Below are 115,343 nucleotides of genomic sequence, written 5' to 3' on the forward strand. Positions count from 1 at the left end.
TTAGGCCTGACAGCTTTTTTCTTCTCCATTTTGTATCACTTTCATAATGTTTAAAAAGCTGCGTAGGAAGAAGTTCATTTCCAGTCCAAGCGCCTCTGGAGCCCGACCAAGCGTAGGAATAAATGGCGGGGAATTTAAGCTTCGCTTATGAAATCCTTCTTCGAAACTTCGACGTTCGAAGCGCTCCCGCCATTTATTCCGAAGCGGACAGTCAATCCCCCTAGCGGGGCGTAGGCCGAAGCGTAGACTGGAAATGAACTTCTTCCCCCCACAACAGCAACTCCCCAAACCACTATGTTCAAGTGAAATATGATTTTGTTATTGACGAGGCAATCCATCCCAATTATAATTCCGAGTAAACATATATGAATTACAAAAATAAGGTTGGATAAAGGGGTTATCCGATGGCGAAAACAGCGGTTTTGGTAATTGCTCACGGTTCACCCGATCCTGACTGGTTGGCGTTGGTGGAATCAGCCGTATGGCAGTGCCTCACTGATTTGCCAATTCGGGTAGCTTACTTGGGAGGAGTGGAAGGACGAAGCATCAGCGATGAAGTGAATCGTCTGGAAGCATCAGGAGCCACAACAATTGTCGTCGTTCCCCTATTCGCCACGGCAGGAAGCAATCACGTAGGGGAAATCCGCGCGATGCTTGGACTAGACCCATGGCCTACAGGAGAGACAGACCTGATTCGAGTTCCGGTTCAGGCAAGAATTCTCTGGTGTCCGCCATTGGAGGATCACGGAAACGTCGAGCAGATCGTGGCAGAGCGAATCGCAGGTCTATCGCGTATGCCTAGTCGGGAGGCTTTGTTGCTCGTCGGGCACGGCAGTGACTTGCCTGGATGTCATGAGCGCTGGGAAAAGCTGCTCTTGCGTCTGACATTCCGCTTGCAAAACCGCTATGCATTTGCTGCTGCCGGATATGCGACACTGAGGCCCGATACACTGTACGAACAAGCCTATTCACTGGCACAAAAAGGGGATGTCCTCGTGCTGCCTTTGTTCGTCAGCCAGGGCTACTTCACGCGACAAGCAATCCCGAAACGGCTGGCGGGCTTGGCTTATCGCTATGAGGGCAGTGCGTACTTGCCCCATCCACTGATTGCGGACTGGATGAGCCAATCGATTCGAATGGCATTGGTAACGGACACCTTTACACAAAGGAGCATGTACGAGCATGGCAGAGAGAAAGCAGTGGAAGTGGGCTGCTGATCCATCCCTCAACAAAATGGAGTTTACGAAGCTGGAAAAAGACGGACTGGATGTCATCGAAACGATCGTAAACACCTATTCAAAAGAAGGGTTTGCATCGATTGAATCTTCTGACATGGATCGGTTTAAATGGGCGGGCGTCTATCAGCAGCGGCCAAAGGACGGATACTTCATGATGCGTGTGCGCATACCTGGAGGCATTTTGATCAGTGAACAAGCGCGGGTGCTCGCCAACATCGCAGAAGATTATGGACGTAATCTGGTGGATGTCACCACGCGTCAGGCCGTGCAATTTCACTGGCTCACGGTAGAATCACTCGCTGACATTTTTGAACGGCTCTCATCAGTCGGACTCTCCTCTTTTGAAGCATGTGGAGACTGCCCGCGGCAAATCATGGGGAACCCACTGGCAGGAATTGATCCGTATGAAGTGCTGGATACGCGTCCTATCGTAGCCGAGTTAGAAAAATTTTTCTTGCTCAATCGCGACTTCTCCAATCTGCCACGCAAGTACAAAATATCGGTTTCTGCCAACATCCATAACGCCGCGCATGCGCAAATCAACGACCTAGCTTTCACTCCAGCCCAAAAAGTCATAGCTGGCGAGGAAGTGATCGGCTTTCATGTATGGGTAGGTGGCGGCTTGTCAGCGAAGCCATACTTGGCGAAGCAACTCAATGTTTTCGTGCGACCAGAAGAGGTCGTCAAAGTAGCGGCAGGAGTTACGACGCTGTTCCGCGATTTCGGCTACCGTCAAAAACGTACGCATGCACGTCTTAAGTTCTTGGTCGCTGACTGGGGACCGGAAAAGTTCAAGGAGCAATTACTAGAGCTGGTAGGCGAGCTTGAGCCCCATGGTATCGATTTAACCTCGGGCTGGAATGGCGGATATTTTTACGGCATTCACGAGCAGCGCCAAGCAGGACGATACTACGCAGGCTTGTCTGTTCCTGTTGGGCGGATGAATGCAGGGGAGCTAAATGAGCTTGCCCGTCTGGCGGACGAATATGGCGATGGGACGATTGGTACCTGTAACACGCAAAATGTCCTGATACGCAACATTCCCGAAGCGAAGGTAGCAGCTTTCCGCCATGAGCCAATGATTGTGAACCGTTTCAAATTGCAGCCCACTACGTTTGTCGGGTATGCCGTATCGTGCACAGGTACGGAATTTTGCAATCTGGCAATCGTGGAGACCAAGGAGCGGATGCGTTCGCTGGCTCAATATTTGGATGCTACGGTTGTTCTCGAAACGCCGCTGCGCATTCATATGATTGGTTGCCCGAATTCTTGCGGTCAGCGCCAAATTGCGGATATCGGCCTGCAAGGTGCATTGGTCAAGACACCAAACGGGATGGTTGAGGCGTTTGACATCTACGTAGGCGGGACACTGGAGGAACCACAATTCAACCGCAAGCTCAACGCGCGGATTACTGTGGACAGACTCGGTCCCTTCCTTGCCCAATTGATCACACTGTACAAGGCGGATCGTCAGGAAGGAGAACCATACTGGTGCTACGTGGAGCGGGTAGGACTTTCCCATATCCAAGCACAGGTAGACTCCATCCTGCAACCAGCCTAATACTCGTGCGGTAGGGCTAGATTACGGGAGGAATGTTATGGCAGAGGAACATGCAGAGAGCTACCTTTACAAGCTGGAAGCCGTGCTAGAGGAAGGGCGGTTACTGACAGTTGTGGTGATCGCCCAAACGGATGCGCGAGCCTTCTCTTCCGCCGAGAACAATCTTTTGCGACATACGATAGCGCCACCTCGTATCCGAGAGCTGAGCTTGGTGGAAAAGAAGCCGCTCGGACGCCAAGGAGTCGGGTTCGTAGTGGAAACCTCAACGTTTGCTTAAAACGGCCAAGACTCTTCCTGTGAAGGAACAATGCAGCAAGGAGGACGGATTCACAATGAACACAGGCAGAGTCGTTTTTGTCGGAGCAGGGCCTGGTGACCCAAAGCTGCTGACGATTCGCGGCATGGAGTCGCTTCGTCTTGCGGATGTGATTGTGTATGATCGTCTAGCAAACCCGCAGTTTCTCTCGTACGCAAAAAAGGGAGCCACCCTCATCTATTGCGGGAAAGAGGCCGATCATCATACATTGCCGCAAGAAGAGATCAACCTTCTGCTCATCCGGGAAGCCCAAAAAGGGAAATACGTCGTTCGTCTGAAAGGCGGCGATCCGAGCATGTTCGGGCGGGTAGGAGAGGAAGCGCAGATGTGCCGCGACTATTCTATTCCGTTTGAGATCGTCCCAGGGATTACTTCCGGGATGGCGGCTCCGCTCTACGCAGGTATTCCGCTGACGCATCGTGACTACAACTCTTCCGTCGCTTTTGTCACCGGTCACCTGTGTGAAAAAAATGCAGGAAAGGAGCCGGACTGGGCAGCCCTCGCTTCGATGGAAACGTTGGTCATCTACATGGGTGTGAAAAATCTGCCTCGCATCAGGGAGCGCCTTCTTGCGCATGGAAAAGACGCCCATACACCCGTTGCTCTCGTGCGCTGGGGGACGGTGCGTGAGCAGGAGACGTTGATCGGCAAGCTTGGGACGATAGATAAGGAAGTCGAGCAGGCCTGTTTTGCCGCACCTGCCATCATTATCATAGGTGAGGTCGTCCGTCTGCGGGAATCGCTGAACTGGTACGAATCACGCCCCTTGTTCGGTCAACGGGTAGCCGTTGCAAGAAGAGTGAGCGATGAAGGAAATAGCGAGCTCGTGATTGCCTTGGAGCAGTTGGGCGCCGAAGTCATGCCGATTCCTTTGGTCGAGCACTGCACGTTTGACACACCATTGACGGAGCTTGCCACTTATCGTTGGCTCGTGTTCGAGGATGAGCAGCAAGTATCCTTTTTTACTTCTGCCTTGCGACAACAGCGCTATGATGTACGGCGCTTGACGAGCAAGCTGGCTGTTTGTGGACAACGGGCTTCTGAGGCTTTCGAGAAACAGGGGATTTATCCGGACTTGATGCTGGATGAAAATACATCTCTGCTGGCACTCCCTGACCTGCTTGCCTTGGAAAAAGAAGAGCAAGTGCTTTACGCAGGGGAGCGGAAGCCGCAAAAAATCACGCTGGACCACGGCAAGGCGATTCACGTGATCCAAGCCGGCACGCTCGTATGGGATGGGAAGGATCTTCGTGCGAAAAAGGATGGATGCTCATTTGACTCGCTAGCGACGGATGATGTCTATACGCTGTCAGCGCTGGCGCAATTCGCTGGCGATGCCTGGTCAAAGACACCGATTGTATGTGTCGGAAAGGAAACAGCAGTTGCAGCGAGAGAAATGGGCTGGCAATCCGTAAGCAGTCATGAAGATCACGCGATCAATATAAACGAGCTGAAGGATGATCGTACGCTGAATGATCAAGGAGGGGGCACATGAGCCAACTGAATTTTGCGTCAGCGACAGAGGAACAACTCGCTTCTATCAATAATCATCTCGCAAAGGGCGACACCATAGACGTCATCAAATGGGCATACAAGACGTTTTCGGATGATTTGATTTATTCGTGTAGCTTTGGGGCCGAAGCCATGGTGCTGCTCGATATGATCAGCGATGTGAAAAAGGATGCCAAGGTCACCTTTTTGGATACCAATCTCCATTTTTTCGAGACGTACAGCTTGATTGAGCGGGTGAGAGCGAGGTATCCCGCGCTGAGGATAACGGTCAAGCAGCCGGACATCACGCTGGCCCAGCAGGCAGACCTCCATGGCGAAGAATTGTGGAGTAGGCAGCCGGATATGTGCTGCCATATCCGCAAGGTACAGCCGATGGAAGATGTGCTGACCGGAGCGGTTGCATGGATGTCAGGACTACGCAGAGAGCAGTCTGCCACGAGAGCGAATGTCGGGTTTATCAACCGCGATGAAAAATTCCAGTCACTAAAAATTTGCCCGCTCATCCATTGGAAGTCGGAAGAAGTGTGGCAATACATCCGAGCATTTGAATTGCCGTACAATCCGCTTCACGACCAGAGCTATCCGAGCATCGGCTGCGCTCCTTGTACACGTCCTGTAAAAGAGGGCGAGGATTCGAGGGCAGGACGCTGGGCGCAAGCAGGGAAAACGGAATGCGGCCTGCATCTCGCAAGGTAGCGAAAGAGAAGAACAAACCAAGGATAGGAGGGGCTTTTGTATGAGTGGGAAACCTCACGGGGGAGAGCTGGTAAACCGTTTTGATCCACAGGCAGACCTGTCGGTGACTACGCATGAGGTGGAGATAGATGCATTTGCACTCGCAGATCTGGAGTTAATCGGGATTGGGGGCTATAGTCCGCTTACCGGATTTTTGAATCGGGAGGATTATATATCCGTCGTTGAGCAGATGCGGCTGGCAGATGGTACCGTTTGGAGCATTCCAATTACACTTCCGGTCTCGACCACTGTCGCAGGAGCCTTGCAGATCAAAGACAAGGTGCGGTTGAGCCATCAAGGCTCGGTCTACGGCATTCTTGAAATCACTGATATTTATTCACCTGACAAGGAGAGAGAAGCCCGGCTCGTCTATGGCACCGACGATACGAATCATCCTGGGGTGAAAAAGCTGCTGGAGCGTCCCGCTGTTTATTTGGCTGGCCCGATTACGTTGGTAGAGCGCACCGAAAAAGGGCGTTTTTCCAGCTATCACTTCGATCCGGCACAAACGAGAGAAAGATTTGCCGAGAAGGGCTGGAAAACGATTGTCGGCTTTCAGACACGCAACCCAGTCCACCGTGCGCATGAATACATCCAGAAGTCAGCTCTCGAAATCGTCGATGGTCTGTTTTTGAATCCTCTTGTGGGCGAAACGAAGGCAGATGACATCCCTGCTGATGTGCGGATGAACAGTTATCAGGTATTGCTGGAAAAATACTATCCGGCTACCCGGGTAGAGTTGGCTGTTTTCCCGGCTGCCATGCGTTATGCGGGACCACGGGAAGCGATTTTTCATGCTTTGGTGAGGAAAAATTACGGCTGCACACATTTTATTGTAGGTCGGGACCACGCTGGTGTTGGCAACTACTACGGGACGTACGATGCCCAGCATATTTTCCGCCAATTCCAGCCGGAGGAGCTAGGGATTACGCCATTATTTTTCGAGAACAGCTTTTATTGCAAGAGCTGCGGAAACATGGCCTCTACCAAAACGTGTCCGCATGATAGCGAGCATCATGTCGCGCTGTCCGGGACGAAGGTGAGGGAAATGCTGTCGCGCGGAGAGGCTCCACCACCTGAATTTAGCCGTCCTGAGGTTGCGCGGGTATTGATCGAAGGGCTGCGACCTGTGTCCGTTTAATCGGCGAGAAGAAAGCGGTTGATAGAGAGGAGAGAGACGATGAGTAGAGAGGGCACCGCGAATATCGTATGGCATCCGACGACGATAACCAAACAAGACCGTCAGAAGCGTGCAGGCCACAAAAGCTGTGTCTTATGGTTTACGGGGCTGTCTGGTGCTGGCAAATCGTCGTTGGCCAATGCAGTCGAACACGAACTGCATCAAAGAGGGCTAGCCAGTTACGTGCTGGATGGTGACAATATACGCCACGGCTTAAACCGCGGATTGGGGTTTGGGGCAGAGGACAGACAAGAAAATATTCGCCGAATTGGCGAGGTCGCGAAGCTATTCGTGGACGCAGGCGTGATTACCTTGACCGCGTTTATCTCTCCGTATCGGGAAGACCGGGAGCTTGCGCGTAATCTGGTAGAGGCGGGAGAATTCATCGAGGTATATGTAAAGTGTTCATTGGATGAGTGTGAGCGCCGGGATGTGAAGGGACTGTACCGAAAAGCGAGAAGTGGAGAGATTGGTCAGTTTACGGGGATTTCAGCACCGTATGAAGAGCCTCTTCGAGCGGAGTTGGTCATTGAGAGCGACAAGCAGACGATTGAAGAATCTGTCCAGATAGTCCTTACATACCTGGAAGAGCTCAAGATTCTCTAGTTCTATGGATAGGTAAAAAAAAGCACGACGCGAGAGGCGCCGTGCTTTTCTTCGTGAGGAAAAATATTACTTCGTAGTGGTCGCTGGTTCTTCAGCTTCCAGATCCTCAGCCCATTCTTCCATCCATTTTTGTTGATCAACCATGTTTTCAGCGATTGGACGAACAAAGCCTTTGTCGCTAAAGCTGTTGATTGCTTTTTCATCTTTCACCAGCTGTTCTACAGTCAGACTAGCATCTTTTGCTGGCGCACTGAACTTGGTTGCTTTTCCGAAGTTGTATGCATATTGATCAGCAGACAGACCAATTGTTACAGGTTGCTTCATTTCTGGCGCTTGGAAAGTTACGCTCAGATCGCTTGTTTGTTTTACAGGCATTTTGTTGCTGTCGATGTAGAAGTCGAGGTTCCAAGCGAGCTTGTGGAAGCCTTCTTTTTTCATTTCTTCTACGATTTTTTCAGGTGTGTATGCTTTACCTGTTTCTTCCAGCCATTTTTTCGCTTCAGCCATGCCTTCGTTTACCATTGCTTCTGCATTTGCACGCTTCTCAGCTTCTGTGGTTTTCTTGCCCATTTCCGGATACAGATCTTCTGTCATGGAAGTGGTCAGTACCATCATATCGATCGCAAAATCTTTAACTTCTTTGCTAGCTACTGCATCGTTAGCTGTGAAGAAGAACATTTTTACCAGTTCTTTTGCGTCGATTTTTACAGTTACATGAGTTGCTTCTACTTTATTACCGTTTGGCAATGTAACGGATTGTTTGCCATGGTTTTTCGCGTCTGCCAATGTATAGCCATATTTACTTACATACTTTTTCACAAAGTTGAAAGTAAGGTCGTTCATTTTGTCTTGGTATTCTTTCAGCTTCGCAGCGTTAGCAGCATCGGAGCCGCCAAACTCAGCCATGAAAGGATTGGAAGCGTTCGAATCGATTACCAAGTACTTGCTGTCCAGTGGAGACTTCACGTAGACTTTATCCTCGTCAACGATGGTTTCAACAGATGCTTTTTTGTCACCTGTCCAGAGCTTGTTGTCGCGCAGGAGCTTGTCGTCTTTTACTTCCACTTCAAACTTCACAGTGTCCAGATCCAGCTGGGAGCCTTTTACTGTTACGCCTGCTTTCAAAGCGGACAACAATGCTTGCCCTTCTTTGTCAACCGGTTCTCCGAATGCTTCAGGCAATTTCTCAACGTCGCCTGTCAGCTTCAAAGTGCCTTCAAAATCATAGTTAGGCTTGTCAATTGTCGCTACGATAGAATCACGCACCAGGGATGCCTCTCCTGCACAACCGGTCAGCAGTACTGTACCTGCTACCAGAAGGGCGCTACCTTTTTTCCACATGATGTGTTCCTCCCCTATGTATATTATTTTTTTATTCCCCCTTTGTTCTACGCACAAATAGAGAAAAGGTTTCGCAAAAACGGAAAAAAATCACAATCCGGCTAATTCTGCCTCATTTTCGTGGTAAAATGAAGGGGAGAAGATGGTTAGTGAAGAAAGGGCGTTGCAACATGTGGTCGTGGCTTCAAAAGCTGATGAACTTTTTTCAGGGAGAAAGAGAAGAAGAAATAGAGGAAGAAGGCCGTCCAGCAGGTACCGGTAACCAAGCAGGTAATCCCGTTCCCCGTCAGCCTCAGCCTCAGGCGAGAACAAAAAGCATATACCCAAAAGAACGGGTAGACACTCGAGATATAGAAGACAATGTGCGTCAAAGAAGAGAGCGTCAATTTCGTTTTCCAGTTGTCCCGGATGACTATTTGGAGAAGAAGCGCAATCGTAGCGAGAATCCTGCCGAATCGAATGATCGCAGTCGCCAGCAGGCACCTCGTGAGCGATTCGAGCCCAAGCGTGAAACGATGCGACCAGTAAATGATCGCGGGTTGGAAGCAAAGACAGAGCCCGTTTTCGAGAAAAAGAAGCCTGAGCTTGTTAAAAACAACATCGAGATACCACAGCGTCCAAATCGTGCGCCGCAAAAAGAAGCGGAAAAAGTAACGAGACCCGTTTTTTCTACAGAAGAAAAGCGTGCCTACCAGCCGTCTGAAATCGTTTCTCCTGTTTATGGGAAAATAACCCCGGCGACGCGTGAGGCAGAGCATCGGATTCATACGACTGCGGGAATCATTTATCCGCGTCAGGAGCAAGAAGAGCATTTGCAGCAGATGAAGCAGTGGGAACAAGAGATCAGCGAGCGATATTTTCCAGAGGAGCAAGAGTCTGCTTCTTTTGAGCAAAATGAACCGCAGCATGTTGTTGTTGCGAATGATTCTGTACATAACGAAGAAGAAAATACTGTTGCAATGACTGTCGTGGCAGAAGCTCTTGATTCAGAACGAGAGGTTGCTGCTTCCGTACAAGTGGAAGAGACAGTAGTAGAAGAAATAGAAGAAAAAACGCTGGTGGATACGGAGTTGTTGCTAGCTACGGATCTGCAAGATTCTGATGCTGATTCTGATGCATTCGAGCCAAAAGCCGACGAGACGGTGGCTGAAGTGCATGAGAATGAAGAGCCACAAATAGAAGTGAGCGAACTCGCAGAACCAATGGCGAGCGTGGATGCGGAAGAAGAGGTATCGGAGTCTCAAGCGATGGAAGAGCGAGAGCGACTAGCCGATGAGGAAGCCGAGCATAGACTGATTCCTACACTTAGTGCGGTTGTGCAGGTGGAGAGCGAGAATGATGGCGATACCGTGCAGTCTCCTTCCGTGGGGGGGGAGAATCAAGCAGTCGATACGGAGCTAGAGAGCGATGATGTCGAAGAGCCTGCCTATGCATCTGCTATCAGCCGTTTGCTAGAGAGAGCAGAAATAGATTCACCACAGGAGCTCAGTTCAGCAGGAGCGGGTTCCGAAGGTACGCCGGAGCAAACAGAACCAGCAGAACCAAGTGAGCCTGAATCTATTGCTCAACCAATTGTGGAATCCGTTGTGGAACCGATTGAAGAACCAGTTGCAGAAACCGTACCTGAAACCGTACCAGTCCCTGCTTCATCCGTTACACAGTCCGTGAACCTGTCTCAGGCAGCCAAGTCGATGCAGCCTGCGTCAGCTCCGGTAAAAGACTCGTCCAATGAAGCGGACCAAGGAGCAGAGCCCGCACAGCCGCCATACGCCTTGCCGGATTTGGGACTGCTGAATCCGAGCCCACCGGTCAGTGATGACGACGATGAGCATACGCAAATTCAAAAGCTATTATTGGAAGAGACGCTCGTGAATTTCAATGTCAGCGCTCAAGTAGTAGGGATTGTCAAAGGCCCATCCGTGACACGCTTTGAGTTGCAACCGGCTCCGGGCGTAAAAGTGAACAAGATTACAGGATTGGTTGACGATATCAAGCTGAATTTGGCTGCCAAAGATATTCGTATCGAGGCACCGATTCCAGGACGCAATGCCATCGGAATCGAAGTCCCGAATATGTCCAGCCAACCTGTACTAATCGAGAAGATTATCAGTTCAGACAAGTTTCAGGAGCATTCCTCTCCGTTGGCAGTCGCACTTGGTATGGACATCGGCGGTGAGCCGATTATTGCGGATATTAAAAAGATGCCGCACGGTTTGATTGCCGGCTCGACAGGCTCGGGTAAAAGTGTCTGCATCAACTCGATCATCGTCAGTCTGCTGTACAAAGCGACTCCTGAGCAGGTGCGATTGCTCTTGATCGACCCGAAAATGGTAGAGCTCGCCCCTTATAATCATTTGCCGCATCTGGTTACGCCTGTCGTGACAGAGGCCAAGCAGGCAACGGCATCTCTTAAGTGGGCTGTGGAAGAAATGGAGAAGCGCTATGCGTTATTCGTAGATGCGGGTGTTCGCGATATTGACCGCTACAATCAGACGACAGATGATCAGCTTCCTTATATCGTGATCGTCATCGATGAGTTGGCTGACCTGATGATGGTTTCGCCGCAGGATGTGGAGGATTGCATTATCCGGATCGCTCAGAAGGCACGTGCTTGCGGTATTCATTTGCTTTTGGCGACACAGCGCCCATCCGTGGATGTCATTACCGGAAACATCAAGGCAAACGTACCGACTCGTCTGGCTTTCGCCGTGTTCTCCCAAGTTGATTCGCGTACGATTCTCGATCAATCTGGGGCAGAACGACTGTTGGGTAGAGGGGACATGCTGTTTCTTGAGAGCGGTACGACTCCGGTTCGTCTGCAAGGGAACTTCGTCTCGGATGACGAGATCGAGCGAATCACGCACATGATCAAAAAGCAAAGAAAGCCTGCGTACATTTTCAGCAAAGAAGATTTGGAGCAGCAGGTTGCATCATTTGACAGCGGAGATGATCCGTTGTATCTGGAAGCCCTTGTGTTCGTAGCCGACCAGGGTCAAGCTTCTGCATCTGGATTGCAACGCCGTTTCCGCGTCGGATATAACCGTGCTGCCCGTCTCATCGAAATGATGGAGGCAGATGGGTACGTCGCAGGACAAAGCGGCGGTAAGGCTCGCGCCGTCCTTATTTCCAAGGAGGACGCCCAAGCCGTAGTGGAGGGATCGACTCTCCTGTAAAATACGAGGGTCTTGCATGGAGCAAGGCCCTTTCTACACGGACGAGTTGCCTAAATATTCAGTAAGGTAGTATGCTATAAAATAGATGTGAAATGGAAAGGAACGATGACGATGAATCCGCTGGCGAAAAAGTATCAGGAAATTGACGACAAAGTTGTCTTGTTCAATGAAGAGTATTATTTGAGCGTGGAGAAAATCGACATTACCGCATTGACGCTGGAAAAAAGGGAGTCGCTCTTTAACCAGCTGTACGATTTCGACAGTCCGGACATGGAACTGGAGATCGATGTCTCCGAGGAAGACAAGGGCGTTTGGTACCTGCAATTGCTCGTGCCGCATGTACTGACACTGCCTGAGGCTGCCAAAAGACGCATCGAAAATGGAACCAATCAACTCACCCAGCATTTGAGTGAGCAGGCAGATGGGCTAGTAAGGACGCAATTGCTTGGGGAAGAAATTTATACTTATGTGAAACGGTACAATCCGGATTTGGAAAGTATTGCCTAATAAAAAACATCCATCTATCCCACGTCGAGGGGCCAGATGGATGTTTTTCATTCCCCTTAGCTTTTGGCCGTTTTGGTCACTAACCAGGTGCAGGCAGTCTTATTTGTCGTAGTCGCAATCCATTCACAGGGTTGATTGTTTACAGGAGTGATCAAGCGCAGAGTATCGCCTTTGATACCGCCGTATTTGACGGAGGCGCTGGGGGCTGTTGCGACATACACAACACGTTCGTTGATGGAAACAATTGGGGTAAAGGAAGAGTTTTCGGATTTGTAGCCGCTTGTGAGGGAAACAGGAACAGGGAGGTTTTTCATGGAGAGGGTTATTTTATCCGAAGACTTGTGATAAAACATTTTTCCAGTAACCTGGCTGAAATCGCCACCATCCACGGTGACTACCAATGGGTACGTTCCGGTGCCGTAGAGCATGATGGCGTGATCGGACCCGGAGTAACGGTTGTTTATGAGGGAGACATTTCCGCAGCGGTTCAACGAAATGTTTTGGGTCAGTCGAGGGTCAAACGAACAGTTTCTGACAGTAACTTGTCTCTCGGCGAGCACTTCCCATGGCTCCAAGCTCAAGGCGTAGCCGCCGATGGAAGTTGCTGTATCATTGGCCTCGAAGCTACAGCCATCAAATACAAGTCCTACATCTGAATAATCCACGGTGAGACCAGTACCAACCGTCTTGGTGCTTCCTTGTGTGGTCGTATGCAATACCCAGCGACAATTGCTGAACGTCATGTTTTTCATAAAGTTCACCCGATTTTTCTGTTCAGGTGCCGTATAAAATACCGAGGAGCTAATACAGCCTGTCATGCCAGTAAGACTGAAGCTAGCGAGCGAAACAAGATGACTACCTTGCACGACCATTGGGGAGGACAAATCTCCTTCCAAGTCGAGCTGTTGACGGCAAGAGATATTGGTCAGGTTTACGAACATGGGTGTAGCTCCGTCGTACCCTTGATTGAGCTCGACCTCAAAACGATCACACGCTACATTCGCTGCATTCAGCCGCTCTAGGCCACCCGTCACGGTAATGTCTGAGCGTGTACGCTTGCGGTTGTCGCTGTAAAAATCGGTAATTTGCACAGTGCGGACATAGCAGTTTTTTTCTCCAGCAAAGTAAAAATGGTCGGCGACTCCATCCGTGCACCATACTTGTTGTAGTGCTACGTAATTGATATAGCTGCTAGGACCGCCACCACGAATGTAGAAATCGGTGCTATGCTCGTAATCGTAAGGGTCGGGTGGCAGCGGGTTTGCTCTCGCATTGGAATCGATCTTCAGGTTGGCGACCACAAAAGAATCAGCATCCCCACCCGCGGACGTAATCGAGAACAGCCAGCGCCAATCTGCGGCAGTTGAATTCGCTTTCCTTTTTATTACGGAAAAAGGACCGATTCCCTGCATCACTAGGCTTTTTCCTGCTCCTAGGATGACCTCCAATCTGTTTGGCTCAATGATATAGGTGCCAGCAGGGAAAAATAATGGAATTTGCAGGTTCAGAGCAGCAGTTAATGCAGTCTGGATTGCTTGGGTATCGTCGGTCACTCCATCCCCCTTTGCTCCGTACGTTTTTACATCAATCCACATAAAAGCATTCCCCTCCAAAAAATGGGTAGACAAGATTGTCTTCTTTTCATTTCATTCAACCATTTCTCAAAAGTTGACAACCATTTAGTAAAAAGGGCATAAAAATGTGTTCCATAAACTTTGGGCAACGACTGGCATATTTGTCCTAGAACCTCCGTATGAATAAGCAAAGAGGTGGATAGTATGTCGATTTTGGTGACAGGTGCAGCTGGATTTATCGGTTTTCATGTAGCACGACGGCTTTTGGAACAAGGACAGACGGTGTGGGGGGTAGATAATTGCAATGAGTATTACGACCCGGTCTTGAAGAGTAACCGACTGGAAATCCTCCAAGCGTATCCATTATTTCGTTTTGTCAAAGGGGATATTGCAGATCAGAGCAAGATGGACGAGTTGTTCCGAGAAATGGAGCCGGAGACTGTCATTCACTTGGCCGCTCAGGCGGGCGTCAGGTACAGTCTGGAAAATCCTCATGCCTATACGACTTCCAATATCACCGGGTTTCTAAACATTTTGGAAGGATGCCGACGGTCGAGGGTCAAGCATTTGCTCTACGCATCCTCAAGCTCCGTCTACGGAGGGAACACAAAGCTACCATTTGCGGAGTACGATCCCGTAGATGAGCCGGTCAGCATGTACGCAGCAACGAAAAAAGCCAATGAGCTGATGGCCTATACCTATAGTCATTTATACGGATTGCCTGCGACGGGACTGCGCTTCTTTACGGTATATGGGCCGTGGGGCCGACCCGATATGGCGCTCTATACGTTTACCAAGGCGATTTTGTCGGGAGAGCCTGTCCGTATCTTCAACTACGGCAACATGACAAGGGACTTTACGTATGTGGACGATATCGTCGAAGGGATGCTGCGACTGATGAATCGAATCCCTCAAAGGGAAGGGGATAAGGCGCCGCATGAGGTTTTCAACATCGGGAATCACCAGCCGATCGATTTACTTACGTTTCTCTCGATCTTGGAAGAGAAGCTGGGGAAAAAGGCTGTTCGCGACTATTTGCCCATCCAGCCGGGGGATGTTCCTGCTACCTATGCATCAGTAGAAGCTCTGTATGAGGCGACAGGCTTTCGCCCAAAAACACCAGTCGATGTGGGGATATCCCGCTTTGTAGACTGGTACGTCAGCTATTATGGTGTCGCTCATGCGTAAAAAAGTGGGAGTAGTAGGTCTTGGATATGTAGGACTGCCTGTCGCGATTGCTTTTGGCCAAGTGCTTCCAGTAGTGGGTTTTGACATTGACGAAAGACGCATACGCAGTCTGGATAGCGGAATGGATGAAACCGGAGAGATGTCTACAGATGAGCTGATGCGAGCCAACATCACGTATACAGATGACCCCGCAAGTCTCGCAACGTGTGATTTTATCATCATAACGGTACCCACACCTGTCGATTCTGCGAAACGGCCCGATATGCGCGCACTCACTCTCGCGTCTGAAAGCGTTGGGCAATATCTGACTTCAGGGACCATCGTTGTCTATGAATCGACCGTGTATCCAGGGGCAACAGAAGAAATTTGTATTCCTGTATTGGAAAAAGCGTCTGGAAAGCTGGCGGGAATTGATTTTTTCGTCGGCTACTCACCTGAACGAATTAATCCAGGGGATCGGGAACGGAGATTGTCTCAGATCGTCAAGGTCGTTTCAGGGCAAGATCGCCAGACGTGTGAAACGATTGCCGAGATGTACGGGTTGATTGTAGAGGCGGGTATTCACAAAGCGCCCTCGATTCAGGTGGCTGAGGCAGCCAAAGTGATTGAGAACACGCAACGCGACATCAACATCGCCTTGATCAATGAGCTCTCGATTATTTTTGACCGCTTGAGCATTTCTACGGCAGATGTGCTCCAAGCCGCTCGGACCAAATGGAATTTCCTTCCGTTCTCTCCAGGACTCGTCGGTGGTCATTGTATTGGCGTCGATCCGTACTATTTGACATACAAGGCGGAGAGTGTTGGTTATCATCCACAGGTCATACTGGCTGGACGACGGATCAATGACGGAATGGGCAAGTTTGTCGCGACCTCACTCGTGAAACAAATGATCTGGCAAAATATTGCGATTCAAGGCTCGCGTATTACGATTATGGGCATCACCTTTAAAGAAAACGTGTCGGACATTCGCAATAGTCGGGTCATCGACATTATTCAGGAACTAAAGGAGTTCGGAGTAGAGGTACAAGTGACAGATGAATTGGCTTGTCCAGAGCGGACGAGAGAGGAATACGGCATTCAATTGCGAGAGTGGGAAGACCTGCAGCCTGCCCACGGAATCGTATTGGCTGTACCTCATGAGCGATATCTGCACCTGGGATGGGAGGAGCTTGCAGGGCTCTTGTATCAGGGGCAAGGTGTTATCGCAGATGTGAAAAGCGTGCTCAATCGCGAAACATGCCCGGCAGAAATTAGCCTGTGGCGTTTATGATGACCATTTTTTGAATAACGATCACCTGGAGCGGATGAATATGAGCTACCGGAAGAGAAGATTCTGGTTAAGCTTATCGGACGCAGGAATTATCAGCTTGGCTGTCTGGTTGGCCTGCCTAGTTCGATTTGATTTTTCTTTCACGGAGATAAGCGACTATCAACCTATGTATTTGATGATTGGCCACGTACTGTTCGTCGTGACAGGCATGCACTTTGCTCAGCTCTACCGACCTGTTTTCCGCTATGTCAGTGTTCGCGAACTGGTCTCGATCATTTTTGCCACGAGCTTTTCTGTTTTGGCACTCTATCTGGTACTAAAAATGACGTATCTGCTTGGTTGGTCCGTCCGATTTCCCACCTCACTCTTTCTCATGACACTAGCCTTTGTTTTGCTCGGGATCACAGGCTCTCGGTTTGTATGGAAGTGGTGGTATGAAGAGCGGGAGAAAAGAACGCAGGATCGCAGGCGCACATTAATTATCGGGGCAGGTAGCGCAGGAGTGCTCGTAGCTAGAGAGATGAAAACCTCGCCTTTGTCGGAGCTGCGTCCAGTGGCTTTTATCGATGATGAGCCCAGTAAACAAAATCTGCGTGTGTACGGCTTGCCCGTTGTAGGGAATCGGGCTGACGTTGCCCGTGTCGTTCAACGACTTTCCATCTCGGACATCGTGATTGCCATGCCATCTGCTTCCAGACAGACGATTAAGGAGATTTTCGATATTTGCAAAACGACGAGAGCAAGCGTCAAAATTTTGCCGCATGTAGCAGATATCATCAGCGGAAAAATCACGATGAACATGATTCGGGATGTAGCGTTGGAGGATTTATTGGGAAGAGAGCCTGTTCAAGTCAATCTGGAAGAGATTACGGGGTACTTGCGGCAGCAAGTCGTACTTGTGACAGGAGCGGGCGGCTCGATTGGGTCTGAGCTTTGCAGACAAATAGCTAGATTTGGCCCAAGGAAACTTCTTCTCTTGGGGAACGAAGAGAACGGTATTTTTGAAATGGGCCTGGAGCTCTCGCGTTTGTTTCCTGAGCAGGAGACAGTCAGCTTGATTGCAGATATTCGTGACAGACAAAGAATTTCTTCGATTATGCATGAATATCGTCCCGCCGTTGTTTTTCATGCGGCAGCCCACAAGCATGTGCCGTTAATGGAGAACAACCCGTGTGAGGCATTAAAAAATAACATTCTGGGTACGAAAAACGTGGCGGAATGCGCGCTGGAAACCAGCGTCTCTCATTTCATCCTGATCTCGACGGACAAGGCAGTGAATCCAACCAGTGTGATGGGAGCCACGAAAAGGATCGCTGAGCTATTGATCCAGGGTTATAACCATTTCGGACTTACCCGGTTTGCGGCTGTTCGCTTTGGAAATGTCCTGGGGAGCAGGGGGAGCGTCGTTCCCGTTTTTCTCAATCAAATACGGGCAGGTGGACCGATTACCATTACGCATCCAGATATGGAGAGATTCTTTATGACCATTCCTGAGGCTGCCCAGCTTGTTATCCAGGCGGGAGCACTCGCTCAGGGAGGGGAAATATTCATTCTCGATATGGGGAAACCGGTCAAGATTGTCGATATGGCCCTCGACCTGATTCGCTTGGCAGGCTTGGAGCCCGGGAAGGATATTCCGATCGTATTCACGGGAATTCGTTCGGGTGAGAAGCTGTACGAAGAAATTTTGACGGCAGAAGAAGGCTTGTCGTCTACTTGCCATAATCGCATCTTCATAGGGAAGCCGCTCGATTTTTCCTGGAATGAGCTCTTGGCAGGGATCGCCCGGTTGGAGCAAATTGCAGACAAGGGAGCGACGATGGAGGATAAACAATCCATCATCGAGATTTTGCAAGGGATCGTGCCAGGCTATCAATCCACTTCTTACGTGAACGAAGAGTCTACGCCAGTCCCTTATCCAGTGGCGATCGGATGAGCGTCAGCAAATGGAAGGAAAAGATCGCCACGATCAAGTGGAAGCGGCTGCTAGCATGGGGAGGATTGATTTGTCTCATCAGCTTGAGTGGTTATGGTGTGTACGTCTATCTGTCGTTAAAAGAAACAGCCAGCAAAATGTACCTCCCTGTCCGCACGCAGAAAACTGTCGAGATACCTGTAGCGACTGAACCAGCATCTGTGAGACAAACGTCGACCATGAATTCCCCAGTAGGAGCTACACCGCTTGCGGCTGAAGTGGAGAACTCCGCTATCTTGCCCAAAGAACCGATCACTCTACTGCTTCTTGGCGTTGATGAACGAGAGAATGACAAGGGGCGCTCAGATGTCATCCTCGTACTTTCCGTCAACCCGAAAACGAAATCTGCGTTGCTCATCAGTATACCGCGTGATACACGAACCGTTATCGCTCACAAAGGTACCCAGGATAAGATCAATCACGCCTATGCATTTGGCGGCGTGCAGCAAGCAGTAGACACCGTCGAGCAGTTTCTCCAATTACCCGTTGATTACGTGGTGACCGCGAATATGGAAGGGTTCGCAGGTGTGATCGATGCGCTGGGCGGAGTGGAGGTCAACAACAAGCTTGCCTTTACTTATGCCGATTACACCTTTCCGGTCGGTCCCATCCAGCTAGACGGGAAGCAAGCCTTGGTCTACGCTCGCATGCGCTATGAAGATCCGAGAGGCGACCTCGGGCGCAACGAAAGACAGCAGGAAATCATCAAGGCATTGCTGGACAAAGGGGTAACCCTTGCATCGCCTACTCGATTGAATGATGTCCTTACGACGATGGGGAAATACGTGAAAACGAACATGACCTTTGATGTGATGAAACAGCTTGCCCTAAGCTACAGTACGGCAGTTACCTCCGTCGAGACGATTCGTTTGGAAGGAAAGGGTCAAATGATCAATGGAATCTACTACTATATCGTCAGCCCGCAAGAGCGCGAGAGGTTGACCGAGAGTCTTTCAACTTTTCAAAAACAAATCGAACCTCCCGTACAACTGCCAAAAGAAGGAAGTGACAGCATAGCGGGGCAAAGGGGGAAGCAGGATGAATGAGGAGCTTAATCTTCGTGAAATACTCCTGATGTTGTTGAAGCGATGGAAGTTGATCCTTTTGATTACCTCTTTATGCACCATCGGAACAGCGCTCGTGAGCTTCTATTTGCTGACACCGATTTATCAGGCGAAGACGGAAATATTAGTGAATCGCTCGCTGGATTCAACCGTAGAGAGCATGCTATCCGTCGCAGAAATTGATTCCAATCTGAAATTGATTGAGACCTATCGCGTCATTATTGAAAGTCCGCGGGTGATGGAGCGCGTGCTCGAAGTGATCGGGGCGGGTTCTACGATGGAGGAGCTGCTGCTTCAAACAAAGGTAGAGCCAGTCAAGGACTCGCAGGTCATTTCCATTACGGTAGAAGACCCGGATCAGGGCAGAGCTGTGCTCATCGCCAATACAATCGCGAAAACCTTTCAGGAAGAAGTCGTCAAAATGCTCAGCATGAACAACGTGCATATTTTGGCGGAAGCCCGAAACAATCCGGCGGCCATTCCAGTGAGTCCAAAGCCGATCCTCAATTCGGTGATCGCTTTTGTCCTCGGGTTGGCAACATCTATGGTCGTCGTCTTCTTACTCGTGCAGATGGATACCCGACTTCAATCGGAAAAAGAAGTGGAGGAGTATTTAGGCTTACCTGTACTGGCAACCATTGCGGTGATTGATAAAAAAACGCGGAAGGCATTTCGCCAGCCCAAGGTGGAGGAAGTGAGGAATGAGTATGAGAAGGCAGAAGCCTGATGATCGTTACCAAAAGCTGATCGCCCATTGGGAGCCGCTGTCTCCGTTGGTAGAGGGCTACCGTACCCTTCGCTTAAACATTCAGTTTTCCATGGGCGACAAGCTGATGCAAACGATTTTAGTCACCAGTCCAGGGGCTTCTGAGGGAAAAACGATCACTGCTGCCAACCTGTCCTTGATGATGGCAAAGGATCACAAGAAAACGGTGCTGCTTGATTTTGACTTGCGCAATCCGCGGGTACATTTCACTTTTGATATGCCCAATCTGTACGGGATCAGTTCTTACTTTTCGGATATGTGCCAGATTCCCGATATCATCCAACCGTCTGGGGTGTCAGAGCTGTCGATCATTACGGCAGGGCCAATTCCGCATAATCCAGCGGAAATGCTCGGGACGCCACGGCTCTTGGAATTGATGGAATATCTGCGCCACAACTATGATTTTGTCATTGTCGACAGCCCGCCATTAATCGTAAGCGACGCAATGGTGCTGGCGAGGGAAATGGACGGCTGTGTCATGGTGGTGGATGCTAGCAAGACGAAGCGGGATTCTGCTGTCAAGGCGGTAGAGCAGTTAAAAGCAGCAGGAGCCAATCTGATCGGTGTTGTTCTGAACAACAAAAAGGTAGGGAAGAGAGAAGGCTACTACGGATATGGGTACAACGCATAGCAGAAAGCGGGGCGTTTGTAGGCATGCATGCCCTCAAATTAGCTTGGCAACGACAATGGGGCCGTCTCAATAAAGATCGCGATGTTCACGAAGTGATTCGCGGCTCGGCCTTCACGTTTTTGTTTCGGCTCCTTGGCTTCGTACTGCTCTATCTCTTGCAGTTCTACATTGCCAGAGAGTATGGAGCCGAGAGCTTGGGCATCTATTCGCTGACGCTCACCCTGATGAACATCGGAATGGTGCTGGCCGTTTTGGGGACGGATACAGCCATCATCCGCTTTCTCTCGGAGTTTCGTGCGAAAGGCTCGCTTTATCAGATTTCTGAAGTATTCAACAAAGTAGTGCTGTGGGCGACGTTGATTTCGATTGTGCTTGGGGTACTTTTGTATGTGTTCTCAGAGCAGATGTCTGCCTACGTGTTTGCAGGGGAGCTGCCAGCAGAGGCACTGCGAGTCGTCGCGTGGATGCTTCCGTTTGTGTCGCTCGCAAGGCTGTATGCATCTGCATTTCGGGCGCTACATCGGGTTGTCATCTCGATCACTGTCGATATTGTCGGTATGCGTTTTCTGCACTTGGCGTTTCTCTTTATCGCCATTCCTTTTTTCCAACCCAGTACGATGCTCTTGATTCAACTGCTCGCAGCTGCTGTTTTCTTGAATGCTGTCTATGGGATGGGGCAGTGGTATGCGACAAGCCGAGGATTCCGTAACAGTGTACAGCCGACTGCGGGAGAGCCTGGTGTTGGGTTGAGGGAAATTATTGCAGTCGCACTCCCGATGTATCTGAGTGCGTCGATGGAATTGATCATGACGTGGACAGATATGATCATGCTGGGTATTTTTACGGATGCCAAAACTGTTGGAGTATACAGTGTGGTCATTCGTCTGGCAATGGTGACGGGCTTTGCGCTGATTTCCATCAATACGATCCTCTCTCCCAAGTTTTCTGAGCTGTACGCACGTAATGATATGGACGGTTTGAAAAAGATGATTGCGTTTGCCAATCGACTCATTTTCTTCACCTCTGCTCCTCTCAATCTGCTGGTGGCGATATTCGCCGTTCCGTTGCTCACTTTCTTTGGCGAAGAGTTTGCGAGCGAGAGTCTCGTCCTTGTGATTTTGTGCATGGGGCAGTTTGTCAATTTTTGCACAGGCAGTGTTATCCCTTTATTGACAATGACCGGGCATCAAAAAACGGCCCGCAATATTCTTGTTTGTTCAGCTGCACTAAACATAATCGGAAACGCTTGTCTCATTCCGCTGTATGGAATTATCGGGGCGGCCATTGCAACTTCAATCAGCCTGATCTGTCGAGATCTTTGTGCTTCGTATTGGGCATCCAAATATTTTGGCTTTCGCACATGGTACATCCCGTTTTTGTCCGAAAAATATTCCGTCTCGCTCCAGGAGACGAGGTCATGAAGAAGGTGGCTTACCGTGAAGGATGAGCTGTATCCGTCTATGTTTTGGGATAGTGAAGAGACACGTCAGTGCCGTGTGAAGGTGCAGAAGCCGTGGAGCAGGGAAGAATTTTGGTCGTACTACTTCATTCGTCGCATCTCCATCTATGTGAGCTTATTGCTGACCCGAAAAACACAAATATCACCCAACGCGATTACAATGGGAGGGATTGTCGCCGGACTCCTTAGCGCTGCGGCATTTATGTACGGAACGGCGGCATCCTTTCTGCTCGGCTGCTTCTTCTGTCAGTTGTGCTACTTGGCGGATTGCGTCGACGGGGAAGTAGCCCGCATGCGTAATCAGAAGAGCAAGGGAGGAGAATGGCTGGACATCGGGCTCAACTATGCACTCTACCTAGTGTCATTCGGTGTGATTTACGGAATCACGGATCATCACGCGATGTTGGATCCGTGGCTACTCTATTTGATTTTGCTCTCGATTTTTGCCGAGATTTTGGCGACCAATGGTTCCGATCTCGTCTTTAGCCAAGGGAAAATCTCTCACGAAACAGTCTCTATGAGAAAGCGCAGCAAATGGATCGATGCTTTTGTCTTCCTTTTTCTTACCCAAACGGGCTATCAGTTGGGCGTGTTCGTTACCGCGTTTCTGTGGGCAATCAGCGGGCAGATGCTATTTTTGCTCCTATGGACCTTCTACCACCTGTTCGTCGGACTGGCCAGATCGATGTACAAGCTGAAGCTGAACATCAAATACGTCATGCCATCTCTGAAAGAAGGAGGGGAGTCGGATGAAGGCACTGCTCATGGCGGCAGGTCTCGGGTCACGAATCAACGAGCAAATTGACGGTATTCCCAAGTGTACAGTGGATATCGGGAACCAAACGCTCATTGAAAATACGATAACGGAGCTAAGGCGCAACGGAATTGAAGAGATCGCGATGGTGGTGGGCTATCAAGCCAACGTGATTATCAAACTTCTCAGAGATGAACCTATTCGTTTTTACCACAATCCTTTTTATGATCGGACGAATAGTATCGTGTCCCTCTGGTTCGCCCGCGATTTTTTGCAAGGGAGCGATTGCTTGCTGTTGAACGCCGACGTTTACTTTGAATCAAAGGTGCTGGAAGTCGTGTTGCAAGAGACCACATGTCCCGTCATGTTTGCTGATCCAGTCCGTCGCTATGAGGGAGATTATAAATTTGGTTATGAAAACGGACTGCTGCTTCGCCACGGAAAGGGACTCTCTCTGGAAGAGACAACTGGCGAATACGTTGGAATTGCCAAGCTTCAAGAGAGCTTTCTGCCGATATTTTTGCGTCGATTACAAAGGTTGATTCAGGAGAAGCAGTATGATTTATGGTGGGAAAATGTCCTCTATTCTTTTTTGGGCGAAAAGAATGTGTATGTCGCACAAATACCACCGGGATTGTTTTGGGCAGAGGTTGATACGTGGGAGGATTATCGGCGAATCCTGGAATTCACTAACCATCTGGCACACAGGTAAATGATGATCAAGGAAAAGCTCTCCCCGGACAAGATCCTTCTTTTGCTATATGTGGTGCTTAAGCCCTTCTACTTCTTCCCAAGTGGCAATCCGCAAATCGCCGATTTTCTTATGCTGATTTTGATCGCCTACAGCTTCTTGTTTCGCCTGGGGCGGGTCAATCGCAGACTCGGATTGTTTCTCTTCCTTACCCTTCTGTTTTTGTACGACATCATGATGGTGAATGGCATATGGGCGATTGCACTGGGCGGGGAAATGGATGTATTCAGCTCGACCAAGTGGTACATGTACAACGGAGCCGTGATGTTTGCCCTGATTATTTTGTTCAGGCGCAACCCGCAAGAGTACGTCAAATGGATCTTCCTGGCTACATCCACTTCCTTGCTCGTTCAGGCATTCTTTCTCGTGTCAGGTTTGTCACCGGATAGCGGAGAGTTCAGGCAATCGTTGTTCTTTAACAATCCGAACCAGCTCGGCTATTTTGGGCTCTTGTGCATGGGAATATGCCTGCTGTGTGCTCGCTTCGTGTCTGTAAAGACTATTCCTCTCTTTATTTCGATAGGCACGGCGTTTAGCATCATTGCAGCGTCCCTGTCGAAAGCAGCGATCATTAGTGCCGTAGGGATGTACCTCGTTTTTTTGCTCCTCTCCATCAAAGAACGAACGGGCTTGTTTTGGATAAATCTGCTTTGCGTGCTCGTCTCGTCCTTCACTGTCTTCTTCATCTATTTGTACACCAACGAAAACGTGCTGAGCGACGCATCTATTTACACCCAAATCGAAGAACGAATGGTAACACTCGGCGAAGATTCGGATGATAATTTGGCAGCGCGGGGCTATGACCGGATTGCCAACCATCCGCAGTACATTTTGTTCGGAGCAGGGGAAGGGATGTACGAGCGATTTAACAGCAGCATTTCGTTGGAGCTGCATTCTACCTTAGCCAATCTGTTCTTTTCCTACGGCGTAATAGGCACGGTGTTGTTTATTCTCATGATTTATGGGGCGGTCCGTGGGCATCGATTGGTTGCTTGGTATCCGCTTGTCTTCCAAGTTTTGTACGGACTCACGCATAACGGAATCCGCGAAACGTTTTTCTGGATCATGCTCGCGCTGTATTTCGTGACAGCCGAAATCAATACGCGTCAGATCAAAAATGGCGGTGATCTGCTTGAAAAAAATCTTGCAAGTATGCGCAATTGACCGCTCTGTAGAAAGCTTGCTGTTTCCTCTGATTGAAAAGCTGATGGATGAAGGATACGAGGTGCATACCGCGTGTTCGGATACAGGACGCTTTGATGTGCTAACAGCAAAGGGATTGACGCTTCGAAGTATCCCGATTAAGCGAAAGATCGACCCGATTTCCAATTTGGGCACAATTGGAGCCTTGTATCGGCTGATGAAACGGGAGAAATATGATGTCGTGCATGTCCATACGCCAATTGCCGCTGTTCTCGGGCGCGTGGCAGCAAGGCTGGCAGGAGTGCCGCATGTCATTTACACAGCGCATGGCTACTTCTTTCATGAGGGAATGAGCAAAAGTACGTATCAGATGTACTACACGCTGGAAAAATGGTTTGCACGGCATATGACCGACTATCTTTTGCTTCAGAGTCGAGAGGATTACGAATTGAGCGTGCAGGAAGGCTTCTCCTCCCAGACGGAGCGGATTCTGCACATTGGCAATGGTGTTGATCTCACAGAACGCTTTCACCCACGACACGTTACGAGAGAAAAGGTCCAGTCTATCAAGTCCTCACTGGGGCTGCAGGATGATCATGTGGTGATTACCTATGTGGGACGTATGGTCTCGGAAAAAGGGATTTTTGAGCTGTTGGAAGCCTTTCGCAAGCTGGCGGGCGAATTTCCGCGTCTGCGCCTCTTGTTGGTGGGGGACGTATCTTCCAGTGAACGCGATCAGCGGGGGCAAAACTTCGTGGAGCTTTGCCGACAGCATCCGCAAATCATTTTGGCTGGGTTCCGCACAGACATCCCGGAGCTGATGGCCACCAGTGATATTTTTGTTCTTCCCTCTCATCGCGAAGGGCTGCCTCGATCCATCATTGAGGCGATGGCGATGGCGAAACCGATCGTCGCCACGAATATCCGTGGATGTCGGGAAGAAGTCAGGGACGGTGTGAACGGATTTTTAGTAGAACCAAAACAAGTAAGTCCCTTGTATGCAGCCTTAAAAAAGCTCGTAGTGGATTCGAGACTCAGAGAAGCATTCGGACAGAATAGCCGCAGCATCGCGCTTGAGCACTTCGATGAGCGGACAGTCCTTGCGAAGCAGGCGGCGTTATTTGCCCAACTGACTGGTCAGCTGCGAGAAGAAAGAGAGCAGGAGAAAGGAGGCAGCGGAGAAGATTGGACAAGACGGGAGCATTCGTCATTTCCCTAGACTTTGAACTTTACTGGGGCGTCCGAGACAAGAGAACCATTCCATCCTATGAGCAAAATTTGTTAGGCGTTCGTCGAGTGATCCCCGCACTTTTGGAGCTGTTTGCCAAGTATGAAATGCACGTCACCTGGGCTACTGTCGGTTTTTTGTTTTGCGAGTCGCGCAAGGAGTTGGCAAGTGTCGTCCCACGGCATCTCCCGGCGTATTCCGATGAAAAGCTGTCACCCTACCCCTATATGGAGACAGATGCGATAGGAGGGCATGAGCAAGTCGACCCGTATCATTTTGCTCCTTCCTTAATCAAGCTGATATCCTCTTACCCGCATCAATTCATCGGAAGCCACACCCTTTCCCACTACTATTGTCTAGAGCCGGGACAGACTCCCGAAGCTTTTGCTGCTGACCTTGATTCTTTTCATAGATTAACTCGCAAAAAAGGATACGCCCCATCCAGCATTGTTTTTCCGCGAAATCAGGTGCAGTCCGCTTATTTATCTTTGTGCAAGAAAAAGGGATTCTGTTCCTATCGTGGCAACGAGCAGTCTTGGATGTACCACACAAGAGGGGCTGCCGAAGAGACATTGTTCAAAAGAGCCATGCGGCTGATGGATGCGTATGTGAATCTCTCCGGCCATAACAACTATGTTTCATTGCAGCGTAGTCCAGATGGAATGATCGATGTTCCATCCAGCCGGTTTTTGCGCCCTTATCATCCTCGACTACAGAGGTTGGAAAAATGGCGCATGAAAAGAATCAAATGCGACCTGACTCACACGGCAGAGCACAATCGTTTGTACCATCTATGGTGGCATCCGGAGAACTTCGGGAACCACATGGAAGAGAATCTCTCCTTTTTGGAGGAAATACTCCAGCATTATTCCATGCTACGCGAGAGGTACGGCATGCAGAGCCTCAGTATGGAGGAAGCGGCAGCGAAATGGATTCATCAGGAGGTGCGACATGAAGTCCTTGTTTGATCGTTGCGTATCCTTCCTGATGCTCGTCATACTGTCCCCGCTGATCTTGCTGGTGAGTCTGCTCATCCGCTGGAAGCTGGGGTCTCCGGTTTTGTTTGTACAAGAGCGACCAGGTTTGCACGGAAAATCGTTTTTCATTTACAAATTTCGCACGATGACCAATGAGCGTGATGAGAGTGGAGTGCTTCTCTCTGATGAGCAGAGATTAGGTTCATTCGGAACGCTTTTGCGCAAGTATAGCTTGGATGAACTGCCGCAATTATGGAATGTGCTCCGTGGTGAAATGAGTCTCGTAGGGCCGAGACCGCTGCTGATGGAGTACCTGCCGCTGTACACGCCGCGGCAGTTGAAGCGACACGATGTAAAGCCGGGGATTACAGGCTGGGCGCAGGTCAATGGGAGAAATGCAATTGACTGGGAGCAAAAGTTCGAGCTGGACGTCTGGTATGTAGAAAATAGCAGCTTTTTTCTGGATATGCGGATTATCGGTCTGACGATCAAGCGTGTTTTTCAATCGACAGGCATAAATCAGCAGGGCAGCGTCACGGTAGAAGACTTCAGAGGGAGTGAAAACACAGAGCGCGCTGGGAGGGGAGCATGTGAGCCTGATCGTACTGTCGGAACAGGATGATTGGACCGAATATTTGCAACGATTTTTAAAGTTAGACGTGTCCTACACGAAAGAATTTGTGCAGCTATACGCCAAAATGGAGCAGGGCACGCCAGAAGCTGTTTTTTTCAAGAGTGGGGAGAACGAGGTTTTCTATCCATATTTGGTCAGACGTCTGGATGGGTGGATTCCCGGCTATGCTGATTTGGTTTCGATTGGATACGGAGGGCCATTTGTCGTGGGAGGACAGACGGCTGCCCGATTGTTCCAGGAGCAATTCCACGTCTACTGTCGGTACAAAAACTATCTGACAGAAACGGTTCGCTTTCATCCATTGCTGGGGAATGCGGAGCTGTTCGCGGATCAAATGCAACTGGATCTGGTGAGGATGGTAACGGCGGTCGATTTACGCCCCACCCTTGCCTTCATCCGCGCCCACTATACACAAAACGTAGGAAGAAATATGAGGAAGGCCGCGGCAAATGACGTCCGGGTTACATTGGGCGGAACCGATCGGTTGCATTCTTTTATCCAACTGCATCGGGAGACGATGGACCGTAACCATGCCGCGGCGCACTACTACTATGCTCCTGAGTTTTTTGGGGGACTCATGAAAAAAACAGCGCTGTGCAAGCCGCGGCTTCTGCTCGCCATGCATGAGGATCGCCCGGTGGCGGGAGTGCTTTTGCTCAGTGGAAAACAATTCGCCCATTATCAGCTAGGGGCATCCCATACGGAAGACATGGCGCTTGGGGTCAACCACCTCCTCTTCGACGCCATGATCCAGCAGGCAAAGCAGGATGGAGCACAGCTACTTCTCCTTGGAGGAGGAAATCTGGATGGAGATGGCTTGTTCCGTTTCAAGTCCTCGTTTGCAAACGGAAATCATTTTCCTTACTGGATGGGCAAAAAAGTTCACGATGAGGAAGTGTATCTGGCTTTGTGCCAAAAACTACAGGTCGATCAGGCTGGCGAGCAAGATTTTTTTCCTGCCTATCGCAATGGGGGGACGTCGTAATGATTGCGAAGCAGCGGATTTTTTTATCACCGCCACACATGGGGGAGGATGAGCGGGAGTTGGTGGCAGACGCCTTTGCCTCCAATTGGATTGCACCATTGGGGGAACACGTCGATGCCTTTGAGCGAGAGATTGCCCAGTATGTGGGCGTAAAAGCTGCGCTAGCTGTGTCCTCAGGTACGTCTGCTATCCATCTCGGGCTTCGGCTAGCAGACGTCGCTCCGGGTGACACGGTGTTTTGCTCCAGTCTCACCTTCGTCGCCAGTGCCAATCCGATTTTGTACCAGGGAGCGACTCCTGTATTCATTGATTCCGAGGCAGGGTCTTGGAATATGTCTCCGCTGGCATTAGAGCGTGCCCTGCGGGAAGCGGCAGCAGCGGACAAGTTGCCCAAGGCGGTCGTCATCGTCAATTTATACGGACAGAGTGCCGATATGGGACCGTTGATGGCGCTTTGTGAGCAGTATGGGGTTCGCGTGGTGGAAGATGCAGCCGAATCGTTAGGGGCTGTATACAAAGGGAGAATGAGCGGCGCCTTTGGTCATGTTGGGACCTTTTCATTTAATGGCAATAAAATCATGACGACTTCAGGTGGGGGAATGCTCGTCTCCGATGATGTTGAGGCAATCGAAAAGGCGCGCTTCTGGTCGACGCAGGCGAAGGAGCCAGCCAAGCATTACCAGCATGAAGAGATGGGCTACAATTATCGGTTGAGCAACGTACTAGCTGCGATTGGCCGGGGGCAACTGCGTGTTTTGGAGGAGCGAATCGAGGAAAGGCGAGGGATTTTCAAGCGCTATGAACAAGCTCTCGGACAATTGCCTGGTATTTCGTTCATGCCCGAGCCGGCGACAGGGCGAGCCACACGATGGCTGACGGTGATGACACTGAATCCAGCGGATACAACCCTCTCAGCTGCACAACTGATCGATGAACTGGGCAAAGAAAATATCGAAGCCCGTCCCGTGTGGAAGCCGATGCATCTTCAACCGTTGTTCGCACAGTGCCAATACTATCCACACCAACCTGATGAGAGTATATCAGATCGGCTATTTGCCCAAGGTGTTTGCTTGCCGTCTGGTTCCAGCTTAACCGCCGAACAGCAGGAGCGAGTCATCGGTGTGATCACGAGCAGCCTCCTAAATCAGGAACAGGGGGTGCGCCATGTATAGTTATGAGCAGCTAGAAAAATGGCGTAGTCTTTGCTCGTCTTCGTTTTACGTATTGGACACAGAGAAGCTCTCTGACAACTATCGTCGTTTCCAACGAGCGTTTACTCGGCGCTATGAGCATGTAGTCGTCGCGTATTCGTATAAGACGAATTACTTGCCGTTTTTATGCCAAAAGCTGCATCAGTTAGGGGCGCATGCGGAAGTCGTCTCTCGATTGGAGTACGAATTGGCACGGAAGCTCGGCGTCGATCCTTCCTCCATCATATTTAACGGCCCGCTCAAAACGGAAGACGACATTCACTTTGCCTTAGAGCAGGGGAGTCTGATCAATCTGGATTCTTTTTCGGAAATCCCGTGGGTGGTGGCCTACGCCATGCAGTATCCTGAGCAGACATTTCGGATTGGGCTGCGGATCAATGTGGATTTGGCCAGGGGTGGAGTGAGTCCTCTGCAAAATGGGTACGAGGTCAGCCGATTTGGTTTTTGCGTCGAAAACGGTAATTTGGAAAAAGCCCTGAGTCAGTTGGCTGTCGCCCCGAATGTGCATGTAGTCGGATTGCATGGACATTTTTCCACCAATCGCAGTGTCGGTGTTTATCGCCAAATTACGCGCCATCTATGCCGTTTGGGGAAACAGCATTTGGGAGAGCGGCTTGCTTTTATTGATATTGGAGGCGGATTTTTTGGCGAGCTCCCGACCTCATTCGGGATGACGGCTGCTCCAACCTTTGAGGAGTACGCCGAAGCGATTACATCAGTTGTGAAGGAGGAGCTGGCAGAGCTGGATCATGCGCCATTACTGATTCTCGAGCCGGGGATTTCCCTTGTGGCAGATGCCGTTGATTTTGTTTGCCGAGTCATCGATGTAAAAGAAAACAGAGGCGAGCGATTTGTTCTCGTGGATGGAAGCATTCACAATGTCAAGCCGACGATGCATTCTCACCTCTTGCCAGCCCGACTTGTGTGCAACCGCAAGCCAGTTCCTGAAGCGCCCTATCATGTTGTCGGGTATACGTGCATGGAAAAAGATTATTTGCTTCAAGGCTACACGGGGCCTCTGCCTGATATCGGGGATTATTTTGTCTTCGGGCACGTGGGAGCTTATACGCTCGTCTTTAATCCACCATTTATTCGGGAGAGACCGCCTGTTCTTGCCATCGATGGAAATGAAACGTTCATGGTTAGGGGAAAAGAGACTCTTCAACAATTCATTCCCGAATCGGTTTATCGTTTTCACGTTGACAAGCAGGAGGTAGTGAACTGAATGAACGTACTTGTGACCAGTGTAGGCAGACGAGTTAAGCTGCTCCACTATTTTGTACGCGAATGGGGGGACACTGGCAAAATCATAGCAGTGGACTGCGATCCGACGGCCCCGGCCTTGTACGCTGCCCATCATCACGAGCAGGTGCCGCGTATCGATGATCCTGGTTATCTCGATGCCCTGCTGCACATTTGCCAACGATACGAGATCAAGGCAATCCTCTCTGTAATAGACCCTGAGCTGACGTTGTTGGCAGCGCATGCTGATCGTTTCTACATGCAGGGCATCGAGGTGATCGTGTCCAGCCGGGATGTAATCCAGATGTGCTTGGATAAGAGGGCAACGTATGATTTTTTGTCCGCGCATCAGATTCCCGCCATTCCCACCTTTACCAAAATGGACGAGGTACAAGCAGCGCTTTTTGCAGGGCAGATTACGTATCCATTGATCGTCAAGCCGCGGTATGGAAGTGCCAGTTTGGGCATCACACGTGTGGAGAATGACCAAGAATGGTCCGTGCTCATGGAAACAATGGAGGATGTCGTCATTCAACCGTTCCTACAGGCAGAGGAGTACGGAGTGGATGGCTATGTGGATCTGATCTCGGGAGAGCTGGTGACACTTTTCACCCGCAAAAAGCTGCGAATGCGGGCAGGGGAGACGGATCGCTCACTCGCGGTAAAAGATCCGTGTCTGCTATCACTTGCGAAGGAACTCATCCGTGTCCTAGAGCCGCGTGGGCCCATTGACATCGATTGTTTTTTGGTCGGAAATCAGTACGTTGTGTCGGAGATCAATCCCCGTTTTGGCGGCGGGTATCCGCATGCTCACGAAAGCGGAGTGAACATCGTTCGTGCGCTTCTCCAAAACATGAAGGGTCTGGTGAATGTGCCAAAAGTGGGGGAGTACAAGGAAGGAAGCATCCTGATGAAATACGATGAGGTCATGCTGTTGGAGTGAACGCAAAAATATATTTCAGGAGCAGGGCATGGGCAGGAAGCAAAACAAGACATAGACTGCGTACCTGCCCCTGAGACTCCCGTTCCCGTAATGGAAGTGCCTGTATATTCCTGAAATGTGCTACAATCGTACTTGGGCGTCTATCGCGATGCCTACTTTATCAAAAAGCAGGAGTGTTACACACCATGATCATCCAGTTCATTCGTCTACGGTAATGTGAGGTACAGATCAACGTAATCCCGCATTTTTTTGAAAATGCTTGGGGTTTATTTGACTGTGCCTTTTTTCATTCACCGAAATACGAATGAATGGGGTGCTTTTTGATGTCTACAGCTATCTCCCAGCATGTGGGGATTTTTCGTTGTCCAATTTGCCAGGCAGCTATGCGTAACGTACCTGCGACCAGCTTGGTATGCAACAATCATCATTGCTTTGATTTATCCAAGCACGGCTACGTTCACTTGGCTACGCGAACCTACAAAACAAAGTATGACAAGCAATTGTTTTGCGCAAGAAGGGCGATCATGGAGCAAGGTTTTTTTGATCCATTGTATGACGTGTTGAGCGAAGTCATCCTGCAAACGACAGAACCTGAGGAAAACCGGATGTACGTGCTGGATGCAGGATGCGGCGAAGGCTATCATTTGACGCAGGTTCGGCAGAGAGTGATGCAAGCAAGCCAAGTCCCCATTATCGGAGTGGGTGTTGATCTCGCTAAAGAGGGAGTTATGCTTGCGGCGAAGAATGATTCAGAAGTAGTTTGGTGCGTCGGTGATTTGACGAATGCACCGTTTGTGGATAGACAGTTTCCTTACATTCTCAATCTGTTATCTCCATCCAATTCGGATGAGTTTCATAGACTTCTGGCTGATGAAGGACGAATGATCAAAGTCATACCAGAGGCGAAATACTTGCGAGAGCTACGGGAAGTCTTGTATCAAGAGACACCCAAAACACAATATGAAAATCATCGTACGATCGACCACTTCAAAACCAGCTTCCAGCTAATCGGTAAGGAACGGGTTCAGTATCAGTTCCGACTGGATCAAGAGGGTCTAGCTTCCCTGCTTCAGATGACGCCGTTGGCATGGGGGGCGACACCTGAGCAGTTGGAACGGGTGTCAAACTTGGCAGGAATGGATATGACGATAGACTTGGTTGTGTTGATTGGCAGGAAATAAAGCAGCGACTGTCCTGAGCGGGAAAATACGTTCTGGACGGTCGCTTTCCTATTTTTACATGGTCTTTGTTGACAGCGTTCTTTCTTTTTTTGAAAATAAGTATGAATACTCGGAAAAGTCGCGGAGGGATAGTATGGGGGCTGATCAGGATAAGGCTTCCTTTTTGCGTGTAAAACCTTTTCTAGCCGATATCCAAAAGCATTGCTTGTCCCTCACGAAAAACGACTGGGATGCGGAGGATCTCCTGCAAGAAACATTGACGAAGGTATATCGTTCCTTGCAGAAGGCCCCAGACAGAGAACTAACCAAGGCATTTTTGAGGCAAATTGCTACGAATGCTTGGATCGATCATTGCAGGAAGGGAAAGGCGAATGAGCATCCCGCCCTGTTTGATGAAGCGATCTATCTGCACCAGTCCAGTGTATCCGATGCGTTTGTGCAAAGAGAGGTGTTCGAGCAGCTGGCTGATCGTCTAAATGCCAGACAGATGGTGCTGATTCTCATGATGGACATTTTTTCGTTTACGGCGCAGGAAACAGCCACATTACTGCATACGACCGTAGGGGCAGTGAAGGAAGGGGTGAAGAGGGCACGCCAGCGCTTGTTCGTGTTAGCAGAGCAATCCAGACAGGATGAAAGCCCGTCCAACAAAAAGAAAATCGACAAAGCTGGACATCGTGATTCGTCCGGATTTGTATCAAAAGAAGGGTTTGAGCAATTTTTGGCTGCCTTTCGTGCGGGAGATGCCTATGCGATTTGTCAAACGTACCTGCGTCTCGCCGATCAGGGCATGAGCGTGGAAAAGGTTTCGGTAGCAGGCGATCGCCTTTTCTTTGCTGTTCGTGACCCGGATGGACATTTGCTGCATTTTTTTCAGAAGTGGTAGAAGCACCCGTTTCTTTTTGTTCTTTTCTTTCGTTTAAGAGGATGAAAGTACATATTTGAAATAAAGGAGCGAACACAAATGAGTATCCATGTGCGTAATTTTGCGGTTGTACAGCTGCCCGTCAAAAACTTGGAGGTATCGATAAAGTGGTATCGCGATGTGCTCGGCATTCCGTTTACCTTCGAATTTTCACCTGGAGACAATGAAGCGTGGTTGAACGTAGGCGGAGTAGGTCTCGGGCTCATTCGTTGTCCGGAAGTTCCTCGTTTGGACTTTACCGATATGGCAGGACAAGCCCAGCCGATCATCTCCTTGCAGGTAGACAAAATCCATGAGGTTTATGAGGAGCTGAAAAGTAAAGGAATCGAAGTAAGTGAAATGACGTACAAGCGAGGCGGAGGCTACAGCTTTCGATTTCGTGATCCAGATGGGCACTTGAACCACCTATGGGGTGGCTGGCCTTCAGCTGAGGATGAAGAGAGAAACGCATAGAGATATCCGATTCGATAAATGCCACCTGTGAAAGTTATGCAGGTGGTTATTCTTATCAACGGGGCAGCGGTGGAGAGAAGAATATTTCCAGTCTACGCTCCGGGCTACGTCCTGCTAGGGTGTGGGAACTGTCCGCTCCGCAGCGATTTGCGGGGAAATGCAAAAGTGGAAGCCGCTCCGCCGTTTGGGCATGTTGCATTTCTTTTGCCCGCAAATCACTGCGAAGCTGGGTTGGACTTCGAAAGTCGCTAGGACTGGAAATATTCTTCTCTGACGCGGCTATGACCAACCACCGAGGCTCCATGGTAAAAGCGAAACACGGTATTAAGCGTGCAAAAAAACGCGGAAGGGGCTGCTCATCGCTAGCTCCTTTCGCGTTTTTGATTGACCGGTTTACTACTTCAAGTTCTGAAAGTCTACCGCTTTTTGGCTCATCAGGTAGGAAACAATCTCTTCCTCATTGGACACTCCGTCCGTAAACGTGACTTTGAAACAAACGTCATTTTCTCTCCAGAAATAGGAGATGAGAGTTGGATCCGCTGCGGTGCTCGCCTCTCCGTAACGCTTGTATTTCTCCGTTTTGAACACTTCATTTCCAGCGATTTTCAGCATGTTTACCTTAACTTTGTACGCTTCGTCCATAGATTGGTAAAAGGCTACATTCCCATTCTTTTTCATATCTTCGTATATTTTCGTGTCTTTAATTTGATCAAATGAGATTCTATTTTCCCCGCTCAATCTTTTGTTTTTCTCAGCAACATCGTAGTAAATCCCAAGGTACATGGTCTTATAATCTTTCTCATTTGCCGGCATGCTGAAATTTACCTTTGAGCTTATATCTGCTGCTGTACCTTTGAACTGTCCCGGCAGTTCCAAAGGAAATTTGGGAGTAAACCCTATTGCTTTTGAGCCATGCTGTACATCTTCCGTATCATATAAGCCCATGACGTAAACGGAATAGCCTACATAGCGTTCTTTCATCGCTTGATCCGGGTATTTCACATTCGAGATCATTTTCACAATGTCTTCTTGAAGATCGCTTGCGAAACTATTAAGGCTATACTGTATGCCGTTATCTTGCCATAGATAGTAAACGGAGTTAATGTTGTTATCTGCGCCAATAAAAGTCACTTTCATTACATCTAGCGCTTGGACCTTCAAATTTTGCTTCTCTATTTTTTGTTCCCCATATCCCTTTTTTTGTTCATCCACGATTTTTTTGTAAGCCGCCTCCAATCCATGTAGTCCGCTACTTGCAGAAAAACGCACAATTTTTGATGAGGGATCTTTTTTGCTAAATTCAATATAAACGTGAGTTTCTTTATTGGTACGCAACTTTTTCTGATCGATATACATCCCTTTAAACTCATAGTCCATAGCAAGCACATCAGGAACTTTAAAGGCAAAACCAGTTGTCTGTATTCCTTTTGACAAACGGTCGTATGTTCGCTCATCCGAATCAAACAAAAATCTAGCCTCTTGCTCTGTATTAGCCTGATCGGAAGCGACTGGCTTGACGGTACTCTCTACCTTCACTGCGGCATTCGTAAGGGTCACCGAACTCATCAAAGCTACGCACAAAACGGCAGCAACCGAGAGTTTGTAAGATCCTGCTTTAAAGCTTTTTATCATTTGAATTCTCCTTATCATTTGATTCTTGTTATTTGCTTCGGTAAAGGGAAGCAAGTGAAGCTGCTGGCGGTTGGTAGAAAAACGCTGCAAAAATTGAATAATCGTCATCCCGTAGGGCACAGACTCAGCTTCACCCAGAACGTTCAACACATAAGCGTCACACGCAAGCTCCCGGTCGGCCTTCATCTGTTTGACACACATCCAAATAAAAGGGTTCATCCAGTGAATGGCCAGAGCAAGTAGACCCAGTAGGTTCCACGCGATGTCTTTTCTTTTGTAGTGGGCAAGCTCGTGGGAGAAGACGTGGGTAAGCGCAGAGGCGTTCGATTCCTTGCATATCTCTTCGGGACAGTAAATCCATGGATGGATCAACCCGGCGATATGTGGGCTTTTTCTATAGCTTCCTGAATAGATAGGGATTGGTTTGGTGATGCCAAATCTTTTTCGGCAATCATCCATGATGGAAATGACTTGCGGGTCTGTCACGATTTTGAGGCTGCTCATTCTGCTTCTGGTCCGTAACAGGTAGACACACATAAATCCAAGCAGGGAAATACATCCGATTAGCCAGACGATGGCTGCTATTTTTACGCCAAGGGTGTGAGTGTCCTCGACAGGGTCTGGATCGATCTTGATTGGGTTGGATATGGAGGGATCCAGAAGTTTTTGATTTTCTGGCTGTTTTGTCTTATCATTTTGAGGTGAGTTTATTTGTTTGCTGTTTTGCTCTCTCTCTTTTTGTGACGCGTCATTCGCAACAGGGGAGTGGGGGGAAACAGCATTTTTTATGCTGTCTACACCTAGTTGCCAGATATTGAAGATGCTTACCGAACTGTTAGGGAGAAAAGGGAACAGAAGCCGTATTAACACAATCAGCCAAAGCGCGTGGTGGAGCCGAGCGCTTATTCGGTGATGAAAGATTTTCTTGATGGCTATCACCATAAAAGCGACGAGGCTAGCTCCAATAGTGGCATCAAAAATCCATAAAAAAATATCACATAGCATATCCATGCCTTCTACCTCTTTACAGTAAGATCTGCTGCTTTGTCATTTTTCTCATCTGTCATCGCCTCTGCTGCCCATGTCTCTCTGTTTTTCATTCAGAATCTTTTGAAGATGCTCGATGTCCTTCTGGGACAATTTGACGTCTTCTAAAAAATTGGTCATCATCATGTCTGCCGCCCCGCTAAAGACTCTTTTCAAAAACGACTGGCTCTCTGCCCGGATGCATTCTTTTTCGGAAATCAATGGAAAATACTTATAGCCCCTTCCCGATTTTTCAAAACCGATCACCTTTTTCTTTAAAAGTCTGTTGATGAAGGTACGAACGGTTTGATCGGTCCACTCGATTTCATCAGGCAAGAGGAGTGCGATATTTTCAGCGTTTATAGGGTTGTTTTTCCAAATGATCTTCATGATTTCCCACTCTGCTTCCGAAATTTTTGGGATATTGGGCATGTACTCACCTCCTCATTCATCTTTTGATTTACAGATGTAAATATAATCTGTTGGGTTAATATTACAAATGTAAATGGAGTGTGTCAAGGGGAAATTCCATTTTTAACCATGGGCACTGCCGGATGCAGAACAGATAGAATAACTACAGTTATTTGGTGATCACATGAGAGTAGCGAACGCAAAAAAGGCCATCTCGCAAAGGATGGCCGTTAGTAATCGCGTGCTGCGTCGAACCAGCTTTGAGCCATTTCCTCCGTAATAGGTTGGCCAATTTGGTGGTCAGACTGGCTTAGTTGCCATACAGCTTCACCCAAGTCTTCTCGTTCAGTGGTTTCGATACCTTTAAGGGTGTTGAAACGCACGGTGAAGGCGGTAATGGCTGCCTCGGCATCAGCAAGGCTGCGGGCTTGGGCCAGTGCCGCTTGTGCAACGTCATAGGCTTCATTAGCCAGCTTGGCCAGACGTTTCGGCCAGGACGAAAATGGGCGGCCAAACTCGGTTGTCCACCATTCGGGCTTCCGTAATTGGCTCACGGAAGCGTAGCCAGTCCACGGACGGGTCTTAGCTCGCGCTTTCATTTGCTGCTTCAGTCGCTTACCCGTAATCTCCTCCACGTTATAGGCGATAAATCTGTCAAGCAACGGCCATACATTTAATGGCGGCAAATCACCCAGATCAGGCATAAAGCGCAGCTCTAAATTCGTTAACTGGGACTGACGAGCTAGCAGCTCCAAATCGCAGAAATTCCCCCACAAACTCAGCGATGTAAGATTTTGAAATCTCTCTAGACACGCAAGCGAGATAGGCTGCGCAAGCGGTTCGTTTCGAAGAGTCAGGTTCGTGACCTGGTGGAGTGCGCCCAGATCGGGAAGCAAGAAGGGCTCATGATTCTTGCGGCGGCTGGTGCGCGGCTTCAATGTCAGAGAGTAGGGCATGTCGCCAGCGACAGAAAAACGCGATAGATCACCAGCTACACTCAGACGGAAATATTCAGAGACCTGGCGTTTCGGGAGCTTCAGGTGCAAACGGCTTTCAAACTGGTCCAGTTCAATATGCAAGCCGTGCAATTTGGACTGGCTGGCGTCCACGACTTTGTCTTTAGGCAGGATCGGAACCCATGTCATTTCTTCAATGGGGCGTTCTATGGCCCAGTCAAAGAAGCTCGTGTCGCTACCTGCGTAGTACAGAACTCGCGGCCAAGGCGAGCCAGCTGGTGTGGCGAAGGAATCGAATACATTCCAATTAATGGGTGTATAAGGATCGACGTGTAGGTCTGTTTTATTGCCCGCTTGTGACGGTCCAATGGAGAGGCTGCCTACGCCGGGCTTGAGAACAAGTGTGTGGCTGTGAGGGCCAGTCAGGTCGATAGGATAACGACCATCCTCTCTAATAGAACTAGCAGGAGAACCAACTTGCTTATGAATTGGCATTTCCTTCATCCTTCCTTCTTAACTCCTGACTTATCCGCTATGTATCAACCATATCAATACCTTGGGGCATACTAGAAATATAGCATAGAAAGTTGCAGTTGCTGCGGTGGTGAGAAGAATATTTCCAGTCTACGCTCCGGGCTACGTCCTGCTAGGAAGTGTAGACTGTCCGCTCCGCAGCGATTTGCGGGGAAATGCAAAAGTGGTAGCCGCTACGTCGTTTGGGCACGTTGCATTTCTTTTGCCCGCAAATCACTGCGAAGCTCGGTTGGACTTCGAAGTCGCTAGGACTGGAAATATTCTTCTCTGACGTTGCTGTTCAATGATTATCAATCTTTAAAACCCACTTGAAAACCCAACAGCTCGCAAGGAAACAGGAGAAAAAAGCGAAGATCTTTGGGGCACCCACCGAGGCGCAATGGAAAAGGCGAAACACGCCTTTAAGCGTCCACCTCTGAGAAGCATCCCTGACCCTCTACTTTGGACGCGGTTTCGCTTTTTCCATGGAGCCGTGCAGTGAATCCCCCTAGCTGGTGACCCAAGAAGCTGGAGCGTTTTCTCCTGTTTCCTCCCACCACAGCAGCTAGAGTTCGGATTTTCCAGGTGGCCGCGGTGGAGAGAAGAATATTTCCAGTCTACGCTCCGGGCTACGTCCTGCTGGGAAGTGTAGACTGTCCGCTCCGCAGCGATTTGCGAGGAAATGCAAAAGTGGTAGCCGCTTCGTCGTTTGGGCACGTTGCATTTCTTTTGCCCGCAAATCACTGCGAAGCTCGGTTGGACTTCGAAAGTCGCTAGGACTGGAAATATTCTTCTCTGACGTTGCTGTTCAATGATTATCAATCTTTAAAACCCACTTGAAAACCCAACAGCTCGCAAGGAAACAGGAGAAAAAAGCGAAGATCTTTGGGGCACCCACCGAGGCGCAATGGAAAAGGCGAAACACGCCTTTAAGCGTCCACCTCTGAGAAGCATCCCTGACCCTCTACTTTGGACGCGGTTTCGCTTTTTCCATGGAGCCGTGCAGTGAATCCCCCTAGCTGGTGACCCAAGAAGCTGGAGCGTTTTCTCCTGTTTCCTCCCACCACAGCAGCCGGAATAACAAGTATCAAATCAATACTCTAAGTATCAAATTGATACAACAAAATCTCATTTTGATACGATCATCACCAAAACAATAAGCCATCCACGGCCTCATACGGTTGGCACGATCCTTGCTCTATCAATTAGGATGAACCCAACCGAGGAGGTACACATCAAATGGATAAACGTAATCAACCACCAATCTACGTCGTGAAAAACAAGAGAAAAAATAGCGAGAGTGCTCGCATTCCTGCTTATTTGACCCCAATAGAATCCCGTTTTGCCAAAGCCTTTCATCAATCTCTCGCAAACTACGAGCCGACTCCTCTCGTTACATTGCCTGCGTTAGCACGTGAGCTGGGAGTAGGACAAGTACTTGTAAAAGATGAGTCCAAACGCTTCGGCCTCAATGCCTTCAAAGTTCTGGGAGCTTCTTACGCGATGGCGCGTTTCTTGTGCGAGAAGCTGGGCATATCGACAGAAGAGATGACCTTCGAGGCACTGTGCTCCCAAGAAGTGAAAGAGCGAATCGGAGAAGTCACTTTCGTCACGGCGACAGATGGCAATCACGGTAGGGCCGTTGCATGGGCTGCCAAGGAGCTTGGACAGCATGCCGTTGTATACTTGCCCAAAGGCTCCGCCCAACAACGGGTAGATGCAATCCGCGAGGCCGGCGCACAAACTCACGTCATCAATGGAAACTACGATGAAGCAGTGCGTCTCTCAGAACAAATGGCCAAGGAACGTGGTTGGCAAGTGATTCAAGATACGGCATGGGAAGGCTACACGACCATTCCCACGTGGATTATGCAGGGCTATACGACGATGGCAGTAGAGGCGATGGAACAACTCTCAGCCACCACGGACGCCAAACAGCCGACGCATCTATTCTTGCAGGCAGGTGTCGGTTCCATGGCTGCCGCAGTCTTGGGATATTTCGTAGCAGCGCAAGCAAACAAAAACCTAACAACCGTGATCGTCGAGCCGCATAGCGCCAATTGCATGGTCCTCTCAGCGGAAGAGAACGACGGACAACCACATGCTGCTACAGGAGAGCTAGGAACCATCATGGCAGGTCTGGCATGTGGCGAGCCGAATCCGCTAGCATGGGAAATCTTGCAGGAGCATGCAGACTTCTTCGTCAGTTGTGCCGATTACGTGGCGGCAAACGGCATGCGTATACTTGCGGCACCGACTGGAGGCGACCCTTCTATTGTGAGCGGGGAAAGTGGTGCAGTCGGCGTAGGGCTACTCGCTGCCTTGATGAGCAAGCCAATGTATCATCAACAGCGTGAGCAGCTTGGCTTACATGAAAATTCCGTTGTTCTGTGCTTTAGTACGGAAGGGGACACGGATCAGGATATATATAAACGCATCATCTGGGAAGGCGCATGCCGGGAAGAGGGGGAGATGACAAAATGAACGTGACGATCAATCGAGACGAACTGATTTCATTGGTGCAGAACTTAATCCGTATCGACTCCGTAAATCCATACCTCGATGAGGATGGGCCGGGCGAAAAAGAGATTGCTGCTTTTATTCGAGATCGTTTACAGACGGCAGGACTGGAGGTTCACGTCACGCCGATTAACGACACAGCGGTCAATGTCGTCGGGATTTTGCGCGGAACAGGCGGTGGCAAATCCTTGATGCTCAACGGACATATGGACACCGTAAGTGCCAAGCGCATGGAGATTCCGCCGTTTGAGCCTACCCTTGCAGACAACAAAATTTTCGGCAGAGGCAGTCAGGACATGAAGGGAAGTCTGGGGGCCATGATCACCGCAGTAGAGGCGGTCGCACAAGCAAAGGTTCCGTTGGCAGGAGATGTCATTTTGACTTTTGTCGCTGACGAGGAATATAAAAGCATTGGCACGGAGGAGCTGGTAAAAGCGTACAAAGCAGATGCGGCGATATGCTGTGAGCCTTCCGATCTGGCGATTGGCGTCGTACACAGAGGTTTTGCTTGGGTCAAATGCGAGGTGCTTGGCAAGGCAGCTCACGGAAGTCGTCCAGCAGAAGGGATTGATGCAATCGTTCGGGCGGGCAGGGTCCTGCAAGAGCTGGAGCGTCTTTCAGACAGGTTGGCTCAAGGGCCAGTTCATCCGATACTCGGTGCGGCATCTGTTCATGCTTCACTCATTCAGGGTGGAACGGAGCTGTCGACCTACCCAGACTATTGCCGCATCGATTGGGAGAGAAGGACGCTGCCAGGCGAGACAGAGGCAGACGTGGCCAATGAAATCGAAGCATTACTACAGAAGCTGCGCGCTGAAGATGAGACGTTTCAAGCAAGCGCTGAGCTGTCATTTTTGCGAGAGCCATTTGAGGTCGGGCTGGATGAACCCGTTTATTTAGCCCTTCAGGCAGCGTGTAAGAGCGTGATGGGTAAAACTCCCGAAGTATGCGGATTCTCGGGATGGACGGATGCAGCATTGTTGCAGGAAGCGGGAATCCCCACTGTCTTGTTTGGACCAGTGGGAGCCGGTTTGCATGCGGCAGTCGAATATGTAGAGGTGGATAGCTTGGTAGACATGAGTGCCATCTTGGTGGAGACGATTTGCGATTTTTGCCAGTAAAAACGCCATAGAGGGCTGGCTTTCCCTGTGATACGTTATAATGGAGGCAAGAGATTGACGGGAGGGGAAGCTAGATGCCCTTGCGAGATATTCAAGAGAGTGTGCAACAGATTGCTTCGGCTGTTGCATCCGTTCTGCGCGTAGAGGTAGAGATTGCGGACAGTCAGTTTTTGCGGATCGCAGGGACGGGGAAGAATGAGGCTGGCGTTTTGCGGACGATGGCAGGAGAGGATCATATATATCGGGAGTCATTGCTCGCCGGACATCCTGTTGTGATCATGAATCCGGGGCAGGATGAGCGGTGTCGACCCTGTATGCATTATGGAAATTGTACGGAGACGGGAGAGATTTGCTGCCCGATACAATTAGACAATGAAAATATTGGGGTGATCGGCCTACTCGCTTTCGATGAGGAGCAGCGCGAGCGGTTGTTTGCAGATGTGGATGCGATATTGACCTATTTGCAAAAAATGGCCGAGCTGATCGCCATTAAGCTAAAAGAGCACTACTTGTACGTCGAGCAGTTGCATACGGTAGAAAAGCTGCGTGTCGTCATGGATGAAATGGACAAAGCCGTCTTTCTCGTCGATCAAGATAATCGGATTATTCAGGTGAACCAGCGTGCCCGTCAATATTTGCAGCTCGATCATGACGACAGTCAAACGGCAGAATGGATAGATGCCATCCGACTTGCAGATGCCGCGCAGTCAGCGCCAAAGCAGGTCGTTTTGTCTGTCGGGCAGGAAGACAAGACATTTTTGTTTGCCATCAAGCCCATTCTACTGGCCGGAACGGTCAAAGAATGGGTGATCACGCTTGATGATGTGCAGGAGGTCGTGCAAATCGCAAGGCAGGTAAGTGGATATTCGGAGCCCGACCCTTTTCAGATGATTGGTGGTAACAGTCCTGCGATTGTACAGGCAAAGGAAGTGGCAAGACGTGTGGCAGCCAGTGATTCGACTGTCCTACTCCAAGGTGAAAGTGGAACAGGAAAGGAGCTCTTTGCCAAAGCCATTCATCAGGCAAGCCCTCGCCGTGACGAGCCGTTCCTTTCGATTAATTGCGCCGCAATCCCTGAGCATTTAATGGAAAGCGAGTTGTTCGGTTACGAGGAAGGCTCATTTACAGGAGCACGAAAAGGTGGAAAACCGGGTTTGTTTGAGGTCGCAGGTAAAGGCACACTGTTCCTCGATGAAATCGGGGATATGTCTATGCATTTACAGAGCAAGCTGCTGCGCGTCTTGCAAGAAAAGGAACTGTACCGAATAGGAGGGAACGGCAAGCCTATACGCTTAGCGGCAAGGATCATTGCAGCGACCCATCTGGATTTGCAGGAGCGGGTAGACGCGGGGCTGTTTCGGCTGGACCTGTACTATCGGTTGCATGTGATTCCCATCCACTTGCCCTCGCTACGAGAACGAAGAGAGGATATCCTGCCTTTGGCAAACGATATCCTTTTGGCGCATGCGAATCGGGTGGGGAAGGGGTTGCACGGTTTTTCCAAGGAGACGCAAAACATCCTGTTCCATCACGACTGGAGAGGAAACGTCCGAGAGTTGGAAAATGTCATCGAATATGCGGTCAATATGGAGGCAACTTCTTGGGTTCAGCCTGCGAGCTTGCCCATTCGAATGGGAAGGCTACGTAAATCTTCTCCGCATTCCGTAGAAGAAAGTCAGGGGCCATTTGATTGGCAAAAGCAAGGACTCCTGCTGAAAGAATTGGAACGAGCGGCAATTGATACCGCGATGCAACAAATCCGTGATAGAAACGGAAGAAAAGAAGAAGCAGCTGCGCTATTAGGTATAAGCCGGGCAACGCTGTTTCGGAAACTGCGCGAGTACGGTATCACCTGATCCGACTTCTGGCCGATTTTTTGGGATTGAGCGGATAATGTGGTATGATGGTTTCGATACCGGAAGTAGAGTGGTAAAAGGAAGGAGTGCCAAAAGAAATGAGAGAAGTATTAGGATGGATTCGATCGATAACCTTTGCTGTCGTTTTCGCTCTTGTCCTCGGAATTTTTGTATTTCAACCATTCAAGGTTGATGGGCATTCCATGGACCCTACCTTACAAGACGAACAGCGCATATATGTGTCTAAACTATCACACACGTTTTCTTATTTGCCAGATTACGGCGATATTGTCGTGATCGACAGTCGGGTAGAACGAAACCGTACATTGATGGACGATATCATGGGGCATCCCTTGGTGTCGCTGGTCACAGGTCAAGCTGATGATCACACGATGTATGTCAAGCGCGTTATTGGAAAACCAGGCGACGTACTGGAGTTCAAAGACAACAAGGTGTATCGAAACGGTGAGGCATTGAACGAACCATACATTAAAGAAACGATGGAATATGTAGCGGACGGAAAGATCACGGTTCCAGCCGATCATATTTTTGTCATGGGAGATAACCGAAATCACAGCACAGATTCCCGCGATATTGGCTTTATTCCGCTGGATCATGTGATGGGAACCATGATCGAAAATCCTCTTAAGAAGTAAGACCGTGAAGGAGAAAAGGTTGTCCATTTATGGGCAACCTTTGTTTCATAGGGAAAGATGTCTCACTTTTCTGATCGCTCTAAAAAGGAGGCCAGCTTATGCCCAGCATTTTGATAGCGGATCGAGACTCGAACGAAAGAATCGGGATCGGATGGCTCGTCAACAGCTATGCCATTCCGTATGACAAGGTGCATAGTGCCGGGACCATGGAAGACGTTTTTGAAATGATGGAAGCGCATACACCGGAAGTGCTCTGTATTGAACTGGACATGATCGGGCGCGGGCAGTGGGACCGACTGAAGCTTTTGGTGGATCAATATCGTCCGACTGTTGTGGTGACCACATCAGAGGCGACGTTTGAGCGCGCGATGCAGGGAATTGGACTTTTTGCACGCGATCTATGGTTAAAGCCACAGACACCGGAATACATCAGGAGAATCCTGACGAGATACTGTCAGGAGCGCTTGGATCGGAAGCGAGTGAACGAAGAGAAGGGAACAGGAGCGGACAAACACAGGGATGTCTCGTATCTAGACCTGTTTTTCCCCTGGCATGTACAAGCCAAGTCTTATTCGCTCATGCTGGCTCAATTGGAGGACCCGAAGCGGCATCCTGAGTTGCTGCGCTTTTTTGAAGAATATCCGTTTCGCGACAAACCCGATCTTTTGCCGTTAGGGGAGACCATTGTGGGGGTTTTTCCAATGGATGCTGCGGTCTCGCCTTCTACGCTCCACCAAATGGGCAAGCGTTTGCTGATGGACTGGGAAGCAAACAATGATGCGCCACTCTTTTTGGTCATGTATGACGCAAGTAACCATGAGCAGAGCTTGAACGAAAATTATGCGGAGGCGAGCCAAGCCCTGCAAGTGCGCTTTTTCAAAGGATATCGGCAAGTGACGGTTATGGACAATCCCGTGAATTGGACGATGATAGACCCATTTTTGACGCCCGCCGAACAGCGCACCTGGGTAGAAATGCTGGATGAAGGTAATCGGGAAGAGTTGAAGCAGTGGCTGTATACACACTTCTTTTACAAGGAAGAGCCTTATCCAGAGCCGGGATTGTTGCGTATTCGGCTGACGAGTATTTTGGCCCAAGTCAGACGGTACATGAAATCACGTGGTCTTGACTCCGCACCTTTGGAAGAAGAGTATCACCGGGTTTTCGAAACGATTCTATACTCGCCGATCTTGTATCGGATCGTAGTGGAACTGCTGCTGTTCATCAATCAGCTTCTTGATGCTGCTCACCATCCCATCGACGAATCCCGTGTGGATGTCGTGGAACAGGCGATTCGCTATATAGAAGGACGTTATACCGATCCGGCACTGCGCCTGGAGGAAGTCGCACGCTATATCGACCGGAGCCCATCCTATTTCAGTACGCTGCTCGCGCAAAAGCAAGGAAGCTCTTTTCGCCAGATTCTCACTTCGTTGCGGGTAAAAGAAGCACGTCGATTGCTTCTCGAAACATCCTTGTCTGTCCAAGAGGTGGCAGAGCGATGTGGATTCATTAACGCGAATTATTTCAGTAAAATTTTTAAGGAAAAGACAGGGACAACCCCACGTTTGTTACGAAATCAGAAGAAAAGATAGAAATCGAAAGAAAAGACAGATTTTTTCGTCAAACCATGAATGCGGTTGCAAGTGAATCGAAATTAGAGGCACCAAATCGAAAGCGCGGTGCCTTTTTTGTCTTTCCGTGCTTTTTTACAATGGAGCTAAGAAGTACATCCTTTTAGAAAAGCAGGTGGAAATGATGACGACGACACAATCCGTTGAGCAATTGATCCAAGCCTTTTCAGGTACCCAATTACATACAAAGGGATGGGTGCAGGAAGCTGCGCTGCGCATGCTTTTGAACAACCTCAATCCTGATGTAGCGGAGCGTACAGAGGATCTGGTCGTATACGGCGGAATTGGCAAGGCGGCACGGAACTGGGAATGCTTCGATGCGATTGTCAAAACATTGCAAACGTTAGAGAGCGATGAAACACTCCTCATCCAGTCTGGGAAGCCAGTTGCTGTATTCAAATCGCATACCGATGCACCGCGTGTGCTGCTGGCAAACTCGAACCTGGTGCCTGCCTGGGCGAATTGGGAGCATTTCCACGAGCTGGACAAAAAGGGTTTGATGATGTACGGACAAATGACAGCAGGAAGCTGGATTTACATTGGCAGCCAGGGCATCGTACAAGGAACGTATGAGACGTTTGCAGAGCTGGCACGCCAGCATTTTGAAGGCACGCTGACTGGAACGATTACCGTCACAGCAGGCTTGGGCGGCATGGGTGGTGCGCAACCGTTGGCCGTATCGCTCAATGGCGGTGTGAGTATCAATATCGAGGTGGATCCGACCCGTATCCAACGCAGACTGGACACGAAATATCTGGATGTAATGACAGATAGTCTGGATGAAGCGATCCGTTTGGCGGAAGAAGCGAAACGTGACAAAAAAGGCATTTCCATCGGTTTGTTGGGCAATGCTCCCGAAGTGCTGGATGCCATGCTGGCTCGCGACTTTATCCCGGATGTGCTGACGGACCAGACCTCCTCGCATGATCCACTCAATGGCTACATTCCCATCGGTATGTCACTGGAGGAAGCAGCCGAACTGCGGACACGCGATCCGAAAGCCTACGAATCTCGGGCAAAAGCAAGCATCGCTGAGCACGTCCGCGCGATGCTCGCCATGCAGGAAAAAGGAGCCGTCACTTTCGACTATGGTAACAACATCAGGCAGGTGGCAAAAAACGAGGGTGTGGAGGATGCGTTCCGTTTCCCTGGGTTTGTGCCAGCCTATATCCGTCCACAGTTTTGCGAGGGCAAGGGGCCGTTCCGTTGGGTAGCGCTGTCTGGCGATCCTGAGGATATTTACAAGACAGACGAAGTCATCCTGCGCGAGTTTTCCTACAACACGCATCTGTGCAACTGGATTCGCATGGCACAGGAGCGCATTCAGTTCCAGGGACTGCCTTCCCGCATTTGCTGGTTAGGATATGGCGAGCGTGCGCGTTTTGGTCAAATCATCAATGAGATGGTGGCACGCGGTGAGCTATCGGCCCCTATCGTCATTGGACGTGACCATCTGGACTCCGGTTCTGTCGCTTCGCCAAACCGTGAGACAGAAGCGATGAAGGACGGCAGCGATGCGGTTGCAGACTGGCCGATTCTCAATGCCATGATCAATGCGGTAGGCGGAGCGAGCTGGGTATCTGTGCACCATGGAGGCGGTGTTGGCATGGGATACTCTCTCCACGCAGGAATGGTCATCGTGGCAGATGGTACTCCAGAAGCAGCACGTCGTCTGGAGCGTGTCCTCACGACCGATCCAGGCATGGGCATCGTCCGCCATGTGGATGCAGGTTACGACCTCGCGATTCAAACAGCCAAGGAAAAAGGCGTCAACATTCCGATGATGAAGGAGTAAAAGCCATGACAAAACCTGTATGGATTCGCCACGCCAGTCAGCTTGCCACGCTGGCTGGTGGCTCCTCTTCCCCGGTAGTAGGGGCGCAAATGAATGAATTGTCGATCATCGAGGACGGAAGCATCTGGCTGGAAGACGGCGTTATCCAGCGAGTGGGAACAGATGAAGATCTGGCGCTTCACTATCGAGACCGTACGCATGAGGCGCAAATCATCGATGCTTCGGGCAAGCTGGTCACGCCAGGGCTGATCGATCCGCATACACATCTAGTGCACGCGGGCAGTCGGCAAAACGAGTTTAACATGCGGCTAAATGGTGCGACCTATATGGAGATTATGAATAATGGCGGCGGGATTCACTCGACTACCGCAGCTACGCGCGCAGCTACCCATGAAGAGCTGTTTGCCCAGAGCAAGCATCGTCTTGACCAGTTTTTGTTGCATGGAGTCACAACCGTCGAGGCGAAAAGCGGCTACGGCCTGACACTGGAAGATGAGCTGAAGCAGCTCGAGGTCGCCAAGCAGTTGAATGAAGCACATCCCATCGACATCGTCAGTACTTTTATGGGTGCACATGCTGTGCCACGTGAATACAAGGAGAATCCGGATGCGTTTGTAGACGTGGTCATCGAGGAAATGATCCCGGAGGTCGCTCGACGCAAGCTGGCTGTTTTTAACGATGTATTTTGCGAAAGAGGTGTGTTCACTCCGGAGCAATCCCGACGCATTCTCGAAGCAGGGGTCCGTCATGGGCTATTGCCGAAGATTCATGCAGACGAAATCGAACCGTATGAAGGGGCAGAGCTGGCAGCTTCGGTTGGAGCGGTATCTGCGGATCATTTGTTGCGCGCCTCAGACAAGGGGATTGAACAGATGGCAGAAGCGGGCGTCATCGCTGTGTTACTGCCTGGTACGGCATTTTTCCTGATGGCAGAGTCAGCAAATGGCAGGAAAATGATCGATCGTGGCGTGGCTGTCGCGATTTCAACGGATTGCAATCCGGGCTCGTCTCCAACGGTTTCGCTCCCACTCATCATGAATCTGGGTTGCCTGAAAATGGGGATGACGCCAGCCGAGGTGCTGACAGCAGCAACCATCAATGCTGCTCACGCAATCCGCTGCGCGCATGAAGTCGGCAGCCTTGAGGTGGGGAAAAAAGCGGATGTCACGATTTTTGACGTTCCTGATTTCATGACCTTGCAATATCGGTATGGGATCAACCACGTAAACACGGTCATCAAAAACGGAACGATTGTCGTTGCTGAGGGCAGACTGGCGTAATACGAAAGAGAGCAAAAGAAAAACGGATAGAAGTGGAGGAGACCGGCTTGTCTTTGATATGGGGGGACATGTATGGGCAATATTTCGAACAGTAATCTTGCGCCGCATCCTAGTCAGCAAGCCGTATCCACCACACATGCTTGGAAGTTTTTTGTTTTTAGCCTCATTGGCATTTTCGTCTTTTTTATTCCTGTTACCGTTAATGACACAAGCTCAATTGTTCTCGATCACATCGTGACATGGGTTCGGCAAATCATGCCGGGTGCAATACCGGTGTACGCTTTGCTTGTGATTGTGCTTGGGGCCATTTATCCGTTTGTGACGGGGAGTTGGAAGCAGAGCAAAGTAAACCTCGTCTTTTCGGCGCTAAAAGTACTGGGTGTGCCTATCGCTCTGTTGATTTATTTTCAGTCGGGTCCTACATGGCTGCTGGACAAGAATAAGGGGCCATTTCTCTTCGAAAAGCTGGTGATTCCCGTAGGCATGGTGGTTCCGATCGGCTCCGTGTTCTTGGCTCTGCTGGTTGGCTACGGCCTTTTGGAGTTTATTGGGGTATTGGTACAACCGATTATGCGCCCGATTTGGAAAACACCTGGCCGCTCTGCAGTAGATGCGGTGGCATCCTTTGTGGGAAGCTATTCGATCGGTCTTTTGATCACGAACCGGGTATTCAAAGAAGGCAAATATACAATAAAAGAAGCAGCCATTATTGCAACCGGCTTTTCCACCGTTTCTGCGACATTTATGATCGTGATTGCAAAAACATTGGATTTGATGAATTACTGGAATCTTTACTTCTGGGTCTCGCTCGTGGTGACGTTTCTCGTAACCGCAGTGACTGTGCGTATTTGGCCGCTGTCCACCATGAGCGATGCGTATTACCAGGACAACGGCGATCCTGAAAAAGTAATCAAGGAAAAACGGCTGCGCCAGGCGTGGACGGAAGCAATGGATGCAGCGGGAAAAGCACTGCCGCTTAAACGGAACATTTGGGAGAACTTGCGGGATGGCTTTATCATGACCATGAGTATTCTTCCGTCCATCATGTCGGTCGGTTTGCTCGGGTTGGTGCTGGCCGAATTCACTCCTTTGTTTGACTGGTTAGGCTACTTGTTTTATCCAATAACATGGCTCTTGCAAATTCCAGAGCCAATGCTGGCGGCAAAGGCGTCAGCGATCGAAATTGCCGAAATGTTTTTACCCGCACTCTTAGTGGTAAAAGCGCCTCTGGTCACTAAGTTTGTCATTGCCGTTGTTTCGGTTTCTTCTATCCTGTTCTTTTCCGCGACGATTCCTTGCATTTTGTCTACCGAGATTCCGATTAGTATTCCAAAGCTTCTGGTGATTTGGGTAGAGCGTACGATCCTAACGCTGCTGTTTGTTACTCCGCTAGCTTTCCTGCTTCTGCCATAATCATAAAAAGCGAACGGACAATTATGGTATGATGGTGGCAGGTTCGAACAAGCAGAGGAAAGAGGGGCTAGTCATGTCAGGATTCGGAATTTTCCGTGATGTTATTACGTCAGAGCAGCAGCTGCGCGAAATGGTCGGAGAACCAAGTCGTCTCGTACAGAACAAGGCGATACCCAAGCTGGATGACCATAGCCGCAATTACATTGCCCAAGCGCCATTTCTCATCATTGCCACAGCAGACAAAGATGGCCATTGCGATGCTTCGCCACGTGGAGATGCGCCTGGCTTTGTGCATGTCATCGATGATCACCATCTGGTCATCCCCGAGCGCCCAGGAAACAAGCGTATGGACTCTATCACGAATATTTTGGTCAACCCGCATATTGGGCTTATCTTTTTGATTCCTACGCTGGAAGAGACGTTCCGCGTGAATGGCAAGGCTTGCATTATTCGCGATGAAGAAATACTGGCGAAGATGGCGGTAAACGGGAAGGCGCCAACGCTCGGAATCGGAGTAAAGGTAGAGGAGTGCTTCGTCCACTGTGCGAAGGCATTTATGCGCTCTGGTCTATGGAAGCCGGAGTCCTGGCCGGCAGAGGGGACGACTCCTAATGTCGCACAAATGCTGGCGGATCATGTGAAGCTTCCGGGTGTGACGGCAAAAGAAGTGGCAGAGGGCTTGCAAGACAGCTATACGAATCGATTGTATTAAGCATAGGAAAAACGGCAGTTCTCCCATTTCGTTGTGGAGCCTGCCGTTTTCGGTTTATTCAGGGATAGGGTCGCCTACCAACCACCCAGTATTGGAGCTGCCACAGTAATAGCATTCGACTGTATAAGAGGGCATGTTCGAATAACGTATATGTTCCGGGATTATGAAGACCGGGTCGACGTTTCCGGTTCCCCCCGTTGGGGTTCCTTTTGTAATGCCCCGGAAAATTACCTTGATATCATACCCTGGCAGATTGGTCATATTGCCCAATCTAGCGGTCAGTCTAGCCTTGAGATCACCCAGTGGGGCGTTGGCCTTATTTTCGGCAGCGGTGTACGGCCAAGGGTTTTCAGGATGATACTTTTGAATGACAATGACATACTCTTTATATCGATTCGTATCCCGCCGCTTATCTAATTGACCGATCGCTTCATGAATCCGGGAGCCAATTTGGGAATCGTCATGAGAGCTGATTGTCTTGATCTCCATAGCCACACGTTTTTCCTCGTATGAAACGGTTGAATCATCCTCATCCTCCTCCAGCATGCGGTCTTCCTTAGGCGTGTCGTTTTGCTGCTCCTCCAAATAGGTGTAATCAATGTCAGGATCGTCGTCCTTATCCTTTCCGAAAAAGGGCGTGATATTTTCTCCGAATAGACGCTGTGCCTCTTCCAGTTCTGTATAATTCCCACCCGTAACCGAGAAAATATCGGAAATTTTGGCGTGCAGACTGATACCGTAACGTACTTTGTCAAAGTAGTTATCTACGTCGCCCACTTGCTCAAAAAGCTCACTTACCGTTCCTTCATCCAGGTTATTTGTTTTTTCCACATGTTTGTCCCACATTCTGCGTGCATCTTTTACATCTTCGTCCCAAGTGCCTTGGATAATCGGAGATGATACGGAACTACCAGCATCCGTACCTGTACCATCCGTCACCGTACCAACAGCTGCCAGTGACCCATAGCGATCCGCTTCCGCTTCCAGAGCCGGATCATCATTGATGGGCAAGCTGGAATCAGGAACGTTCGCTTTTACCCTTCCTTGACGTTGCTGAACCACATGTGTCAGCTCATGACCGAGTAGCTGCTGACCGCTTTGCGTCTCTGGTTGATACGTCCCCGGGGCAAAGTGAATGTCATTCCCTTGGGCAAAGGCAACCGCCCCGATATGGGAGGCAACAGACGATTCTGGATGAATCTGTACATCTGAAAAATCAGTGTGAAAAGCATTCTCCATTTTTGCTTGGACGGAATCAGGGAGGGAGCGACCGCTGCTGGAAGAGAGATTCTCCGATTTTTGCAAGGGAGTCTTCGCTAACATGCGCTGCACAGCCTGATTGCCAAGAGTCTTTTGTAGAGAAAGGATGTGGGAAGAGTGACTCGCCTTTCTTTGGACCTGGTTCATTTGGAGCATGGGTCTGGAAACAGGTGCACCCGGTTTTTCATGGGTCGCATCCATAGACGGCTTGCTAGTTTCATAGCGTCGCATGATTACACCCCCTCTACTTTTGTCACGTCCAATTGTACGGGTTCCTTTTGCTGTGCTTGATAGAAATAGAGATACAGATACGGATCGACCAAATAGCTCGTGATAGCGCCAGTGCGGTTAGCGTACGTGGAGGATGTCTTGGGCAAAATGGCCGCTTTGCTGTCGAGCTCGTTCCGATCTTCTTTGACGATCGAGATGACCTGTGGGTGATAGACGTGGACGGCAGTGACAATTTGCTTGCTAGGGTGTCCGGGTGTTGGTTCAAGTGTAAAAGCCATGTTCATTTCACGATACGCAAGTTTTTGCGGTGATAAGGTGGTATCCTTCGCTGGTGGAACTTCGGGTGCTTTTTGATCGGCAGGAGGAGGGGCAGTACCTTCGCCTTCCTTCGGTGTGTCATCGTCGGGCTTGCCCATGATTTCCTCCAGCTTGCTCCGGGAGATGCCAATGAATCCTGGCAAATCAATGCGCCCTTCGCGGAAGTACCCCTTGTACAACGGCAAGCCTTCCTTGTCGTAGAGTACCCCGATGCCGTCGTAGGCACCTGCCCGAAATTGCCCTTGATACAACAGTGCGTCTTCAGCAGAACGAAGCTCTCCCGTTCCGTGATAATGCCCTTCGGCAAAACCGCCTTTATACAGCGTTATGCCACTTGCATCTTTCAGCTCGCCCTGCCCGTGATACACACCCAGCAAAAAATCACCTTGATAGACGATGCTGCCACTGGTGGAGAATTTGGTTCCGGCTCCATTGAAGTGCCCGTTTCGAAAATGACCTTCATACACGAGTTTGCCATCCCGATCAAAAAGACTCCCGGCCCCGTTGTATCTGCCGTCCACAAATTGCCCTTTATACTGCACGAGCCCGTTTTCGTAGTAATCAGTTCCTTCGCCGCCGTAGAATCCATTGTCAAACAGTCCGTCGTAGAGCAGCTTTCCATCCTTCGTAAAAAGTCTGCCAGCTCCGTTGTACACCCCGTTTTTAAAAGCGCCTTCGTATTTGATTGCGCCATTTGTGTACAATTCCTGACCGGCTCCATCCAGCTTCCCATTTTTGAAATCTCCCTGAAAAACAACTTGCTGGTTGTCGTTGAACAACGCTCCTTGACCAGCGTATACCCCATTTTCAAACCCGCCTTGATAGACGAGAACGCCTTTCCGGTATCCTTTGCCTAAGCCTTGCGGAGTGCCGCTTTTAAATTCGCCGCTGTATAGAAGCTTCCCATTGTCGTCATAGAGCTCGCCTTTTCCGTCATACAGACCGTCCACGAGCTGGCCAGAATAGATCATCGTGCCTTCCGGGTTGTAAATGATCGCCAGACCGGTGTCGGAAATCTGTTGATTGGGAGTTTTTAAATGAATGACGATGGGACGTTGCAAAAAGCGGTTAAGGGCATCGGGAGGGTTGATGAAAAGAAAGTAGGCCAGGACAAGGAGGAATAGTCCTGTCAAAATGAGAAAGCGTTTAGCGATGTAAAAACGGCCGATATGCACGTAATCGTTGAGTGAAGTTTCTTTTTTGGTGAATAGTCCGGCAATGCCGTTCTTGATCCAATCGAGGGCTTGCTTGGGGAGGGCGGCTCCTTTTTTTATCCAATCCTGCCCCCATTTTTTGAGCGGCTGGGTGAGCGGGTCGACAATTGTTTGTTCCGTTAGCTTTTGGAGTTGTTTGTCCATATCGTAACCTCCCTACTTGTCAGGGAACCTGAATCGTCGCTTGTCCGGGGTTCGTGATCGAAATGACGCCACCCCAGCTGCACATGAGCTTGGAGGTTTGATTGAGGGCAGGCATGTTGGACACGAGAACAGTAGGGGAGCCAGGAACCCAAGGAGCGGCTGTGACAGGAACGCAGGGGACCGGAGTGAAAACGCCCAGCTTCGCCGCTGTGGCTGCTGCGACCTGAGGGTTGGATATCGTATTGCACATCCCGAATGGAAGGACGTTTACCATCGGTTTATTGTCCATAATGTTTGCGATCGGCATACTGGTTGTGACGCGATTCACCGGGAGCACCATGAGTGAACTGGGAGCAGCACCAAAGCTGCACTGTAGCATGGCTCCTCCGCAGACGAGTTGTCCCATGAAGCCAACTCCTTTTCATAAGTCATCTGGTAAGATATTGAAAATCAATCTGTATAGTAGTATAAATGTCAAATAGAGAAGATGTATAGCGAAATTTGTAATTTTTAGTATAATGTTGCTTGGTATCATTTTCGAAAATACGTTTTCGAGAGATGGGAGAACCGCAAACGATGGGAAATAACAAGAAGTATTCCTGGTTGACCGGACTGCTGATTGTATTTGTTGGGATCGGCTTGCTGCTCGCTTGGAACATGGATAGAAGCGGGAGGCAGGACGAACCGTTTCAAGGGATCAACAGCATCGCGGCCAATAGTCAAAAGGATGTCGTCCTCATAACGGATGGACACCAAAAGCTGACTAGCCTTTACCCCGATCGGACGCTACGGTACCAGCAAGTCCTGGAGCAAAATCCAGAAGAAGGCTTGGAAAATTTCACAGAGGTAGCCATCGACGAAGAAGGTTATGCGTACGTGCTGATCACAAAGCTTGATAGCTTTGGTTTGCGGACTGTATCCGAGAGAATCGTGCGAATGTCGCCAGATGGAGAAATCGAACAAGTCGTGTATGAAGATTCCTATGGAGCGAACAGCTCGTACAAGCGAATTGGCAAGGTACGCTCCCTGCAAGTCGCGAAAGATCGTCTTTATTTTTATGTTTATCAACATCCTGAAGTGATCGCCTATCAATTTGTACCCTCTGATTCACCCCCCACACAACTCTATCAAATCCAATTGCCTAATGAAGTATACGTTAATGAAATCACAGGAGTAGACCCGCGTCATACCTATGTCACTACCAAGCGTGGAGAGTTTTTTCAGGTCGATGTCCCCAAAGGAAGCGGGAAAGCTCAAGTGAAAGGTCCGCTATACATTCACTCCGAACGCTCGGAAATGAATCGTACCGTCCCCGATCATGTCAAAGTGGGGCCAGCAGGTCGTCTTCTTTTCTACAATTCTGATCAAAATGTCATTGAACGCTTCGATCCTGCACATCCAGATGAAATCGCCTTAATGGTGCCTTCCAAAACATTCGAGCAGATCAAGTCGAGCGATAGCAGTGCCCTAACGGCGTTTGCTGTAACTCCTCAGTATGAGATCGTAGTCGCCACAGATAGTCAACTCGCCTTCCTGGATCAACAAGGAAATGTGATGACCAAGCTCACGTCCCCGTCTGTATCCGAAAAAGACCGCTTGAAGGAATGGACCTGGTGGACAGGATTGGGCGTGGCAATTCTCCTGTTTTGTGTCATTCAGTTTCTGTTGTTTCGCCTCTTCCGGATTCCGTTGATTATCAAGCAAACGATTGTGATAGCTCCGCTCATTGTTGTCCCTGTATTTCTTCAACTGGAGGGAACGAAGCTGACCTTCTCGTTTATGGAGCAGGAAAATCAAACCGATCTTCGTCTCCAAGCCTATGTTATTTCTACGCTGATCGAAGGGGACAAGCTGGATGGAATCAATGGAGCGATTGATTACATGAATGGGGACTATCAAGCTGTACAGGCCAATCTGAAAAAACTGGAGGTCCCCGATGATGTGAATGTGAACAGGGGGCTGTATAAAACGATTTACAAATACACAGATGGCGAATTGTTTCTCATGATGGATGACAATGACAGCGCAGAAGTGTTTGAGAATGTGGCCATTGATGACGAGTTCCGCAGTGTGGTCATGAAACGGGAGATCGTCTCGGGTAAAGCCCAGGATCGGACAGGCTACTGGATGTACGCGATGGCCCCGATATACAACTCCTCAGGCAAGCTATCCGGTGTGTTGGAGCTAGGCAGGGAAATGAACGGGGTCCGCATACAGCACAACGAAATGTCCCGTGAGCTAGGCCGTGGCGCTGCGCTAGTCTGGTCGATTTGTGCAAGTCTATTCTTCCTTTTCTCGTGGCTGACATACCGAAACATCCGCAATCTCCAAACGAACGTTTCCCATATGGGAAAAGGCGACTACAGTGTGGTGGCCAGGGTTCGCTCCATGGATGAAATTCAAAAGCTGGCAGAAAGCTTCAACCAAATGGCCAAGCGCATTCGTCAGTACATTTCGAATATCACGAGGATGAGCGAGGCGAACAATCGCTTTGTTCCGCAGCAGTTTATCCATTTTCTCGGGAAGGAAAGCATACTCGACGTGGAGCTGGGTGATCAGGTGGAGCGGGAAATGGCCATTATGCGGATGAGTCTGCAATCGTTTCATGCCATCTCGCATCGTCTGCGACCAGAGACGACCTTCCGTGTCATCAATGCGTTTCTCAAGCGTTTTGCTCCGATTGTAAACGAGAATCAAGGGATGATTACCGAATATCTCGATCCCGGGGTGCTTGCTGTTTATCCAAAAGAGGCAAAAGACGCGTTGGATGCGGCGGTACAGATGCGTCGTACGTTAGCAGACTATAACGAGCAACGGGCGGAAAAAGGATACGATCCGATTGAATTGCGGGTTGCGCTGCATCACGGTCCGCTGATGCTAGGGATTATTGGCGAGGCGACGCGTCTGGAGGCTGCGATTATATCGGATCATGTCCGCGTGGTGGAGAAAATGGAAAAGATGGCGGAAACACTCGGGGCCTGCATCCTGATGTCCGATTCGCTATTTGCCGAGATGGGAGAGAGTACGTCGTATCGATATCGTGATTTAGGCTGGGTTCATATCGAGGGAGAGGCTCAGCCGATGCATTTGTACGACGTATACGAGGGGGACGCTGACCAGATTCGTGCGCACAAGGATGAGACGAAAGAATTGTTTGAACAAGCGATTGTGATGTATCAGAATGGGAGATTTTACGATGCACGATCCGCTTTTCTGTCCGTCATCAAGCAAAATCGCTGGGATCAGGCGGCGCGACAGTATTTCTACTTATGTGACGAATACGCGCAAAAAGGGGCCGAACAAGATTGGTCTGGCGAGTTGAAAATATCGTAGGAGCGGTGAAAAAGCGAAATGACGAATCTCGAACCGAATCACAACCAGTGGAACTATTACGAAGAGATGCTTCGATGGCTGGATATTCATCTGATGCGCTTGCTGGCCGTACGAGCACAGCAGGGGGAAGATTATCCGCTGGATCAAATGAGGGGGGTGATTGTCACAGAGGAGGAAGTCGTGCAATTGCTCGAGGCAGCTCCGCCAGCGACGCAGCTATGGGAAGCCTTCGCAGAGCGGTTGGCAGCATGCGAGGAACGACTTCATGCCCTGCACATGCAAGAAGCGGGTAGCATACCGATTTTGGCAGTGGCAGACGCTTTTTCACTCAACCGCTTCGAGCTGGGGTGTTTATTTCTTTGTTTGTCAGTCGAGCTGGATCGGAAGTACGAAAAGCTGTTTGGCTACCTCCTCGATGATATTACGTGCAAGTCACCTACTCCCGAATTGGCGATGCAGCTATTTTGCCGGACAGCGACCGAGAGAATGGAAGTCTGGACAGCGTTTGCGCAAAAAAGCAAGCTGGGCCGACTACTGCTTTTTACCGAGGGGGATATGGGTGGCAGCGGCTCTTGGCTCTCTCGACCGTTAAAGCTGGATGAACGACTGCTGCACTTTTTGACGACAAGGGATGGAGGTGATGCCAGTCTGCCGCCTTGGCTATCCTGGAGCTTGCCAGATCAAGGGCTGGAACCGTTGGTAGGAGAGAGCGCGATTCATTTGCAGGAACGCTTTGACACATTGTGGGAAACGGCAGGAGCAGATTCAAATCGGCTTCTCCTGCATATGCATGGTCCGACTGGCGTTGGAAAAAGGCATCGGGTGAAGCATCTGTTTCACCGCGTCAGGCGACCGGTGCTGTTCGTCGATGCAGAGCGCTTGATCCGGGAGGAAGCTTTTTCGCGCAGATTACAGCAGGTATTGCGAGAGGTGCAGCTGCGTCGGGGTGTGCTGTGCTTGCATCAGTTCGAGGTTTTTCTGACAGAAGAAGTCCAAACAGTTGGACGCAAGCAGCTGGTGATGGATGAACTCGAAAGCTTTTCTGGTCCCATTGCCATTGTGGCGAAAAGTCAATGGAAGCCGGAAAACGCACTGGGGAAGCGGATTTGGCTGGAAATGGAGGTGCCAAGTCCAGATGAAACGGAAAGGAGGCGATTATGGGAGACAGGCCGTGCAGGCATGAGCTTTTCTCAAGAGATTGACGTAGGCGTTTTAGCAGGGAAATTCAAGCTGAATGCCGGGCAAATCAATCAGGCGCTTCACAGAGCAAACGAGATGGCGATGCAGACGAAAGACGGGATCATTACGAAAACACATCTCCACGAAGCTTGCTTCCTGCAAATGAGGCATGCGCTAGAAAAGCACGCCACACGCTTGAGACCCAAATACAGCTGGGAAGATCTGATTTTGCCTGAGGAGCAACTGACTTTGTTGCGGAACGCCTGTAATCAGGTCACCTATCGAAATGTTGTTTTGGGAGAGTGGGGTTTTGGGAGAAAGCTTTCTTATGGGAAAGGCGTCAGCATGTTGTTTGCAGGTCCTCCGGGTACGGGCAAGACGATGTCGGCGGAAGTCGTAGCAAAGGAACTGGGTCTGGAGCTTTTTAAAATTGACTTGTCGCAGGTGATCAGCAAGTACATTGGGGAGACGGAAAAAAACCTCCACCACATCTTCTCGGAAGCGAAGATCGGCAATGCCATCCTCTTCTTTGACGAAGCCGATGCCCTTTTTGGCAAGCGCTCAGAAGTGAAAGATTCGCACGACAAATACGCAAATGTGGAAACGGCCTACTTGCTGCAAAAGATGGAGGAGTACGAGGGGGTCTCCATTTTGGCGACGAATCTCCTGCAAAATTTTGACGATGCCTTTATGCGAAGAATCAACTACGTGGTGAAGTTTCCTTTTCCCGAACCGTACTATCGCGAAGAAATATGGCGCAGCATGTTCCCCGCAGATACACCACGAGCTGCTGACATCGATTTTGAGTTTCTCGCTTCCAAGCTGCATATTGCGGGAGGCGGGATCAAAAATGTGGTGCTCGCGGCCTCTTTCTTGGCTGCATCGGAAGGCACGCCCGTTTCCATGCGTCATTTGGTTGGGGCTGCGAAGCAGGAATTAAAAAAGACGGGTAAGCTGCTGTTGAAAGAGGATTTGGGGGAGTATGCCAACAGGTAGCATGTCGAAGAAAGTGTGTAATTTTACAAAATTAGATAAAAATGCATGTAAAACCATTAATTTGAATGTTATGATAAGTGTATTCTGTCAAATAATGTCGAGGTGAACGGGTATTAGCCAGTACACCGCCATTGCTGAAGTAGGAGAGACACTGCTCGCTCTTTTTCGAAAAGAGATGACGCCGGAGCCGATTAGCCAACCGGAGTTGATTGGTCTAAGCTCGCCTGCTCAGCCAGGAGATTTGGCGTTAGCCTTGTTTTTATACGAAATCCGGGAAAGTCAGGAGAGGCAGCACATGATGATCAGTGAAGGTACTGATCAGTTGCGATATCCCCCAATGACGGTCAATCTATCCTACATATTGACCGCCCATTCCCCAGCAGAACAGCATACCCGCATGCTGGACGAGCACCGCATCCTCGGGCGTGCCATGCAGGTTCTCTACGACAACGCCATTTTGCGTGGCGATCAGCTTCAAGGCTCCCTTGCAAACATGGATACAGAGCTTCGCGTCGTCGTGGAGCAGCCTCCCGTTGATAAACTCATCCAACTCTTTCCACATGTTCCGTACAAGCTATCCATCGGCTACTCGGTAGGGCCGGTTCATATCGATTCCACCCGAGTTCGTTCAACGAAGCGCGTACTGGAACGGGATATTCGCATACGAGGGGAAGGTCAACGTTAATGGATCAGCATTTCCAGGTGCGCATTCGTTCCGTTTTCTCGTATGCCGTTCGTCTGGTGGATATGTATACAAGGGGAGCCCCTTTTCGCTCGAGCTTGTCTGTTAGCTTGGCGAATCATCCACAAGTGCCTGTATGCAAAGGGGATGGATGGTATATCTTTTCAGACTTGCCTGATGGGATATACACGCTCAATATAAGCAGCCGGGAGTATATGGATCGTTCCGTGACTTTCCCTGTGACGACCGGGAGCACATCTTACTCCGAACGAATCATTTACTTGCATCCGAGTCCAGCCTATCCATTTCGGGCAGGAGACTCCCTTGTTCGAGGGAGAGCTTGCGTGGAGGATGGTTCTCCAGCTGGTGGTGCCAGTGTGCAGGCTGTCATCTCATATGAGCGAGATGCCCCGGTGAAATTGGCTGAGGACGCTGCCAAAGAGGTCACGGAGCTAATCGTAGCCAGTAAAAAGGGTCAAGTCGATTTGGCTGACGCTTTTCTTCTCGAAACACCCACATGCAAAGGGACGATCATTCGTTTTGCAAGTCCCCCAAAAGGTCGAGTTTATCCCTTGACCGAACCTCTTTCTTTTGCCTACCCAAGAGGCACTGTCTTACTCCCACTGCTCGAAACGAACTGCGACGACAGAGGAGAATTCGTAGTTGCCCTTCCGTTGTTTCTGGAAAAAACTCATGCGCGTATGAAAATTGAAGTGTGGCGGGAAGAAGCCGCTGGTTTTGCCGAGCTTTCCATTCAAGCCAGTACGACCCAATCCATAGGTATCATCCAAATGAACAGACCCAAATAGGGTGATCCGGCAGTTGTTTGGCGTCGGTCCATGACATCCTGCTGCCTGATTATAGAGCAAGACTCACGTATCAAAACGGCTTTTTTGTAAGTGGTAAAGCAAGTGATGAAATTAATCGGAGGGAGGGACTGATTGCAGGTTTCTGCTGCTGATACACGCGGAACTCTCCAATCAGGTTACGATGCCAGAGTACTTATCACCAGGGGTGTATGTCGAAGAATTTGATAGTGGCCCCGTTCCCATGGAGGGAGCGAGCACGAGCACAGCCGGCTTTATCGGGCTTGCCCAAAAAGGACCCGTTGCAGGATTGCCTGAGCTGATTACAGGTGTCAATGATTTTCGCAAATTGTTCGGTTCCTATTTGTCTGAAAATGCGTTTGGCGAATACCGCTATCTCGCTTATGCGGTGGATCACTTCTTTCTGAATGGAGGCTCCCGTTGTTATGTGATGCGGGTAGCGCCAGCAGATGCGAAGCCGGCTTCCAATGAAGGCAACAGCGAAGGGGCTGTCCTTCGGATTATTGCCAAAAACCCGGGGGCATGGGGAAATCAGATCCGCGTAAATTTGATTCCGTCGAGTAAGGCGAAAACGCAGATTTACGAGCAGCTAGGCGAGGCTCCTAAATACCGCGTGAAAAACAGTGCAGGCTTTCAAGCGGGTGATGTCGTTTCTTTCTATGACGGTGAAACCAAGCAGTACAGCGAAGTGGTTTCTTCCCAAGACAATGTGATCGAGTTGTCTGCCGTGCTCACAGGAGACGTCATCGATAACAATCTGCTGCCGGTCAAAATTTTGTCCACATGCGAATTCACGGTGCAAGTCTTCTACAACGATGAGGCCGAAGAGTTCGACAAATGCTCGCTCAATGTCTCTGCTGCCAATCATGTCAGCAAGCTGCTGTCCAAAAGCAATATCGTAGAGGTCGAAGCGGGTGCTGCCCCTGCGAGCTCAGAAGTCATACCGCCTTTTACCGTCATTTCAGGGATAGCGGAAGAAACTCAATCTGAGGGTGGAAAGACGGAATTCGGTCTGTATCAAATCTCATTGGCAGGGGGTAGCGACGGTTCTGTCGCCAATCTGTCGGCGGGCGAATACATGGGGGAGGACCATGGACCGGGAAAACGTACCGGAATCCAAGCCTTCATCGATAATGACGAAGTGAGCATTATGGCGATTCCTGGCGTAACAGACCCGAATGTGCAGCTCGCGCTTGTGGCTCATTGTGAAAACCTGAAAAGCCGCTTCGCCATCCTCGATATCCCACGCGACAAGAAAAAAGTAAGCGATGTGTTGACCCATCGCAATATTTTCGATACGCAATACGCTGCCATCTACAATCCTTGGCTGCAAGTGTTTGATCCGCTGGACAAGCGCAACATCTACATTCCGCCATCTGGCTCCATGGCAGGCATTTACGCGCGCTCGGACAACACCCGCGGCGTCCACAAAGCCCCGGCAAACGAGGTCGTACGCGGCTGCACAGGACTGGATTGCCAGTACAATACGGGCGAGCAGGATATTTTGAATCCGAAGGGAGTCAACCTGATTCGCGCGTTTACAGGTCAAGGAATTCGCGTCTGGGGTGCGCGGACGATGTCATCCAACGGGCTATGGAAGTACATAAACGTGCGCCGCCTGTTCATTTTCCTCGAAGAATCGATCAAAAACGGGACAAACTGGGTGGTATTTGAGCCAAATGACGAGAGGTTGTGGGCCCGCGTCCAACGCACGATCGATTCTTTCCTGACGCGAGTTTGGCGAGATGGCGCGTTGATGGGCTCAAGCCCGCAGGAAGCCTTTTACATCCAAATCGGAAGAAGCACGATGACGCAAGATGATATCGACAATGGCAGATTGATCTGCGTGATTGGTGTAGCTCCTGTCAAACCAGCAGAGTTCGTCATCTTCCGTATTACGCAAAAAACATCTGATCAGTAATAATTCACGGGGAAAAACGATGTGAAGAAAGGGGTACAGTATGGCAGATCGCAAGGATCCATACCGCAAGTTTCGGTATCGGGTAGAGATGGACGGCATTCAGCAGGCAGGCTTCAGTGAGGTGTCGGGCTTTGACGCGTCTGTGGACGTAGTCGAGTATCGTGAAGGCAATGAGGTGATTACACCGCGTAAGCTCCCGGGCTTGGCGAAGTACGGGAACATCACGCTGAAATGGGGCGTGACAGATTCGATGGATTTGTACAACTGGATGCAGGACACCATCCAGGGCAAGGTCGCACGCAAAACGGTAACGATCATTGCCATTAACGAAGCCGGAGATGATGTCGCTACATGGAAGGTCATCGAAGCATGGCCGACCAAATACACGGCGCCTGATTTTAACGGTACGTCCTCAGAGGTAGCAATTGAGCAGTTGGAAATTGCTCATGAAGGAATGACACGCACGAAATAAGAGAAGATCCGAACGCCTAAGAGTGGCAAGGAAAAGAGGTTTTTCTTTGTCACTCTTGCTGGCCTAGGGTGATGAGGAGGATGACACCATGGCATTTAAAACGGAATACGAATTTGAGCTCCCGCGCGGCTATGTGGATGAAGAAGGAAACCTGCACAAGCGGGGCGTCATGCGCTTGGCGACGGCTGCCGATGAGATTTTGCCGATGCGTGACCCGCGTGTCCAGCAAAATCCCGGCTACTTGACGATTATTTTGCTGACGAGAGTGATTACCAAGCTGGGAGATGTACGGGGAATTGACACAAGAGTGGTGGAGCGGCTGTTTACGGCGGATCTCGCGTACCTGCAAAACCTGTACAGACAGATTAATGAATTGGACAGCTCGATGTTCAAGACATCTTGTCCGAAATGCGAGCATGAATTTCAGGTAGACATGGCTTTTTCAGGGGCGCTGGAGGGAGTATGAGTGGGTATCCCGTCGACAAGATCTATGAAGAAGCCGCCTTCATCGCCTACTATTTTCACTGGCCTCACGACGAGATCATGTCGATGGAACACAAGGAACGGCGGCGCTGGTGTGAAGAGATATCCGCGATCAATCGCAGGCAAAATGACGAACCCGAAAATGTTTTTGATGTGTTCAAGCGGAGGTGATTCTGGTGTTCGCCAATGAGAATCCGTTTTACACCAACCTCCGATTTCGTGTGGACTTTCTTCCGTTTGGATTGGAGATGGATGGTATCTGGGTCGCTGGTTTTAGTGAAGTGTCCGGATTGGCCGTCGAAACAGAGCTGGAGGAGTACCAAGAGGGTGGCGTGAACCATTTCGTTCACAAGCTGCCGAAACGCAGCAAATTTCCCAATCTCGTCTTCAAACGAGGGTTTGTGAGATCAAACGAGCTGTGGCGATGGTATGAGGAATTCCACTTTGGCCCGCCAGAAAAGCGCAAGCGCAAGCAAGGGGCAATCATTCTTATGGACGCAAACGGAAATGACGTGGGGGCTTGGGCATTTGAAGGGGCTTATCCGGTCAAGTGGGTTGGACCGGAGTTTCGGGCCACGCATGGAGAAGTAGCCGTTGAGACATTGGAAATCGTGCACCACGGCTTAAAATCGTATTTTTAAGCCTTATCCCGTCTGCAAGGAGCAAAAGAAACGATGATAACGATCAAGGCGCTCCCACTTTCGCGTCGTCCATCACTGCAGCCAAGGGCGTCCAGTCAAGGCTTTGCACAGAGCATCATGCAGAAGTATCGGCACGCGGAAGGTCGCGATCCCGGCTACCTCGCTTTGATCCATCGTGATTTTTCGCCGAGTATCGGAGGGCAGGAAAACCACTTTCATCAGACCTTCATTCATGTGCGCATGCAAGTACAAGTGGACTCCTACCTCGGATTGAATCGAGAAAGGTTGCCGAACGGACAGGCTGGCTTACCAGGATCAAAAGAGCGCGTAGTCATGACGCAAGCATCGGGATCAGGACGAAAAGTACGACCAGCTGCTTTTATACATGAGCTTTTTCAGAAGTGGGCGTCATCCAAAATAATCGAGAAGGTTTACCTGCCGCAGATCACGGTTGTCTCAAAGGGAAGAGATAGATATCGCTGGTCCAGCAATGTTCAATCTTCGGTTCAGCGAGGAAGCTCACTTGAGAAATGGCTGCCGCTGGGGCGGTTCAAAGAGCAGATACACCCGGCCGATTTTGCCTCGCCTCTTTTGAAAGCAATGGTTTCAGACAGCAAGGAAACCGTACGTGAAAGTTTTTGGACGCCTGAGACCTCCTATGTTTCGCCGGAATTATGGGTACACACGGCACGAATGGGTGATCCTGGTGAACTCAGGAGCTTGCACTATGAACGTGAACGGATACGGCTTGAATCAGCAGCAGGAGTAGATGCAATTTCGATTCCACGTCTCAGAGCGACGCGTTTTAATGAAGTCCGATTCGAACAATCTGGAGTTCGCTACTTTTTGCAGCTGATCCGCAAAGGAATGGAACCAGAGATGGGGACGCGGTTTTTTCCTGATTTGCTAAAAAGAGCAGAAGGACGGGCTGCGAGTACTTTCTTGGATCGCTCGGTGTGGACAGTGCAAGCCGGAATAGACGGTAGAGACATCACGAGACGAATCGTTCATGAAAGTGAAAATATTCATTGGTCTGTAGCTTCTCAGCAGACTGAACTTTGGGGTCGCTGGTGGAAAAACCTGAGTCTGCACTGGCAACAAAGTCGAGAAACACGGCTGCCAATGACGATGATCGCTCATCCACGTCTACATGTTTTACATTCGATTGTTTTCCCGAGAAGCCGTCAGCATCCGCAAGCAAAAAACGGGTGGATGCTAGAAACACTGTCGGACGTTTCTTTTATCCCATTGGAACAGAGGATACTTCAGAGCAATGAGCTTTCGAGGATGTTCTCGTTTTCTTTGCCTCGTATGCTTCATCGAGGGGATGCAGGTCGGTTTAAGCAGCTGTTCCATTTGGTTCAACGGTTTCCAAAGGCAGAAAGTGAACGTAGGCTAGCTGTGCTCGGTTCTCGACAGAGGTTGAAGCAGATAGAGAGCGGGCGGAAAGAACAGTCGAGTGCCTTGATGTATTGGTTGCGCCACTTTGTCATAAGTCTAAAGGCACAAGCAACCGCGCTTGCATCGCGGGTAGAGCAGAAGCAGCCGAATCGCATTACATTCCCCCCGTTGCAACTGCTTCCTTTCGAATCCAGCGCAACAAGGAATCAGCGGACATACGAGTTGCTTCAACAGCTGATATCACAGGAAGCCAGGTTGAACGAGATTGCTAGGGAGCAGTCCATTCGTTTGGAATCAAGCCATGAGCAAACTCATTTTGGCAAAACGAGCACCATCTCTGCCATGTTCCCTACTTCGTATCGGAAGCCTGACATGCTACAGCAAGAGTGGCGGACGGGTTTGTCCTTACACCTTTTACACTCCATGCAGGGGCTACCGTTCCCATTGCAATCAGCCCGTATCACAGCTAGCTCCCGAACAGTTCCGCTTCTCTCGCAGTCAGCTGTCAAAAAGTCGATCACTGGTTATTGGATTGAGAGCTTCCGGTCGGGCATTGATCCTGTTTTCTTTGAAAAACGAGGATGGTTGAACCAGCCGTGGATGAAGGAACATCTTGCAACTCATAACGAAATCGAGCGTGAGCCAGCTGGTATAGCAGTTACTGAACGGTTTGCATGGGAGCGCTTCGTGCCTGTCTTCCGTGTGAATCGCTTCGCGCCTATCTTCCACACAAATCGCCAACGCTGGCAAACGTTACAGAATCGTATCGTCAGTACTGCCCACCACAAGACGAACGGGAAGTCTGTGATGGAGTGGGTGCATTTTCAACAGATGGCGGCAAAACAGCTCAGAACAAGGGAGCTCCATACTACTAGATTTCATGCGCCAAGGAGCCTTCTATATGAGCCGGGGAAGCAATCTCTGTATCCTGCTGCAAGTACACCTGAAGGCGTCTCCCAACCATTTTTCCAGCCAGTTATTCATTTTCTGCAAAATAAGCACCTTTTTCAGATGTCATATGGAATGTTACGTCAGCTACTATCGTTTCAGGGTGGGAAGGACAAGCAGACAGATGTCGTCTTCTCTTTCGCCAAGAATCAAGAAAAGTTTAGTCTACCGGGACGAAAAGCGACGATCTCAATGGTACACGAGCATGAGCATCGTCCATTACGGCACGCCGTCTTCTTGAATAATGAGCGAAGCACAAGTCGATCACTCGTGCTTACTCGTCGTCATGATCAGGAGGCACTTTTCCTCAGGTTGAACCGCTTTGGTTCTGCAATGCTTCGTACTACAGAGTGGATTGGACCCGGTGGAGCAGATCATCAGCGATTGTACAACACGTCTGCGAAGCCGCTTTCTATGAGAGCGGACGTCTTTGACAGGGACTCATTGCGAGGGATAGCTGCTGGATGGAGTGTGGAACTAGGGCTTACGATCCTCATGCAAAAAAGCGCGAAGCTAGTGGCATTAAGCGAGTTTGCAAAGCTCGCATCAACAAGTGGGGTTGCAAAGCTAGGCACCGCAAGCACAAGTAGGAAAGCTCCGCCAAGCAATGAAAAGCAATCGAATGATCAGTCAAGGTCTCGCATGGGCGAAAGCAATCTATTACGAGAAAGCCGTCAATCTCGTGAAATCAGTCACTCTCGCTTCTTTCAGCAAACAGCTAGCTTGAGGACACGATTCCTTGCCCTACGTGTCCGTCCCTATCTTCAGGTCATGGAGCAAATCAGAAAAGCAATCCAGACTGATTTCCGGACGGAAGCATATGTACAGAACCATCATTCATTCTCGACTGTTTTGAAGCGTCACGATGCACAAATGGTTGTTCAGAAACAGTGGGGATTACCCCATAGCCCTGTGCATCAAAGCATGTTGGCGCCCGACAGTTTCATGCATGAGAGTGGAAGAAGTCGTGCAATAGAACTACAACAACGAAAAGATCGATTCAGCAGCTTGGAGTCATTATCTCACCACCATCCAATCAGTTCGGCTCCATTCTCGAGAGAAACATCTATTGATTTTGTCTTGGACAGACTGCATGCCAGACAACTTAGTCGCCGCAGACTTTTCCAACAAACCAACCATGATCAGACTCTGACAGTCAACCAGAAGACGCAGACGATCAATCGGTTAACGAGTGATAAGACACAGAGGATCGAGGTTCGAGACGCTAGGCTCATGTCGCTACAAAGACCAGGTCTATTCAATCTGAAGCCAACGGCAATGACGACGCAACTTCAGCTCCTGCAACGAATGCAACAAGCTCAAAGAAGACCCGGCGAATCCGAGCAGCGTTCCCTGGCCGAAAACGCAACCCATATTCATCGCCGAGCGTTACGCACAGCAGACAACCACACAAGCCCTGTTGCTACCGTTCAGTCGCCACCGTCCATGGAGTATTTGCGAAAAAGCATCCCTCCTCAAGAAACCGCAGTGCCGCAGGCGACAACACTTCCACCCCAGCGACAAGTCGATCTACACGTGCAAGAGAGGACTGGGAATCAGACCTCGTTATCCCCACAAGAGGTGGATCGATTGATGGATAAAATGATGAAGGAGCTGGACAAGCGCCTCACGCAAGAGCGGCAGCGACGAGGTCTATAGCAAAAAATTTCCGTACTCACAGACGACTATTTCTTCGATAAAGAGAGGCAAAAGCCAATGATGGGTCAGGAGAAAAAGGCCAAAATTTTAGTGGATCGCAACGGGCAAGGTGACTTCAAGGAGAGTATTTCCGTTCTCTTTAACCCTTCGGAATACAAGGTCGATGCTTCCAACAACTACTCGTGGCAAAAGATATTGGGGCAATCGGTACCAGTCGGGATGTTCACGAGCGGTGATATCGAGACATTATCGGTCGACTTGTTTTTTGATACATACGAGGCTGGAGTGGATGTGCGTGCATTCACAAATCAGGTGCTGGGACTGATGGCCGTAGAAAAGAAAATCAGTACGCCGCCCCTATGCAAATTCGTCTGGGATAGCTTTCAATTCACCGGTGTTGTTGAAAAGGTTTCGCAGCGGTTTACGATGTTTCTCGATCAAGGTACACCGGTACGAGCTACGTTAGGCGTCACCTTTAAAGGCACGAGCGTGAAAAAGTCCGCGGACGATATCGGGACTGCAAGAGAAAAGGTCGCACAACAAATGGTCAACCAAGGAGACCAGCTGCACTTGATGGCGTATCGCTCGTACAATGATGCGTCGAAATGGCGTAACATTGCGAACGCCAATCAGATCGACAATCCTAGACTTCTAAAACCGGCTACTACCCTACATGTGCCACTAGTGAGGTGACGAAGGCATGAGCGAATTAAAATTGACGACAGACCGCCATTCCTTCGATGACCTGCGCCAAACATACAACAACTTTCATTCCCCAGCCTTGGAAATACTCGTTGGAGGAAAAAAGCTCATCAGCCAGGTAGGTGTCGCCATTACTAAAGCAACGATCAACTCTAGCCTAGAAGGTAAAGCAGATACGTTCTCGTTTTCGGTAACCAATGCTTTTGATACGGCAGCGTGGGAGTTCCGTTGGGTAGATGACTTTTTGGTTCCTGGCAATGAAATTGAAATTCAGCTGGGCTATGGAACCGAGCTATCCAGCCTCTTTTACGGACATATTACAGCCGTTTCGTTTTCATGCGAGGAGACGCCTACCATAACGGTAAAAGGGATGGACAAATCGTTCCTGCTTATGGTCGATAACAAGTCTACCGCTTGGAATAAAAAGAAATACAGCGATGTCGTGAAAGAGCTGGGACAAAAATACGGCTTATCGACGCATGTGGATGATACGGTTCAGACAATCGAGACCATTACCAAGACGGTGTCCGAGACTGACTTTCAGTTTATCAATCGTCTTGCGAAAATTTGTAACTACGACTTTTTTATCGTCGGGAAGAACTTGTATTTCCGTAAGCCACTGAGCAACATGACGCCGGTCCTTACCTTGATTTGGGGAGTTTCGTTGCGCAGCTTTTCCGTCGATGTCAACATTGCTTCTCAAGCCTCCTCCTATACGGTGCGATGGGTAGACAAGGACAAAACAACGGTGCTTCAGGAAGCGAAAGCAACGAGCGCAGATATCGGGAAGCTCGGGACGAATTCGAAGACAAGCGCTGATCTGCTGCGAGCAATCGGTGATTATTTTGATAAATACGAGTCTACGAAAAAGCTGGACTCACCTGAGGAGATAAAAGCAGTCGCCAAGGCACGCCTGAATCAACTCGCCATGAACCTTCTCGACGGCAACTGTGAGGCCATTGGTCTGCCAGAAATCCGTGCTGGCCGTTATATCACACTAGAGGGCATGGGGAAAAAGCTGAGTCAGCCTTATTACATCACATCTGTTACACACACCATCAATGTGGCATCTGGCTATGTCACGACGTTTCAAGTGAAGGGAAATACGATATGAGCTTTGATCATTGGTTCTACCAGGATGAAATCACAGAAGAAGAACGGGCAAGGATCCACGGTGTCATTGTCGGCATTGTGACGAACAACGAAGACCCGGAAAAGCTCTCGCGTGTAAAGCTGAAGCTGCCACTGGTGGATAACGAGCGGGAGACAGATTGGGTGCGGATTGCCACGCTTTTTGCAGGAAAAGATCGCGGCAGCCTGTTTATTCCGGAGGTAGGCGACGAGGTGCTGGTCGCTTTTCATTGGGGAGATGTACGCGAGCCATTTGTGATCGGGATGTTATGGAATAAGGAAAACAAAGGCCCGGAAATGGCGGAGAAAAACAACATCCGAAAAATCACGACCCGAGCAGGCCATGAAGTGATTTTTGACGATGATCCCAATGACGGGAAGATCACGATTGCCACGAAAAAAGGACAACAGGTGGAGCTGTCGGACAAGGATGAGAGTATTGTGCTGACGGAGAGCAGCGGAAACAACCAAATCTCCATTAAAGGCGGCAGCGCCAATGAAGTTACGGTGAAGAGCGGCTCAAGTACGATTACGTTGAATGCAAAAGGGCAAGTGACCATTCAGTCAGACACATCACTGACAATCAAGTCCACCCAGCTAAATCTGGAGGCGCAGGGAGCCATGTCGATTAAAGCAGGAGCGTCCCTGAACATCAAATCTGACGGTATTGTTGCCATCAACGGTTCGGTGATCAAATTGAATTAATTCAAGGGGGGATTCCATGCAGCAGCCATTCGGTGAAAAAGGATGGAAGTTCCCTATTCAGGTGGATCAGGCTACAGGCCGTATTCGTTTGTCCGACTACGAGGATGACATCGCAGAAGCCATTCGCATCATTCTTTCCACAGCAAAGGGTGAGCGTGTGATGCGACCGAAATTCGGGAGCGGATTGCAAGGCTTCATGTTTGATGGCACGGACGGAACGAGCCTGGCTTTGCTCCAGTCGGACATCGCAGAAGCGATCATGATCTGGGAACCACGTGTGCGGGATGTGCAGGTGGAGGCGAAGGTCGACAAGACTCATTCCGAAACGGTGAACGTTACGATTAGTTATACCGTACGTGCGACAAACAAAGGGTATCATCTGTTGTATCCAGTCCATCGTCTCGGTCCACATGGATAGCGCAAGAATCACAGTCGCGTGAAAAAAAGGAAGGGAGGTGGGTAATGTGAAGCCACCTTTGGTCGATCCGCGGGATATGCAGGCAGTCATCCGAAAAATGCGCGAAATGGTGCCCTTCTACACACCGGAGTGGCGCTTCACGCCAGAAGATCCTGATTCAGGTACGGCTTTATTTCTCCTTTTCGCAGACATGCTGATGAATAATCGTGAGCGTTTAAATCAAGTCCCGGAGCGAAATTTTATCGCTTTTCTCAATATGCTTGGTGTCGGAATGGCTCAGGCAAGACCGGCAGAAACCTTTTTGGCATTTGAGTTGAGTACGGGCGTGCAAAAGCCAGTGTGGATTCCGGCGGGCACAAAAGTTTCGGGGAAGTCTGCCCTTGGCGATGAAGTGGTTTTTGAAACCGATCAGTCTATGCTGGCTACCCCCTCTCTCCCAACGGACCTGTTGTTTTGCAATGGCAGTCGAGACTTTTTAACAGATGCAACGAGTTGGCTTGGAACAAATGGACCGCTCCCTCTCTTTGACTGCAAGGCTTTGCCTAACCAGCAGGAGCATTGTTGGTATTTGGGGCATGAGGACTTGTTTTGTTTAGGAGATCGTGCTTCGATTCAGCTCACGATGGTTTCCAATCAGGAACACTACCTGGAATCTTTGCTGACAGAGAAGCTAGCGAATCCCGAACTGGTCGAGTGGACGTATCTGTCAGAGGGCGAATGGGTTTTGTTCGACAAGATCGAGGCTGATCAAAATCGGCTGCGCTTGGAAAAAACGCAGCGGAAAAAATGGGAGTCTAGTCAAGTGCAAGGAATCGAAAACCGTTGGCTCCGCTGTAGAGTGAAGCCAGGCATGATTCATGAGTGGATGAAAAATGGCGGGAGCACCTCTCTGACCCAAATCCAGATGAAGACGGATTATTTGCCGACAGATGATCCGGAGGGCCTTGCACCCGACATGCTTTTCTCCAATGATGTGCAGGTTTCTGGGACTGGTTGCCTTGCGTTTGGCGAGCAGCTCTCACCGTATGGCATGTTTTTTTTGTCCTGTGAAGAGGCGTTGACGAAGCCGGGAAGTACGGTTGCCCTGCGTTTTCGGATGAAGACAGTGCCTTATCCTGCAACGCATCTATCACAACCGGAACCGAAATGGAAATGGATCATGAAGGAATCTTCCTTTGCCCCTCCTGCGACAACACCCGTCACGGTCAGCAAGGTGGTATGGGAATACTGGAATGGCAGCGGATGGATGGTGCTTCTGTCAGGGGACGACCGTGAGAAGCTGTTTGCCAGAACTGATTCAGATGAGGAGATTGTGGTTGCCTTTACGTGTCCAGGTGATTTGCAGCCGACAACCGTGCAATCCCAGTATGGTTATTGGATTCGTGTAAGAATTCTTCAAGTGGAAGGCTTATATGGCCCGAATCCTGTATACATGGCCCCGTGGCTGGAAGATATGCGCCTGACTTACTCGTACAGCGACTCGCTGCATGAGCCCGAAGCGATTCTCACACAGAACGACTTGGATTGGCATCAACTTGTCGGTACAGGCAATCATCAGGCTAGCTTCCAGCCGTTTTTACCGTCCGAATGCTTGCATCCCGCCGTCTACTTTGGATTTGAGCAGCCGCCATTACAAGGACCGCTCTCTTTCTACTTTCCTTTTCTACCAATGGAAGAATCCCCAGGGGCTGCTCCGATTGTGCAATGGGAATACAAGCGAGGAGATAGAGGTGCGACGACTTGGGCCAAGCTGCAAACGATTGATCAGACCGCTGGTTTTACGGAAAGCGGTACCGTACGTTTTGCTGGTCCTTTTGATATGGAAAAAAGCAAAATGTTTGAACGGGAGCGTTATTGGATTCGCGCCGTCAACGTAGACAATCGTCTGGGAGGAGTCGCTTCGGATGCACGACACCCCGTGCTAAGTGGCTTTTATCCGAATACGATACGAGCCATTCAACAGGAGACGATTCGCAATGAAATGGCAGAGCGGATAGCAGAGGGACCACAAGCCGAGTACAGACTGATTCGACATCCCGTCATGGACGAAGAGGTATGGGTAGATGAAACAGGCTTCTTTTTGCCGAGTGAACGAAAGAGCTGGCTGGAGCATCCAGAAAATCGGGTGGAGATTCTCTACGATTCTGAAGGGAACGAGCAAAAATGCTGGGTTCTGTGGCAGCGAGTTGAGCATCTGCACGATTCAGGCCCGGATGATCGCCATTACTGCTTGGAGAGTGCTAGCGGAAAAATTTTGTTTGGCGATGGCCGACACGGTAGGGAGCTTCCTCAAACCGGACTCGGTTCCGTGAGGGTGACGTATAAGGTCGGAGGGGGAACAGCAGGAAATCTTTCAGCCGGGCAGTTGAATCAACTGGAACAATCGATTCCGTTCGTCCAAGCTGTCAGCAATCCGGTATCTGCGAGTGGAGGAAGTAATCGGGAATTGCTGAAGGAAGCTTTGCAGCGCGGTCCACAGACAATCAAGCATCGCTATCGAGCGGTGACGGCAGAAGATTTCGAATGGCTCGTCCGTGAAGCGCATCCGGGGATCGTCAAGGTGAAGTGTTTGCCGAATCGGAACAGCCGCCTGCAAAAAGAAGCAGGGCATGTCACTGTGATCGTATTGCCCGCAGCGGGATGCTTCGGCACACCATTTTTGGAGCTTCGGCGTTCTGTCACGAACTACTTGCTGACACATGCGGCAGCGACGATAGCCTCTCCCGAACGGATTCATGTCAGGGAGCCTGTTTACTTGGAAATTGCGGTGACAGCAGAGCTGGCAGTGGGGGCTTTGGACGAAATCGTTGAGGTAGAGCTGGAGACACTTAGCAAGCTCGCGCGATTCCTTGACCCGATATCGGGAAATCTGCACGGTGGGGGCTGGGAAATAGGCCAGCGTGTGCACCCTTCGCTCTTGTTTGCCTTGTTGAAATCCGTAAAGGGCGTCCGCTTTGTGGATCATCTGACCTTGGCTGTATTTCGAACGGAAAATGGGCAACGAAAGGAAATGCTCGCTTCTGAATACGAAACGATCGTACATGGGATTGTCACAGAGGGTGCGCATCGAATCAGCGTCCGCGTTCACGAAGGCCAGGCTGCCTACCCACCCAAACATTGAAAAAGGAAGTGTGCGCTATGCTTCCATCCAAGAATCTGGATGATCGCTACTTTGAGGAGATCGTCGAACAAGCAAAAAACGCGATCCCCAAGCTGCAGCCAGAGTGGGGTGATCACCGTCATCACGATCCTGGCATTACGCTTTTGGAGATGTTCGCGTGGTTGATGGAAATGCAGCAATACTATCTCAACCGGATCACGGAAAAGAATGAACGCAAATTTTTGCAGCTCATGGGTGTACACCCAAAGAACCAGTCATGTGCGACGACGGATGTAACGTTTTTCGACGTGTCAGAAGAAGCGATCCTTCCGGAGAAGACGAGATTGTTCGCGGGGAATCTTCCTTTCGAGACGGAACATTCGCTTGTTCTGGTACCAGCCAACCTGGAGCGTGTTCTGGTTCATACAGAAAGCGGGACGGCGGATGTGAGTTCATCCAATGCGCATACTGGTGTTTCCTACTACGCATTCGGCCAGGAACCAAAGATAGGGAACAAGATTTACTTAGGCTTTGATCGGCCACTGCCAGTAGGGAAGGCAGTCTCGATTGGATTGCGCCTGTTTGAAGACTATCCTGTCCCAATCGCCCCACTTACGCCCACAGCGCTTTTCGTTCCATCGGCTAGTCTCGAGTGGGAGTACTATGGACAGGACGAACCAACGCAAGAAACGGGATGGAGTCCGTTACCACTAGTCTCGGATGAAACGATGAATCTATCCTTTTCGGGACGTGTCCTGATCGAGCTGGAAGGGACAATGAAGCCGCTCATGCTTTACCCCGCCAATGATCGCCCTCGATTCTGGCTCTGTGCGACATTGCGTGCAGGTCGATTCGAATTGGCTCCTCGCCTGGAAAAAATCGAGTTGAATACCGTGAGTGTCATCCAACGAGAAACCTTTAGTCAAGTGTGGGAGTTCGATGGAACGGGGCAAGCAGATCAGACGATCGTCCTTTCCAGTTCGCTATCGTATGAAGGCACTGTGGAGGTTCAATGCAAAAAGGGACAACATTGGCAAAGTGGATGGGATCAAGATGAACCAGACCAAGCCGATACAGGCGTATTTTCGTTTCGCGTTTCGCGTGACCTAGTACAGGGCACCACGATGATTGGATTTGGAGGTGCAATGCCTGAAGGTCGCAGAAATATTCGGGTCATCGCCTATCGGATTGACTTTGCAGGGCAACGGTCCATTGGAGAAAGCAGTGGATTGCCACATCAAGTGTTTCGGTTGAACGTCCAATCGATCTTGCCAGAAACGTTTGTTATTCAGGTGGCGCGCCAGGTCGAAGGCAGTCCGTTTCCCGTCTGGGAAGACTGGTCGCTGGTCACTGATTTTGACCGATCAGGGCCACAGGACCGCCATTTTATGCTGATTGATGCGGACGGGACAGAAATTGCGTTTGGCAATAATGAGCACGGAGCCATTCCAGAAAGACTGGAAGGTATGGCGGGTATTCGGATCCTATCCTGTCAGTCAGGCCAAGGTGCGAAGGGGAATGTACAAGGAGGCCAAATTACCCGATTCCTGCCACTCGTCCGGCAGCAAACCACCGCGCAGGTGACGAATCCACGTCCAGCCAGTGGGGGAAGCGAGCGCGAAACAATTGATCAAGCCAAGCGCAGAATGAGAATGGAAGGGAAAAAACCGCAGCGGGCCGTTACAGCAGAAGACTATGAGGCCCTCGCTCTCTCGACACCCGGATTGCGAGTAGCCCGCGCGAAGGCAATCCCCCTGTACAAAGTAGGGGCGACGGGAGCTTCCGAGCAAAACGCAGCGGCTCAAACGACCGTCGTCATTGTCCCATTTAGCGATCAGCCGACACCACTGCCAAGTGAAGGTTTCCTGCGGACTGTTCGCCACCAATTGGAACAGCGAAGGCTGCTGACGACAGAGGTCCATGTGGCTGCTCCAGCTTATATCAAGGTGACCGTTTTTGCGACAATTGTGGTGGAGTCTGCGTTTGTAGACAAAAAACAGATGGTGCTACAGGCATTGCAGCGATATTTGACACCTTTGGATCTACACAATTCTTCGAGTCAACAAGGAAAAGGCTGGGAATTTGGTCGGCCTGTTTATAAAAGCGATCTCTACGAGGTATTAAACCAGATCGAGGGTGTGCTGTACGTAACGGATTTGTGGGTTTCCGCAGAGGGCACAGGCATCGTCAGAGATGAAGGCGGCGATATACAGATTCCGCGCCATGGTCTGGTGTACTCAGGAGAGCATGTTTTGGAGCTCGTTTTGGATAGAGATAGATAGACGGGAACAAACGGAGGAGTGGGCGTGGATACAATGAATCGTTTCTTTTCCCTGAACAATCCGTCCGATTGGCAGCGGGGGATCTGGTATAACCTTCACGTCTCCAACGAGGGGATTGTGCTGAACAAATCGCCCGAATATGTGATCGATCATGTGCATCAGGCTGGGACGACACATCACTCTCGACTCTTGGATTTTGCCATGGCACGCGTTGGCTCATTGCTTTGGCTGGATGAAAGCGGACATATCACGCATTATGATGACGGCAACAACTTCAAGGAGACTGTGTTTCGCGCTGGACGGGGGTTGTTTTCCAAAGACTCGTTTCTCGTCGCTGACGATGAATACGTGTATATCCTCGACCCCGAAGCAAGGCGAAAAGTCGGTGCGTATTCCATAGCCAACGGCCAGTGCGTTTGGAGCTGGGAGGAGGGGGAGGAACAGCGGCTTTTTCCTTTGGATGCAGGGCTGGATGAAGAAGGACGTCTTTACATCACGACACCTGTGCTCGTAGATCAAGATAACGAACGGAAGGAAATCGCGGCGGGAACACAAGTCGTCGTCCTTCGGCTGAATCGGACAGGAAAAGTGGACGCTACATACGCGCATGAGGAATTGAGAGTAAAAGAGACAGCTACACTCCGTGAGATCAGGCGAAGAAGGTTGTTTCGCCTGTCTGTTGCCGAACCGGGCAAGGCCTATCTTTTTTGGGCACAGACGAATCAAGTGTTTCGGTTCTCTTCGGAAGGCGCCGATGTGTGCACACTGGCGATCCCGTCAGGCACCAAGCCCGCGGGATTTGCAGTGGGTCCAGGTCCCATTCTCTATGTGGGTGATCGGCGTTCCATCGATTCGGCTCATGATCATACCCGATTCATTTTACGTTTTCAACCAACGGGGGAAGCACTTGCGCCGTTGACCAACTACCACGGCCGAGCAGACAAGCTCGTTTTTGATAACCAGCAACGACTGTATGTTTGGGACGCGCAGAAAAATGTTCTGACGATGATGAGACTCGTCTCCCGAACGTCCAATCTGGATGCGACGGGAATACCGATGGGCATCTACTTCTCTCGTGCATTGGATAGCACGGAATATGAAACAGTGTGGCATAAATTCACGCTGGAAGCAGACATACCGGAAGAAACACAGTTACTCATCTCGACGTTTTCTTCTGATCGAAAAGAGCATGTGATTGATGGAGCCGTCCGCAATCTGGATGACGTTTTGCTGGCACCCGACATGGACTGGAGAACCAAGCTGCAAAGGACCGCCAATCTATGGTCAGAGCCGGTAATCAACGCTTCGGATGCGCTGTTTCATTCCGCAAAAGGCCGCTATCTATGGCTCAAAATCGAATGGCTTGGAACGGACCGCCATTCCCCGTTGCTCAGGCAAATGAGGATATATTCGCCGCGCGACACATTTTTGCGTTATTTACCAGCGACTTATCAAAGTGAACCTGCCAGTGCTAATTTTTTGGAGCGCTTCCTCTCCCTTTTCGGGACGTTTTACTTGGAGCTGGAGGAACAGATTGATACCATTTCACGGTTGTTCGATCCTGATACGACACCGGGAGAGTTCGTCCCTTGGCTCGCTTCTTGGTTGGGGATGGGCAGGGATGAGCATTGGACAGAAGCACAGCGACGAGAGCTGATTCGTCGCGCACCGGAGCTATACGCTGAGCGGGGCACTCGTGCGGGATTGGAAAAGATGGTACAGCTGTATACCGGGGAGCGCCCGATGATCGTGGAGTATTTTCAAATCAGGGACATGAAGGCGATCCCGGAGCTACACGAGCTAATCTCTTCCTTGTACATGGATCATCCGTATCAGTTTTGTCTGATTGTTTCGCAGGAATGCGCGACAACAGAGCGGGAGCAGTCGGTTTTGCAAAAGATTTTGGAAGATCAAACGCCTGCTTTTACAGAGGCAAAGCTCATCGTTCTGCGCCCGGGCATCTACGCCGACCTCCATAGCTACGTGGGGATTAATTCTTATTTGACGGAGCCGTCGTTCCTTACGCTTGATCAAAATTTGTCTATTCCATACAACACGGTGCTAAGTGGGAAGGACCGCAGTAGACGAATCGATTATGACACGAGGATTGGGCTGGATGCAGAGCTGGAGTAAGAAGCCGAGATTTATACGCAAAGTGAGGTGTTCGAGATGAAGAATCTGCGTTATTTTCCACATGAACGGAATGTGTATTTCAAAGGGAAGCTGTTAACCGTCCGAGATTTCGAATCAGAACAGCGCTATTTCAATGACAAGCGTCGACTCACCAATCGGCTGCTTCACGGGGGTGGGGTGGTATGCGGTTTGCAAGTGATCGCTGTAGACGAAAAGCAGATTTCGGTCGAGGCTGGGGTTGCTCTTGATTATCTCGGGAGGGAAATTGTGCTTCCTGAACCGGTGAAGCTGAAGCTGTCCATGATGGAAGGCTTTAGCAACAACGATTACGCAAAAAATGTGTACGTCTGCTTGGCCTATGATGAAAAAGGGAAAGAACAGGTCTTCTCCGTCTCCGAAACCGTCGAGCAGGAAATGGCTGAATACAACCGGGTCGCAGAAGGATATCGGCTTTTTATCAAAGAAGAGGCACCGCATCCTGCATCCATCGAAGGGGTACAACTGGTAGAGCAAAGAGTGCTGCTCTATGCAGATCCACAGGTGCGCATTTGGCAGGCAACTCCGCGATACGTCAATCCGGGTGAAGTATTTTCCTTGCAGTTGCACATTGAGAAGACGGTACAAACGTCACGCGTGCAATTCGAATACAAGCTGGATGCACTAGGGCTAACGGTCTTGGAAAGCAGTGACGGTAGCGTATCCTTCTTAGAGCCTGTTGACGGGAAAGAGACCGATTATGTCGTCTCCATTCCGCTCAAGGCTGGCTGGGATCGCGGTACGGTAGAGCTGGCGGTGCTGGGTGGCAAGGCAGAGGTTCGACTCGGGGATCGCTTGGTGCATACCGATCTCGTTTCTGTAGGGAAAATCGAAATCACGCCAGACGATCTGGTAGAGCGGCTCGTATCCGATTACTACAATCGCAAGCTGGATCATGTGACACAAGCGAACGAACAGCCTTTTCTATATTTGGCAAAAGTATGCTTGCTGCAAATGAATGCGACCTATGTGATTGAGAAGGTTGTTCCTGTTCCGTTTGGGGAGTACGTGTATACGCCAGCGCTTTTGCAAAAGCTTGCGTTGCGTGGACAGAAGGGAAGGCCAGTCGAGCAAGGCTCCCATGCGGATTCCTTTCGGGTGACTACGCGAGTGAAAGAAATCGCGGCAACTGATAAGCCGCAGTTCGATGTGAGCTACGATAATCTGGGGTCTGTCTACCAGTTTGAGCTGGGTCTGCCCCGACCAGGAAAGGCAAATGAACAAGTAGCAACGGGCGTGGTAGAAATACCAATTGATCCATACTCCTCCAACTGGCCGTTTGGAGTCAAGATCGGCAATCGTTATTTTTCTGAGGAGCTCAAGCATTCTCTCGGAAAAGGGAATGTGTATGTCAGTGCAGGAATCGAGGATTTTCATGCAGATGTGATCGATGAGTTGCTTTCCCAGCATGAGCAAGTGATGTACGGGCATACCAGTGTTTTTGATGATTCGGAGTATGTGACAGATGCAGCGCAGTTTGCCGTAGGGGTCATCGTTTATCCGCAGAAAGGAACGTTTCGAATCGGCGTCCAGGTGAAGGGACCTGTACAGACAGATCGGGCGAGGATCAGGTGGTGGGCGATCAAACCGCTGGTAGAGGGGACAGAAGATATAGTGATACAAGATTCGGAAGAGTAGCAAGGTTTGCTCCATTTTGTATTTATGTTACACTTTCTTAATGTAAGTACATATCAGCGATAGACGGGAGGAGATCCAATGGCAACACATATCACAGATCATTCCGTTTTGAACAACGGGGTGAAGATGCCCTGGCTGGGTCTGGGTGTCTGGAAGGCAAAAGACGGAAACGAAACGTTGGCCGTCCGATCCGCGATTGAGGCGGGTTATCGCAGTATAGACACGGCAGCTATCTACGGCAACGAAGCCGGCGTAGGCGAAGGAATCCGTCAAGCCGGGATTGATCGCGACCAATTGTTCATCACGACCAAGGTGTGGAATGCGGATCAAGGCTACGAGTCAACGCTGAAGGCTTTTGATGAAAGTATGAAAAAGTTGGGTACCGATACGCTGGATTTGTACCTGATTCACTGGCCGGTAAAAGGCAAGTATGTAGATACATGGAGAGCCTTGGAAAAGCTATACCGCGATGGATATGTACGTGCGATTGGCGTCAGTAATTTTCATAGCCACCACCTCGAGGATTTGCGCCAACATAGCGAGATCATTCCAGTTGTCAACCAAGTCGAGTATCATCCCTTGCTTACCCAAAAAGAGTTGCATGCGTATTGCAAAGAGCACCATATTCAACTAGAAGCATGGAGCCCGTTGATGCAAGGAAATCTCGATCATCCTCTCTTGGTAGAATTGGGACAAAAATACGGCAAGTCTCCTGCGCAAATTGTGCTTCGCTGGGATTTGGAAAACCAAGTGGTGACCATTCCGAAGTCGATCACACCAGAGCGGATTCGGCAGAACGCAGATGTTTTTGATTTCACCCTCAGCACAGAGGATGTAGAAAAAATCACTGCCCTAAATGACAACAAGCGTTTTGGGCCAGACCCCGATCATTTTGATTTTTAAAGGGAAAAAATAACATAAAAAAGGGAAGCCGTAACAGGTCGGCTGCCCTTTTTTCTTTCCATTCTGTAAGCTGACAATCGGATTCGCTCTTTACTATGCTTTATTTTTTCGTATACTGAAAAGTAGCATATTCGTTTCATCAGATGAAACGATCGGAACAAAGTAGGAAGCGGGTGTCAAACACTTATGGAAGAAGAACAAAAAGCAAACGTTCGAGCAGTCGATCGGGCTTTGGATATCCTGCTCTGTTTTACAGACGCGACGGATCTGGGCCTGAGTGAGATAGCGAGTCGACTCTCCTTGCATAAAAGTACCGTGCATCGTTTGCTGGCAACGCTGGAGAACAAAGGGTTTCTGATACGAGATGTCCAGACGGAGAAGTATCGACTTGGGTTTCGAGTTTGGGAGTTATCCGCCAATTTGTCGCAAAACGATGATCCAGCGACATTGCTGCTGCCGGAGATGGAGCGATTGCGGGATTTGGTGGAGGAAACGATCAGTCTGTATGTGCGGGATGGAAACGAGCGGATACGCGTACAGGCAGTCCAAAGCAAGCAGCCGATTCGCAGGGTGGCGCCAATTGGAGCGCGTATGCCACTCGCGGTGGGAGCATCGAGCAAGGTACTCGTTGCTTACGCAGAACCTTTCATTTTGCAGGAAGTCATCAGCGATCCGAATTGGCCTGACTTTGTGAACAAGGAGTCTTTCATTGAGCAATTGGATCAAATCAGGAAGCAAGGCTTCGCGACTAGCGTGGAGGAACGGGAGCTGGGGACAGCAGCCGTAGCCGTCCCGATATTCAACCGCAACGGACAATTGGTAGCGTCTATTGCAGCGTCGGGTCCATCCAACCGCCTGACTCCTGAAAAAATGAGCCAATATGCGCCGTACATCATGGAAGCAGCCTATCGGATGGGAAAAATGATGAAATAACGAAGAAGCCAGCACACCGCCACGGATGTGCTGGTTTTTGTTACTCAAATAAAAAACTTTACTTTAGTTAATTTATATACTATGATAAACACAAGTAGAAATAGGAAAAAAGGAGTCCAAGATGGCAGAAGCATTAACCCTACGTGAGAAAAAGAAAGCCAAAACCAAATTCGCCCTTCTGGACGCTGCCTTGGAGCTAATAGGCGACGGGAGCTTCCGAAATGTACTGGTGGATGACATTTGCGAACGAGCAGAGGTGTCGAAGGTCACATTCTTTAAATTTTTCCCGCAAAAGGAAGAGCTCTTGGTTTATTACATGAGCATTTGGCAAGCAGAGTGTTTCATTGAGCTGCAGAGTACTGCCAAGAGAGGCTGGGAAGCGGTGCGGCATATTTTTGCCAAGGTTACGAGCGATGGTGTGAAGCAGCCGGGGATCATGCTTAGCCTTATCAGCTTTTTAGCCGAGCAAAAAATGCACCCGAGTGTCCCGCTTCTATCTGATGCCGAATTGCATTTGCGCTTCCCCGCACATGAGGAGAGAGAAGCCATTAGAGCTACTGATCTGCATCAGCTTTTCCAAAAGTGCGTGCAAGAAGCAGCCGAGGATGGTCAGCTGGCCCTTCACCTTTCGGAGGAGGAAGCCGTTATTTTGCTATTCTCGATGTTTTACGGAGCTTATCTAACGGCTCATTTGTTTCATGTGTCTGATTATATGGCGTGTTACGAACTGCATCTCAAATCATTGATAAGGTAGGGGAGTCGGATGGCAAAAGTAGTTCCGGGGCGTTTTACAGCACAAATGGAAGGATCTTTCGTCGTATTTATCATCGGGATGCGAATCAACCGTATGCTTGCGGTTCACAAGTGGATGCCAGTAGCCAATGCGATGGGAGGTATGATGCGAGAGTTGTATCAGCACCCGGAGCTCGGATTATTGGGGCACACTTCGCATTTTAATCTGCGTGAAATCACCCTAATCCAGTACTGGCGATCCTATGAGCATCTGGAAAATTACGCGAGAAAAAACCACAATCATTTGAGCGCGTGGAGGAAGTTCAACCAAGCGGTAGGAACGGATGGAACGGTTGGGATCTTTCACGAGACGTACTTGGTCGATGCAGGAAAATACGAATGCCTATACGGAAATATGCCTGTCTGGGGATTGGCCAAGGCGGGTGAGCATCTACCGGCTGTGGGAAAAAGGGAGACGGCACGCCGCCGTTTGGGCGGTGAGAACGAGCCAGCGCTTCCTACTCCTACTCAATAAGAGAAGATACCTCGGAAGCAATTACATTCTGTCGCAAACAAGCACAAGGTCGCCCCGCATCTGCTGTGGGCGACCCTTTTGCCTTTAAAAGTCAGGCAGGCGATCCAAATTGTTTTCCTTGATGCCGTCTGGCTCACTCCGCAGAATGTCTCTCCCATACTTGTGAAACACGTCTACATGAGCCAGCTTGCCAGCCTTTGCATCGTTGAGTGCGGTGATATAGTCGAGCTCTCGGCCAGTGTCCGTTTTAAAGGCGATCAAGTCTCCATCTTCGTTTTTCCTGACGGCGACGATTTGCTCTTTTCCGGTATTCGTCAGCGGACTGTTATTTTCATTTTCCTGGATCGCCTGTTGTTCTCCGGCATTTTTGTACGATTCATAAATTTGTTCAAAGTTTCGTTGATCCATGTATCATCCCTCCTCATCAGTAGGGTGCCTAAAATGGGGGAGAACATGTATTCGTTTTGGCATTTACCCTTCCGGCAACAGATGAGAGATTTCTACAACCACCCCTTTTTCTAAAAAGAGGCGCGGGATGCGATTACTGAGGGTGGCAACGACTTCATAATTGATCGTTCCGAGCATTTCGGCAATCTCATCGACAGGGATCTCGCGGTTTCCTTGCTTGCCATAAATCACGACTTCATCGCCTTGCTTTCCACTACCTTCTCCCAAGCTGACCATCATCTGATCCATTGTCACTCGCCCTGCGATTGGCAAACGTCTGCCTCGATACAGAACAAATCCCCGGTTAGAGAGAGCACGCGAATACCCGTCGGCATAACCGATTGGAACCGTCCCGATGACCTCTCCGCGTTTTGCTATGTAGGTAGCGCCATAACTGATGGTAAACGGCGGCGTCAGCATTGTCTTCACATAGGAAAAGCGCGATTTCAAGCTGAGAGCCGGAACGAGCTTGACGCGATTGAGTTGGCGGATATAAGCGGATGGGTACAGCCCATACATGCCGATTCCGAGGCGGATCATATCGGCGCTGTATTCGGGAAAAGCAATGGTAGCGGCGGTGTTGCACATGTGGACGGTTGGAAGCTCGAAGCCTCGTTCCTTCAGATAACGAAGATACTGAACAAACAACTCGTGCTGCGCTTTGGTCAATGTGTGATCCGGTTCATCCGCAGTGGAAAAATGGGTGAAGATTCCGGTCCATGCAAGTGAAGAGCTTGACGTTAAGGCCGTCACGACTGAAAGCAACGCAGATTTTGTCCGTACGCCCAAACGACCCATACCTGTATCGATGTTGATATGGATGTTTAGACGATTAGTGAAAGCTGTTGATTTGATTATTTTATCGGCTTTTTTGATCCAATCGGTCTGGAAGGCAGACAGCTCAATATTCCAGGCAATCGCCTCTTTGACACGTGAAAGAGGTGTGAATCCCAGCACGAGTATAGGGGCTACAATTCCCGCCTTTCGCAAGACGATGCCTTCTTCCAGAATGGCGACAGCGAGGGAAGTAGCCCCGTACTCAAGGGCATGGCGAGCTACTCCGACAGAACCATGGCCATAGGCATTCGCTTTTACAACCGCCATGATTTTCGTCTGTTTAGGAATATGCCGGCGCATCGCCTGAATGTTTTTCTTGATAGCATCGAGATTTACCTCAATCCAGGTTTCGCGAAACAACTGATTCATCACGAATCCCTCCCTTTTTCTGGGAAACAATCCCTCCTTCATGCGTATTCATCGCATCTTCCACTTAAGCGTGGCCTATCAGGAAGGGAACGTAAAAAGAGCAGACCGCCGAATACTCGGAGTCTGCTCTTTTTGTTGGGTGGGTGCTGATACGAACTTATTTTTTATTCGTTTGCTTACGCGTTTACTGGTTTGCCTTCATCCAGCAATTGACGGAGAACCGTTTGCAGGATACCACCATTGCGGTAGTAGTCTACGTCTACCATGGAATCGAGGCGCACGATTACTTCGAATTCGAAAGTGCTTCCGTCTTTCTTCGTTGCTTCCACTTTTACGCGTTGACCAGGTTGAACATCATCGGAGAGACCCACAATGTTGAAGGACTCAGTACCGTCGATGCCGAGGGACTTCCAGCTTTGGTCACCAGCAAATTGCAGAGGCAGAACGCCCATACCAACCAGGTTAGCGCGGTGGATACGCTCGAAGCTCTCAGCGATAACTGCTTTGATACCCAAGAGGAATGTACCTTTTGCTGCCCAGTCACGGGAAGAACCAGTACCGTACTCTTTACCAGCCAGTACAACGAGTGGAGTACCGTCTGCTTGATACTTCATGGAAGCATCATAGATGGACATTACTTCGTCAGTTGGCAAGTATTTGGTTACGCCGCCCTCAGTTCCAGGAGCTACTTGGTTGCGGATACGGATGTTTGCAAATGTACCGCGCATCATTACATCGTGGCTACCACGACGAGCACCGTAGGAGTTGAAGTCTTTGCGCTCTACGCCGTTTGCTTGCAGATACAGACCTGCTGGGCTAGTTGGCGAGATGTTACCCGCTGGGGAGATATGGTCAGTTGTCACAGAATCACCGAAGAGTGCGATGGTGTTCGCTGCTTTGATGTCTGCGATCTTAGCGATTTCTCCAGCAAGGTTTTGGAAGAATGGCGGTTCTTGGATGTACGTGGATTTTTCATCCCACTCGTACAGGTCGCCAGTTGGAACGTCGATTTTGTTCCAAGCTTCGTTTTGCGTGAACACTTGGCCGTACTCAGCGCGGAACAGAGCAGGATTCATCGCTTTGTCCATTGCAGCTGCGATCTCTTGTGGAGATGGCCAGATGTCTTTCAAGAATACAGGTTGACCGTCTTTGCCAGTGCCGATTGGCTCTGTAGTCAGGTCGATATCTACAGTACCTGCCAGTGCATAGGCGATAACCAATGGAGGAGAAGCGAGGTAGTTCGCTTTTACCTGTGCATGGATACGACCTTCGAAGTTACGGTTACCGGAGAGTACCGCTGCAACTGTCAGATCTTCGTCTGCGATAGCTTTGCTGGTTTCCTCTGGCAATGGACCGGAGTTACCGATGCAAGTGGTGCAACCATAACCTACTACGTTGAATCCGATAGCATCCAAGGAGTCGATCAGACCAGCGTCAGTCAGGTATTGTGTAACTACGCGGGAACCTGGAGCCAGGGAGCTTTTTACGAAAGCAGGCTTTTTCAGGCCTTTTTCCACAGCTTTTTTCGCCAGGATACCAGCACCCAGCATTACGCTAGGATTTGATGTATTGGTACAGGAAGTGATCGCTGCGATTACAACCGCACCCGTTTTCAGCGTAGCTTTTTCACCGTTTGGATAAGCAACTGGTGCGCTAGCTGCGATTTTCTCTTCAGAGAGACCAAATCCGCCTTTTTCGATCGGCGTACGGAGGCTGTTATTGAAGGATTCCTTCATAGCAGTCAGTTCTACGCGGTCTTGAGGACGTTTTGGACCAGCCAAGCTAGGTACGACTGTGGACAGATCCAGTTCCAATGTTTCGGAGAATACTGGGTCAACAGTCTCGTCAGTACGGAAGAGGCCTTGTGCTTTGGTGTAAGTTTCAACCAAGGAGATGAGGTCTTCTTCACGACCAGTTTGACGCATGTAGTTGAGTGTTTCAGCATCTACTGGGAAGAAGCCCATTGTAGCGCCGTACTCAGGTGCCATGTTTGCTACGGTAGCGCGGTCAGCCAGCGAGATGTTGGACAGGCCTGGTCCGTAGAACTCCACGAATTTACCTACAACGCCTTTTTTACGCAGCATTTGCGTAACAGTCAGAGCGAGGTCAGTTGCAGTTGCACCAGCATTCAGTGTGCCAGTCAGTTTGAAACCAACTACTTCTGGCGTTACGAAATACAGAGGTTGGCCGAGCATTCCTGCTTCTGCCTCGATACCACCAACACCCCATCCAAGAACACCAAGACCGTTGATCATAGTGGTGTGGGAGTCAGTACCTACGAGAGAGTCAGGGAAAGCAACCAATTCGCCATCTACTTCACGAGTAGCGATTACAGTTGCGAGGTACTCCAAGTTTACTTGGTGAACGATACCAGTAGCTGGAGGAACCGCACGGAAGTTGTCAAACGCAGTTTGTGCCCAACGCAGGAAGCGGTAGCGCTCTTGGTTGCGTTCGAATTCCAATTTCATGTTGTTGTCCAGAGCGGACGCGTTACCGAAATCGTCAACCATGACGGAGTGGTCGATAACGAGGTCAACTGGAACCAATGGGTTGATTCGTTTTGGATCTCCACCAGCGCGCTTCATCGCGATGCGCATCGCTGCCAAGTCAACTACAGCCGGTACACCGGTGAAGTCTTGCAGAACGATACGAGCTGGCATGAGAGGAACTTCTTGGTTTTCGTCGCGGCCTTTTGTCCAGGTCGCCAATTGTTGTACGTGTTCTTTGGTGATCGCACGGCCGTCGAACTGACGTACAGCAGCCTCGAGCAGAACTTTAATGGAGAACGGCAGTTTGGAAACATCGCCCAATCCTTGTTCTTCCAACCCTTGCAGGCGATAATAAGCAAAAGACTTGTCGCCTACTTGCAGGGATGACTTTACTTTGTAAGCATCTTTGTTAGCCAATGTATACAACCTCCCTATAATATCTTGGAGTTTCATCTGGTGAAACGCTGTTTCGTTTCTTCATTACGAACCTATTATATACGATTTGTTTCCCGGCTTCTACCCCAAATTCATCATTTATATACAAAAATCACAGGTAAAGAAAATTGGATCAGAAACGTCTTCTTATTAGAAAGAAGATAATTGCACGCACTTCAATATTATCCCGTTTATATTTCGTTTACATTCATGCAGTATCTTATCACTTGTAAGTGAAAATGAGGAGGAAAAAGGGGAGAAATGAACGAATGGAACAAACCAATAGCGTAGCGAAATGGGGAAACTGGCGGCCTTTTTTTCGATTAATAAGGGGAACAAAGCCATCCAAGCTAAAAGTCGGTGTCGCATTGTTCATGAGCATCGCCACCACACTGGTGAGCTTAGTGATTCCACTGTTTACGAAGGATTTGGTGGACGGTTTTTCCCTGTCTACGATCACCACACCACAAATCATTCTATTGATCGTTGCCTTTGTCGCACAAGCCATTGCAGGCGGGTTATCCATCTACTTATTAAATCATGTCGGCGAGAGTGTGGTGGCCTCACTCCGTGAACGACTATGGAAAAAACTGCTCGTCCTGCCGATCTCTTATTATGATAACAACCGGACAGGTGATACGATCAGTCGAATGACCAACGATACCGGCGTTGTGAAAAGCCTGATTACGGAGCACCTCTCGAGCTTTTTCACAGGATTGATCACGATTGTTGGTTCTGTGGTAACCTTGCTCTACCTCGATTGGCAAATGACGTTAACCATGCTCGTTGCTGTGCCGCTGTGCATCGGGATTCTCATGCCGCTTGGCAGTCAGATGTACAAAATTTCGAAAGGTCTGCAAAATGAGACTGCCAGCTTTACAACCATTATGAATCAGGTGCTCCAAGAGATGCGGCTTGTCAAATCTTCGAATGCCGAAACCCACGAACTGGGAATGGGAACAAAGGCAATCGGAAATTTGTTCCGATTCGGGTTAAGAGAAGGAAAAGTCCAAGCCGTCATTGGACCGCTAATGTCCTTTATCCTGATGGTGCTGCTCGTGGTTGTGATCGGTTATGGTGGCATGCGCGTGTCCATGGGGGCATTGACAGCTGGTGAACTGGTTGCGTTTATTTTGTATCTGGTGCAAATTGTCATCCCGCTGGGGCAATTCACACAGTTTTTCACCTCGTTACAAAAAGCCATGGGGGCAACCGAAAGAATCATATCGACCCTGGACGCAGAAGAGGAAGACCTTCTGACAGGACGGACGCTTGAAAACGCGGGACTGCCCATCCATTTGAGCCATGTGAGCTTCGCCTATGAGAACGGGGAAATGATTCTCGATGATGTCAGCTTTACGATTGGGGCCGGAAAAGTAAATGCAATTGTCGGACCGAGCGGAAGCGGCAAGACGACGTTGTTTTCCTTGGTTGAAAGGTATTACCAGCCAATCAGTGGAGAAATCAGGCTGGGCAATGAACCCGTCACGGATTTTTCCTTGAAGTCATGGAGAAGTCAAATCGGCTACGTGTCCCAGGAAAGTCCATTGATCGCCGGAACCATCCGAGAAAATATTTGCTACGGGATTTCACGGACGATTAGTGACGAGGAGCTGAAGGAAGCGGCAAAAATGGCCTATGCGGATCAATTTATTGAGGAATTGCCGAATGGCTATGAGACAGAAGTAGGGGAGCGAGGCATGAAGCTATCGGGTGGACAGCGCCAACGAATCGGCATTGCCCGTGCACTGCTTCGCGACCCGCAAATCTTGATGCTGGATGAAGCTACCTCTAGTTTGGACAGCAATTCCGAGATGATTGTCCAGAAGGCATTGCAAAATTTGATGAAGGGACGTACCACCCTTGTGATTGCCCATCGCTTGTCGACTGTGGTGGAAGCAGACCAAATCATCTTTTTGGAAAAGGGAAAAATCACAGGTATGGGTACACATGAAGAGCTTTATCAAACCCATGAGATGTACCGGGAATTGGCTAGTCAGCAATTGCTCGTAAAAGAGAGGGTGTAGAACGTGACCACGATTATGGTAGTCGACGACGATCCGCATATTCGCGAGCTCGTCAGCGTCTTCTTGCGCAATGAGGGCTTTACGATAGTGGAAGCCATTGACGGACAGGAGGCACTGGACAAACTGGAGTCGGTTGCCGCACAACTGGTGATTCTTGACATCATGATGCCGAACATGGACGGCTGGGAGCTGTGTCGAAAGCTTCGCGAGCATTATGATTTTCCCTTGCTCATGCTGACTGCGAAGGGAGAGACCTCGCAAAAAATCAAAGGCTTTGAGCTAGGGACAGACGATTATTTGGTGAAGCCGTTTGATCCGCAGGAGCTGGTCGTCCGGGTAAAAGCGCTGCTCAAGCGCTACCGGATTGCCGCTTCGCATCAGGTTCAAGCAGGAAAACTCTTACTTGATCGTAAAACATTTGCTGTCGCCAGTGGGACGAAAACATGGACGATTCCACTAAAGGAGTTCGAGCTGTTGTTCAAACTGGCCAGCTATCCCGGGCAGACCATTTCCCGTGAGCAGCTGATCGAACAAATATGGGGCTATGATTTTGAAGGAAATGAGCGGACGGTAGACGTGCATATCAACCGATTGCGGGAGCGTTTTCCGGAAGCGATGTACGGCTTTTTGATCCGGACGGTCCGGGGACTTGGTTATCGTTTGGAGATTGTCGTATGAAAAAGAGGCGACAAGACGAACATTCCTATATTTTGCTGAAAAAAATCGTAGGAGTTGTGGGTATATGTGCTGTTTTTGCCTTGTGCGGGCTAGGTGCATACGGGATTACCACTCTCTTTTATAGCTATATGAGCTATCATCCCAATGATCTTGTAAAAGTGTTGATCCATTCCGTTTTGAACTGCCTATTGTTTATTGGGGTTGGGATAATTATTTCATTCTTCACCATGTCAAGGCATCGGGGCAGGTTTCAACCATTGATTGATGCGCTCAGACGGATTGCCATGGGGGATTTTCGAGTCAATCTCGATATCAAGCTGGCACATGAATGGGGGGAGCTGGTGGACGGCATTAACCATGTGGCGGAACAATTAAATGAAATGGAGAAGCTACGTCAGGAGTTCATCTCCAATGTTTCCCACGAAATTCAATCACCGTTGACGTCCATTAGCGGGTTTGCTCGCGCCCTGCATAATGAAAGACTTCGCCCAGAAGAGCGCATTCGTTACCTGGAGATTATCGAGTCGGAAAGCAAGCGGCTGTCCAAGATCAGCGACAATCTGCTTAAGCTCACTGCGCTAGAGGGCATCCAGCATGATTTGGAGCGGAAGCGGTATCGGTTGGACACGCAGCTACGCGCACTCATCCTCGCCAGCGAGCCGCAATGGATGGCGAAAGAGATTGAAATGGACATAGACTTGGAAAAAGTCGAAATCGTCGCCGACGAGGATATGCTGAGTCAAGTCTGGACCAACTTACTTGGCAACAGCATCAAATTCACGGAAGCAGGCGGGAAAATCAGCGTAAAGCTGAAGACGGTAAACGGTGAAGTGCTCGTGAAAATAACCGACACGGGAATCGGGATATCCAAGGAAAATCAGGAGCGCATTTTCGAAAGATTTTTCAAGGCGGACCTATCGCGAAACAGAGCCAATTCGGGCAGCGGTCTGGGGCTGGCTATCGTGAAAAAAATAATCGATTTGCATCATGCTACGATTGTCGTTGAGAGTGAGGAAGGGATAGGTACCACATTTACGATTACATTTGTTAAAACGGCATAAAAAAGCTGCCCCTTCGTCCGAGTGACGGTCTGGGACAGCTTATTTTTATTACAGGTAGACCAGTTACGCGCCGATATACTTGGCATGAAGCGAACGTGCCAGGCTGACGTCATCTGTGCCTTGCACGAGGACGCGACCATCCGGGAAAATAACGAGTGTGTACGTATCAACACGGAAACGCAGCAAAAACTTGTTTTGTTCGACTTGTCCCAAAGGGGAAAGTCTAGCTGCCAATGCATGCAGGTCAAGTGTCATTGCAGCGGCGGGTGAGATTTGTACGGTGTCTCGACCGCAAAGCGAAACGGCTTGTCCATCTTGGGTATCCGGCTGCAAAAACGAAAATTGCTTCTCCCCACATGTCGGACAGTCGTCTCGGCGGGCATTGACCACCTTGATTTGCTGATGGCGGTTATGCCAAATCTCAAAGTGCTCCAGATTCGGATTGAGCTCATCGATTGCGCCTACTAACAGTTTGAATGCTTCCGTTGCCTGATAGGAGGCGACGATGTGAATGATCGGTCCGATGACGCCAGCCGTGTCACAGGTAGGCATCTCACCCGGGTTTGGCGCTTCAGGGAAAAGACAGCGCAAGCAAGGTGTGATTCCCGGACGAATCGCGGTAAAGGTTCCGGTCGCACTCACAGCGCCACCGTACACCCAAGGAATACTATGTTTAACGCAAACATCGTTCACGAGGTATCTCACCTGAAAATTATCTGTCGCATCCAAAACGAGATCGACATCTGCCAGCAATTCCTCCGCATTGTAAGCGGTGAGGTCTGCGACGATCGGTTCGATGGTAACGGCTGAGTTGATCTTCGTCAGCTTGGCGTGGGCGGCGATTGCCTTTGGCAAATGCTCGGCTGCATCGGATTCATCGTAGAGCATTTGACGCTGTAGGTTGCTCGGCTCGACGAAGTCGCGGTCAATGATGCGGACAAAACCTACTCCAGCCCGAACCATATGATTGGAGAGAACCGTTCCGAGCGCTCCCATGCCGACAATGGCTACACGGCTTTGACCGAGTTTTTCTTGTCCACTGCGCCCGATCGGATGAAACAATATTTGACGGGAATAGCGAGTATCCAAGGCGTTACTCCACCTTTCCTTCTGGCATCGCAAGCGGATTCCACGGTCCTTGTTGATGTCCCTTCCACTCGCTTCCATCTTCCCACATTTCTTTTTTCCAAATCGGAACGATCTGCTTGAGTCGTTCGATAGCATAGCGGCCTGCTTCAAACGATTCATTGCGATGCGCTGTTGCAACGGCACAAACAACTGCAATCTCTTCCACAGTCAAATGACCGATACGATGGTGCATCGCGGCTTGTGCTCCCGGCCAGCGTTCCTCGATCTCAGCTGCGACCTGCTTCATTTTTTCAACAGCCATAGGCGCATATGCTTCATAGGACAAATACACGGTGCGCTGACCATGGGTAAATTCCCGAACAGTTCCGACAAAAGTAAGGATCGCACCCGCATGCGGGTTGCTCACCAGACGAACGAGCTTGTCCGCAGAAATAGGCTCCTCGGTAATGGCAAAGCGCGGGTCTTCTTCTCCGCCGCTTACTGGAGGTAAGAGGGCAATCTCGTCGTCGGCTGAAATGACCTGATTTTTCGCTGCGTATTCATGGTTGATGGAGACAAAGCAACTGCCCAAAAGCGCAGAGAGCGCAGGATATTCTTTTTCCACTGCTTGCAGAAGATCGCTAACGGTAGCACCTTCAGATAAGGTCAACTGTACTTCCCGGGCATTCGCACGTTCGGCGAGTCCGGCAAATAACAAGATCGTAATGGTCAAGACAATTCCTCATTTCCCTGGATGATACTACTCTCTAGGCTAGACGATATCATAAACCGATCAAAGTTGCCAATGAATGGGGTGTTACAATCAAGGGTTGATGCTAAGGGGCGAAGCCTTCCTGACTCAAATAAATCTGATCCGGGGGAAAAACACGTAATAGCCGATCATGGACGATCCGATAGGCGGAAGGATCGTACCATTGCTCCAGTCCAAGCTGTTCATAGAGAGCGGGAATGCCGTTTCTTTTCGTGCGTTTACCGCCGCTGCCATCTCCCATATAAAAATCGTCGACACAGACACGGGTGACCAGGGGACGCAAAATCTCCGGGAATGATTCACTGCTCGGTAAAACAGGGGCAATCGTTGCTTGTGTAGGGATGCCTGCTTCCGCCAAGCGCTGGAGTGTTTTGAGCCGCGCTTGAATAGGGGGAGCTTGTGGGCTAAAGTGCCTGCGAATCTCCTCCAAATCGGTCTCGACGGTCATGCTGACGCGGACGCGATCACCCAGCAGGAGCAACAAATCGGCATCCCGCCAAACCAAGGGACTTCGAGTCTGCACCAGCAAAAAATCAGGTGGATTCTCTACCATGACTTCGAGTAAAGACCTCGTTACCTTTTCCGTTTGTTCGATGGGCTGGTATGGGTCTGTACTCGAAGACATGAAGATGGTCACCTTTCCTTTTTTCTTAGCCCGCAAAAACTCCTTGCGCAATAAATCGGCAGCTTGCTGTTTGATATCTACCCATGTGCCCCATTGCTCGTTGCGAAACAAAGAGACAGGCATTTGCCGAACATAGCAATAGGAGCAGGCGAAAGAACAGCCTGTATACGGATTGAGCGAATGGGTGTAATCCGCAAGAAATCCGCTTCCTTTATTAAGGAGGGTTTTCGGCACTTTATAGGAAAGGATGCTTTTCATATGGGGCGTTCCTCACTTTGCATCATGAAAAATAATTCCGAGGCTGTAGCGCTTTCCTGAGGTAATCGTGCTGACACCGTGGCGCAGCGTATTTTTATAGTAGCCTCGCGTTCCCTGCACAGGACGGTAGGATGTCGGGAAAATCAGACCAGCGCCTTGGTCCAAGGTTATCACATGTCCCCGGCTCTGCGCGCGCGGCCGTTGCTCCATCAGTAGAAATTCTCCGCCCCTGTAGTCCTTCTCCTTCTGATTCAAGGCAAAAACCACTTGAAACGGGAAGAACACCTCGCCGTACATATCCTGATGCAAGCAATTATAGCCACCTGTCTCGTATTTCAAAATTAATGGAGTAGAGCGCAGCTGACCCTGATCGTGACAGTGGGCCAAAAATTCAGGGAGGGTAGCAGGATAAATAGTTTCGCCACCAAGCAGTTCCAGCCACCGATTTGCAGTCTGCGCAAGCATCGGATAAAAGCCTTCGCGAAGCTCCTGCAAAAGCGGGGGAAGGGGAGCCTGATAATAGCGATACTCGCCTTCACCGAAACGGTACCGCGCCATCTGGATCGTATTGCGAAAAAGCTCATCCTGTCCGTACATAGCGATTAATTCTTCGCACGCATCCGCGCTTATTAAGGAAGGAAAAGCAGCATACCCTTGTTCATCCAGCTCCTGTTGCATGGATTGCCAGTCAAGTGCAGCGATCCTTTCTGTCACTGATTTAGCCATGCTTCACACCCCGATTTGATTTTTTCTCCAGATCGAGCAGAGTTGTCTTCATGGGCAGTCCTCCGCGATAGCCAGTCAGTGAACCGTTTTTACCGACGACGCGGTGGCAGGGGACTGTAATGAGAACCGGATTGGCACCGATTGCGGCACCGACGGCACGAACAGCAGCGGGCTTTTCAATGATGTTCGCAATGTCGGTGTACGATGCCGTTTGACCGTATGGGATTTGGCGCAGTGCCTCCCAGACAGCGAGCTGAAAAGGCGTTCCAGACAGGTCGCAATCCATCGAAAAATGATCGCGCGTCCCCTGCAAATACTCCATTAGTTCTGTTGCAAAAGGCTTTAGCCACGGATCGTCTTGCACCAGTGCACTGTGTGGGCGATGCTTTTCAACCCACGCTTCCAATTCAGCAAAAGGCTGGTTGACCGAGCCGACATAACAAAGCCCGGCAGCCGTTGCAGCCAAATAAATGCTCCAATCGCCATGTCTCAGCATTGACCAACGTACCGTCTGATCCTTCTTCGTTTCCATTTCCATACGCCTCCTTTGAGCTGTGTACGCACAGTATACCTCCCTCACTTGTTCTTCGTACGTTTTTAGGAGTGGATGAGCAAGATAACGAAACTAAGCCATCTACATTCCCATTGCTTTTATCCAGCGTCGGGAGTAAGGTAGGAGAAGATAGAGGAGGAACGATACTCGTATGACTGATCAATTAACACATTTTAATGAACAAAATCGAGCTCGGATGGTAGACGTGTCCGAGAAGGACGTCACAAAACGGGTGGCTGTAGCCGAGAGCCAAATCAGCATGAAACCCGAAACCCTCGCCCGTATCCGCGAAGGTCGAATCGAAAAGGGCGATGTACTCGCCGTAGCGCAGGTAGCAGGTGTCATGGCTGCCAAAAAAACGTGGGAAATCATCCCGATGTGTCATCCGCTGCCATTGACTGGCATCGACATACAATTTGCTTTTGAGGACGAAACGACGCTTGCGATTACAGGAACCGTGAAGACGACAGGGAAAACAGGCGTCGAGATGGAGGCATTGACCGCTGTAAGCGTAGCGGCTTTGACGGTGTATGACATGTGCAAAGCCATGGATAAAGAAATGATAATCGGTCCGACCAGTCTGCAATCCAAAACAGGCGGAAAAAGCGGCGATTTCCATCGGGGAGAGAAGTAAGCCATGAGGCAAAAGTGGGAATCTTATCCGAGCAGCATTCGTTTATTGGCGATTGCTGCCGTCATTTTTTCTACCGGAATGGCATGTATTTGGCCGCTGGTCACGATTTATATTCATAACCATCTCGGAAAGCCGCTGACTGTAGCCGGCTTCTTGTTGCTTTTAAACCAAGGCGCATTCTTGATCGGGAGTATTGTTGGCGGGATGCTGTTTGACCGCTGGGGCAAAATGCGCACCATCATTGTCGGTTCCATCGGCGTTATCCTGATTTCGCTCGGATTAGGTGTTACGGAGGATTTTACGATTTATGTTGTGCTGCTTCTGTTGAATGGACTGTTTTATGGATTACTTTCTCCGGTGATGAATGCATTGGCCATAGTTTTGTGGCCGGACGGAGGACGTAAAGGAATCAATCTGATTTATGTCACGCTCAATGTGGGGGTAGCTGCCGGTTCTGCGTTGGGCGGCTTCTTGGCCAGTGTGTCATTTGCCTGGACGTTTTTCGGTAATGCTATCTCACAAGTGATCGTCCTCGCCATGTTCATGCTCATTTTGCCGCGTCAGTTAAAAATGGTGGAACAACAACGCCAAAACTCGACGACTGGACAAAGCATGCCTGAGCAAGCAACTGATGATGTGCTGCGACAACCACAGCAAGAGCCAAAGGTGGTATGGGGAGCCTTGCTGCTATTATGCGGGGGGCTATTAATTAGCTGGATTGTCTATGTACAATGGACAACCGTGCTGTCAACCTATATGCAATCCTTGGGCATTTCCCTCCGTCAATACAGTCTGTTGTGGACGCTGAACGGCGGCTTGATCCTGTTTGGTCAGCCATTGATTGCCTGGGTCATTCGACGCTTTGCCCGAACACTAAAAGCCCAGATGCTCTTGGGCGCTTATATTTTTGCCTTGTCGATGTTGATTTTGTCGCAATCAACGGCTTATGCAGGCTTTGTGGCGGGGATGTTCATCATGACGCTGGGCGAAATGCTCGTGTGGCCAGCGGTGCCAGCAGTTGCTGCACAGTTTACGCCAGAGGGACGAGAAGGCTTCATTCAAGGGCTGATTGCGGGGACTGGATCAGCTGGGCGGATGCTCGGACCACTGCTCGGGGCCTTTATCTTCCAATCGATTCACGCGCAGGGACTATTGTTCGTAATGGCAGGCTTGTGTCTGTTGTCTGTGGCATTCTTCGCTTTCCACACCTCTTTTCAAAAAAGAAGGCATCACGTGCCGGTACAGAATCAAGCATCTTGACACGATTTGCGTGCTCAAGTAGTATGATATAGACGAAAAAACAGTATATTCCGTGTGTTTGACTTATTCAGAGAGGTGGAGGGACTGGCCCTATGAAGCCCGGCAGCGGATCTGTGCCATGTGATGGACAGATGCTGTGCCAATTCCAGCAGGATTTTTTTCCTGACAGATAAGGACGTGACCAAGCTGATCTCCCCCTTTTTCTGTATGGAAAAAGGGGGTTTTACTGTATTGGCCCAAGAAAGGAATGGAAGAAAGATGCGCATTCAACCCGCCGATATGATTGATCGACTCCCTACCCAGTTTTTTGCGACCCTGGTGGCAAAAGTAAACAAGGTCATTGCGCAAGGCCATGACGTCATTAACCTGGGGCAGGGCAATCCCGATTTGCCGACACCGCCGCACATTATTGAAGAATTACAGGCGCAAGCGGCACAACCACTCCATCACAAATATCCGCCTTTTCAGGGACGCGTGGAACTGAAGCAGGCAGTAGCTCATTGGTATAAGCAAGAATTTGATGTGGACCTCGATCCGGAGGAAGAAGTAGCGATTTTGTTCGGCAGTAAAACCGGACTCGTAGAGATTTGCCAAGTACTCATGAATGCAGGCGATGTTGCACTGGTTCCAGACCCAGGCTATCCGGATTATTGGTCGGGGGTTGCTGTTGTCAACGGACGGATGGTCATGATGCCGTTGAAGGCGGAAAATGACTTCTTGCCAGACTACAGCCAGCTGTCCCAAGCTGATTTGGATCGAGCGAAACTGATGTTTCTCAACTATCCGAACAATCCGACAGCAGTCAACGCACCACTCGAGTTCTATGAGGAAACCATTCGTTTTGCCCGAAAACATGAAATCGTTGTCTGCCACGACTTCGCCTACGGAGCAATCAGCTATGACGGGAAAAAGCCGGTCAGCTTCATGCAGGTTCCGGGTGCAAAAGAAGTGGGTGTAGAATTTTATACCCTGTCCAAAACGTACAACATGGCAGGCTGGCGAGTAGGTGCCATGGTAGGTAATCGCGAGCTAGTTCGTCTGATCAACCTCATTCAGGACCATTACTTCGTCAGTCTGTTCGGTGCAGTACAGATGGCGGCAGCCAAAGCGATGACGGATTCGCAGCAGTGCGTCCGCGATCTCGTCGCTGTCTACGAAAGCCGCCGCAATGCCCTGTACTCCAATCTGCATCGGATTGGCTGGCAGGCTCCGCCATCTCAAGGTTCGTTTTTTGCTTGGCTTCCTGTTCCAAACGGCTTCACATCTGTGGAGTTCTCTGACCTACTTTTGGAAAAAGCGCATGTCGTCGTAGCGCCAGGAAATGGCTTTGGTCCGACAGGTGAGGGCTATGTGAGAGCAGCTTTGTTATCCAGTGAAGAGCGTCTCGCGGAAGCGGTTCAGCGGATTGAGCGGTTAGGGTTATTTACGAAAACAAAATAAAAGCGAGGCAAAAAAGCCACACTACCGTATAGATGGAGTGTGGCTTTTTTCTTCTAGAATAAAAATCATTCTCATTATTGACAGATAATGATTTTCATTATACGATGTCATTGTTGTTAATGATAATTAGTCTCAGCGAGAGCGGGAGGGTACCATGCGCTATCAGATTAACGGTTACACGGATATGTATACGGTGATCGCCAACGAGCGAAAAATCGGCGGAGCCATTGAAGCAGGCCAGATTCGCTTGCGGACGGGAGAAGTTTACGCCAATGCTGTTCTCACTCGTTTGGAAATGTCAGGTGCGCATTTTTGCTCGATCGGATTTGTTACGGAAGAAGGCAAAAGGCTGATTGTCCATGTGAATGATATCAGCATGATCGCTGATGCTCGTCACGTCAACGTATGTGAGCTGACGAACGAATGCATGAGAGTAGAGAAGTCAGCAGAGAGACTGAAGAGATTGAAGCGACTCTGTGAGCTGAATGAAGGCAGCTGTACGCCGACCTTCCAGGAAGAGGCATTGCTGTTGGCAAGCGATATCGGTATGGAAGAAGCGTCCAATCATGTCGACCTCTCTTTCCTTCCACAAACAGAGAAACGACGTGTGTTCCGTATTGCTTAGGAAAATATAGCCGATACATATGACCCCCTTTTCGTTTCATACGAAGAGGGGTTTTTTGCATGCAGTGTGTGAAGACTAATGGTTGAACAACCGCTCGACATAGTCAAAACCTATCTGCTCATAGCTAGCAAAGATTGGACTTACGCTGTTGACAGTGATAAAACAAGGATAAGCAAAATCAAGGGGGAACGGAACATGGAGTACTCATTTTCAAAATCTGTCGAAGCACTATCCTCCTCGGCTGTCCGGGAAATCTTGAAGCTGACCCAAGGCAATCAAGTGCTCTCGCTCGCAGGTGGACTGCCAGCAGAGGATTCTTTTCCAATCGCAGAGATGCGCGAAGCGTTTAACCGCGCATTTGAAAAAGGAGCAAAAGCTCTTCAGTACGGATTGACCGATGGATACCTGCCGCTTCGTGAGTGGATTGCATCCCGCATGAAGCAAAAGCATATGAACGTCGGTGCAGATAATATGATCATCACTACGGGCTCTCAGCAAGCAGTTGACTTGTTGTGTCGTGTATATTTAGACGAAGGCGATGTCGTTCTCGTCGAAAACCCTACTTATTTGGCAGCGGTTCAATTGTTCCAATTTCGGGGAATCAAAGCGATTCCGGTAGACGGTGATGCCAATGGGATGGATTTGGACGATCTGGCGAAAAAAATTGCCCAGTATCGCCCGAAAATGGTGTACGTCATTCCTACCTTTGCCAATCCGACAGGAAAGGTATGGAGCCTTGAGCGCCGTCTCGGCTTGCTTCGTCAATGCAAGGCGCAAAACATTCTCATCCTGGAAGACGATCCATATGGAGAGATCCAATTCGATGGGGAAGCTCCGTACCGTTCCATTTTCTCACTGGATGAGCATCCAACCGATTGCTGTGTGGTGTACACCAGTACCTTTTCCAAAATTGTCGCACCAGGCTTGCGTACCGGATGGGCCATCGGAGATACACGCGTGATTCAAATGATGGTGAAGGCGAAGCAAGCAGTTGATTTGCAGTCGAGCACAATCGACCAGTACGCCCTGTATGAGCTGTTGTCCCGCTTTGATCTGGAGCGTCATATTGAGAAAATCCGCGAGTCCTACAAAGCACGCATGGAATGGATGCATGAGCTCTTGGTTGCGCAAAACTGGGAGGGCGTACAATGGGAAAAACCAAGAGGCGGGATGTTCCTCTGGGTGAATCTGCCTGAGCATTTCGATGCAGAGAAGCTGCTGGCCCAATCCGTAAAGGAAGGCGTAGCATTCGTGCCAGGGAAGCCGTTTTATGCAGCCGAGCCGCATCTCAATACGATGCGCTTGAACTATACGCTCTTGAACCGGGAAGACACGGAGCTTGCGATTTCACGACTGGGCAAGGCATTCCACGCCTACAGCGAATCATTGGTGACAAATGTTTAATGGAAGCAAAAAGACAACCATTCTCAAGGAGCTGGTTGTCTTTTTTATGCATGTTTACTGGGATAGCTCTCTTTGTGCCCGATCCAGCCATTCATTTACAAGCTCTGTAAACAGAAGCGGCTGCTCGATCTGCAAATTGTGACCGGCACAATCGAGAGCGGCAAAAGAAGAGCGGGGATAGGCTTCGATGATATCCCAAATATCGCGATAACCGACAGACTGGTCTTGTTTCCCCACAACAAATAGACTCGGATGGGGGAAGGGGGCCGTCTCTAATGGGAAGGAGACGCCATACGCTTGTCTAATTTTCATGAGAAAAGCAGGGTCAGAAAGCATGTAGCCGTCGATAATCTCTTTTTTATAGCGATTCCACGTATAATCGGTAGCGACTACCGCCATCGACTCAAACTCCGCACGTTCCGTCTCACTCAACTGCTCCCAGAGGGAAGGCTCCTCTACTAGGACGGGTTTATCCGGCAGTGTGCGTTTTTCTTTGTCAGGAATGACATTTGGGCAGATGAAAAGGGCACCCTTTACTTGTTCCCGGCGCTTCTCGATAACTGCTCGTGTAAGATATCCGCCGTATGATTCACCTGCAATGAAAAAGGGCTCACCTGGAATGAGTTGATCGATGAACGCGAGCACAACCTCCAGAATATCGTCCGTGGTGTGGATATGTTCGTAGTTTTCCGTTTGTCCCATTCCTGGCAGGTCTATGTAAAGTCGTCGGTACCCCGGACGTTTCTCAAAAATCGGTTCCAGACAACCAGTCATACAGCGGTGATCAAGTGAAAAGCCGTGAATCATCACGACAGGAAAACCGCTTCCGATCTCTTCATAATAAAGGTTGACGCCATTGACCTCGCATCTCATAAAAAGCCCCCCAACGACATTTATGTCAGACTGTTTGGAAATTTTGGAACGTACGTTCTTATTATAAGTGATCTGTTACATATTTCAAGGATGAAAAAACACACCCACAACGAGAATCGTCAATGGGTGTGTCAAAGGACTTCCTATTCTTCTGTTTCTTCCAAGGTGCAAATGGCGCTTGGACGCTTGATACGCAATACAACGCACTCATAGACACGGAACAAACTGTTCATTTGTTCGTCTCCAAGGAATGCGGAGTCGAAGTCTTCCGCAATCGCCAGATCGAGATTGTGGCGGCCAGTGGCTACCAATACGCCGGAACGGCCTTTAATGGTAGGGGATTGGAAGACACCATCAGTAACGAGATTGCGAACGTGCTCGATCTCAAGCACGTTGGTGCCTTTGTGCACGCGATGCAAGAGAGAGTAGAGCTCAGGAGAAACAACCAGTGCATACGGACCGCTATGGCCCATTTTCAGCAGCTTGTTGCGTGCTTCCACGATATCGGCAAACGCATTGCCAGATTCCATCCAATCGCTCTTTAGATGAGTGAGGCGTCCTTTTACGTTCATCAGACCAGGAAGGTCGAATTCCGCAGCACCGTTGAAGATCAGATCGTCTTCCATCAGTGCACCACCAGCAGCTGCGTTGGCAGCCGCGCTCATGTCCAAAGGCATGCCCAGTGTGCGTGCTTGGGCAACGTCGCGCCAGTAGAGCATGAAATCCTTGTACAGGATCGGAATCGTCATGCTGACACGGCGGCTAGGCTGTGTCATTTCCAGTGATTCTCCGCGCAGGGAGAGACCACCAAAACGGGATTCCTCATATACATCGTTGGTAATGGTTTGGATACCTTCACCCAATGGTCCATAAATATCGATAAAACGACGTCCCACTAGCTGACGGCGAGCCATGTCAACAACAGTTGCGTCCAGTTGATTCCATTCTTCCGTCGTCAAGGGAGAGTCTGGGTATTTACGAAGCTTGTCCATAGTGTAACCTCCATGTCATTTCAGGATTTCCGATTCTTTACATTCCTTTCAAGCTGCCAACTGTCAGTCCTTTTTTACCGGAAACGGCAGGGGCGGAATGCTTGATCACGGAAGCAACACCGTGAGGAGCGGAAGCCGAGGCTTTCAAATGATCTACCTGGTGAATGTCGTGCCCCTCATCGTGGTCAGTGAGATCAGGATGAGCCGCATCAGAGAATCGTTGGCTCATGTTCGCCATGATCTCTTTGACTGTCAAATAGTCTGTATGCGTCTTTTCACGCATGCCATCCAGGAGCTGACGTGTTTCGTCATCCTTGAATTCATACAAAGAGAGCTCCAGATGCTCGCGGAAATTGTGCAGTCCAAAACGTTCCAGATTCACATCGGACAGCATTTGCGAGAGGTCCCGATCACTGAGCTGATCCAGGCTTTTTCCTGCTGACAGCTTCTCCAGGTAGGGAACCAATTCCTGCAAGCGACCCATGCGCTGTTCTTCTTCTTCCAAAATGTGATGGTAATAAAGACGAGTGTGCTCGTCCGTTGCCGCATCGATAATCGGCTGGATAACGCCCATGAAGCTGTTGATGTAACCTCTGGTGCGATCAAAAATGGCGTGCAGCTGTGTAATTTCTTGCACCCTACGCCACCTCCTCATTCACAATCTATTTTTTCATTATACCGTTGGAAAAAACACCCGGGCAACACCTATGTACATTTTCTTATGACTGCGAAGGATATGATGCGGTGTAATTTGGAAAAGAGAGCGCGAACGCTAGAGCGCCGTGGCTTTGCCTTTAGGCTTAGTCTCTAGTTTTGTTTTTTGACAAAAAAGTTATCATGGAGAGTATTGTCAAAGACAAATGGGAATGATAATATTTATCAATAAGAGTGATATTCATTATCAATTAGTATTCAGAGAAGAAAACATAAATCTTATATTCACCTAAATTTAAGGAGGTAACAAGTTATGTCATCGATTTTAGTAATAGGCGGAGATCGCCTGGGCAATATTATCGAATTACTGCAAGGGCAAGGCTTCAAGGATATTCACCACGTAACTGGACGGAAAAGCTCGCAAACCGGGGTGAAAATTCCAGCTGGTATCCACATGATTTTGGTGTTGACTGATTTCGTCAATCACAACTTGGCCAAAACAGTGAAAAACCAAGCCAAAGATCGCGAGCTGCCCATCGTTTTCTGCAAGCGTTCGTGTTCTGCGATTGCCAAAGCTTTTGATCTCACTGCGTAAATACATACTCTCCAGATCGGGCAGACTACGATCGTGAGTCTGACACCAACGGAGGAATGTCGCATGGAACAGAATCGTTTGGGTGAACTGCCTATCGCACAGCTTACGGCCGCTCAGCTGCAACAATTAAAACAGGCAGAAGAACAAATCAACACAGAAGGTCCAAATGTATATCTTATTGCATTAGAGAAGCATTCCCCGTCCTCCTAGACGGGGTGTTTTTGTTGAAGCGTGTGCTTCTCACTTGAATACGTACTGCTCCAGTTGCATTTTGAGGGCGTCAATCCCGATAGCGAAGCCTAAGCATTGGCTGGATTGAATGATGAATGCATTGAGACCAACGACTTCCCCATTCAAATTAATGAGTGGACCTCCGCTATTTCCTGGGTTAATCGCAGCATCCGTCTGAAAAATTTCTTCGTACATTCGCTTCGCAACCTGTAATCGGCGGTTTTTAGCACTAATGATACCCGCTGTCACAGAATTTTCCAAACCAAGTGGGGAACCACCTGTAAGCATACAAACAAAAATCAGAGGAAGTTTTAGTGGAAAGACAACAGACGCAGGCACACCTCTCGATTTTTTTGACCAGAGGCAGCGTCTGTTGCTTCCACGTCAACACGTTGGATGAGCATGCACACGAGCAATCGCCGTTCTTTTTCATTTGCATACGACCAAATAAGGTTCCAATTGGAAAGAGCATCTAGATCAAACCGCTCTACACTTGAAAAAACAGAGTAAGTGCGTTCTCGTTCTTTCGCAGCCCGCTCCAATGCATTGATTTTCTCTCGTAAGTCAGCCAATGAAAGCAATCCCTCTTCATAAGCTTGTTCCCAGCGCTGCCTCCGAATTTGCAGCTCTTGCCCGGTTTCTTTCGCGGAGCAGGAATTCGACTGAAACAAAGTTTGAACCACTTCCTGCAACGCAGCGATTGACTCTGGTGAATGCTGCATCAGCTCGTGTACAATGGCTTTTTCCAATCGATCCTCACGTATGGCTGGAGCATCACACGTACCAGCCAGCTTGTTTTTACATAAGTAGTAGCGGTGCGTGTAGCGTTTTTTCCCTTTTCCTGTAATGGTGGTTGTTTTCCCGCGCATCGAAGACCCGCAACGCGAGCAGTATAGCAATCCGGAAAAGAGGTAGCGGGAGCTGAGAACGCGGGGGTGGCTTGTTCCGCGAGCACTCATCCGCTCCTGCACCCGGGAGAAACAGTATTGATCGATGATGGCTGGGTGAGTTGCCTCTTCGATTATCCATTCCTCGGGAGCATTGCGTTGTTGATCGGCGTCGGTGTAATTCCAACGCAACGCGCCATGATAGACCGGATTTTTTAGCAGACGAAGCACGGCACTTGCACTCCAGGAAGCGCCATTTTTCCCGCGCAATCCGGAATGATTTGCCCATTCGGCGATTTGGCGCGGAGATTCGCCTCGATCATAGCGCTCGAACATGCTGCGTACGCCAGCTGCTTCCCTTTGATTCACGACCAGCGTTCCTTGCACCAGATTGTATCCAAATGGTGGAGGTCCTCCTGGTCGTTTTCGTTCTCTTGCCATTTGGCTCATCCCCAGCTTGACCCGTTCCGCCAAGTTTTCCCTTTCCCATTGGGCGAGAGCAGCCACTAAGGTTATAAACAGTCGCCCGATTGCCGTAGTCGTATCGTATACCTCTGTGCAGCTTTTAAAATGTACCGCATGTCGATCGAACTCCTGAAGGAGCTGATACAGATCAAGGACAGAGCGAGTAAGCCGATCGAGTCGATAGACGAGGACGACATCGATTTCACCCGTTCGGATATCCTGCAGGAGCTGACCGAGTGCAGGGCGCTTTGTATCTTTGGCACTGACGCCTTCATCTGCGTAGACTGCTTGGACTTCCCAGCCTTGGGAGTGAACATACGAGAGCAGCTTTTCCCTTTGAGCGGGGATCGAAAATCCTTCACGTGCCTGATCCTCTGTACTGACACGTATGTAGATGGCCGTTCGCATTCCCCGTCCTCCCTTCACCTTGGGTTGCTAGAGTGTACAGCAAAAGGGAGGAGCTTATGCCTGACCGCAATAAAAAACCCCGCTTATCCGTCTTGGACAAGTGGGGTTATGCTACATCCATTTTTGGCCCCATTCGTGAATGGAATCAATGACAGGACGCAGATCTTTTCCTTTATCGGTCAATTCGTATTCAATGCGAACTGGGATCTCTGGGTACACTTTGCGCTCCAAAATCTCGAGCTCTTCCAGCTCCTTCAGTCTTTCCGAGAGCATTTTATCGCTCATATGAGGAACCATTTCCCGGATATCTTTGAATCGTACAGTCCCGCGTAGCAACACATGAATAATCAGGCCGGTCCAGCGTTTTCCAAGGACGTTCATTGCGCATTCATATTTTGGACACATGTGTTCGCCAGAAAAATCTTGACTCATATCGGCGTCACCTCTATCTAGCAGCATTATTGTTGCCCTTTATTCTAACAGATTAGCTTGAAAAAAGTAAGTAACGAAAAACTGGAATGACACTTTATCAATGCCTGAGAGGTTAAGCCCGTTTTCATGGACAAATGTTTCCCTATTAGGAGTCCACACATACACTAATCGCGAAAGAAAAGAAGCGAAGAGGGTGTTGCGATGCTTCCAAAACGGGTAATCGGCATTTTAACCTGGCGGGAGGGGTTACGCTTTGAGGAACCAGCCTATTTGCGCAAGCTGGTTCAAACAGGGCAAAAGCTGGGCGCAGAAATCTACCTGTTTTCGCATCAGGACGTCAATGTGTCAGCCAGAAAGATCAAAGGCTTCATCCCCAAACCGAACGGGGGGTGGATGAGTAAATCGTTCCCTTGGCCAGAAGTTGTCATTGATCGGTACCGACGCAGGGTAAAGGAGTATATCCGGCTGCGAAATAGCGATCTGTTTTTCTTTGCAAACAGTCCGTTCAGTAAAAAATGGAGAGTCACGAATCTGCTCGCTTCTGATGACCGCGTCAAACGCTGGATTCCGGAGACGCATGTTTACGAAAAAGGCAAGGTCCGAAACATGCTCGCACGCCATGGGCTCGTCTATGTCAAGCCAGGCAATGGCACAGGGGGAAGAAGCATCCTCAGAGTGAAGAGCAGCGGCAAGGATTATAGCCTCTCTGGACGTGACAAAAAGCATAAGCATCATGTAGCTCGAATTGATACGGTGGAAGGCGTGGAAAAATGGGTCAAAACGTGGGTAGAGGAGCAGCGCATTCGCGATGGCAATTTCCTGGTGCAGCAAGGCTTGGACCTGGGACTGCTACGCAAGCATGTCGTAGATGTACGGTTATTGATCCAAAAGGACGAGCGTGGGGAGTGGACGGTGACAGGGTGCGCAATACGCATGGGGGAGAAGGGCAGTGCTACTTCCAATTTGCATGGAGGAGGCAAAGCGATTCCCTTTGAATGGTTAATGTCCAGGCGATTTGGCGAGGAGCGTGGAGAGCTGATCAAACAGGAATGTTATCGACTTGCTTTTGATGTAGCAACCACGCTCGAGGACTATTTCGGCCGCATGATGGAATTCGGGCTGGACATTGGGGTAGATGTGGACGGACGCGCGTGGTTAATCGAAGTGAACCCCAAGCCGGGGAGAGAGGTTTTTCGCCAGATGGGTGACATGGCTCTATACAAAAAGGCGATAGCCCGTCCTGTTCAATTTGCGCTGTATTTGGCCCGGAACCAGGCTCGTTTTTTGTCTCTTTGAATACAGATGGAGAACCGACGCTAATGACCCATTCTCCTACTTTTGTATGAGAGGAGTTGCCTAGTGGCAGCGGGTATAGCTTGCAGTCTGCATCAATTTTGATGACGGCGTAATCCCGGACTCGATCAGCTATAATGCGTTTGGCTTCAAACACTCTACCGTTATACAGCTTCACGAAAATGTTTTTGGATTTGCCGATGACATGCTCGCTCGTCAAGATATACCCTTTCGGATGAAAAAGAAATCCGGAGCCAAAGCTTCGTTCCATGGGTGGAGAATTATCTTCATGATCAATGAGGCTGCGAATTAACGAATCCACGTCTTTGGAATGGGGAGCATCTTCGGTTACGATGGAGACTACTCCCTCTTGAACTCGCTCGACAATGGGAACGAAGAAATTGAATGGGTGCAGACTGCTGCTGCTCACAGGGTACTTTACCCGCGTATATTGGGACCATTTTTTACTTTTCACCGATCTCTCCCCCTACAGCAGATAGGTATGTATCATCTTATGGGGAGGGGAGAGGGAAGGGACGCCCAATTTCTAGTCGAATGTATGGTTATATCATTAATTTTGATTGATATGATAAAGAAATAGCATTGGTATAATTATTTAAATGCATTTATAATAACATGTAGTTAAAGAATATTTCGAACATAAAGGCTAAGTCCTAGCCGCTAGAGAGAGAAAAAGAACGGTAACGGAGGATGCGAAGAGATGGATGTTAAAACGATCATACTGGGTTTCTTGAGCTATGGGGAAATGAGTGGCTACGATATTAAGCAAGCGTTTACAAACAGTATTGGATTCTTTTATGACGCTAGCTTTGGTGCTATTTATCCAGCATTGCGCAAACTGGAGGAAGAAGGCTTCGTGACGAAGCAAGAAATCATTCAGTCTGGCAAGCCTAACAAGATTTTGTACCGAATTACAGAAGCCGGAAAACAATCGTTCCGTCAAGAAATCCAGACGCCTATCTTGCCGCCAGTCTTGCGTTCAGACATGCTGGTTAAGATTTTCTTCGGCAAGAGCCGCACGATCGACGAACAAAAGGATTTGCTAGAGGGCTGCTTAGATACGCAACGTCAATTGCTCCAACAAAGTAAGGCCTCTTATAAAAAGCTGGAAGTAAATTTTGACGAATATCAACGCTTTTGCTGGGAGTATACCATTCATCATCTGGAGTCAACGATTTCCTTTATGGAACAAAAAATGACTTCCTTGTTGAAACAACCAGCTTATTCCGTTTAGCAATAAAGCGAAGGGCTCATGTCTTGTGAACAATGAGCCCTTCGCTTCTTTTATTTATTTCAGGTTTTCTGGATTGAGGCATTCGAGCTCTGGTACAACAAAACGTCCGTCTTTGCGGATCAGGCGATCGTCAAACCAAATTTCTCCACCGCCCCACTCAGGACGTTGAATCATAACCAAGTCCCAGTGAATGGAGGATTTATTTCCGTTAAACGCTTCATCATAGGCCTGTCCTGGCGTGAAGTGAAAGCTTCCGTCGATTTTTTCGTCGAATAGGATGTCTTTCATCGGGTTTTGGATGTACGGATTCACACCAATCGCAAACTCCCCTACAAATCTAGCACCTTCATCCGTATCAAAGATTTCATTGATCTTCTCTGTATCGTTTGCAGTTGCTTCGACGATTTTGCCGTCCTTGAAGGTCAGCTTGATATTGTCGTATGTAAAGCCTTGGTAAGGAGATGGCGTGTTGTACGCGATCGTACCGTTGACGGAATCACGGACAGGGGCAGTGAATACTTCTCCGTCAGGGATGTTGGCTTCACCAGCACATTTGATTGCCGGAATATCTTTGATGGAGAAGGTCAGATCAGTGCCTGGCCCTACGATACGTACCTTGTCGGTTTTCTCCATCAGCTCGACCAAGCTGTCCATGGCTTTATCCATTTTGCCGTAATCAAGTGTGCACACTTTGAAATAGAAATCTTCGAAAGCAGCGGTGCTCATATTAGCCAACTGAGCCATGGATGCATTTGGATAGCGAAGCACGACCCATTTGGTATGCGGTACGCGAATGTCCAGTACAGGACGCGCTAGCAGCTTGGAATGCAGCTGCATTTTGTCTCCAGGCACATCAGAGAGCTCACTAATGTTGTCGCCGCCGCGGATGCCAATGTAGCAATCCATTTGTTTCATGAAAGCCACATCTGCTTCACGCATGATACCCAATTGTGTTTCGTTGGCACTCATCAAGAGCTCACGCTGAACGGATTGGTCAATCAATTGGACAAACGGATTTCCTCCTGCTTCGTATACCTTGGCAATAACGGCTTTCGTCAGATCGGTAACGTTGCCAATAGAGTAAATTAAAACGTTTTCACCAGGCTTGACAGTCACTGAATAATTGACGAGGACGTCAGCTAGTTTTTCAATTCGTGGATCTTTCATAGGAAGGGGATCCCTCGCTTTCCATATCATTCTTGTCCATTGTACACAACTCAAACAGAAAAAAGCTACCCACTGTCGAGGGTAGCTTGCGGAGGAAACGCACTTGAAGGATTCGGTACTTCATGTATATGCAACGGCCTGCTGAATATGGCTATATCTTCGGGGAAGAAAGATTAGTCGCAGCTGCATGCGATAATAACCAGCAGGATGAAAAGAATCAAAACCAGAGTGAAGCCGTCGAATTCTCCATTAAAGATGCCGCTCATCGAATAAACATCCTCCTCATATGTGTGTTAAGCCTCTTGTGCTTACATCTACAACATATGGGTGATCGCATAGGACCGAACCGGGCATCCGCCCATTTTTGAGAAAATTTGTTTGGGTAATCTCTCGTTTTTCATACTCTTGTCGTTCTCGATGTTTATTATTCTGAAAAGCAGGAAAAGCTAGAGGATACCAAAAGACTTTGCAAGTATGAAAGGATGTTTATGTGATGCAAAGATCATTATCGAGCCTACAGCATGATCTGGTCCAAATTACGATTAATGTTGGAGAAGACTTTAAATCCATTGTGTGGAAAGCGCAGTACGATATGGACTTCAATACAGAATGTCTATTTTGTTTTTCCGAGCAAATTACTGGCTACCGTGTAGAAGACGAAGACGGAAAAGCAGGGAAAGTCGCTGTTTGTCCGCATTGTGAAAAAGTAAACGCGATCTACGCGTGAGATTGAAGTTTGATGTTTAAAAGAAAGACGATGCTGATTGTTGGCACCGTCTTTTTTCTTTCAAGTTTTAGTAAGCTACAGATGTGCCAAAAAAGCTGGTGAGAAGAAAAAGCACAGGGCTCGTAGACCTTGACAACGCCTACCCAGTCGGAACTTCAAAAAGGGGACCCGGTTGTCGAACACTTCTTCCCTGAGAAACTTCCGCCCGTAGGGTGGCTTTGGCTCGACGGTCCCCTTTTTGCAGTGGAGACGGACAGTCAATCCCCCTTGTGGGCGTGTCAGAGTCGAAGAGAACTGTGCTTTTTGTTCTCCTCCACTATGTTGACTCTAGTTTATATCTGGCTCTATATCCACCAAGTACCACCTGCTCTCTAGCAGGATTGAAAGGAGGACCCTCGAATAGTATGAGAGACATACATATAGATAGGTAGGGGTGAACACCGTGCAAAAGAGATGCACCCGCTGTGGGAACGAAATGGAGATCGAGCTGCGCAACGTCGTGTACCGGAAACGAGTTAAAATCATGAATGTACCTGTACAAGTCTGCGTGGACGAAGACTGTGACCATTCCCAAGTGGTAGATGTGATTAAGGATGACTTGAAGTCACTCATGGAGGAACTGGGCCAACATCCGCAGCGTCAGGCAATCGAATTCGAAGAAGTGTCAGAGTTATCCAACTTATTGGTATTGATTGCTAATGAGAAGGTGAATTCGACCGCTAGAGAACTACTTGGTGAAAAAGTCAACGAGCTATTGGATCTGTTTTTGTTGGCGCAGTCCCTTGGCGATGAAAAATGGATGCTGGAGCTACGCGAACGTCTAACGAAAATCATGGTGTAAGGATTAAGAGATGCCTAGAAGATAGGTATCTCTTTTTTCATTTCTCCACGGCACCGCAAATGTAGACTTTGCTGCTTGGACTTATGTATACTGGTAGGCACATGAGATAAGGAGAGATGAACATGTCACAGAAACAGCTTCACTCCATAGAAGAACTGGATGAGTTCGTAGCGAAAAATGGGAAAAAGCTTTTGTTTAAGCATAGCACGATCTGCCCGATCAGTACGTCTGCCTATGAAGAGTTTCAAACGTATTTGCAGGACAATCAAGTGGAATCTGCGGTCATTCTGGTACGGGAGGATCGCCCTGTCTCCAACGCCGTTGCGGATCGTTTTTCCATCAAGCACGAATCCCCGCAAATCTTTTTGCTGGAAGACGGAGAAGTAAAGTGGCACACGTCTCACTGGAAAATTACAAAAGACGCGATTAGCCAGGCGCTCAACGTGTAATCAAAAAGCCGGGACACCCGATAAGCGAGGTGAGACCGGCTTTTTGCATGGAGAAAAAGAGCATTGGAGAAACTATTCCCAGAATAGCTCCAACTTGTCTCCACTTTTCAATTCTGTTTGGAAGTTGGCTTGTTCGCCGTTGACGAGCATCACAAATCCAGAGATACTCTCACGGTCGGGCTTTTCCAAGGAAACATCAACGAAACGGAAGACGTCGCTAAACACAGGTGTTGAAGCAGGTGAGGACTTTACTATGATGTCGGCACCTTCGCTCACAGGATCAGAGGCATTCGCCGCTTTTCCGTCTACCGTAATCGTTACCTGTGCGACAGGCAATACGACCCGTTCACCATTGAAGTGGACGATCATTGTCTCCTGTACCCATTCTTCCAAGGGGATGACATCTTGTATAGAAAGGGCGGGGATTTCATCCAGTCGATAGACGAGGACATCACCTTGCCGGATGATATCTGTCAAGGCTGCTGGTCTTCCGTTCAGCTCGATCACCTCGACACGGGACGGAATCGAATAATCTTGTCCATTCACAGAAAAGCACAAGCCTGATTCCGCTGACGTTTTCAGTTCGGCGAGCTCCAGTACTTCATAGACAGTGCGAGGAAGGCGGATGTCCACCTCGGCACGATCTGTGATCAACGTATCGAGAGTAGCGGTCGCTCCATTAACATGTACGACTGGACCGAGCGAGTAGGGACGATCATTACAGACCACTTCAAGCGTGTCCAGCTCATCGAATAAATCTTTGGCAAACACACGTGCATCCTCGCCATTTGTACCAGCCACTACGGTGATTTGGTCCCCGTCATTGATTGGCGTGTCGAGACTGACGCCCTCTCCGTTGCGCTGAATCACTGGCGCTGTACCATGACCACCTGGAATCATTTTCATCCGTCCGTTTACGGTGACGGTCATCGCCAATCCGGGGCGACCATACAGACGGCGGATATCCAGTCCGGATGCAATGAGCGCATCACCCAACGTCATTTTTCGCAAGTCGAATATGCGCACAGGAGTGTCATTGACTGTAACCGTTACATAGCGCAATGGATGACGTCGAGCAGCAACAGCAATGCCGACTGGCGTTACAAACTCAGGTCCACTGAGCCCAGGATTGTCTCCAACGTATTGTTTAATCGCATCGCCGCCTCTGACGGCAACACGGGCGGCAGGAATATTCAAGACCTGAGCGACTTTTCCAGTAAGTCCAGGGGTGAGGCTGCCACCGCCGATCAGCATGACCGCTTGCGGAGCTTTTCCGTTGAGCTCCAATATTTTGAAGGCAATTTTATCAGCGAGCTGCTGGATGTCTGCTTCAATCGCACTGGTTACCTCGGCTGCGC

General features: G+C 49.5%; 101 protein-coding genes, 1 pseudogene and 1 riboswitch (1 of these 103 running past the window's edge). Of the genes and pseudogenes, 75 read left to right on the forward strand and 27 right to left on the reverse strand.

The genetic code is table 11. The annotated features are described in order from the left end of the window. Positions 1–404 precede the first annotated feature (404 nt). From HP570_RS23880 to cysC, 7 genes are read left to right on the forward strand one after another with little or no spacing between them, the layout of a single operon-like run. Positions 405–1,217, forward strand: coding sequence for a sirohydrochlorin chelatase (locus HP570_RS23880; RefSeq protein ID WP_173627392.1), 813 nt, complete (start codon positions 405–407; stop codon positions 1,215–1,217). Continuing rightward, complete coding sequence (locus HP570_RS23885; RefSeq protein ID WP_173627393.1) at positions 1,183–2,799, forward strand: nitrite/sulfite reductase; 1,617 nt, start codon at positions 1,183–1,185, stop codon at positions 2,797–2,799. The genes HP570_RS23880 and HP570_RS23885 overlap by 35 nt, the downstream gene beginning before the upstream one ends. Before the next feature lie 37 nt (positions 2,800–2,836). Next, entirely contained in the window at positions 2,837–3,076 is a 240-nt protein-coding gene (locus tag HP570_RS23890; RefSeq protein ID WP_173627394.1) for a DUF3906 family protein, read from the forward strand. 55 nt (positions 3,077–3,131) lie between these two features. Beyond that, positions 3,132–4,610, forward strand: a complete 1,479-nt coding sequence (cobA, locus tag HP570_RS23895; RefSeq protein WP_173627395.1) for a uroporphyrinogen-III C-methyltransferase — start codon at positions 3,132–3,134, stop codon at positions 4,608–4,610. Continuing rightward, positions 4,607–5,323, forward strand: coding sequence for a phosphoadenylyl-sulfate reductase (locus tag HP570_RS23900; RefSeq protein ID WP_142497809.1), 717 nt, complete (start codon positions 4,607–4,609; stop codon positions 5,321–5,323). Before cobA ends, HP570_RS23900 begins: the two co-directional genes overlap by 4 nt. 40 nt (positions 5,324–5,363) lie before the next feature. Continuing rightward, the gene (sat, locus tag HP570_RS23905; RefSeq protein ID WP_173627396.1) at positions 5,364–6,503 is read left to right on the forward strand and encodes a sulfate adenylyltransferase; all 1,140 of its coding nucleotides are present in this window, start codon (positions 5,364–5,366) and stop codon (positions 6,501–6,503) included. A gap of 39 nt (positions 6,504–6,542) precedes the next feature. Beyond that, positions 6,543–7,148, forward strand: coding sequence for an adenylyl-sulfate kinase (cysC, locus tag HP570_RS23910; RefSeq protein WP_173627397.1), 606 nt, complete (start codon positions 6,543–6,545; stop codon positions 7,146–7,148). Between the two features lie 66 nt (positions 7,149–7,214). Here cysC and HP570_RS23915 read toward each other — a convergent pair whose 3' ends face one another. After that, entirely contained in the window at positions 7,215–8,489 is a 1,275-nt protein-coding gene (locus HP570_RS23915; protein ID WP_173627398.1) for a hypothetical protein, read from the reverse strand. 170 nt (positions 8,490–8,659) lie between these two features. On the opposite strand from HP570_RS23915, the gene HP570_RS23920 reads away from it, so the two are divergent. Then, a complete protein-coding gene (locus HP570_RS23920) occupies positions 8,660–11,662 on the forward strand; it encodes a DNA translocase FtsK (protein WP_173627479.1) in 3,003 nt (1,000 codons plus the stop codon). A gap of 111 nt (positions 11,663–11,773) precedes the next feature. Further along, positions 11,774–12,169: a hypothetical protein gene (locus HP570_RS23925; RefSeq protein WP_173606985.1), complete on the forward strand. Its 396-nt coding sequence runs from the start codon at positions 11,774–11,776 to the stop codon at positions 12,167–12,169. Positions 12,170–12,225: 56 nt separating this feature from the next. Here the strand turns inward: HP570_RS23925 and HP570_RS23930 are convergent, their stop codons facing one another. Further along, the gene (locus HP570_RS23930) at positions 12,226–13,764 is read right to left on the reverse strand and encodes a glycosyl hydrolase family 28-related protein (protein WP_015892504.1); all 1,539 of its coding nucleotides are present in this window, start codon (positions 13,762–13,764) and stop codon (positions 12,226–12,228) included. A gap of 183 nt (positions 13,765–13,947) precedes the next feature. Here HP570_RS23930 and HP570_RS23935 point away from each other — a divergent pair, with 183 nt between their 5' ends. The 20 genes from HP570_RS23935 (at position 13,948) to HP570_RS24030 (ending at position 34,526) form a co-directional block, all read left to right on the forward strand. Continuing rightward, positions 13,948–14,931 (forward strand): NAD-dependent epimerase, encoded by a 984-nt coding sequence (locus HP570_RS23935; RefSeq protein WP_173627399.1) that lies wholly within the window; start codon positions 13,948–13,950, stop codon positions 14,929–14,931. Then, the gene (locus HP570_RS23940) at positions 14,924–16,204 is read left to right on the forward strand and encodes a nucleotide sugar dehydrogenase (RefSeq protein WP_254495440.1); all 1,281 of its coding nucleotides are present in this window, start codon (positions 14,924–14,926) and stop codon (positions 16,202–16,204) included. The genes HP570_RS23935 and HP570_RS23940 overlap by 8 nt, the downstream gene beginning before the upstream one ends. A 40-nt stretch (positions 16,205–16,244) precedes the next feature. Continuing rightward, positions 16,245–18,140 (forward strand): polysaccharide biosynthesis protein, encoded by a 1,896-nt coding sequence (locus tag HP570_RS23945; protein WP_173627480.1) that lies wholly within the window; start codon positions 16,245–16,247, stop codon positions 18,138–18,140. After that, on the forward strand, positions 18,137–19,225 hold the full coding sequence (locus tag HP570_RS23950) for an LCP family glycopolymer transferase (protein ID WP_173627401.1): 1,089 nt from the start codon (positions 18,137–18,139) through the stop codon (positions 19,223–19,225). Before HP570_RS23945 ends, HP570_RS23950 begins: the two co-directional genes overlap by 4 nt. After that, positions 19,218–19,970, forward strand: coding sequence for a YveK family protein (locus HP570_RS23955; protein WP_015892499.1), 753 nt, complete (start codon positions 19,218–19,220; stop codon positions 19,968–19,970). Before HP570_RS23950 ends, HP570_RS23955 begins: the two co-directional genes overlap by 8 nt. Further along, entirely contained in the window at positions 19,945–20,640 is a 696-nt protein-coding gene (locus tag HP570_RS23960; RefSeq protein WP_173627402.1) for a CpsD/CapB family tyrosine-protein kinase, read from the forward strand. The genes HP570_RS23955 and HP570_RS23960 overlap by 26 nt, the downstream gene beginning before the upstream one ends. A gap of 23 nt (positions 20,641–20,663) precedes the next feature. Continuing rightward, entirely contained in the window at positions 20,664–22,061 is a 1,398-nt protein-coding gene (locus HP570_RS23965) for a flippase (RefSeq protein WP_173627403.1), read from the forward strand. 15 nt (positions 22,062–22,076) lie between these two features. Continuing rightward, positions 22,077–22,904 carry a CDP-alcohol phosphatidyltransferase family protein gene (locus HP570_RS23970; RefSeq protein ID WP_173627404.1) on the forward strand — a complete coding sequence of 276 codons (828 nt, stop codon included), beginning with the start codon at positions 22,077–22,079 and terminating at the stop codon, positions 22,902–22,904. After that, positions 22,849–23,565: a phosphocholine cytidylyltransferase family protein gene (locus HP570_RS23975; protein ID WP_173627405.1), complete on the forward strand. Its 717-nt coding sequence runs from the start codon at positions 22,849–22,851 to the stop codon at positions 23,563–23,565. The genes HP570_RS23970 and HP570_RS23975 overlap by 56 nt, the downstream gene beginning before the upstream one ends. Continuing rightward, positions 23,566–24,768 (forward strand): O-antigen ligase family protein, encoded by a 1,203-nt coding sequence (locus tag HP570_RS23980; protein WP_173627406.1) that lies wholly within the window; start codon positions 23,566–23,568, stop codon positions 24,766–24,768. It abuts the gene before it with no gap. Next, positions 24,728–25,966, forward strand: a complete 1,239-nt coding sequence (locus tag HP570_RS23985; RefSeq protein ID WP_309139213.1) for a glycosyltransferase family 4 protein — start codon at positions 24,728–24,730, stop codon at positions 25,964–25,966. Before HP570_RS23980 ends, HP570_RS23985 begins: the two co-directional genes overlap by 41 nt. Then, positions 25,933–26,943, forward strand: coding sequence for a polysaccharide deacetylase family protein (locus HP570_RS23990; protein ID WP_173627408.1), 1,011 nt, complete (start codon positions 25,933–25,935; stop codon positions 26,941–26,943). Before HP570_RS23985 ends, HP570_RS23990 begins: the two co-directional genes overlap by 34 nt. Continuing rightward, a complete protein-coding gene (locus HP570_RS23995; RefSeq protein WP_064201151.1) occupies positions 26,927–27,574 on the forward strand; it encodes a sugar transferase in 648 nt (215 codons plus the stop codon). The genes HP570_RS23990 and HP570_RS23995 overlap by 17 nt, the downstream gene beginning before the upstream one ends. Then, a complete protein-coding gene (locus tag HP570_RS24000) occupies positions 27,543–28,571 on the forward strand; it encodes a GNAT family N-acetyltransferase (RefSeq protein ID WP_142497796.1) in 1,029 nt (342 codons plus the stop codon). Before HP570_RS23995 ends, HP570_RS24000 begins: the two co-directional genes overlap by 32 nt. Next, positions 28,571–29,743 carry a DegT/DnrJ/EryC1/StrS family aminotransferase gene (locus HP570_RS24005; RefSeq protein ID WP_173627409.1) on the forward strand — a complete coding sequence of 391 codons (1,173 nt, stop codon included), beginning with the start codon at positions 28,571–28,573 and terminating at the stop codon, positions 29,741–29,743. Before HP570_RS24000 ends, HP570_RS24005 begins: the two co-directional genes overlap by 1 nt. Next, positions 29,736–31,007 (forward strand): type III PLP-dependent enzyme domain-containing protein, encoded by a 1,272-nt coding sequence (locus tag HP570_RS24010; protein ID WP_173627410.1) that lies wholly within the window; start codon positions 29,736–29,738, stop codon positions 31,005–31,007. Before HP570_RS24005 ends, HP570_RS24010 begins: the two co-directional genes overlap by 8 nt. Continuing rightward, on the forward strand, positions 31,008–31,967 hold the full coding sequence (locus tag HP570_RS24015; RefSeq protein WP_173627411.1) for an ATP-grasp domain-containing protein: 960 nt from the start codon (positions 31,008–31,010) through the stop codon (positions 31,965–31,967). A gap of 323 nt (positions 31,968–32,290) precedes the next feature. Next, the gene (locus HP570_RS24020) at positions 32,291–33,148 is read left to right on the forward strand and encodes a putative RNA methyltransferase (protein WP_254495442.1); all 858 of its coding nucleotides are present in this window, start codon (positions 32,291–32,293) and stop codon (positions 33,146–33,148) included. Positions 33,149–33,281: 133 nt separating this feature from the next. Further along, positions 33,282–34,034, forward strand: coding sequence for an RNA polymerase sigma factor (locus HP570_RS24025; RefSeq protein WP_015892485.1), 753 nt, complete (start codon positions 33,282–33,284; stop codon positions 34,032–34,034). Between the two features lie 78 nt (positions 34,035–34,112). Next, the gene (locus HP570_RS24030) at positions 34,113–34,526 is read left to right on the forward strand and encodes a VOC family protein (protein ID WP_173627413.1); all 414 of its coding nucleotides are present in this window, start codon (positions 34,113–34,115) and stop codon (positions 34,524–34,526) included. A 396-nt stretch (positions 34,527–34,922) separates the two neighbouring features. Here the strand turns inward: HP570_RS24030 and HP570_RS24035 are convergent, their stop codons facing one another. From HP570_RS24035 to HP570_RS24045, 4 genes are all read right to left on the reverse strand, one after another. Beyond that, a complete protein-coding gene (locus HP570_RS24035; RefSeq protein WP_173627414.1) occupies positions 34,923–37,169 on the reverse strand; it encodes a M56 family metallopeptidase in 2,247 nt (748 codons plus the stop codon). 45 nt (positions 37,170–37,214) lie between these two features. Then, a complete protein-coding gene (locus HP570_RS24040; protein WP_474199204.1) occupies positions 37,215–37,598 on the reverse strand; it encodes a BlaI/MecI/CopY family transcriptional regulator in 384 nt (127 codons plus the stop codon). Continuing rightward, on the reverse strand, positions 37,571–37,636 hold the full coding sequence (locus HP570_RS30135; protein WP_474199203.1) for a hypothetical protein: 66 nt from the start codon (positions 37,634–37,636) through the stop codon (positions 37,571–37,573). Before HP570_RS30135 ends, HP570_RS24040 begins: the two co-directional genes overlap by 28 nt. 189 nt (positions 37,637–37,825) lie before the next feature. Further along, positions 37,826–39,046 carry a hypothetical protein gene (locus HP570_RS24045; protein ID WP_173627481.1) on the reverse strand — a complete coding sequence of 407 codons (1,221 nt, stop codon included), beginning with the start codon at positions 39,044–39,046 and terminating at the stop codon, positions 37,826–37,828. 1,257 nt (positions 39,047–40,303) lie between these two features. Here HP570_RS24045 and dpaL point away from each other — a divergent pair. The 9 genes from dpaL to HP570_RS24090 all read left to right on the forward strand — a co-directional run bounded on the left by dpaL (position 40,304) and on the right by HP570_RS24090 (position 52,051). Continuing rightward, positions 40,304–41,548 carry a diaminopropionate ammonia-lyase gene (gene dpaL / locus HP570_RS24050; RefSeq protein ID WP_173627415.1) on the forward strand — a complete coding sequence of 415 codons (1,245 nt, stop codon included), beginning with the start codon at positions 40,304–40,306 and terminating at the stop codon, positions 41,546–41,548. Further along, positions 41,545–42,705 carry an ArgE/DapE family deacylase gene (locus tag HP570_RS24055; protein WP_173627416.1) on the forward strand — a complete coding sequence of 387 codons (1,161 nt, stop codon included), beginning with the start codon at positions 41,545–41,547 and terminating at the stop codon, positions 42,703–42,705. The genes dpaL and HP570_RS24055 overlap by 4 nt, the downstream gene beginning before the upstream one ends. Positions 42,706–42,779: 74 nt before the next feature. Then, on the forward strand, positions 42,780–44,561 hold the full coding sequence (locus tag HP570_RS24060) for a sigma-54-dependent Fis family transcriptional regulator (protein ID WP_173627417.1): 1,782 nt from the start codon (positions 42,780–42,782) through the stop codon (positions 44,559–44,561). Positions 44,562–44,659: 98 nt separating this feature from the next. Further along, complete coding sequence (gene lepB / locus HP570_RS24065) at positions 44,660–45,217, forward strand: signal peptidase I (protein WP_015892475.1); 558 nt, start codon at positions 44,660–44,662, stop codon at positions 45,215–45,217. Positions 45,218–45,315: 98 nt separating this feature from the next. Further along, the gene (locus tag HP570_RS24070) at positions 45,316–46,812 is read left to right on the forward strand and encodes a helix-turn-helix domain-containing protein (RefSeq protein ID WP_173627418.1); all 1,497 of its coding nucleotides are present in this window, start codon (positions 45,316–45,318) and stop codon (positions 46,810–46,812) included. A 163-nt stretch (positions 46,813–46,975) separates the two neighbouring features. Continuing rightward, on the forward strand, positions 46,976–48,646 hold the full coding sequence (hutU, locus tag HP570_RS24075) for a urocanate hydratase (RefSeq protein ID WP_173627482.1): 1,671 nt from the start codon (positions 46,976–46,978) through the stop codon (positions 48,644–48,646). A 5-nt stretch (positions 48,647–48,651) separates the two neighbouring features. Beyond that, positions 48,652–49,926 carry an imidazolonepropionase gene (gene hutI, locus HP570_RS24080; RefSeq protein WP_173627419.1) on the forward strand — a complete coding sequence of 425 codons (1,275 nt, stop codon included), beginning with the start codon at positions 48,652–48,654 and terminating at the stop codon, positions 49,924–49,926. 72 nt (positions 49,927–49,998) lie between these two features. Beyond that, entirely contained in the window at positions 49,999–51,339 is a 1,341-nt protein-coding gene (locus HP570_RS24085; RefSeq protein WP_173627420.1) for a YjiH family protein, read from the forward strand. Between the two features lie 73 nt (positions 51,340–51,412). Beyond that, positions 51,413–52,051, forward strand: coding sequence for a pyridoxamine 5'-phosphate oxidase family protein (locus HP570_RS24090; protein WP_173627421.1), 639 nt, complete (start codon positions 51,413–51,415; stop codon positions 52,049–52,051). Positions 52,052–52,105: 54 nt separating this feature from the next. Here HP570_RS24090 and HP570_RS24095 read toward each other — a convergent pair whose 3' ends face one another. Genes HP570_RS24095 through HP570_RS24105 form a run of 3 tightly spaced genes read right to left on the reverse strand, consistent with a single transcriptional unit; the run spans position 52,106 to position 55,624 of the window. Then, positions 52,106–53,542 carry an eCIS core domain-containing protein gene (locus HP570_RS24095; RefSeq protein ID WP_173627422.1) on the reverse strand — a complete coding sequence of 479 codons (1,437 nt, stop codon included), beginning with the start codon at positions 53,540–53,542 and terminating at the stop codon, positions 52,106–52,108. 2 nt (positions 53,543–53,544) lie between these two features. Beyond that, complete coding sequence (locus tag HP570_RS24100) at positions 53,545–55,218, reverse strand: MORN repeat-containing protein (protein ID WP_173627423.1); 1,674 nt, start codon at positions 55,216–55,218, stop codon at positions 53,545–53,547. 19 nt (positions 55,219–55,237) lie between these two features. After that, the gene (locus HP570_RS24105) at positions 55,238–55,624 is read right to left on the reverse strand and encodes a DUF4280 domain-containing protein (RefSeq protein ID WP_173627424.1); all 387 of its coding nucleotides are present in this window, start codon (positions 55,622–55,624) and stop codon (positions 55,238–55,240) included. Between the two features lie 170 nt (positions 55,625–55,794). Here HP570_RS24105 and HP570_RS24110 point away from each other — a divergent pair, with 170 nt between their 5' ends. The 22 genes from HP570_RS24110 to HP570_RS24215 all read left to right on the forward strand — a co-directional run bounded on the left by HP570_RS24110 (position 55,795) and on the right by HP570_RS24215 (position 85,008). Continuing rightward, the gene (locus tag HP570_RS24110) at positions 55,795–58,551 is read left to right on the forward strand and encodes an adenylate/guanylate cyclase domain-containing protein (protein ID WP_173627425.1); all 2,757 of its coding nucleotides are present in this window, start codon (positions 55,795–55,797) and stop codon (positions 58,549–58,551) included. An 18-nt stretch (positions 58,552–58,569) separates the two neighbouring features. Next, complete coding sequence (locus HP570_RS24115; protein ID WP_173627426.1) at positions 58,570–60,726, forward strand: ATP-binding protein; 2,157 nt, start codon at positions 58,570–58,572, stop codon at positions 60,724–60,726. A 130-nt stretch (positions 60,727–60,856) separates the two neighbouring features. Further along, on the forward strand, positions 60,857–61,411 hold the full coding sequence (locus HP570_RS24120; RefSeq protein WP_375138864.1) for a Pvc16 family protein: 555 nt from the start codon (positions 60,857–60,859) through the stop codon (positions 61,409–61,411). After that, positions 61,411–62,217 (forward strand): hypothetical protein, encoded by an 807-nt coding sequence (locus tag HP570_RS24125; protein WP_173627427.1) that lies wholly within the window; start codon positions 61,411–61,413, stop codon positions 62,215–62,217. The genes HP570_RS24120 and HP570_RS24125 overlap by 1 nt, the downstream gene beginning before the upstream one ends. A 181-nt stretch (positions 62,218–62,398) precedes the next feature. After that, positions 62,399–64,156, forward strand: coding sequence for a phage tail sheath subtilisin-like domain-containing protein (locus HP570_RS24130; RefSeq protein WP_173627428.1), 1,758 nt, complete (start codon positions 62,399–62,401; stop codon positions 64,154–64,156). Between the two features lie 40 nt (positions 64,157–64,196). After that, a complete protein-coding gene (locus tag HP570_RS24135) occupies positions 64,197–64,628 on the forward strand; it encodes a phage tail protein (RefSeq protein ID WP_007721341.1) in 432 nt (143 codons plus the stop codon). A gap of 88 nt (positions 64,629–64,716) precedes the next feature. After that, complete coding sequence (locus HP570_RS24140; protein WP_007721338.1) at positions 64,717–65,094, forward strand: hypothetical protein; 378 nt, start codon at positions 64,717–64,719, stop codon at positions 65,092–65,094. Further along, entirely contained in the window at positions 65,091–65,282 is a 192-nt protein-coding gene (locus HP570_RS24145) for a DUF6760 family protein (protein WP_015892461.1), read from the forward strand. Before HP570_RS24140 ends, HP570_RS24145 begins: the two co-directional genes overlap by 4 nt. Before the next feature lie 5 nt (positions 65,283–65,287). Beyond that, positions 65,288–65,752: a phage tail protein gene (locus tag HP570_RS24150; protein ID WP_015892460.1), complete on the forward strand. Its 465-nt coding sequence runs from the start codon at positions 65,288–65,290 to the stop codon at positions 65,750–65,752. Positions 65,753–65,785: 33 nt separating this feature from the next. After that, a complete protein-coding gene (locus HP570_RS24155; RefSeq protein WP_173627429.1) occupies positions 65,786–69,760 on the forward strand; it encodes a hypothetical protein in 3,975 nt (1,324 codons plus the stop codon). Positions 69,761–69,817: 57 nt separating this feature from the next. Further along, complete coding sequence (locus tag HP570_RS24160; protein WP_087346442.1) at positions 69,818–70,453, forward strand: CIS tube protein; 636 nt, start codon at positions 69,818–69,820, stop codon at positions 70,451–70,453. 7 nt (positions 70,454–70,460) lie between these two features. Beyond that, complete coding sequence (locus HP570_RS24165) at positions 70,461–71,576, forward strand: phage late control D family protein (RefSeq protein WP_173627430.1); 1,116 nt, start codon at positions 70,461–70,463, stop codon at positions 71,574–71,576. Then, positions 71,573–72,298: a phage baseplate assembly protein V gene (locus tag HP570_RS24170; protein ID WP_173627431.1), complete on the forward strand. Its 726-nt coding sequence runs from the start codon at positions 71,573–71,575 to the stop codon at positions 72,296–72,298. Before HP570_RS24165 ends, HP570_RS24170 begins: the two co-directional genes overlap by 4 nt. A gap of 16 nt (positions 72,299–72,314) precedes the next feature. Continuing rightward, positions 72,315–72,716, forward strand: a complete 402-nt coding sequence (locus HP570_RS24175) for a GPW/gp25 family protein (RefSeq protein WP_173627432.1) — start codon at positions 72,315–72,317, stop codon at positions 72,714–72,716. Positions 72,717–72,762: 46 nt separating this feature from the next. Beyond that, on the forward strand, positions 72,763–75,837 hold the full coding sequence (locus tag HP570_RS24180) for a putative baseplate assembly protein (protein WP_173627433.1): 3,075 nt from the start codon (positions 72,763–72,765) through the stop codon (positions 75,835–75,837). A 17-nt stretch (positions 75,838–75,854) separates the two neighbouring features. Then, positions 75,855–78,098, forward strand: coding sequence for a putative baseplate assembly protein (locus tag HP570_RS24185; protein WP_173627434.1), 2,244 nt, complete (start codon positions 75,855–75,857; stop codon positions 78,096–78,098). A gap of 33 nt (positions 78,099–78,131) precedes the next feature. Next, on the forward strand, positions 78,132–80,231 hold the full coding sequence (locus HP570_RS24190) for a phage tail protein (RefSeq protein ID WP_217364811.1): 2,100 nt from the start codon (positions 78,132–78,134) through the stop codon (positions 80,229–80,231). A 36-nt stretch (positions 80,232–80,267) separates the two neighbouring features. Further along, on the forward strand, positions 80,268–81,905 hold the full coding sequence (locus HP570_RS24195) for a hypothetical protein (RefSeq protein WP_173627436.1): 1,638 nt from the start codon (positions 80,268–80,270) through the stop codon (positions 81,903–81,905). A gap of 78 nt (positions 81,906–81,983) precedes the next feature. Beyond that, a complete protein-coding gene (locus HP570_RS24200) occupies positions 81,984–82,808 on the forward strand; it encodes an aldo/keto reductase (protein ID WP_173627437.1) in 825 nt (274 codons plus the stop codon). Positions 82,809–82,994: 186 nt separating this feature from the next. Beyond that, entirely contained in the window at positions 82,995–83,741 is a 747-nt protein-coding gene (locus HP570_RS24205; RefSeq protein ID WP_015892448.1) for an IclR family transcriptional regulator, read from the forward strand. Positions 83,742–83,862: 121 nt separating this feature from the next. Next, entirely contained in the window at positions 83,863–84,495 is a 633-nt protein-coding gene (locus tag HP570_RS24210; protein WP_064202158.1) for a TetR/AcrR family transcriptional regulator, read from the forward strand. A gap of 9 nt (positions 84,496–84,504) precedes the next feature. After that, the gene (locus HP570_RS24215; RefSeq protein WP_087346465.1) at positions 84,505–85,008 is read left to right on the forward strand and encodes a DUF4188 domain-containing protein; all 504 of its coding nucleotides are present in this window, start codon (positions 84,505–84,507) and stop codon (positions 85,006–85,008) included. Between the two features lie 84 nt (positions 85,009–85,092). Here the strand turns inward: HP570_RS24215 and HP570_RS24220 are convergent, their stop codons facing one another. The 3 genes from HP570_RS24220 to acnA form a co-directional block, all read right to left on the reverse strand. Beyond that, a complete protein-coding gene (locus tag HP570_RS24220) occupies positions 85,093–85,416 on the reverse strand; it encodes a DUF3892 domain-containing protein (protein ID WP_173627438.1) in 324 nt (107 codons plus the stop codon). 63 nt (positions 85,417–85,479) lie between these two features. Then, the gene (gene alr / locus HP570_RS24225) at positions 85,480–86,661 is read right to left on the reverse strand and encodes an alanine racemase (RefSeq protein ID WP_173627439.1); all 1,182 of its coding nucleotides are present in this window, start codon (positions 86,659–86,661) and stop codon (positions 85,480–85,482) included. A gap of 176 nt (positions 86,662–86,837) precedes the next feature. Beyond that, complete coding sequence (gene acnA / locus HP570_RS24230) at positions 86,838–89,567, reverse strand: aconitate hydratase AcnA (protein WP_015892441.1); 2,730 nt, start codon at positions 89,565–89,567, stop codon at positions 86,838–86,840. Positions 89,568–89,854: 287 nt separating this feature from the next. On the opposite strand from acnA, the gene HP570_RS24235 reads away from it, so the two are divergent. The 3 genes from HP570_RS24235 to HP570_RS24245 are packed head-to-tail and all read left to right on the forward strand — an operon-like array spanning position 89,855 to position 93,351. Next, positions 89,855–91,612, forward strand: coding sequence for an ABC transporter ATP-binding protein (locus HP570_RS24235; RefSeq protein WP_173627440.1), 1,758 nt, complete (start codon positions 89,855–89,857; stop codon positions 91,610–91,612). Between the two features lie 3 nt (positions 91,613–91,615). Beyond that, complete coding sequence (locus tag HP570_RS24240) at positions 91,616–92,290, forward strand: response regulator transcription factor (protein WP_173627441.1); 675 nt, start codon at positions 91,616–91,618, stop codon at positions 92,288–92,290. Next, on the forward strand, positions 92,287–93,351 hold the full coding sequence (locus HP570_RS24245; protein ID WP_173627442.1) for a sensor histidine kinase: 1,065 nt from the start codon (positions 92,287–92,289) through the stop codon (positions 93,349–93,351). The genes HP570_RS24240 and HP570_RS24245 overlap by 4 nt, the downstream gene beginning before the upstream one ends. A 63-nt stretch (positions 93,352–93,414) precedes the next feature. On the opposite strand, the gene HP570_RS24250 is transcribed toward HP570_RS24245, so the two are convergent. The 5 genes from HP570_RS24250 to HP570_RS24270 form a co-directional block, all read right to left on the reverse strand. Next, the gene (locus HP570_RS24250) at positions 93,415–94,440 is read right to left on the reverse strand and encodes a ThiF family adenylyltransferase (RefSeq protein ID WP_064202165.1); all 1,026 of its coding nucleotides are present in this window, start codon (positions 94,438–94,440) and stop codon (positions 93,415–93,417) included. Positions 94,441–94,444: 4 nt separating this feature from the next. Next, entirely contained in the window at positions 94,445–95,152 is a 708-nt protein-coding gene (locus HP570_RS24255) for a molybdenum cofactor biosynthesis protein (protein WP_173627443.1), read from the reverse strand. A 103-nt stretch (positions 95,153–95,255) separates the two neighbouring features. Further along, a complete protein-coding gene (locus tag HP570_RS24260) occupies positions 95,256–96,074 on the reverse strand; it encodes an SPL family radical SAM protein (protein ID WP_173627444.1) in 819 nt (272 codons plus the stop codon). Positions 96,075–96,086: 12 nt separating this feature from the next. Continuing rightward, a complete protein-coding gene (locus HP570_RS24265; protein WP_173627445.1) occupies positions 96,087–96,800 on the reverse strand; it encodes a 2OG-Fe(II) oxygenase in 714 nt (237 codons plus the stop codon). Then, positions 96,793–97,332, reverse strand: a complete 540-nt coding sequence (locus HP570_RS24270) for a methylated-DNA--[protein]-cysteine S-methyltransferase (RefSeq protein ID WP_173627446.1) — start codon at positions 97,330–97,332, stop codon at positions 96,793–96,795. The genes HP570_RS24265 and HP570_RS24270 overlap by 8 nt, the downstream gene beginning before the upstream one ends. A 172-nt stretch (positions 97,333–97,504) precedes the next feature. On the opposite strand from HP570_RS24270, the gene moaC reads away from it, so the two are divergent. The 5 genes from moaC to HP570_RS24295 all read left to right on the forward strand — a co-directional run bounded on the left by moaC (position 97,505) and on the right by HP570_RS24295 (position 102,716). Further along, positions 97,505–97,987 carry a cyclic pyranopterin monophosphate synthase MoaC gene (moaC, locus tag HP570_RS24275; RefSeq protein WP_015892432.1) on the forward strand — a complete coding sequence of 161 codons (483 nt, stop codon included), beginning with the start codon at positions 97,505–97,507 and terminating at the stop codon, positions 97,985–97,987. A 3-nt stretch (positions 97,988–97,990) separates the two neighbouring features. Further along, on the forward strand, positions 97,991–99,247 hold the full coding sequence (locus HP570_RS24280; protein ID WP_173627447.1) for an MFS transporter: 1,257 nt from the start codon (positions 97,991–97,993) through the stop codon (positions 99,245–99,247). Between the two features lie 60 nt (positions 99,248–99,307). Continuing rightward, a riboswitch (SAM riboswitch) is annotated at positions 99,308–99,423 on the forward strand. An 82-nt stretch (positions 99,424–99,505) separates the two neighbouring features. Next, positions 99,506–100,687: a pyridoxal phosphate-dependent aminotransferase gene (locus HP570_RS24285; RefSeq protein WP_173627484.1), complete on the forward strand. Its 1,182-nt coding sequence runs from the start codon at positions 99,506–99,508 to the stop codon at positions 100,685–100,687. Between the two features lie 154 nt (positions 100,688–100,841). Next, positions 100,842–101,312 (forward strand): hypothetical protein, encoded by a 471-nt coding sequence (locus tag HP570_RS24290; RefSeq protein ID WP_173627448.1) that lies wholly within the window; start codon positions 100,842–100,844, stop codon positions 101,310–101,312. 195 nt (positions 101,313–101,507) lie between these two features. Beyond that, positions 101,508–102,716, forward strand: a complete 1,209-nt coding sequence (locus HP570_RS24295; protein ID WP_015892428.1) for an aminotransferase-like domain-containing protein — start codon at positions 101,508–101,510, stop codon at positions 102,714–102,716. A gap of 54 nt (positions 102,717–102,770) precedes the next feature. Here the strand turns inward: HP570_RS24295 and HP570_RS24300 are convergent, their stop codons facing one another. The 3 genes from HP570_RS24300 to HP570_RS24310 form a co-directional block, all read right to left on the reverse strand. Further along, positions 102,771–103,589 carry an alpha/beta fold hydrolase gene (locus HP570_RS24300; protein ID WP_173627449.1) on the reverse strand — a complete coding sequence of 273 codons (819 nt, stop codon included), beginning with the start codon at positions 103,587–103,589 and terminating at the stop codon, positions 102,771–102,773. A gap of 143 nt (positions 103,590–103,732) precedes the next feature. Then, positions 103,733–104,581 (reverse strand): family 1 encapsulin nanocompartment shell protein, encoded by an 849-nt coding sequence (locus tag HP570_RS24305; RefSeq protein ID WP_007721249.1) that lies wholly within the window; start codon positions 104,579–104,581, stop codon positions 103,733–103,735. Between the two features lie 37 nt (positions 104,582–104,618). Then, on the reverse strand, positions 104,619–105,218 hold the full coding sequence (locus tag HP570_RS24310; protein ID WP_016742089.1) for an IMEF encapsulin system ferritin-like cargo protein: 600 nt from the start codon (positions 105,216–105,218) through the stop codon (positions 104,619–104,621). A 330-nt stretch (positions 105,219–105,548) separates the two neighbouring features. On the opposite strand from HP570_RS24310, the gene HP570_RS24315 reads away from it, so the two are divergent. Together HP570_RS24315 and HP570_RS24320 are read left to right on the forward strand one after the other, a co-directional pair. Next, positions 105,549–105,830, forward strand: a complete 282-nt coding sequence (locus HP570_RS24315; protein ID WP_016742090.1) for a DUF2325 domain-containing protein — start codon at positions 105,549–105,551, stop codon at positions 105,828–105,830. Between the two features lie 63 nt (positions 105,831–105,893). Beyond that, the gene (locus HP570_RS24320; RefSeq protein WP_015892424.1) at positions 105,894–106,040 is read left to right on the forward strand and encodes a hypothetical protein; all 147 of its coding nucleotides are present in this window, start codon (positions 105,894–105,896) and stop codon (positions 106,038–106,040) included. Between the two features lie 30 nt (positions 106,041–106,070). On the opposite strand, the gene HP570_RS24325 is transcribed toward HP570_RS24320, so the two are convergent. The 3 genes from HP570_RS24325 to HP570_RS24335 all read right to left on the reverse strand — a co-directional run bounded on the left by HP570_RS24325 (position 106,071) and on the right by HP570_RS24335 (position 108,253). Next, positions 106,071–106,349 carry a S1C family serine protease gene (locus HP570_RS24325; protein WP_015892423.1) on the reverse strand — a complete coding sequence of 93 codons (279 nt, stop codon included), beginning with the start codon at positions 106,347–106,349 and terminating at the stop codon, positions 106,071–106,073. Between the two features lie 23 nt (positions 106,350–106,372). Continuing rightward, the gene (locus HP570_RS24330) at positions 106,373–107,821 is read right to left on the reverse strand and encodes a recombinase family protein (RefSeq protein ID WP_173627450.1); all 1,449 of its coding nucleotides are present in this window, start codon (positions 107,819–107,821) and stop codon (positions 106,373–106,375) included. 111 nt (positions 107,822–107,932) lie between these two features. After that, positions 107,933–108,253, reverse strand: coding sequence for a winged helix-turn-helix transcriptional regulator (locus tag HP570_RS24335; protein ID WP_016742092.1), 321 nt, complete (start codon positions 108,251–108,253; stop codon positions 107,933–107,935). 201 nt (positions 108,254–108,454) lie between these two features. Between HP570_RS24335 and HP570_RS24340 the strand changes: the two genes are divergently transcribed. Continuing rightward, entirely contained in the window at positions 108,455–109,549 is a 1,095-nt protein-coding gene (locus tag HP570_RS24340; RefSeq protein WP_173627451.1) for a YheC/YheD family endospore coat-associated protein, read from the forward strand. A gap of 16 nt (positions 109,550–109,565) precedes the next feature. On the opposite strand, the pseudogene HP570_RS29710 reads toward HP570_RS24340, so the two are convergent. Further along, a pseudogene (locus HP570_RS29710) lies at positions 109,566–109,817 on the reverse strand (S1C family serine protease); the annotation flags it as partial. Positions 109,818–110,267: 450 nt separating this feature from the next. Between HP570_RS29710 and HP570_RS24350 the strand changes: the two are divergent. Next, complete coding sequence (locus HP570_RS24350) at positions 110,268–110,801, forward strand: PadR family transcriptional regulator (protein WP_047071910.1); 534 nt, start codon at positions 110,268–110,270, stop codon at positions 110,799–110,801. 54 nt (positions 110,802–110,855) lie between these two features. Here the strand turns inward: HP570_RS24350 and HP570_RS24355 are convergent, their stop codons facing one another. After that, positions 110,856–111,968 carry an aminopeptidase gene (locus tag HP570_RS24355; RefSeq protein ID WP_173627452.1) on the reverse strand — a complete coding sequence of 371 codons (1,113 nt, stop codon included), beginning with the start codon at positions 111,966–111,968 and terminating at the stop codon, positions 110,856–110,858. A gap of 173 nt (positions 111,969–112,141) precedes the next feature. After that, positions 112,142–112,234, reverse strand: a complete 93-nt coding sequence (locus HP570_RS24360; RefSeq protein ID WP_016742096.1) for a YjcZ family sporulation protein — start codon at positions 112,232–112,234, stop codon at positions 112,142–112,144. Between the two features lie 227 nt (positions 112,235–112,461). On the opposite strand from HP570_RS24360, the gene HP570_RS24365 reads away from it, so the two are divergent. From HP570_RS24365 to ytxJ, 3 genes are all read left to right on the forward strand, one after another. After that, positions 112,462–112,695, forward strand: coding sequence for a hypothetical protein (locus tag HP570_RS24365; RefSeq protein ID WP_015892416.1), 234 nt, complete (start codon positions 112,462–112,464; stop codon positions 112,693–112,695). A 442-nt stretch (positions 112,696–113,137) separates the two neighbouring features. Continuing rightward, positions 113,138–113,536 (forward strand): hypothetical protein, encoded by a 399-nt coding sequence (locus HP570_RS24370; RefSeq protein WP_081437260.1) that lies wholly within the window; start codon positions 113,138–113,140, stop codon positions 113,534–113,536. Between the two features lie 122 nt (positions 113,537–113,658). After that, positions 113,659–113,985, forward strand: a complete 327-nt coding sequence (gene ytxJ / locus HP570_RS24375; protein ID WP_015892414.1) for a bacillithiol system redox-active protein YtxJ — start codon at positions 113,659–113,661, stop codon at positions 113,983–113,985. A 72-nt stretch (positions 113,986–114,057) separates the two neighbouring features. Here ytxJ and HP570_RS24380 read toward each other — a convergent pair whose 3' ends face one another. Further along, positions 114,058–115,343: the 3' portion of a cell division protein FtsA gene (locus HP570_RS24380; RefSeq protein ID WP_173627453.1), read on the reverse strand. 871 nt of this gene lie beyond the right edge of the window; the window shows 1,286 of its 2,157 coding nt (coding positions 872–2,157); the start codon falls outside the window, past its right edge; its stop codon occupies positions 114,058–114,060.

Source organism: Brevibacillus sp. RS1.1 (genome assembly GCF_013284365.1).
GTDB classification, from domain to species: domain Bacteria; phylum Bacillota; class Bacilli; order Brevibacillales; family Brevibacillaceae; genus Brevibacillus; species Brevibacillus brevis_D.

Excerpts from the sequence above, each read along its gene's own strand:
- HP570_RS24030 (WP_173627413.1), top strand. The coding sequence starts at position 34,113 with ATGAGTATCCATGTGCGTAATTTTGCGGTTGTACAGCTGCCCGTCAAA.
- HP570_RS24245 (WP_173627442.1), top strand. The coding sequence starts at position 92,287 with ATGAAAAAGAGGCGACAAGACGAACATTCCTATATTTTGCTGAAAAAA.
- HP570_RS23890 (WP_173627394.1), top strand. The coding sequence starts at position 2,837 with ATGGCAGAGGAACATGCAGAGAGCTACCTTTACAAGCTGGAAGCCGTG.
- hutU (WP_173627482.1), top strand. The coding sequence starts at position 46,976 with ATGACGACGACACAATCCGTTGAGCAATTGATCCAAGCCTTTTCAGGT.
- HP570_RS24220 (WP_173627438.1), bottom strand. The coding sequence starts at position 85,416 with ATGGATCAACGAAACTTTGAACAAATTTATGAATCGTACAAAAATGCC.
- HP570_RS24105 (WP_173627424.1), bottom strand. The coding sequence starts at position 55,624 with ATGGGACAACTCGTCTGCGGAGGAGCCATGCTACAGTGCAGCTTTGGT.
- HP570_RS24215 (WP_087346465.1), top strand. The coding sequence starts at position 84,505 with ATGGCAAAAGTAGTTCCGGGGCGTTTTACAGCACAAATGGAAGGATCT.
- sat (WP_173627396.1), top strand. The coding sequence starts at position 5,364 with ATGAGTGGGAAACCTCACGGGGGAGAGCTGGTAAACCGTTTTGATCCA.
- HP570_RS24005 (WP_173627409.1), top strand. The coding sequence starts at position 28,571 with ATGATTGCGAAGCAGCGGATTTTTTTATCACCGCCACACATGGGGGAG.
- HP570_RS23900 (WP_142497809.1), top strand. The coding sequence starts at position 4,607 with ATGAGCCAACTGAATTTTGCGTCAGCGACAGAGGAACAACTCGCTTCT.
- HP570_RS24330 (WP_173627450.1), bottom strand. The coding sequence starts at position 107,821 with ATGCGAACGGCCATCTACATACGTGTCAGTACAGAGGATCAGGCACGT.
- HP570_RS24195 (WP_173627436.1), top strand. The coding sequence starts at position 80,268 with ATGAAGAATCTGCGTTATTTTCCACATGAACGGAATGTGTATTTCAAA.
- HP570_RS23940 (WP_254495440.1), top strand. The coding sequence starts at position 14,924 with ATGCGTAAAAAAGTGGGAGTAGTAGGTCTTGGATATGTAGGACTGCCT.
- HP570_RS24010 (WP_173627410.1), top strand. The coding sequence starts at position 29,736 with ATGTATAGTTATGAGCAGCTAGAAAAATGGCGTAGTCTTTGCTCGTCT.
- cobA (WP_173627395.1), top strand. The coding sequence starts at position 3,132 with ATGAACACAGGCAGAGTCGTTTTTGTCGGAGCAGGGCCTGGTGACCCA.
- HP570_RS24190 (WP_217364811.1), top strand. The coding sequence starts at position 78,132 with ATGAATCGTTTCTTTTCCCTGAACAATCCGTCCGATTGGCAGCGGGGG.
- HP570_RS24305 (WP_007721249.1), bottom strand. The coding sequence starts at position 104,581 with ATGGACAAGCTTCGTAAATACCCAGACTCTCCCTTGACGACGGAAGAA.
- HP570_RS24270 (WP_173627446.1), bottom strand. The coding sequence starts at position 97,332 with ATGGAAACGAAGAAGGATCAGACGGTACGTTGGTCAATGCTGAGACAT.
- HP570_RS24315 (WP_016742090.1), top strand. The coding sequence starts at position 105,549 with ATGTCATCGATTTTAGTAATAGGCGGAGATCGCCTGGGCAATATTATC.
- HP570_RS24155 (WP_173627429.1), top strand. The coding sequence starts at position 65,786 with ATGATAACGATCAAGGCGCTCCCACTTTCGCGTCGTCCATCACTGCAG.
- HP570_RS24175 (WP_173627432.1), top strand. The coding sequence starts at position 72,315 with ATGCAGCAGCCATTCGGTGAAAAAGGATGGAAGTTCCCTATTCAGGTG.
- HP570_RS24085 (WP_173627420.1), top strand. The coding sequence starts at position 49,999 with ATGGGCAATATTTCGAACAGTAATCTTGCGCCGCATCCTAGTCAGCAA.
- HP570_RS24350 (WP_047071910.1), top strand. The coding sequence starts at position 110,268 with ATGGATGTTAAAACGATCATACTGGGTTTCTTGAGCTATGGGGAAATG.
- HP570_RS24165 (WP_173627430.1), top strand. The coding sequence starts at position 70,461 with ATGAGCGAATTAAAATTGACGACAGACCGCCATTCCTTCGATGACCTG.
- HP570_RS24140 (WP_007721338.1), top strand. The coding sequence starts at position 64,717 with ATGGCATTTAAAACGGAATACGAATTTGAGCTCCCGCGCGGCTATGTG.
- HP570_RS24130 (WP_173627428.1), top strand. The coding sequence starts at position 62,399 with ATGCCAGAGTACTTATCACCAGGGGTGTATGTCGAAGAATTTGATAGT.
- HP570_RS24285 (WP_173627484.1), top strand. The coding sequence starts at position 99,506 with ATGCGCATTCAACCCGCCGATATGATTGATCGACTCCCTACCCAGTTT.
- HP570_RS24200 (WP_173627437.1), top strand. The coding sequence starts at position 81,984 with ATGGCAACACATATCACAGATCATTCCGTTTTGAACAACGGGGTGAAG.
- HP570_RS24235 (WP_173627440.1), top strand. The coding sequence starts at position 89,855 with ATGGAACAAACCAATAGCGTAGCGAAATGGGGAAACTGGCGGCCTTTT.
- HP570_RS24145 (WP_015892461.1), top strand. The coding sequence starts at position 65,091 with ATGAGTGGGTATCCCGTCGACAAGATCTATGAAGAAGCCGCCTTCATC.
- HP570_RS24060 (WP_173627417.1), top strand. The coding sequence starts at position 42,780 with ATGCCCTTGCGAGATATTCAAGAGAGTGTGCAACAGATTGCTTCGGCT.
- HP570_RS23975 (WP_173627405.1), top strand. The coding sequence starts at position 22,849 with ATGAAGGCACTGCTCATGGCGGCAGGTCTCGGGTCACGAATCAACGAG.
- HP570_RS23880 (WP_173627392.1), top strand. The coding sequence starts at position 405 with ATGGCGAAAACAGCGGTTTTGGTAATTGCTCACGGTTCACCCGATCCT.
- HP570_RS24110 (WP_173627425.1), top strand. The coding sequence starts at position 55,795 with ATGGGAAATAACAAGAAGTATTCCTGGTTGACCGGACTGCTGATTGTA.
- HP570_RS23920 (WP_173627479.1), top strand. The coding sequence starts at position 8,660 with ATGTGGTCGTGGCTTCAAAAGCTGATGAACTTTTTTCAGGGAGAAAGA.
- hutI (WP_173627419.1), top strand. The coding sequence starts at position 48,652 with ATGACAAAACCTGTATGGATTCGCCACGCCAGTCAGCTTGCCACGCTG.
- HP570_RS24020 (WP_254495442.1), top strand. The coding sequence starts at position 32,291 with ATGTCTACAGCTATCTCCCAGCATGTGGGGATTTTTCGTTGTCCAATT.
- HP570_RS23955 (WP_015892499.1), top strand. The coding sequence starts at position 19,218 with ATGAATGAGGAGCTTAATCTTCGTGAAATACTCCTGATGTTGTTGAAG.
- HP570_RS24135 (WP_007721341.1), top strand. The coding sequence starts at position 64,197 with ATGGCAGATCGCAAGGATCCATACCGCAAGTTTCGGTATCGGGTAGAG.
- HP570_RS23980 (WP_173627406.1), top strand. The coding sequence starts at position 23,566 with ATGATGATCAAGGAAAAGCTCTCCCCGGACAAGATCCTTCTTTTGCTA.
- HP570_RS23995 (WP_064201151.1), top strand. The coding sequence starts at position 26,927 with ATGAAGTCCTTGTTTGATCGTTGCGTATCCTTCCTGATGCTCGTCATA.
- HP570_RS24090 (WP_173627421.1), top strand. The coding sequence starts at position 51,413 with ATGTCAGGATTCGGAATTTTCCGTGATGTTATTACGTCAGAGCAGCAG.
- HP570_RS24300 (WP_173627449.1), bottom strand. The coding sequence starts at position 103,589 with ATGAGATGCGAGGTCAATGGCGTCAACCTTTATTATGAAGAGATCGGA.
- HP570_RS24125 (WP_173627427.1), top strand. The coding sequence starts at position 61,411 with ATGGATCAGCATTTCCAGGTGCGCATTCGTTCCGTTTTCTCGTATGCC.
- HP570_RS23885 (WP_173627393.1), top strand. The coding sequence starts at position 1,183 with ATGGCAGAGAGAAAGCAGTGGAAGTGGGCTGCTGATCCATCCCTCAAC.
- HP570_RS24185 (WP_173627434.1), top strand. The coding sequence starts at position 75,855 with ATGCTTCCATCCAAGAATCTGGATGATCGCTACTTTGAGGAGATCGTC.
- HP570_RS24205 (WP_015892448.1), top strand. The coding sequence starts at position 82,995 with ATGGAAGAAGAACAAAAAGCAAACGTTCGAGCAGTCGATCGGGCTTTG.
- HP570_RS24295 (WP_015892428.1), top strand. The coding sequence starts at position 101,508 with ATGGAGTACTCATTTTCAAAATCTGTCGAAGCACTATCCTCCTCGGCT.
- lepB (WP_015892475.1), top strand. The coding sequence starts at position 44,660 with ATGAGAGAAGTATTAGGATGGATTCGATCGATAACCTTTGCTGTCGTT.
- HP570_RS24045 (WP_173627481.1), bottom strand. The coding sequence starts at position 39,046 with ATGCCAATTCATAAGCAAGTTGGTTCTCCTGCTAGTTCTATTAGAGAG.
- HP570_RS23930 (WP_015892504.1), bottom strand. The coding sequence starts at position 13,764 with ATGTGGATTGATGTAAAAACGTACGGAGCAAAGGGGGATGGAGTGACC.
- HP570_RS23915 (WP_173627398.1), bottom strand. The coding sequence starts at position 8,489 with ATGTGGAAAAAAGGTAGCGCCCTTCTGGTAGCAGGTACAGTACTGCTG.
- HP570_RS23960 (WP_173627402.1), top strand. The coding sequence starts at position 19,945 with ATGAGTATGAGAAGGCAGAAGCCTGATGATCGTTACCAAAAGCTGATC.
- HP570_RS24095 (WP_173627422.1), bottom strand. The coding sequence starts at position 53,542 with ATGCGACGCTATGAAACTAGCAAGCCGTCTATGGATGCGACCCATGAA.
- HP570_RS24325 (WP_015892423.1), bottom strand. The coding sequence starts at position 106,349 with ATGCTTACAGGTGGTTCCCCACTTGGTTTGGAAAATTCTGTGACAGCG.
- moaC (WP_015892432.1), top strand. The coding sequence starts at position 97,505 with ATGACTGATCAATTAACACATTTTAATGAACAAAATCGAGCTCGGATG.
- HP570_RS24280 (WP_173627447.1), top strand. The coding sequence starts at position 97,991 with ATGAGGCAAAAGTGGGAATCTTATCCGAGCAGCATTCGTTTATTGGCG.
- HP570_RS23925 (WP_173606985.1), top strand. The coding sequence starts at position 11,774 with ATGAATCCGCTGGCGAAAAAGTATCAGGAAATTGACGACAAAGTTGTC.
- alr (WP_173627439.1), bottom strand. The coding sequence starts at position 86,661 with ATGAATCAGTTGTTTCGCGAAACCTGGATTGAGGTAAATCTCGATGCT.
- HP570_RS24055 (WP_173627416.1), top strand. The coding sequence starts at position 41,545 with ATGAACGTGACGATCAATCGAGACGAACTGATTTCATTGGTGCAGAAC.
- HP570_RS24265 (WP_173627445.1), bottom strand. The coding sequence starts at position 96,800 with ATGGCTAAATCAGTGACAGAAAGGATCGCTGCACTTGACTGGCAATCC.
- HP570_RS24210 (WP_064202158.1), top strand. The coding sequence starts at position 83,863 with ATGGCAGAAGCATTAACCCTACGTGAGAAAAAGAAAGCCAAAACCAAA.
- HP570_RS24015 (WP_173627411.1), top strand. The coding sequence starts at position 31,008 with ATGAACGTACTTGTGACCAGTGTAGGCAGACGAGTTAAGCTGCTCCAC.
- dpaL (WP_173627415.1), top strand. The coding sequence starts at position 40,304 with ATGGATAAACGTAATCAACCACCAATCTACGTCGTGAAAAACAAGAGA.
- HP570_RS24070 (WP_173627418.1), top strand. The coding sequence starts at position 45,316 with ATGCCCAGCATTTTGATAGCGGATCGAGACTCGAACGAAAGAATCGGG.
- HP570_RS24100 (WP_173627423.1), bottom strand. The coding sequence starts at position 55,218 with ATGGACAAACAACTCCAAAAGCTAACGGAACAAACAATTGTCGACCCG.
- HP570_RS24290 (WP_173627448.1), top strand. The coding sequence starts at position 100,842 with ATGCGCTATCAGATTAACGGTTACACGGATATGTATACGGTGATCGCC.
- HP570_RS24115 (WP_173627426.1), top strand. The coding sequence starts at position 58,570 with ATGACGAATCTCGAACCGAATCACAACCAGTGGAACTATTACGAAGAG.
- HP570_RS23965 (WP_173627403.1), top strand. The coding sequence starts at position 20,664 with ATGCATGCCCTCAAATTAGCTTGGCAACGACAATGGGGCCGTCTCAAT.
- HP570_RS23950 (WP_173627401.1), top strand. The coding sequence starts at position 18,137 with ATGAGCGTCAGCAAATGGAAGGAAAAGATCGCCACGATCAAGTGGAAG.
- HP570_RS24340 (WP_173627451.1), top strand. The coding sequence starts at position 108,455 with ATGCTTCCAAAACGGGTAATCGGCATTTTAACCTGGCGGGAGGGGTTA.
- HP570_RS24355 (WP_173627452.1), bottom strand. The coding sequence starts at position 111,968 with ATGAAAGATCCACGAATTGAAAAACTAGCTGACGTCCTCGTCAATTAT.
- HP570_RS24320 (WP_015892424.1), top strand. The coding sequence starts at position 105,894 with ATGGAACAGAATCGTTTGGGTGAACTGCCTATCGCACAGCTTACGGCC.
- HP570_RS23945 (WP_173627480.1), top strand. The coding sequence starts at position 16,245 with ATGAGCTACCGGAAGAGAAGATTCTGGTTAAGCTTATCGGACGCAGGA.
- cysC (WP_173627397.1), top strand. The coding sequence starts at position 6,543 with ATGAGTAGAGAGGGCACCGCGAATATCGTATGGCATCCGACGACGATA.
- HP570_RS24170 (WP_173627431.1), top strand. The coding sequence starts at position 71,573 with ATGAGCTTTGATCATTGGTTCTACCAGGATGAAATCACAGAAGAAGAA.
- HP570_RS23935 (WP_173627399.1), top strand. The coding sequence starts at position 13,948 with ATGTCGATTTTGGTGACAGGTGCAGCTGGATTTATCGGTTTTCATGTA.
- HP570_RS24360 (WP_016742096.1), bottom strand. The coding sequence starts at position 112,234 with ATGAGCGGCATCTTTAATGGAGAATTCGACGGCTTCACTCTGGTTTTG.
- HP570_RS24025 (WP_015892485.1), top strand. The coding sequence starts at position 33,282 with ATGGGGGCTGATCAGGATAAGGCTTCCTTTTTGCGTGTAAAACCTTTT.
- HP570_RS24365 (WP_015892416.1), top strand. The coding sequence starts at position 112,462 with ATGCAAAGATCATTATCGAGCCTACAGCATGATCTGGTCCAAATTACG.
- HP570_RS24035 (WP_173627414.1), bottom strand. The coding sequence starts at position 37,169 with ATGGATATGCTATGTGATATTTTTTTATGGATTTTTGATGCCACTATT.
- HP570_RS24335 (WP_016742092.1), bottom strand. The coding sequence starts at position 108,253 with ATGAGTCAAGATTTTTCTGGCGAACACATGTGTCCAAAATATGAATGC.
- ytxJ (WP_015892414.1), top strand. The coding sequence starts at position 113,659 with ATGTCACAGAAACAGCTTCACTCCATAGAAGAACTGGATGAGTTCGTA.
- HP570_RS24260 (WP_173627444.1), bottom strand. The coding sequence starts at position 96,074 with ATGAAAAGCATCCTTTCCTATAAAGTGCCGAAAACCCTCCTTAATAAA.
- HP570_RS24160 (WP_087346442.1), top strand. The coding sequence starts at position 69,818 with ATGATGGGTCAGGAGAAAAAGGCCAAAATTTTAGTGGATCGCAACGGG.